99 protein-coding genes and 1 pseudogene (1 of these 100 cut by a window edge) are annotated in these 115,343 nt (G+C 34.8%); 44 read left to right on the top strand and 56 right to left on the bottom strand.

Going from position 1 to position 115,343, the window contains the following annotated elements:
* Positions 1-28: 28 nt before the first annotated feature.
* The 4 genes from AC1QSP_RS02615 to AC1QSP_RS02600 all read left to right on the top strand — a co-directional run bounded on the left by AC1QSP_RS02615 (position 29) and on the right by AC1QSP_RS02600 (position 2,777).
* Complete coding sequence (locus AC1QSP_RS02615) at positions 29-388, top strand: DUF2185 domain-containing protein (protein WP_484079652.1); 360 nt, start codon at positions 29-31, stop codon at positions 386-388.
* Positions 389-454: 66 nt separating this feature from the next.
* Entirely contained in the window at positions 455-811 is a 357-nt protein-coding gene (locus AC1QSP_RS02610) for a YkvA family protein (RefSeq protein WP_322969924.1), read from the top strand.
* Positions 812-920: 109 nt separating this feature from the next.
* Positions 921-1,844: a tRNA (adenosine(37)-N6)-dimethylallyltransferase MiaA gene (gene miaA / locus AC1QSP_RS02605; RefSeq protein ID WP_484079651.1), complete on the top strand. Its 924-nt coding sequence runs from the start codon at positions 921-923 to the stop codon at positions 1,842-1,844.
* Between the two features lie 162 nt (positions 1,845-2,006).
* Entirely contained in the window at positions 2,007-2,777 is a 771-nt protein-coding gene (locus tag AC1QSP_RS02600) for an isocitrate lyase/PEP mutase family protein (RefSeq protein ID WP_484079650.1), read from the top strand.
* Positions 2,778-2,965: 188 nt separating this feature from the next.
* On the opposite strand, the gene AC1QSP_RS02595 is transcribed toward AC1QSP_RS02600, so the two are convergent.
* From AC1QSP_RS02595 to AC1QSP_RS02505, 19 genes are all read right to left on the bottom strand, one after another.
* Complete coding sequence (locus AC1QSP_RS02595; protein ID WP_484079649.1) at positions 2,966-3,721, bottom strand: enoyl-CoA hydratase/isomerase family protein; 756 nt, start codon at positions 3,719-3,721, stop codon at positions 2,966-2,968.
* An 83-nt stretch (positions 3,722-3,804) separates the two neighbouring features.
* Positions 3,805-5,856 carry a phenylacetic acid degradation bifunctional protein PaaZ gene (gene paaZ / locus AC1QSP_RS02590; protein WP_484079648.1) on the bottom strand — a complete coding sequence of 684 codons (2,052 nt, stop codon included), beginning with the start codon at positions 5,854-5,856 and terminating at the stop codon, positions 3,805-3,807.
* 170 nt (positions 5,857-6,026) lie between these two features.
* Positions 6,027-6,620 (bottom strand): acyltransferase, encoded by a 594-nt coding sequence (locus AC1QSP_RS02585; RefSeq protein ID WP_322969929.1) that lies wholly within the window; start codon positions 6,618-6,620, stop codon positions 6,027-6,029.
* A gap of 198 nt (positions 6,621-6,818) precedes the next feature.
* A complete protein-coding gene (gene pcaF / locus AC1QSP_RS02580) occupies positions 6,819-8,024 on the bottom strand; it encodes a 3-oxoadipyl-CoA thiolase (protein ID WP_484079647.1) in 1,206 nt (401 codons plus the stop codon).
* 81 nt (positions 8,025-8,105) lie between these two features.
* Complete coding sequence (paaI, locus tag AC1QSP_RS02575; RefSeq protein ID WP_484079646.1) at positions 8,106-8,519, bottom strand: hydroxyphenylacetyl-CoA thioesterase PaaI; 414 nt, start codon at positions 8,517-8,519, stop codon at positions 8,106-8,108.
* 29 nt (positions 8,520-8,548) lie between these two features.
* Positions 8,549-9,706: a 3-hydroxyacyl-CoA dehydrogenase NAD-binding domain-containing protein gene (locus AC1QSP_RS02570; RefSeq protein WP_484079645.1), complete on the bottom strand. Its 1,158-nt coding sequence runs from the start codon at positions 9,704-9,706 to the stop codon at positions 8,549-8,551.
* Between the two features lie 3 nt (positions 9,707-9,709).
* Positions 9,710-10,495 (bottom strand): enoyl-CoA hydratase-related protein, encoded by a 786-nt coding sequence (locus AC1QSP_RS02565; RefSeq protein ID WP_484079644.1) that lies wholly within the window; start codon positions 10,493-10,495, stop codon positions 9,710-9,712.
* 6 nt (positions 10,496-10,501) lie between these two features.
* On the bottom strand, positions 10,502-10,990 hold the full coding sequence (paaD, locus tag AC1QSP_RS02560) for a 1,2-phenylacetyl-CoA epoxidase subunit PaaD (RefSeq protein ID WP_484079643.1): 489 nt from the start codon (positions 10,988-10,990) through the stop codon (positions 10,502-10,504).
* On the bottom strand, positions 10,984-11,760 hold the full coding sequence (gene paaC / locus AC1QSP_RS02555; RefSeq protein WP_484079642.1) for a 1,2-phenylacetyl-CoA epoxidase subunit PaaC: 777 nt from the start codon (positions 11,758-11,760) through the stop codon (positions 10,984-10,986). Before paaC ends, paaD begins: the two co-directional genes overlap by 7 nt.
* 3 nt (positions 11,761-11,763) lie before the next feature.
* A complete protein-coding gene (paaB, locus tag AC1QSP_RS02550; RefSeq protein ID WP_322969936.1) occupies positions 11,764-12,051 on the bottom strand; it encodes a 1,2-phenylacetyl-CoA epoxidase subunit PaaB in 288 nt (95 codons plus the stop codon).
* Positions 12,052-12,055: 4 nt separating this feature from the next.
* A complete protein-coding gene (gene paaA / locus AC1QSP_RS02545) occupies positions 12,056-13,021 on the bottom strand; it encodes a 1,2-phenylacetyl-CoA epoxidase subunit PaaA (protein ID WP_484079641.1) in 966 nt (321 codons plus the stop codon).
* 22 nt (positions 13,022-13,043) lie between these two features.
* Positions 13,044-14,126, bottom strand: coding sequence for a 1,2-phenylacetyl-CoA epoxidase subunit PaaE (paaE, locus tag AC1QSP_RS02540; RefSeq protein ID WP_484079640.1), 1,083 nt, complete (start codon positions 14,124-14,126; stop codon positions 13,044-13,046).
* A gap of 3 nt (positions 14,127-14,129) precedes the next feature.
* Positions 14,130-14,702: a TetR/AcrR family transcriptional regulator gene (locus AC1QSP_RS02535; protein ID WP_484079639.1), complete on the bottom strand. Its 573-nt coding sequence runs from the start codon at positions 14,700-14,702 to the stop codon at positions 14,130-14,132.
* A gap of 5 nt (positions 14,703-14,707) precedes the next feature.
* Positions 14,708-16,045, bottom strand: a complete 1,338-nt coding sequence (locus AC1QSP_RS02530) for a phenylacetate--CoA ligase family protein (RefSeq protein ID WP_484079638.1) — start codon at positions 16,043-16,045, stop codon at positions 14,708-14,710.
* Positions 16,046-16,160: 115 nt separating this feature from the next.
* Positions 16,161-18,218, bottom strand: a complete 2,058-nt coding sequence (locus AC1QSP_RS02525; protein ID WP_484079637.1) for an alpha-ketoacid dehydrogenase subunit alpha/beta — start codon at positions 18,216-18,218, stop codon at positions 16,161-16,163.
* Positions 18,219-18,236: 18 nt separating this feature from the next.
* Complete coding sequence (locus AC1QSP_RS02520) at positions 18,237-19,481, bottom strand: dihydrolipoamide acetyltransferase family protein (RefSeq protein WP_484079636.1); 1,245 nt, start codon at positions 19,479-19,481, stop codon at positions 18,237-18,239.
* A gap of 126 nt (positions 19,482-19,607) precedes the next feature.
* The gene (locus AC1QSP_RS02515) at positions 19,608-20,978 is read right to left on the bottom strand and encodes an MFS transporter (RefSeq protein WP_484079635.1); all 1,371 of its coding nucleotides are present in this window, start codon (positions 20,976-20,978) and stop codon (positions 19,608-19,610) included.
* A gap of 33 nt (positions 20,979-21,011) precedes the next feature.
* Positions 21,012-22,325: a DcaP family trimeric outer membrane transporter gene (locus tag AC1QSP_RS02510; protein ID WP_484079634.1), complete on the bottom strand. Its 1,314-nt coding sequence runs from the start codon at positions 22,323-22,325 to the stop codon at positions 21,012-21,014.
* Between the two features lie 212 nt (positions 22,326-22,537).
* Positions 22,538-23,764, bottom strand: coding sequence for a DUF3748 domain-containing protein (locus tag AC1QSP_RS02505; RefSeq protein WP_484079633.1), 1,227 nt, complete (start codon positions 23,762-23,764; stop codon positions 22,538-22,540).
* 462 nt (positions 23,765-24,226) lie between these two features.
* On the opposite strand from AC1QSP_RS02505, the gene tyrS reads away from it, so the two are divergent.
* A complete protein-coding gene (tyrS, locus tag AC1QSP_RS02500; protein ID WP_484079632.1) occupies positions 24,227-25,429 on the top strand; it encodes a tyrosine--tRNA ligase in 1,203 nt (400 codons plus the stop codon).
* A 30-nt stretch (positions 25,430-25,459) separates the two neighbouring features.
* On the opposite strand, the gene AC1QSP_RS02495 is transcribed toward tyrS, so the two are convergent.
* Positions 25,460-25,777, bottom strand: a complete 318-nt coding sequence (locus AC1QSP_RS02495; RefSeq protein ID WP_322969946.1) for a DUF493 domain-containing protein — start codon at positions 25,775-25,777, stop codon at positions 25,460-25,462.
* Positions 25,778-25,998: 221 nt separating this feature from the next.
* Between AC1QSP_RS02495 and asnB the strand changes: the two genes are divergently transcribed.
* Positions 25,999-27,615: an asparagine synthase B gene (gene asnB, locus AC1QSP_RS02490; RefSeq protein ID WP_484079631.1), complete on the top strand. Its 1,617-nt coding sequence runs from the start codon at positions 25,999-26,001 to the stop codon at positions 27,613-27,615.
* Between the two features lie 52 nt (positions 27,616-27,667).
* Here asnB and AC1QSP_RS02485 read toward each other — a convergent pair whose 3' ends face one another.
* From AC1QSP_RS02485 to AC1QSP_RS02465, 5 genes are all read right to left on the bottom strand, one after another.
* Positions 27,668-28,165, bottom strand: a complete 498-nt coding sequence (locus AC1QSP_RS02485; protein ID WP_484079630.1) for a hypothetical protein — start codon at positions 28,163-28,165, stop codon at positions 27,668-27,670.
* 2 nt (positions 28,166-28,167) lie between these two features.
* Positions 28,168-28,527 (bottom strand): hypothetical protein, encoded by a 360-nt coding sequence (locus AC1QSP_RS02480; protein WP_322969949.1) that lies wholly within the window; start codon positions 28,525-28,527, stop codon positions 28,168-28,170.
* 39 nt (positions 28,528-28,566) lie between these two features.
* Positions 28,567-29,169: a hypothetical protein gene (locus AC1QSP_RS02475; protein ID WP_484079629.1), complete on the bottom strand. Its 603-nt coding sequence runs from the start codon at positions 29,167-29,169 to the stop codon at positions 28,567-28,569.
* 281 nt (positions 29,170-29,450) lie between these two features.
* Positions 29,451-30,425 carry a deoxyhypusine synthase family protein gene (locus AC1QSP_RS02470; protein ID WP_322969951.1) on the bottom strand — a complete coding sequence of 325 codons (975 nt, stop codon included), beginning with the start codon at positions 30,423-30,425 and terminating at the stop codon, positions 29,451-29,453.
* 12 nt (positions 30,426-30,437) lie between these two features.
* A complete protein-coding gene (locus AC1QSP_RS02465) occupies positions 30,438-31,829 on the bottom strand; it encodes a type III PLP-dependent enzyme domain-containing protein (protein ID WP_484079628.1) in 1,392 nt (463 codons plus the stop codon).
* 439 nt (positions 31,830-32,268) lie between these two features.
* Here AC1QSP_RS02465 and AC1QSP_RS02460 point away from each other — a divergent pair, with 439 nt between their 5' ends.
* The 8 genes from AC1QSP_RS02460 to AC1QSP_RS02425 all read left to right on the top strand — a co-directional run bounded on the left by AC1QSP_RS02460 (position 32,269) and on the right by AC1QSP_RS02425 (position 40,773).
* The gene (locus tag AC1QSP_RS02460) at positions 32,269-33,042 is read left to right on the top strand and encodes a ParA family protein (protein ID WP_484079627.1); all 774 of its coding nucleotides are present in this window, start codon (positions 32,269-32,271) and stop codon (positions 33,040-33,042) included.
* 2 nt (positions 33,043-33,044) lie between these two features.
* Positions 33,045-33,944, top strand: a complete 900-nt coding sequence (locus AC1QSP_RS02455) for a ParB/RepB/Spo0J family partition protein (RefSeq protein ID WP_322969954.1) — start codon at positions 33,045-33,047, stop codon at positions 33,942-33,944.
* Positions 33,934-34,503 carry a DUF5683 domain-containing protein gene (locus AC1QSP_RS02450; protein WP_484079626.1) on the top strand — a complete coding sequence of 190 codons (570 nt, stop codon included), beginning with the start codon at positions 33,934-33,936 and terminating at the stop codon, positions 34,501-34,503. The genes AC1QSP_RS02455 and AC1QSP_RS02450 overlap by 11 nt, the downstream gene beginning before the upstream one ends.
* A 12-nt stretch (positions 34,504-34,515) precedes the next feature.
* Positions 34,516-35,220: a 4-hydroxy-tetrahydrodipicolinate reductase gene (gene dapB, locus AC1QSP_RS02445; protein WP_484079625.1), complete on the top strand. Its 705-nt coding sequence runs from the start codon at positions 34,516-34,518 to the stop codon at positions 35,218-35,220.
* A 22-nt stretch (positions 35,221-35,242) separates the two neighbouring features.
* Positions 35,243-36,802, top strand: a complete 1,560-nt coding sequence (gene lepB / locus AC1QSP_RS02440; RefSeq protein ID WP_484079624.1) for a signal peptidase I — start codon at positions 35,243-35,245, stop codon at positions 36,800-36,802.
* Positions 36,803-36,814: 12 nt separating this feature from the next.
* The gene (locus AC1QSP_RS02435) at positions 36,815-37,414 is read left to right on the top strand and encodes a WbqC family protein (RefSeq protein WP_322969958.1); all 600 of its coding nucleotides are present in this window, start codon (positions 36,815-36,817) and stop codon (positions 37,412-37,414) included.
* Positions 37,415-37,427: 13 nt separating this feature from the next.
* Complete coding sequence (locus AC1QSP_RS02430) at positions 37,428-39,032, top strand: S8 family serine peptidase (protein ID WP_484079623.1); 1,605 nt, start codon at positions 37,428-37,430, stop codon at positions 39,030-39,032.
* Between the two features lie 124 nt (positions 39,033-39,156).
* Positions 39,157-40,773: a S8 family serine peptidase gene (locus AC1QSP_RS02425; RefSeq protein WP_484079622.1), complete on the top strand. Its 1,617-nt coding sequence runs from the start codon at positions 39,157-39,159 to the stop codon at positions 40,771-40,773.
* A gap of 49 nt (positions 40,774-40,822) precedes the next feature.
* Here AC1QSP_RS02425 and pepE read toward each other — a convergent pair whose 3' ends face one another.
* The 4 genes from pepE to AC1QSP_RS02405 form a co-directional block, all read right to left on the bottom strand.
* The gene (gene pepE, locus AC1QSP_RS02420; RefSeq protein ID WP_484079621.1) at positions 40,823-41,545 is read right to left on the bottom strand and encodes a dipeptidase PepE; all 723 of its coding nucleotides are present in this window, start codon (positions 41,543-41,545) and stop codon (positions 40,823-40,825) included.
* A 301-nt stretch (positions 41,546-41,846) separates the two neighbouring features.
* Entirely contained in the window at positions 41,847-43,166 is a 1,320-nt protein-coding gene (locus AC1QSP_RS02415) for an ABC transporter permease (protein WP_484079620.1), read from the bottom strand.
* A 9-nt stretch (positions 43,167-43,175) separates the two neighbouring features.
* Positions 43,176-44,108, bottom strand: a complete 933-nt coding sequence (locus AC1QSP_RS02410; protein ID WP_484079619.1) for an ABC transporter ATP-binding protein — start codon at positions 44,106-44,108, stop codon at positions 43,176-43,178.
* A 50-nt stretch (positions 44,109-44,158) separates the two neighbouring features.
* A complete protein-coding gene (locus tag AC1QSP_RS02405) occupies positions 44,159-44,500 on the bottom strand; it encodes an MGMT family protein (RefSeq protein ID WP_484079618.1) in 342 nt (113 codons plus the stop codon).
* 44 nt (positions 44,501-44,544) lie between these two features.
* Between AC1QSP_RS02405 and AC1QSP_RS02400 the strand changes: the two genes are divergently transcribed.
* Positions 44,545-45,069 carry a hypothetical protein gene (locus tag AC1QSP_RS02400; protein WP_484079617.1) on the top strand — a complete coding sequence of 175 codons (525 nt, stop codon included), beginning with the start codon at positions 44,545-44,547 and terminating at the stop codon, positions 45,067-45,069.
* A 50-nt stretch (positions 45,070-45,119) separates the two neighbouring features.
* On the opposite strand, the gene AC1QSP_RS02395 is transcribed toward AC1QSP_RS02400, so the two are convergent.
* Positions 45,120-45,311 carry a cold-shock protein gene (locus AC1QSP_RS02395; RefSeq protein ID WP_322969971.1) on the bottom strand — a complete coding sequence of 64 codons (192 nt, stop codon included), beginning with the start codon at positions 45,309-45,311 and terminating at the stop codon, positions 45,120-45,122.
* Positions 45,312-45,454: 143 nt separating this feature from the next.
* On the opposite strand from AC1QSP_RS02395, the gene hemW reads away from it, so the two are divergent.
* The 4 genes from hemW to AC1QSP_RS02375 are packed head-to-tail and all read left to right on the top strand — an operon-like array spanning position 45,455 to position 50,804.
* Positions 45,455-46,582, top strand: coding sequence for a radical SAM family heme chaperone HemW (hemW, locus tag AC1QSP_RS02390; RefSeq protein ID WP_484079616.1), 1,128 nt, complete (start codon positions 45,455-45,457; stop codon positions 46,580-46,582).
* 18 nt (positions 46,583-46,600) lie between these two features.
* A complete protein-coding gene (murI, locus tag AC1QSP_RS02385) occupies positions 46,601-47,419 on the top strand; it encodes a glutamate racemase (RefSeq protein WP_484079615.1) in 819 nt (272 codons plus the stop codon).
* Positions 47,420-47,469: 50 nt separating this feature from the next.
* Positions 47,470-48,705, top strand: coding sequence for an ornithine--oxo-acid transaminase (rocD, locus tag AC1QSP_RS02380; RefSeq protein WP_484079614.1), 1,236 nt, complete (start codon positions 47,470-47,472; stop codon positions 48,703-48,705).
* 56 nt (positions 48,706-48,761) lie between these two features.
* Positions 48,762-50,804: a M48 family metalloprotease gene (locus tag AC1QSP_RS02375; RefSeq protein ID WP_484079613.1), complete on the top strand. Its 2,043-nt coding sequence runs from the start codon at positions 48,762-48,764 to the stop codon at positions 50,802-50,804.
* A gap of 40 nt (positions 50,805-50,844) precedes the next feature.
* Here the strand turns inward: AC1QSP_RS02375 and AC1QSP_RS02370 are convergent, their stop codons facing one another.
* Positions 50,845-51,396 carry an acyl-CoA thioesterase gene (locus AC1QSP_RS02370; RefSeq protein WP_322969976.1) on the bottom strand — a complete coding sequence of 184 codons (552 nt, stop codon included), beginning with the start codon at positions 51,394-51,396 and terminating at the stop codon, positions 50,845-50,847.
* A gap of 7 nt (positions 51,397-51,403) precedes the next feature.
* Positions 51,404-52,909: a GH3 auxin-responsive promoter family protein gene (locus AC1QSP_RS02365; RefSeq protein WP_484079612.1), complete on the bottom strand. Its 1,506-nt coding sequence runs from the start codon at positions 52,907-52,909 to the stop codon at positions 51,404-51,406.
* 232 nt (positions 52,910-53,141) lie between these two features.
* Here AC1QSP_RS02365 and porW point away from each other — a divergent pair, with 232 nt between their 5' ends.
* On the top strand, positions 53,142-55,502 hold the full coding sequence (gene porW, locus AC1QSP_RS02360) for a type IX secretion system periplasmic lipoprotein PorW/SprE (protein WP_484079611.1): 2,361 nt from the start codon (positions 53,142-53,144) through the stop codon (positions 55,500-55,502).
* A 62-nt stretch (positions 55,503-55,564) separates the two neighbouring features.
* Here porW and hemB read toward each other — a convergent pair whose 3' ends face one another.
* Positions 55,565-56,560, bottom strand: coding sequence for a porphobilinogen synthase (gene hemB / locus AC1QSP_RS02355; RefSeq protein ID WP_484079610.1), 996 nt, complete (start codon positions 56,558-56,560; stop codon positions 55,565-55,567).
* Positions 56,561-56,677: 117 nt separating this feature from the next.
* The gene (gene ybaK, locus AC1QSP_RS02350) at positions 56,678-57,163 is read right to left on the bottom strand and encodes a Cys-tRNA(Pro) deacylase (protein WP_484079609.1); all 486 of its coding nucleotides are present in this window, start codon (positions 57,161-57,163) and stop codon (positions 56,678-56,680) included.
* 91 nt (positions 57,164-57,254) lie between these two features.
* Between ybaK and trmD the strand changes: the two genes are divergently transcribed.
* The 5 genes from trmD (at position 57,255) to AC1QSP_RS02325 (ending at position 64,360) form a co-directional block, all read left to right on the top strand.
* The gene (gene trmD / locus AC1QSP_RS02345) at positions 57,255-57,935 is read left to right on the top strand and encodes a tRNA (guanosine(37)-N1)-methyltransferase TrmD (RefSeq protein WP_484079608.1); all 681 of its coding nucleotides are present in this window, start codon (positions 57,255-57,257) and stop codon (positions 57,933-57,935) included.
* Between the two features lie 56 nt (positions 57,936-57,991).
* Positions 57,992-58,642, top strand: coding sequence for an NAD(P)H-binding protein (locus AC1QSP_RS02340; protein ID WP_484079607.1), 651 nt, complete (start codon positions 57,992-57,994; stop codon positions 58,640-58,642).
* A 141-nt stretch (positions 58,643-58,783) separates the two neighbouring features.
* A complete protein-coding gene (locus AC1QSP_RS02335) occupies positions 58,784-62,236 on the top strand; it encodes an AAA domain-containing protein (RefSeq protein ID WP_484079606.1) in 3,453 nt (1,150 codons plus the stop codon).
* 147 nt (positions 62,237-62,383) lie between these two features.
* Positions 62,384-63,670 (top strand): glutamate-1-semialdehyde 2,1-aminomutase, encoded by a 1,287-nt coding sequence (gene hemL, locus AC1QSP_RS02330; RefSeq protein ID WP_322969985.1) that lies wholly within the window; start codon positions 62,384-62,386, stop codon positions 63,668-63,670.
* A gap of 111 nt (positions 63,671-63,781) precedes the next feature.
* A complete protein-coding gene (locus AC1QSP_RS02325) occupies positions 63,782-64,360 on the top strand; it encodes a hypothetical protein (RefSeq protein ID WP_484079605.1) in 579 nt (192 codons plus the stop codon).
* Between the two features lie 55 nt (positions 64,361-64,415).
* Here the strand turns inward: AC1QSP_RS02325 and AC1QSP_RS02320 are convergent, their stop codons facing one another.
* Positions 64,416-64,730: a DUF4286 family protein gene (locus AC1QSP_RS02320; RefSeq protein ID WP_484079604.1), complete on the bottom strand. Its 315-nt coding sequence runs from the start codon at positions 64,728-64,730 to the stop codon at positions 64,416-64,418.
* Positions 64,731-64,842: 112 nt separating this feature from the next.
* Here AC1QSP_RS02320 and AC1QSP_RS02315 point away from each other — a divergent pair, with 112 nt between their 5' ends.
* Positions 64,843-66,225 carry a dipeptidase gene (locus tag AC1QSP_RS02315; RefSeq protein ID WP_484079603.1) on the top strand — a complete coding sequence of 461 codons (1,383 nt, stop codon included), beginning with the start codon at positions 64,843-64,845 and terminating at the stop codon, positions 66,223-66,225.
* A gap of 70 nt (positions 66,226-66,295) precedes the next feature.
* The gene (locus AC1QSP_RS02310) at positions 66,296-67,450 is read left to right on the top strand and encodes an FAD-dependent monooxygenase (protein WP_484079602.1); all 1,155 of its coding nucleotides are present in this window, start codon (positions 66,296-66,298) and stop codon (positions 67,448-67,450) included.
* Here the strand turns inward: AC1QSP_RS02310 and AC1QSP_RS02305 are convergent.
* Positions 67,447-68,112 carry an MgtC/SapB family protein gene (locus AC1QSP_RS02305; protein WP_484079601.1) on the bottom strand — a complete coding sequence of 222 codons (666 nt, stop codon included), beginning with the start codon at positions 68,110-68,112 and terminating at the stop codon, positions 67,447-67,449. The genes AC1QSP_RS02310 and AC1QSP_RS02305 overlap by 4 nt on opposite strands.
* 142 nt (positions 68,113-68,254) lie before the next feature.
* Between AC1QSP_RS02305 and AC1QSP_RS02300 the strand changes: the two genes are divergently transcribed.
* Entirely contained in the window at positions 68,255-69,448 is a 1,194-nt protein-coding gene (locus AC1QSP_RS02300) for an MFS transporter (protein WP_484079600.1), read from the top strand.
* A gap of 578 nt (positions 69,449-70,026) precedes the next feature.
* Here AC1QSP_RS02300 and AC1QSP_RS02295 read toward each other — a convergent pair.
* Positions 70,027-70,098, bottom strand: a pseudogene (locus AC1QSP_RS02295) (hypothetical protein); the annotation flags it as partial.
* A gap of 738 nt (positions 70,099-70,836) precedes the next feature.
* Between AC1QSP_RS02295 and AC1QSP_RS02290 the strand changes: the two are divergent.
* Complete coding sequence (locus AC1QSP_RS02290; protein ID WP_484079599.1) at positions 70,837-71,385, top strand: hypothetical protein; 549 nt, start codon at positions 70,837-70,839, stop codon at positions 71,383-71,385.
* Complete coding sequence (locus tag AC1QSP_RS02285; protein WP_484079598.1) at positions 71,369-71,758, top strand: hypothetical protein; 390 nt, start codon at positions 71,369-71,371, stop codon at positions 71,756-71,758. The genes AC1QSP_RS02290 and AC1QSP_RS02285 overlap by 17 nt, the downstream gene beginning before the upstream one ends.
* A gap of 427 nt (positions 71,759-72,185) precedes the next feature.
* On the opposite strand, the gene AC1QSP_RS02280 is transcribed toward AC1QSP_RS02285, so the two are convergent.
* The 5 genes from AC1QSP_RS02280 to AC1QSP_RS02260 form a co-directional block, all read right to left on the bottom strand.
* Positions 72,186-73,592: an efflux transporter outer membrane subunit gene (locus AC1QSP_RS02280; RefSeq protein ID WP_484079597.1), complete on the bottom strand. Its 1,407-nt coding sequence runs from the start codon at positions 73,590-73,592 to the stop codon at positions 72,186-72,188.
* A complete protein-coding gene (locus AC1QSP_RS02275) occupies positions 73,592-76,741 on the bottom strand; it encodes an efflux RND transporter permease subunit (RefSeq protein WP_484079596.1) in 3,150 nt (1,049 codons plus the stop codon). The genes AC1QSP_RS02280 and AC1QSP_RS02275 overlap by 1 nt, the downstream gene beginning before the upstream one ends.
* Before the next feature lie 9 nt (positions 76,742-76,750).
* Positions 76,751-77,992, bottom strand: coding sequence for an efflux RND transporter periplasmic adaptor subunit (locus AC1QSP_RS02270; protein WP_484079595.1), 1,242 nt, complete (start codon positions 77,990-77,992; stop codon positions 76,751-76,753).
* Between the two features lies 1 nt (position 77,993).
* Positions 77,994-78,488 (bottom strand): GbsR/MarR family transcriptional regulator, encoded by a 495-nt coding sequence (locus tag AC1QSP_RS02265; RefSeq protein WP_484079594.1) that lies wholly within the window; start codon positions 78,486-78,488, stop codon positions 77,994-77,996.
* 232 nt (positions 78,489-78,720) lie between these two features.
* Positions 78,721-79,770, bottom strand: coding sequence for a 2Fe-2S iron-sulfur cluster-binding protein (locus tag AC1QSP_RS02260; RefSeq protein ID WP_322969999.1), 1,050 nt, complete (start codon positions 79,768-79,770; stop codon positions 78,721-78,723).
* Positions 79,771-79,888: 118 nt separating this feature from the next.
* On the opposite strand from AC1QSP_RS02260, the gene AC1QSP_RS02255 reads away from it, so the two are divergent.
* Positions 79,889-80,254, top strand: coding sequence for a methylglyoxal synthase (locus AC1QSP_RS02255; protein ID WP_322970000.1), 366 nt, complete (start codon positions 79,889-79,891; stop codon positions 80,252-80,254).
* A gap of 45 nt (positions 80,255-80,299) precedes the next feature.
* Here AC1QSP_RS02255 and AC1QSP_RS02250 read toward each other — a convergent pair whose 3' ends face one another.
* Positions 80,300-81,445, bottom strand: a complete 1,146-nt coding sequence (locus tag AC1QSP_RS02250) for an AI-2E family transporter (protein WP_484079593.1) — start codon at positions 81,443-81,445, stop codon at positions 80,300-80,302.
* Between the two features lie 71 nt (positions 81,446-81,516).
* Positions 81,517-83,055, bottom strand: a complete 1,539-nt coding sequence (locus AC1QSP_RS02245) for a SulP family inorganic anion transporter (protein WP_484079592.1) — start codon at positions 83,053-83,055, stop codon at positions 81,517-81,519.
* 289 nt (positions 83,056-83,344) lie between these two features.
* Between AC1QSP_RS02245 and AC1QSP_RS02240 the strand changes: the two genes are divergently transcribed.
* On the top strand, positions 83,345-85,123 hold the full coding sequence (locus AC1QSP_RS02240) for an aminopeptidase P family protein (RefSeq protein ID WP_484079591.1): 1,779 nt from the start codon (positions 83,345-83,347) through the stop codon (positions 85,121-85,123).
* Positions 85,124-85,731: 608 nt separating this feature from the next.
* Here the strand turns inward: AC1QSP_RS02240 and AC1QSP_RS02235 are convergent.
* Positions 85,732-86,247, bottom strand: coding sequence for a pyridoxamine 5'-phosphate oxidase family protein (locus AC1QSP_RS02235; RefSeq protein ID WP_484079590.1), 516 nt, complete (start codon positions 86,245-86,247; stop codon positions 85,732-85,734).
* A 91-nt stretch (positions 86,248-86,338) separates the two neighbouring features.
* Positions 86,339-87,286: a M20/M25/M40 family metallo-hydrolase gene (locus tag AC1QSP_RS02230; RefSeq protein WP_484079589.1), complete on the bottom strand. Its 948-nt coding sequence runs from the start codon at positions 87,284-87,286 to the stop codon at positions 86,339-86,341.
* 117 nt (positions 87,287-87,403) lie between these two features.
* On the opposite strand from AC1QSP_RS02230, the gene AC1QSP_RS02225 reads away from it, so the two are divergent.
* The 6 genes from AC1QSP_RS02225 (at position 87,404) to AC1QSP_RS02200 (ending at position 97,410) form a co-directional block, all read left to right on the top strand.
* Positions 87,404-87,997 carry a (2Fe-2S)-binding protein gene (locus AC1QSP_RS02225; RefSeq protein ID WP_484079588.1) on the top strand — a complete coding sequence of 198 codons (594 nt, stop codon included), beginning with the start codon at positions 87,404-87,406 and terminating at the stop codon, positions 87,995-87,997.
* On the top strand, positions 87,994-88,986 hold the full coding sequence (locus tag AC1QSP_RS02220) for an FAD binding domain-containing protein (RefSeq protein ID WP_484079587.1): 993 nt from the start codon (positions 87,994-87,996) through the stop codon (positions 88,984-88,986). Before AC1QSP_RS02225 ends, AC1QSP_RS02220 begins: the two co-directional genes overlap by 4 nt.
* A 2-nt stretch (positions 88,987-88,988) precedes the next feature.
* Complete coding sequence (locus AC1QSP_RS02215; RefSeq protein ID WP_484079586.1) at positions 88,989-91,193, top strand: xanthine dehydrogenase family protein molybdopterin-binding subunit; 2,205 nt, start codon at positions 88,989-88,991, stop codon at positions 91,191-91,193.
* Positions 91,194-91,749: 556 nt separating this feature from the next.
* Positions 91,750-92,838 carry an efflux RND transporter periplasmic adaptor subunit gene (locus AC1QSP_RS02210; RefSeq protein ID WP_484079585.1) on the top strand — a complete coding sequence of 363 codons (1,089 nt, stop codon included), beginning with the start codon at positions 91,750-91,752 and terminating at the stop codon, positions 92,836-92,838.
* Between the two features lie 26 nt (positions 92,839-92,864).
* Entirely contained in the window at positions 92,865-95,975 is a 3,111-nt protein-coding gene (locus tag AC1QSP_RS02205) for an efflux RND transporter permease subunit (protein WP_484079584.1), read from the top strand.
* Positions 95,965-97,410, top strand: coding sequence for an efflux transporter outer membrane subunit (locus AC1QSP_RS02200; protein WP_484079583.1), 1,446 nt, complete (start codon positions 95,965-95,967; stop codon positions 97,408-97,410). Before AC1QSP_RS02205 ends, AC1QSP_RS02200 begins: the two co-directional genes overlap by 11 nt.
* Positions 97,411-97,454: 44 nt before the next feature.
* On the opposite strand, the gene lplA is transcribed toward AC1QSP_RS02200, so the two are convergent.
* The 3 genes from lplA to AC1QSP_RS02185 form a co-directional block, all read right to left on the bottom strand.
* Positions 97,455-98,441 (bottom strand): lipoate--protein ligase, encoded by a 987-nt coding sequence (gene lplA / locus AC1QSP_RS02195; RefSeq protein ID WP_484079582.1) that lies wholly within the window; start codon positions 98,439-98,441, stop codon positions 97,455-97,457.
* A gap of 105 nt (positions 98,442-98,546) precedes the next feature.
* Entirely contained in the window at positions 98,547-100,655 is a 2,109-nt protein-coding gene (locus tag AC1QSP_RS02190) for a catalase (RefSeq protein ID WP_484079581.1), read from the bottom strand.
* 240 nt (positions 100,656-100,895) lie between these two features.
* Positions 100,896-101,720, bottom strand: a complete 825-nt coding sequence (locus AC1QSP_RS02185) for an enoyl-ACP reductase FabI (protein WP_322970049.1) — start codon at positions 101,718-101,720, stop codon at positions 100,896-100,898.
* A gap of 229 nt (positions 101,721-101,949) precedes the next feature.
* Between AC1QSP_RS02185 and AC1QSP_RS02180 the strand changes: the two genes are divergently transcribed.
* The 4 genes from AC1QSP_RS02180 to AC1QSP_RS02165 all read left to right on the top strand — a co-directional run bounded on the left by AC1QSP_RS02180 (position 101,950) and on the right by AC1QSP_RS02165 (position 105,100).
* Positions 101,950-102,486 carry a class I SAM-dependent methyltransferase gene (locus AC1QSP_RS02180; RefSeq protein WP_484079580.1) on the top strand — a complete coding sequence of 179 codons (537 nt, stop codon included), beginning with the start codon at positions 101,950-101,952 and terminating at the stop codon, positions 102,484-102,486.
* Positions 102,443-103,330, top strand: a complete 888-nt coding sequence (locus AC1QSP_RS02175; RefSeq protein ID WP_484079579.1) for a glycosyltransferase family 2 protein — start codon at positions 102,443-102,445, stop codon at positions 103,328-103,330. The genes AC1QSP_RS02180 and AC1QSP_RS02175 overlap by 44 nt, the downstream gene beginning before the upstream one ends.
* 12 nt (positions 103,331-103,342) lie before the next feature.
* Positions 103,343-104,116, top strand: coding sequence for a hypothetical protein (locus AC1QSP_RS02170; RefSeq protein ID WP_484079578.1), 774 nt, complete (start codon positions 103,343-103,345; stop codon positions 104,114-104,116).
* A 99-nt stretch (positions 104,117-104,215) separates the two neighbouring features.
* Positions 104,216-105,100: a hypothetical protein gene (locus AC1QSP_RS02165; protein ID WP_484079577.1), complete on the top strand. Its 885-nt coding sequence runs from the start codon at positions 104,216-104,218 to the stop codon at positions 105,098-105,100.
* A gap of 50 nt (positions 105,101-105,150) precedes the next feature.
* Here the strand turns inward: AC1QSP_RS02165 and AC1QSP_RS02160 are convergent, their stop codons facing one another.
* The 6 genes from AC1QSP_RS02160 to AC1QSP_RS02135 form a co-directional block, all read right to left on the bottom strand.
* On the bottom strand, positions 105,151-106,341 hold the full coding sequence (locus AC1QSP_RS02160) for an aspartate aminotransferase family protein (protein WP_484079576.1): 1,191 nt from the start codon (positions 106,339-106,341) through the stop codon (positions 105,151-105,153).
* A complete protein-coding gene (locus AC1QSP_RS02155) occupies positions 106,341-106,889 on the bottom strand; it encodes a hypothetical protein (protein WP_484079575.1) in 549 nt (182 codons plus the stop codon). The genes AC1QSP_RS02160 and AC1QSP_RS02155 overlap by 1 nt, the downstream gene beginning before the upstream one ends.
* Before the next feature lie 35 nt (positions 106,890-106,924).
* Complete coding sequence (locus AC1QSP_RS02150; protein WP_484079574.1) at positions 106,925-108,568, bottom strand: OstA-like protein; 1,644 nt, start codon at positions 108,566-108,568, stop codon at positions 106,925-106,927.
* Between the two features lie 8 nt (positions 108,569-108,576).
* Positions 108,577-109,026 carry a Fur family transcriptional regulator gene (locus AC1QSP_RS02145; protein ID WP_322970057.1) on the bottom strand — a complete coding sequence of 150 codons (450 nt, stop codon included), beginning with the start codon at positions 109,024-109,026 and terminating at the stop codon, positions 108,577-108,579.
* Between the two features lie 155 nt (positions 109,027-109,181).
* Positions 109,182-109,625 (bottom strand): hypothetical protein, encoded by a 444-nt coding sequence (locus tag AC1QSP_RS02140; protein WP_484079573.1) that lies wholly within the window; start codon positions 109,623-109,625, stop codon positions 109,182-109,184.
* A 116-nt stretch (positions 109,626-109,741) separates the two neighbouring features.
* A complete protein-coding gene (locus tag AC1QSP_RS02135) occupies positions 109,742-110,215 on the bottom strand; it encodes a hypothetical protein (RefSeq protein ID WP_484079572.1) in 474 nt (157 codons plus the stop codon).
* Between the two features lie 113 nt (positions 110,216-110,328).
* On the opposite strand from AC1QSP_RS02135, the gene AC1QSP_RS02130 reads away from it, so the two are divergent.
* The gene (locus AC1QSP_RS02130; protein WP_484079571.1) at positions 110,329-112,680 is read left to right on the top strand and encodes an ATP-dependent helicase; all 2,352 of its coding nucleotides are present in this window, start codon (positions 110,329-110,331) and stop codon (positions 112,678-112,680) included.
* Between the two features lie 138 nt (positions 112,681-112,818).
* The gene (locus AC1QSP_RS02125) at positions 112,819-114,273 is read left to right on the top strand and encodes an alanine/glycine:cation symporter family protein (RefSeq protein WP_484079570.1); all 1,455 of its coding nucleotides are present in this window, start codon (positions 112,819-112,821) and stop codon (positions 114,271-114,273) included.
* A 69-nt stretch (positions 114,274-114,342) separates the two neighbouring features.
* Here AC1QSP_RS02125 and AC1QSP_RS02120 read toward each other — a convergent pair whose 3' ends face one another.
* Positions 114,343-115,343, bottom strand: partial view of a hypothetical protein gene (locus AC1QSP_RS02120; RefSeq protein WP_484079569.1) — the 3' portion only. The gene runs 229 nt beyond the window's last position; 1,001 of the gene's 1,230 nt are visible here — the last part of the coding sequence; its start codon lies beyond the right edge, outside the window; it ends in the stop codon at positions 114,343-114,345.

Raw genomic sequence — 115,343 nt, 5'->3', positions numbered from 1 at the left:
TCATTATATTTACAACTAATTATTTAGCATGAAAAATTATTTATTAGATCAAAAGGACATCAAAAATATAATCACTCTTCCAATGGGATATGGTTTAATTTCAGATCGAGTAACGGTAGATGGTTTGCCAATAGGTTATATGTACCGAGAAAACCCTGATAATCGTCAAGACAGTGGCTGGCGTTTTTTTGCAGGAGATGAATCAGAGGAATATTTGGATCAAGAAAATAACATTTCATTGATGAATATTAATACAATTGCTCATTATGACCAAAGTATAATTCCTTATCTAGAAGAAGAAATTGGAAAAGCCTTTGGAAAAAATGATTCTGGTGAATTTGTTGAAGAGGATTTCGAGCCAGATATGGAAGATGAAGCAATGGATTGATATTAAATTTTGGTTTGGCATATACTTTGTATTACATAGTACGTATCAATCAATTTTTATTTAAAAATGAATAAATCAAAGTTTTTTAAAGTAGCAGGTGCTGCTGCGATGAAGGCACAACAAGACAAATCTTTTTTTGAAAAAGTAAAAGCTTTTCCAAGATTGATTTCAGCTTTCAGAAAAAAACAGTACAAACCAGAACTATCCAATTTGTTCATGGGAATAATAGCTGTAGTCTATATTTTATCTCCTATCGACATTATTCCAGAAGCATTATTTGGACCATTTGGTTTAATCGATGATTTTGGGATTCTAATGTTTGGAATGAAATATTTTGATAAAGAAATCATCAATTTCTTGCAATGGGAGTTCAATCAAAAAAAATACAAAGACATCGAAGATGCTAAAATCATCGAAGAATAAAACATCAGAAAAACTGCCTTTACGGCAGTTTTTTTTATCCCTTTCGGATAATTTTTTTACTTCATAAAATATCGAAGTATCTTGCACCCTGATTCAATCAAAGAATTTCATGCAAACTGCCATACCAAATAAAACATTAATCAGTATCGTTGGACCAACAGCAATTGGTAAAACAAAACTAGCCATAGGCATAGCCAAACATTTTGGTTGCGAAATTATTTCATGTGATAGCCGACAATTTTATAAAGAAATGACCATTGGAACTGCTGTTCCCTCAAAAGAAGAATTGGCTGAGGTCAAACATCATTTTATCCAAAACTTATCCATTCATGACAATTATTCTGTTGGAGATTTCGAAAGAGATGGTTTAGCTTTTCTTAACCAATACTTTAAATCAAATAACATTTGTGTAATGGTGGGTGGATCTGGATTATATGAAAAAGCCATTACGGAAGGTTTTGATCAATTTCCAGATGTGGATCCAAAGATTCGCGAAGAATTAAACCGAGAATTAAATGATCACGGAATTGAAATGCTTCAAAAAGAATTGCAGCTAAAAGATCCAAATTATTTTAATGAAGTGGATATTCATAATAAACAACGTGTTATTCGTGCTTTGGAAATTATACGTGGAACAGGAAAAATGTTTTCATCGTTTCGTAATCAAAAGCTAACTCCTCGCCCATTTCAAATCATCAAAATAGGTTTAGAATTACCGCGCGAAGAAATGTATGATCGTATCAATCGTCGTGTAGATATTATGGTAAACGAAGGTTTAATTGAAGAAGTAAAAGCTTTAGAAAATGTAAAACATTTGAATGCATTGCAAACTGTTGGCTATCGCGAATTATTTGATTTTTTTGATGAAAGTATAACAAAAGAATTTGCAATTGAAGAAATTAAAAAGAACACACGTCGTTTTGCAAAACGTCAAATGACTTGGTTTAAAAAAGATGAAACCATTCAATGGTTTTCACCCTTTGATCTAGATCCTATCATACAACACATCAATCATAAAAAATCGAGCAACTAATTGTTCGATTTTTTTTTGTTCAAACACAGAATTTCGCCCTCTTTTTTGTTAATTTATTTTTCATTAATAATTTTACTCTAGTATTACGATAGATTATATTGTTCTTATATTGTATATTATTAGCATAATATTTGTAGTATATTGAATATCAAAACCTAAAATATGAATCATTACGAAGAATTTAAAAAACTACATTATGCCAATTCACCATTATTAATCGGTAATGTTTGGGATGCCATAAGCGTTAAAGCTTGTGAAAAAGCCGGATATGAAGTTGTTAATGTATCCAGTCATCCGGTTGCGGATATGCTTGGGTATAAAGATGGTCAAAACATCAGTTTTGATGAAATCTTTTTTATTAGTAAACGAATTAAAGCATCTACACCACTCCATGTTTCTGTAGATATTGAAGCTGGATATACCAATAACAATGACATTTTAAATCATTATGTTGAACGATTAGTTGATATTGGAGTCTGTGGTATTAATTTAGAAGATGGTATAACCAATGGTGAAGAACGAAAATTAGGTGATGTTTCAATTCTTGAAAAAAAAATACAATCAATTAAAACGTATTTGAATTCAAAAAATAAAAATATTTTTATTAATGCACGTATAGATACCTATACCACAAAACATCCAGAAGCATTTAACGAATCTTTAAATCGTGCTCAAATTTATGAAGCTGCAGGTGCAGATGGTGTTTTTATTCCTCTGATAGAAGATGATCATGAAATTAGAACGATATTAGATACTGTAGACATTGCGTTAAACGTATTTCTTACACCAAAATTGAATAATTACGATCATATCGCTTCTTTAGGAGTACATCGAATCAGTAGTGGTAATAAAGTACAAGCTAAAGTCAATGAGTTAACTGAAGATCTATTTAAGGATTTATTTCAGCATAAGAATTTTAATCGGATAATTTAAAAATGATTCCATTAATCATTAAAAATTGACAGAATAAAAAACATATATAATCATACAACAATTCTCTAAATATAAGAGTCTAATTCATGTTTAGATTATTTTATAAAATTTTAAATAAAAAAACCACTTCGTTTGAAGTGGTTTTTTCTCATAATAAATAATACAATCAATAAGTGGATATCTTATTTTTATTTTGCTTTGAATTTGTTAATTGCGTTAATCGTAAATTCAGATAAAACCAATTCACCTGATATTTTCGCACGCTCAATTAATAATTCGTCCCAATTTTCAGTTCCTTCCCACGAAACACGTTTTAAATGTTTCATCGCATCTGGATTCGATCCAGCTAATTTTGTGGCTAATGTTTCGATTGCTGCATCCATATCTTCAGCAGTTTCAAAAACTTCAGCGTATAATCCTTTTTCTTTTGCCCATTGAGCCGTTTGGAATTCTGTAGCGTTAATTGCCATTTGCGTAAAAGCAGAAGTACCTACTTTACGTTCTACCGCTGGTCCAACCACAAATGGTCCGATTCCAACTGCTAATTCTGATAATTTAACGGCAGCATGTTGTGTCGCAAAAGTATAATCTGCCGCAGATGCAATTCCAACTCCTCCTCCAACAGCTTTTCCTTGTATACGTGCTAATACGAATTTTGGCGCTTTACGAATCGCGTTGATCACATGAGCAAATCCAGAAAAGAATTCTAATCCTGTTTCACGATCTTTGATGGAGATTAATTCATCAAAAGATGCTCCCGCACAGAATGTACGCTCTCCTGCACTTTTTAAAACGATCACTTTAACAGCATCATCGTTTCCTAATTTTTCAATTTCAGCAGCCAAATTTCTTAATTGACTTCCTGGCATTGAATTACTTTGGTAGTGGTAAAATTCAATTGTACCAATTCCGTTTTGTATCTCTGATTTTACGTAAGCTTCCATGTCTTAATTTGTTAATGTGAGAAGGTGATAATTTGAAAATTATGGGCTAATTCACGAATTATCACATTATATAATTAATAAAATTAGTCTTGATTTAATTTTTTAACCATCGTTAAAATTGTCGCGATACCCACTGTTTCTCCAGTTTCATCGTAGATATCTACTAACCAACGAACAATCCCTTTGGCGATATCATTTTCGTCTTTTTTCTCTTGATCGATTTTCTCTTTACAAGTAAAACGAACACCAATAGTTGATCCTGGATAAACCGGTTTTACGAAACGACACTCATCTAAACCGTAGTTTAATAAAACTGGACCTTTTTTCGCTAAAACGAATAATCCTGCCGCTTTTGATAATAAGTAATATCCGTGTGCTACATTACGTTCGAAAATCGTTCCTTCTAATGAAGTCGCATCCACGTGTGCATAGAAATTATCTCCAGATAAAGCCGCGAATGCATTAATATCCGATTGTTGAATCGTGTGTTTTGCTGTAATTAACGTATCTCCAACTTTAACTTCTTCGAAGTGCTTCGCAAATGGATGTTTATCTTCTTCGATGTAATCTGCTCCGTATTGGTATTGTTGAGTAACAGCAGTTAATTTGTTTGGTGAACCTTGAATGGCCGTACGTTGCATGTAATGTAAAACCCCACGTTTTCCACCCATTTCTTCTCCACCTCCGGCACGACCTGGACCTCCGTGTACTAATAATGGTAAAGGCGAACCGTGACCAGTAGATTCTTTGATACATTCTGCATCTAAAATCACAATACGTCCGTGTAATGAACCTGCATTTAAAACAAATTCTGTTGCAATATCGTTATCAGCCGTTACAATTGAACATACTAAAGATCCTTTTCCCATACGAACTAATTCTACTGCTTCCGCTGTTCCGTTGTAAGGAATAATCGTAGAAACTGGTCCGAATGCCTCGATGTTGTGAACATCTGTCTTATTGAATGGATCGTTGTTCAAGAATAAAATTGGAGAAATGAAAGCACCTTTGTTTTTATCTGCTCCCTTTACTTCGAAATTATCCAAATCACCAAAAACAATTTCTTGTGTTTTGGCTAATTCTTCTACTTTTTCACGCACTTCTTTCACTTGCGCAGCACCTGCTAAAGCTCCCATACGAACACCTTCTACATTTGGATCTCCAATTGTCGTTGTAGATAAACGTTGTCCTAAAGCAATTTGTACATCTTCAACCAAATGAGCAGGAACTAATGCACGACGAACAGCAGTACATTTTTGCCCCGCTTTTGTTGTCATCTCGCGAGTAACCTCTTTGATGAAAATATCAAATTCTGGGGAACCCGGTTTTACGTCTTCTCCTAATACACACGCATTTAATGAATCGGCTTCTAAGTTGAAAGGAACACCTTCCGAAGCAATTCTTGGGTGAGCTTTTAACATTTGTCCTGTTGAAGCAGAACCTGTGAATGTGACTACATCTTCCGACTCCACGTGATCTAAAATTCCGTTGGCAGAACCTGTAATTAATTGTAAAGCACCTTCTGGTAAAATGTTTGATTCGATAATCGCACGAACTACAGTTTCCGTTAAGAAAGAAGTAATAGTTGCTGGTTTAACGATGGCTGGTACACCTGCTAAAAAGTTAACCGCAATTTTTTCTAACATTCCCCAAACTGGGAAGTTGAAGGCATTGATATGAATCGCCACCCCACGTTTTGGTGTTAAGATATGTGTTCCTAAGAATGTCCCATTCTTAGAAATTTTGTGTGTTTCTCCTTCTACATAAAAAGGTTGATCTCCGAATTGGCGACGTAACGATGCGTTCGCAAATAAGTTACCGATACCCCCTTCGATATCCACCCAAGAATCTGCACGCGTTGCTCCAGTTGCCCAAGAAACCGTGTAGAATTCCTCTTTTCTTTCCATTAGGTATAACGCTAATTTCTTTAACATTAATCCTCTTTCTTGGAAAGTCATTTTGCGTAATTTTGGTCCTCCAACCGTACGCGCATAATCCATCATCGCACCGAAATCTAATCCTGCCGATGATGCGGTTGCGATTTCGTCACCCGTAATCGCATTATATAACATTTGCCCTTCAGACGAACCTTTTATCCATTGTCCTAAAGCATAATTTTCTAATTGATTAGCCATTTTTTATGTTGTTTGTTGTGTTTAGTTTTAAGTATTAAGTCGTAAGTATTATGTCTTGTCATTCTTAAATTATCTCACAATCTAACAGTTACGATGTAATGTAGTACTTCGACTGCGTTCAGTGACCATTTCAGAATAACATAATACTTGATACATTTTACATAATACAATTATTTCGTTTCATTCCACGTCTTATAATTACTCGCCATCGACTCGTAATAATAATCTGGAACTTCGGTTAATGGTTCACAAGGTTTTAAACTTTCATGACAATCGCTAGGCAATTGCATATACTGTTGTGTGCCTTGATCTTTCCATTCGATCATTTGATCTGAAACTTGTTTTACGATTTTCGCCGGATTACCCACCACTACACTTCGTGTTGGAATATGTGTATCTGCTTTTACAAAAGCTAAAGCACCAATGATACATTCATCTTCAATTACCACATTATCCATGACAACCGCATTCATACCAACCATACAATTGCGACCAATAGTAGCACCGTGAATAATGGCACCGTGACCGATATGGGCTTTTTCTTTTAAGCGAACCGTTGTTCCTGGAAACATATGAATCGTACAATTCTCTTGTACATTGCAATTATCTTCGATGATGATTTGTCCCCAATCGCCACGTAACGCACATCCTGGACCGATGTATACATCTTTTCCGATAATCACATTACCTGTCACCACTGCTTGTGGGTGAATAAAAGCCGTTGGATGAACGACTGGTTTGTATCCTTTGAATTCGTAAATCATATTATTTAGATTTGAGATGTTAGTTATTAGTATTGAAAAACGTCATTTCGAGTGAATGTTTAATTTTTAAATTGAACATTTGTATCGAGAAATAAGATGTTTTTCAAATCCTTTCGTCTAACTTCTCGATACAATTTTTAGATAGACTAAAAATCATTCGAAGTGACGAATTAAAGTACTGATAACTATCAACTATTATTACGCTCTTTCAATAATTACCGCATATCCTTGTCCTAAACCGATACACATTGTTACCAATGCATAACGTTTACCTGTCGCTTGTAATTCGTAAGCTGCAGAGTTTAAAATACGCGCTCCTGACATTCCAAGTGGATGACCTAAAGCAATTGCACCACCATTTGGATTGACACGAGGATCATTATCTGCTAATCCTAAAGCACGCGTACATGCTAAAGATTGTGCAGCAAAAGCTTCGTTTAATTCGATGACATCAATATCATTGATTGTTAATCCAGCTTTTTCTAAAGCAATTTTAGAAGCGTTTACTGGTCCAATACCCATAATACGAGGTTCAACTCCAGCTACACCAGAAGAAACAATTCTTGCCATTGGTGTTAATCCAAAATCTTTAATCGCTTGTTCTGATGCTAAAATATTCGCTGCAGCACCATCATTTAACCCAGAAGCATTTCCAGCAGTTACTGTTCCATCTGCTTTAAAAGCTGGACGTAACTTTGATAAAATCTCCATTGTTGTATTGTTCTTAGGGAATTCATCCGTATCAAAAATGATTGGATCACCTTTACGTTGAGGAATAACCACTGGAACAATTTCTTTGGCTAAACGACCATTGGCTTGAGCAGCCGCAGTTTTTTGTTGAGACCATACCGCAAATAAATCTTGATCTTCACGAGAAATATGATCACGTTCCGCTAAATTTTCTGCTGTATTTCCCATGCCATCAACACCCCACATTTCTTTCATTTTAGGGTTGATGAAACGCCATCCGAACGTCGAATCATAAATCTGAGCATCCCCACCAAATGGAGAAGCTGATTTTGAAACCACTAAAGGGGCACGCGTCATCGACTCTACTCCTCCAGAAATCATTAATTGCGCATCTCCTACTTGAATCGCTCGTGATGCTGCAATGGCTGCAGATAATCCTGAAGCACATAAACGGTTCACTGTTTCACCTGGAACCGTATAAGGTAATCCCGACAATAAAGCCGACATACGTGCGATATTTCTGTTATCTTCTCCCGCTTGGTTCGCATTTCCGAAAATTACATCGTAAAATGCAGCAGGATCGATTGATGGATTTCTTTTTAATAATTCTGCGATAACCATTGCTCCCATATCATCTGGGCGTACAGCAGCTAATCCACCTTTTAATTTACCAATTGGAGTTCTTACTCCGTCAATAATATATGTTTGGTTCATTTTATTTACGTTTTACGTGAAATGTTTTACGTAGTACGTTTCTAAAACTTAAAACGTATTACGTATAACTTCAAACTTAATTTATTCTTCAATCAAAGGTTTACCTGTTCTAAAGCAAGTTCCTTTAAATAAAGCAATTAACTCATTGTTTTGATTTGTTACTTTGATATCGTAAATACCAGTACGTTTCGTTGAAGAAACTTCTTGCGATTCAATCGTGAAAATATCTCCTTCACGACCCGCTTTGGTAAATGAAATATGAACATCTAAAGCAACAGATATATTGTTGTACATATTACAAGAAAAAGCAAAAGCTGAATCCGCCATGGCAAACGTTACACCTCCGTGGACAGATCCAACACCATTCATCATTTCAGGACGAATCTTAGCTTGTAATTTAGCATATCCTTCTTTTACTTCTAATACTTCTAATCCTAACCATTCACTAAATTTATCGTGGTCAAGCATTGCATTTAATAATTTTTGAGAATCCATTTTTTTGTGGTTTTGGAATGTGATAAATTTTAGTAGAATGTTTGATTAGCTTTTACCATGTTACGAATAATAGGACTTAAACGGTAACGGTCTTCGTGGTAATAATTGTACAATTCATCTAAATCGTTTTGTACATTTTCGATGCCGTATTCATCGGCCCATTGTAATAATCCTTTTGGATAATTCACGCCTTTTGTCATGGCTGTATCCAAATCTTCTTTCGTCGCAATGTTTAAGAATAAAGCATCAGCTGCTTCGTTGATTAACATCACTAAAATACGTTTAAAGATTTTTTCTAATAATGCTTGATCTTGAGAAGGTTCATTTTTCGTTGCACCTTCTGCATAATTGTAAAATCCACGTCCAGATTTACGACCATAGAATCCAGCTTCGAATAAACGTTTTTGAGAAAACGATGGTTTGAAACGTGGATCGTAAAAGAATGATTCGAATACCGATTCAGTTACACGATAATTGACATCGTGACCAATGAAATCCATTAATTCGAAAGGTCCCATACGGAAACCTCCGACAGAAGTCATCGCATAATCAATGGTTTCGGCATCAGCAACACCTTCTTCTAATAAACGAATAGCTTCGCTATAGAATGGACGCGCTACACGATTCACGATAAATCCAGGCGTATCTTTTGTGATGACAGGTAATTTACCTACCGATTGAATTAATGCTTTAATTTCTTCTGCTAACCCTTCACGTGTTTGTACGGCTGGGATAATTTCAACCAAAGCCATTAATGGTGCTGGATTGAAAAAATGAATTCCAATTACACGCTCAGGTTTTGCACATGCAGAAGCAATTGAAGCAATAGATAAAGAGGAAGTGTTTGAGGCTAAAATACAGTTCTCAGAAACAATTTCTTCTACGTTTTTAAAAACCGTTTTTTTAATCTCTAAATTTTCAATGATTGCTTCAATAATTAAATCACATGAAGCAAAAGCATTTAAATCACCCGCATATTCAATGTTATTTTGAATTTCTTGTGCTTTTTCTGCAGTATATTTTTCCTTAGCCACTAACTTTTCGAAAGTCTTTGCTAAGTTTTGTTTTGAACGATCTAATGCGTCTTGATTGGTGTCGTATAAAACAACGGAATGTCCTGATTGTGCAAATACTTGAGCAATTCCAGAACCCATGGCTCCACCACCAATAATACCTATATTTTTCATTTCTTATTCTCCTTTAAATACTGGATTTCTTTTTTCTAAGAATGCATCAACTCCTTCTTGGTAATCTGAAGTTTTACCTGCCTTATCTTGAAAAATCCCTTCTTGTACTAATTGTTCTTCGATTGAATTTTGGAACGTTTGGTTCAATAATTTCTTCGTGTACGCTAAACCTTTCGTTGGTAAGTTCGCTAATTTTGAAGCTAATTTTGAAACTTCTTCTTCGAATGAATCATCGGTATAGAATTCGTATATCATTCCAATTTCTTTGGCTTGAGCCGCAGAAACTTTGTCAGCTAATAGCATCATTGCAGATGCACGTTGCATTCCAATTAAACGAGGTAAGAAATAAGTTCCTCCACAATCTGGAATTAAACCAATTTTTGAAAAAGCTTGTATAAAATTTGCTGATTCTTTTGCAACAACGATATCACATGCTAAAGCTAGATTTGCACCTGCTCCAGCCGCTACACCGTTTACTGCCGCAATAACTGGTTTATCCATATTTCTAATTTTTAGAACCAATGGATTGTAATTTTCTGTTACAATTTTGTTGAAGTCGATGTCTTTTTCTTCTAACACTTCACCCAAATCTTGTCCAGCGCAAAATGCTTTTCCTGTAGCCGTTAATACGACTGCACGAACAGAAGAATCTTGAGCTGCAACATCCAAATGATGTTGAAGTGAATGAATCATTTCGTGGTTAAAACTGTTGAAGACCGAAGGACGATTCAACGTAATCGTAGCAATTCCTCCTTCTTGTGTGTATAGGATTGATGTTGAATTTTCCATAATATTTTAGTGATGACATTTGAAATAATCAAACGGTTCGTGACAATCATTACATTGATACATCGCTTTGCAGGCAGTCGAACCGAATTGACTGATGAGACGCGTATCGTGTGAACCACATTGTGGACATTCGATATTTTGTTCGTCTGAAAAGAGCGCGTCGCTCGAAGGAGTTTTTGTAGGAGGCGCAATTCCATACGCCTTCATTTTTTGTTTTCCTTCTTCTGACATCCAATCAGTTGACCACGCGGGGCTCAACTGATGGATGACATTGATATTTTTTAATCCTTTTTCTACTAATTTTAGTCGAATCGAAATTGAAATAGCACTCATTGCAGGACAACCAGAATAAGTTGGAGTAATGGTAACATTTACAGTTTCATCTTCCTTAATTTCTACTTGACGAACCACTCCCAAATCCAAGACGCTAATCACTGGAATTTCAGGATCAGGAACTTCCTCCAAATATTGCCAAATTTCTTTTTCTGTTACCATTGTAAATTAGGATATGTTCTTTGCATGTATTGTAAGTCAGTTAGGATGTATCCCAAATGTTCTGTATGGATACCTTCTTTTCCTCCTTTTTGTGCAAATGTATTTTCTACATCTGCTACAATTGTAGCTTCTTCTAAGATTTCGTTCACTTTAGCTAACCAAGCGGCTTTAAAGTCATTTGGATTATCAATTAATCCCGCTTCAATTAATGCTTTTTGGTAAGGTGCTAAAATGAACATCTCTCCCACATAAGGTAAAATATCATTAACTGATTGTTGAATTTTATCGTGAGATTCTGGTGTTCCATCGCCTAAACGAATCATCCATTCAGAAGACCATTTTAAGTGATATTTCACCTCTTTTAATGATTTCTCTGCGATTGATTGTAACTTTAAGTCTTTGACTTTTAAGAATTGCTCTAATAAGAAATAATGGAACGAATCGTAAAAGAATTGACGCGCTACAGTATCACCGAAATGTCCATTTGGTTGCTCAACTAACAATAAGTTTTTGTATTCACGCTCTTCACGTAACATCGCTAACGTATCTTCCGTTGCTCCATTTCCGATCATTTCAGCCGCATAATTGTAATAGTTTGAAGTCTGACCCAATAAATCCAAAGCCATATTCGACATGGCGATATCTTGCTCTAAAATTGGTCCGTGACCACACCATTCGCATAAACGTTGTGCCAAAATCAGATTTGTATCGGCTAAATGCAAGATAAAATCGATGTAATTTTGATTGTTTTGATAAGCTGTTGCTGTCATAAATTACATGTTTTTGATTTCTTCTGGTACATCATAAAAAGTTGGGTGGCGGTACACTTTATCCTCTGCTGGATCAAAGAATTGTTCCGCTTCATCTGGGTTAGAAGCATGAATGTGTTTAGATTCTACAACCCAAATACTAACACCTTCTAAACGACGCGTATAGACATCACGAGCATTTTCTAAAGCCATCATTTCATCTGCAGCGTGTAAGCTACCGACATGTTTATGATCTAAACCTTGTTTACTTCTAATGAATACTTCCCATAAAGGCCAATCTCTATTTTCCATCTTTTTATGCGTTTTTGCGTTGTTCTTGTTCTAATTGTCTTTGTTTTCTTTTTTCGTGGTAAGCTGTTGCAGCATCTCTTACCCATGCTCCTTCTTCGTGTGCTTTACGACGAGCATCTAAACGTTGTTTGTTACATTTACCGTTTCCTTTTACAACGTCCCAGAATTCTTCCCAATCGATATCACCGAAATCATAATGTCCACGTTCTTCATTCCATTTTAAATCAGGATCAGGAATAGTTAACCCTAAATATTCAGCTTGAGGAACTGAAATATCGACGAAACGTTGACGTAATTCGTCATTAGAGAAACGTTTAATTCTCCATTTCATCGATAATTCTGAGTTTGAAGATTCTTCGTCTTTTGGACCAAACATCATTAATGTTGGCCACCACCAACGATTCATCGCATCTTGCATCATTGCTTTTTGCTCTTCAGAACCACGAGATAAAACCACTAATGATTCGTAACCTTGTCTTTGGTGGAATGATTCTTCCTTACAAACACGTACCATGGCACGCGCATAAGGTCCATAAGAAGTTCTACATAATGGAACTTGATTTAAAATCGCTGCACCGTCTACTAACCACCCAATCATTCCGATATCTGCCCATGTTAAAGTTGGGTAATTGAAGATCGATGAATATTTAGCTTTCCCAGAGTGTAAGTCGTTTAACGTTTGAATGCGAGAAACTCCTAAAGTTTCAGCAGCACAGTATAAATATAATCCGTGACCTGCTTCATCTTGTACTTTCGCTAATAAGATTTTCTTTCTATTTAACGAAGGTGCTCTTGTAATCCAGTTGGCTTCTGGTAACATACCCACGATTTCGGAGTGAGCGTGTTGTGATATTTGTCGAATTAATGTTTTACGGTATGCTTCTGGCATCCAATCTTTTGGTTCGATACGAACTTCATTTTCAATTTTTTCATCGAAAATGGCTTGAAAATCGATTTCTTTTGCACTCATTTTTTTCTGTTTTTAGAATTAATTATTTGGCATCAAAATCTACTACGACATTCGCAGAACGTGGATGCGCTTGACATGATAATACAAATCCTGCAGCGATTTCGTCTGGCTCTAATGAATAGTTGATGTCCATCTCCACTTCACCTTCTAAAACTTTACACTTACAAGTGGCACAAACACCACCTTTACAAGCATAAGGTAAATCGGCTCCATTTTGTAAAGCTGCATCTAAGATTGTAACCCCGTTGTATCCTAAATCCATTTGTAAAGAAGTGGCATCTAATTTAACCGTTACTTTACTCATCGTATCATCAGATACTTCGACTGCTTGTTGACGTTCAGCTTTTTTCGCTTCAGCAGATGCACTGTAGAATAATTCGAAGTGAACATTTTTAGCATCTACTCCTGCAGCTACTAAAGCGTCACGTCCACCTAAGATCATATCTTCAGGCCCGCATAAGAATACTTCTCCAATTTCTTTTGGATCGATAACATGTTGTAAGAAATATTCAATTTTTTCTTTGGTAATACGACCACTTAAAATCTCTGCATCAGCCGTCTCACGACTTAAAATATTGTAAACGCTTAAACGTTCCATGTATTTGTTCTTTAATGCTTCGATTTCTTCTTTAAAGATGATCGTTCCTTTGTTTCTGTTTCCGTAAATTAATACGAATTTACTATTGGGTTCAGTTTGTAAAACTGTTTTAATAATCGATAATACTGGTGTAATCCCAGATCCTGCGACAATACCAACATATAATTTGTTGTTGGCTGCATCAACTTCAGTAAAGAAATTTCCTTGTGGAGTCATTACATCTAATGCATCACCAACTTGTAAGTTGTCATTGACATATGTAGAGAATATACCATTTGCAATTTTCTTTACTGCAACACGTAACTCTCCATCCAATGGACTTGAACAGATCGAGTAAGAACGTCTAATCTCTTCATCGTTTTTGATATCTTTAAACGTTAAATACTGTCCTTGTTTAAAGTTAAAATCGTTTTGTAATTCAGCTGGAACATCAAGCACAACAGAGACACATTCTGGTGTTTCGCGCTTTATTTGTTTAACTGTTAATTTATGAAAATTGATAGCCATAGCTTATTTTTTTAATCCATTTACTAAAAACGTGGTCAAATCGGCTTGTAATTCCTCTGGTGAGATTTCTCGGTTAGGTTTATACCATAATTCGATCCAACGTAATGATGATAATAAAGTGAAAAGAGCAACAGAAACATTAATTTCTTTGAATTCTCCCGTTTGCATACCCTTTGTTAAGATGTTAGCAATACGATTTTCATATCCTTTACGAACTTCTTTATATAATTTCTTTTTAGGTTCTGATAAGTTCTTCCAATCATTATTTGCTACGGAAACTTCATTCGGTCTTTCAATCATCAACTTCACATGAGTTTCTATCAATCGTGATAGTTTTTCAGAATGTGAATTTTGAGCTTCTTCAATCTCAGTGATAAATGAAAGGTATTCATGAGCAACGCTAAAACAAATCTCTTCTAAAATCTCATCTTTTGAACGAATATGATTATATAAACTTGCTGCTTCGATTCCTACCTTTTCTGCTAATTCGCGCATCGAGGTAGCCGAATAACCTTTTTGTTTAAAGATAATTGCAGCTTGCTGTATGATTAGTTCTTTTCTACTCTGTTTCGCCATTCAAATTATGCTTCCCTCTTATCTACAATTCGATTTAATTTTCCGCCATCACTCATCGGTAATTCACCGTTTTGATAAAGCTTTACACTCATTCCAAGTCCAATATTGTCTTTTATTTTCTTTTGAACGTTAGAAATCAATTTTTTCACTTCATCAGGTGCACCACCGTTTAAATCGTGAGTTGGAATTCCATAATGATTGAAATAATTAGGATTAATTTCAATTCCTACCTCAACAGCGTCCATATTTTTAGGACGAGTTAATACCACTTGATAATTTGGAGATAATTGTGGGAAATCTGGTAAAATATCAGCCACTTGAGTGTGGAAGAAATTCACTCCTCGAATAATCATCATATCATCAGCACGACCGATAATTGGTCCCATTTTGATATGTGTTCTCTTTTCAGAGTGTTCGTACGTTAATGTAGTAATATCGCCTGTCCAATAACGTACCATTGGCATAGCTTCTTTTGTTAATGAAGTAAGGACTAAAACTCCTGGCTCTCCATAAGGCAATGGCTCACCAGTCACTTTATCTACAATTTCTGGATAGAAATGATCTTCCCAAATGTAGCTTCCTGTTCCTTTTTCTTCGAAATCCTCATTTGAAACCCCAGGACCGATGATCTCACTTAATCCGTAAATGTTAGCAGCAGATAAGTTTAACCCTGTTTCAACTTCTTTACGTAATGCTTCAGACCATGGCTCAGCCCCTAAAACGGCAACTTTTAAATTAAAATCGCGAATGTCTTCACCTCTCTTTTTTAACTCCTCTGCAATCGTTAAAGCATAAGAAGGAGTTGCTGTTAAAGCTTCCGCTTGGAAATCTTTCAATAACATGATTTGTTTTTCAGTTCCACCTCCTGAAATTGGAACAACTGTCATTCCTAATTTTTCAGCACCATAGTGAATACCAATACCTCCAGTAAAAAGTCCGTAACCGTAAGCATTTTGCAATTTCATTCCTGGTTTACACCCAGCTGCAGCTAACGAACGGGCAACAACTTCTGAGAAGATTTCAATATCATGTTTAGTATATGCAACAACAGTTGGTTTTCCTGTTGTTCCACTTGAACAGTGTACACGTGACAATTCTGTCTGTGGTACAGCAAGCATTCCGAAAGGATAGTTTTCACGTAAGTGATTTTTCTTCGTAAATGGCAATTTATGTAAATCATTAACCGATTTAATCTCGTTAAGATTTACCCCCGCTTGATCATATAATCCCTTGTAAAAAGGAATGTTATTGTAAGCACGTTGCAGCGTGTTTACTAATCTTTCATTTTGAATTGTACGCAATTTATCAATTGGCATCAATTCCATATCCGTGTTAAAGATCATATCTTGATTGTGGTGTTTGAAATACGTTAATCCAAAAATAGAAAAAAATATTTAACAAACTAACATTCGTTAGTAATTTTTATTGTTTTTTTACACCAAACACCACAATTCAAGCTTAATAACTTAATAGTGAGTCAATTAAATTTTGAAGTTTTTTTGAAGATGGTAACATTTCAGCCTCTAAATTACTGTTTAAAGGGATCGCTGGCATGTCTTTCGCCCCTAAAATTCGAACAGGCGCATCTAAAAATTCGAAACATTTTTCCGAAATCAAGCCAGAAATACTTTGTGCATATGATCCAGAAACTTGTTCTTCTGTCAACACAATACAACGACCATGCTTTTTAACTGATTCAAAAATAGACTCTTCATCCAAAGGAACTAACGTTCGAAGATCAATAATTTCAACTTGATCCGCGTATTGTTTCGCAGCTTCTTTCGCCCAATATACCCCCATACCATATGTAATTATGGTCACAGTGTTTTTTTGATCACTAATAGGTACACTTTGTACAACACGTGCTTTTCCAAACGGAAGTACATAATCTTCATCCGGTTCAATAGTTGCAGCATCTTCAGTTCCTTTCATTTTAGACCAATATAACCCTTTATGCTCTAACATGACAACTGGATTTGGATCGTAATAGGCCGCTTTCATCAAACCTTTTAAATCAGCTCCTGTCGAAGGGTAAGCAATTTTAATTCCTTTGATTGCAGTCAATACACTTTCCACTGAACTAGAATGGTAAGGACCTCCACTACCATAAGCACCAATAGGCACACGAAGAATCATCGATACAGGCCATTTTCCATTCGATAAATAATTTGATCGAGCCACTTCAGTAAATAACTGATTTAAACCTGGCCAAATGTAATCGGCAAATTGTACCTCAACAATTGGTTTTAAACCTACAGCAGACATTCCTACAGTTGACCCGATAATAAATGCTTCTTGTATAGGTGTATTAAAGACACGATGCTGACCAAATTGTTGTGCAAGAGTGGCTGCTTCACGGAAAACACCTCCTAAACGAATTCCTACATCTTGTCCATACAATAAGGCCTCGGGATGCTTTTCCATGATTTCACGAATAGCAAACAAAGCCGAGTCAACCATCACCGTTTTTTGCTTCCCTTCAGGTTCACGATTCCCTTTTTCTTCCGTAATCGGTGTTGGAGCAAAAACATGATCATATAAATCTTCTGGGCGAGGATCTTCAGCTGCTTTCGCTTTTTCATAATCAGCATTTACCAAAGCACGAATTTCTGCTTCGATGGTTTCTATTTCATCGACCTCTATATCATAGGCATATAATGTTTCCTTTAGTCTTAAATAAGGATCACGCATCTGAGCTTCTTCTAAATCATCGCGATACCATTCTTTACGTACTCCAGATGTATGGTGATTCAATAAAGGAACTTTCGCATGAACTAATACAGGACGATTTTCATTTCGAATGATAGCAATTGCCTTTTCAATGGTTTCATACGATTCAAGGAAATTTGTTCCATCAATTGAAAAAACTTCTAACCCTTTAAATCCTTTAGCAAAATGCGCCATATCTTGAGCACGGATTTCATCTGCAGATGCCGAAATATCCCATTCGTTATCTTGAACCAAATAAAGAACGGGTAATTTTTTTAGCACAGCCATCTGCAACGCTTCTGAAACTTCACCTTCCGTACAACATGCATCACCAAGTGAACAAACCGCAATCGGCTTTTCATCTTTTAGAATTCCCATTTGTTGGGCGTATTGAATTCCCATTGCAACCCCAGTAGTAGGAATCGCCTGCATACCAGTCGCACTACTCTGATGAGGAATTTTTGGATAGTTGGGATGATTTAAACTTGGATGCGAATAATACGTTCGTCCTCCAGAAAAAATATCATCGCGTTTGGCTAATAACTGAAGCATTAACTCATATGGAGTAATACCAATTGCTAAAAGCATCGCATCATCACGATAGTAGGCACTCAAATAATCTTGTGGCGTTAACTGAAGCCCCATCGCAATCTGAATAGCTTCATGCCCTCGAGAAGTCGCATGCACATATTTTCCCGTGATAGCTTTTTCACTTTCATAAAGTTCAGCTAAGGATTTAGCGGTAACTAATAGACGAAAAGCTTTTTTAAGTAAATCTATATTGGTTTGATTGTTTTGAATTTCCATTGGTTTGAGATGTTAAAGTTAAATGGATTGATTGATATCCCAATTTTCGATGTAATCAGAAATACGTTTTAAAAATACTCCTCCAAGTGATCCATCCACCACACGGTGATCAAAGGAAAGCGACAAATACATAAATTGACGCACAACAACGAGATCACCATATTCTGTTTCTAATACAGCTGGTTTTTTCTTGATGACACCCGTAGCTAAAATGGCAACTTCAGGCTGATTAATAATCGGAGTTCCCATTAAATTTCCAAATGTTCCGACATTCGAAATGGTAAACGTTCCACCGGAGATATCATCAGGAGAAAGCTGATTATTTCGTGCTTTATCGACCAATCCATTCACTCCTTTCGCCAAACCTTCAAGATTAAGCATATTGGCTGATTTGATCACAGGTACGATTAAATTATTATTTGGAAGTGCAGTCGCAATACCGATATTAATATCATGATGTTTAATAATTTTCGTTTCTGTTTCATCCACAGATACATTTATCATTGGAAAATCTTTGATCGCTCGAACTACGCAATCAACAATCATTGGCGTATACGTTAATTTCTGTTGATACTTTTCTTCGAAAGCCTTTTTATTGGCTTCACGCCATTTAACAAAGTTGGTAACATCTGGTTCAACATACGCCGTTACATGAGGTGAAGTTTGTTTACTCTTCTTCATGTGTTTTGAAATTAATTGGCGCATTTTATCCATTTCAATAATTTCACTTGATCCATTACTTGAACGCGATGACACAACGTTTACAGTTGATTCAGCTGAAGTTGAAAGAGGATTTTTTATGAAATTTAGGATATCATTTTTTGAAATACGCCCATTATGTCCACTCCCTTTAATTTTAAGGACTTCTTCCATCGGAAGATTTTCTTCTTGAATAATTTTACGCACTAAAGGAGATAAAAACTGATCGGATTTTAATGAACGTGATGCAATCGTATTTTTAGAAATAATATCATCGTTGTTTTGCACTGTCGGATGTTCATCCACAATCGTAGGATCCGCCGAATGAACTTCAAGTATAGCATAAACTTCACCGATTGCAATAGTGTCTCCTTCTTGATATTTTAGTTCAATCAAAGTACCTGCAGAAGGTGAAGGCACTTCTGAATCGACTTTATCCGTCGAAACTTCAGCAATAGTTTCGTCAACATCAACAGACTCTCCTACGTTTTTGACCCATCGAGAGAGTGTTACCTCAGTAACACTTTCCCCAAGTTTAGGAATCGTTAATTCAATTTTTTTCATTTTGTTGTTTGCAGTTTGAAAATTGAAGATATTAATAATTTTTATTATAAACGGCTTCAAATTAAAATATTAAAAAAAAGGCTCAAATAATATGAGCCTTGATATGATAACGTAAAACAAAAGGGTTTAGTCTTCTGTTAAATCCGTCTTGTATGTTTCTGGAATTGTAAAATAATTAACACAAATCGCAATTACAATTAAGATTAATGGATAAGTCAACCCAATATAAGGAGACATCGCAGCAGAAACAATTAAAGTTGATTTAATTAATTCCGTAACAAATGTTGTTGCTCCACCAATAAATCCATTCCCCATATTTTGAGCAAATCCCATACTCGTATAACGAATTTTAGTTGGGAATATCTCTAACATGAAAGCTCCTAATGGACCATAAGTTGCCGCTCCAGCAATTGATGTAATTAAACTAATTCCTGCAATGGCTAAAATCGCTGGTGTACCAATCGAATGAATTTCTTTTAACCCTTCCGGATTTCCAATCGACATATATGCATAGAAAGACAAAGGAATTAAAACTAAAGAAGCAATCATCCCCCCTAACATCACTGGTTTACGTCCAATGCGATCAGATAATGATCCAAAAAATTGGTAGAAGAATGAACTGAATAATGTTGCTATTAATACAATTATTAAAACTGTTTCGTAAGGTAACATCACGGCACGTTGCAAGAAAAATAACGTGACAAATAATGTTGTTTGCATAATTGTAGATTGCGCAGCATTTCCTCCAAAAATTGCTTTCAACATGATTTTCACATTTCCAGGTGTAGTAAACGCATCTTTTACTGGAGATTTAGATGTTTTACCATCTTTCTTTAATTGTTCAAACACTGGACTTTCGTGAAGTTTTTTACGAATAAAATAACTAATTAAAACCAATACTCCAGAGAATAAGAATGGTATTCTCCATCCGAAAGAATTAAAACTTTCTTCTGACATCGATGATTGCGTTAAGAATACAACCAATAAACAGATTAATAATCCTAACGGAACAGTAGCCTGAATAAATCCTGTATAGTGCCCTCGTTTTTCAGTAGGTGCATGTTCAGCTACATAAATAACTGCACCCGCATATTCTCCAGAAATGGCTAACCCTTGAAAAATACGACAGATTAACAATAAGACCGGTGCAAACCAACCGACTGATTCAAATGTCGGAATTAAACCAATCATAAAGGTTGCTGATCCCATCATAATTAATGAGACTAAAAAGGAATATTTACGTCCAATTTTATCTCCAATACTTCCGAAAACTAATGAACCAATTGGACGAAACATAAACGATGAAACAACAACAGCTAATGTTTCCAAGAAGTGTGATGATCCGTCATTTGGAAATAACTGAGTTGATAAAACACTGGCTAAAATAATGGCCAAAAACATATCGTACCATTCGATTAATGTCCCCACTGATGAAGCAATAATCACCTGAAGAATATTATTTTTCTCCTGAGTATTTGTATGAATTGCAGATTCCATAAATGTATTTTTTAGATATTTTTGATTATATGATTAGAAACTAAATAAACTTGTCAAGTGAAAACGATAGTTGGTTGCTAAAAATTTGTTTTCAAATCCTGTTGCATCATTTGTTGCATCAGCCCAACGTGCTGAACTACGCTCCATTTCAAGTCTAAATTTTAAAGACTTACTTGGAGTAAAATCAATTCTTGGAACAACTTTGTACAAGTAATTAACTGTACGACCTCCATTTGGATTTGCTGATAATGCTCCCCAACTTGTCGTTACACCATACGTTGTTGATGTAGCACCTTCTACAGGATCTTTTACCCCTCGATTGTATACCGCTCCAGCAAACATCCCTAATGACCATTTTCCTGAAGTCGTTTGCTGAATATCCAACCATACACTTTCGGTATCAATAGGCTTGTATGTTTCTACTTCATTAGGTAATTGATAACCTACAAAACCACCAAGCATCACAAAAGATGCTGCGTTTTGCATTTTATATGCTGCTGCAGTAACTGTTAAAGGTTTTGCAATAAATTTGGCATAAGCCATTGCAGAAAAACTATTCACACGTTCATTGGATTTTAATCCATTTGAAACTAAAGAAGGTTTCAAATTTTCATATTGTGTTCCGACACCTGCTACGAATTTGTTCGATTTATATTGCACTTGTAAATGGGCAGCTGGCATACCACTGTTGCGATAAGGTTCAGTATTCGGTGTAAAATCTCTTTGCGAATGGACTGCTGCTATGACTTTGAATTGATCCGATAATTTTTGTGTCAAACGAACTTGTGGATTACGATTTAATCCATAAACTGGTGCACCCGTCCCATAGTTAACCATATTAGGCAACGCTTCTGTTACTACAAAAGGATGCCAATATTGACCAATACCCAATTGTGTATTTTCCCAATCCAACATCACATAAGCATGACGCAAACGAAATTCATTTATTCCTCCTTCAGTAGCTCCGAAAAATTCACCTTCTAAAATTCCAGAAGATTTAGCGCCTAAAATTTCAGGTCCTTTTAAAGTAACCCCCGCACGAGAAATAATTGAAAGCATATGAAATTTCCCAGTTGCATTAATATCCTCCCCATTGGCATCTAAAACACGATCTTTTGGGTAAAGCATTACTGCATTTTCACCTGCTCCAATATTTTGACGGGTATCTACAAATGCATCATTACGAATAAATCCGTAAAAATCAACTTGAACTTTTTGATTAGTAGGTTCAGTTACAACCACCGGTTGTAAAGAATCTTTAATTGAAGTATTTAAATTTTGAGCATAAGCTTCTTGTCCGCTCATAGCCATGGCTACAAGGGATAAAGTAAATAATGTTCTCCTCATTTTATTTGTGATAATGTGTTAAAATTATACAAATAAATTTCACGAACAAGCATTCGTTAGTGTTTTTTTGACACTAATAATAAAAAAATAGATATTTAATCAAAATAAGATAATTTTTCACCTTCCTTCATTCCTTAAAACCCTATTTTTGTTAGTTTTGTTCAAATCAGACAATAAAAAAAAGCGCTCCAAGGAGCGCATGATAGAAAATTTTATAGCCTTATTTTGAAAATTTGAAGGAATTTTGAAGTTAAATTTTCGTGAACATATTGATTGAAGAGAATAAATTCATCATTTAGATCAAAATTGGGGATACCATACAACCCTATCTCATCGGTAATCAAACATTTAAACGAACGTTTAATCATATCATAAACTATAAGTGAATGATCACAAAAATAGACCAAGCGATGTCCATCAGAAGATATATTAAAAGGAGAATCAATCGATTTTTCATGAAATGTTATTTGCTCTACCGTTTCATTGAAGCGTTGCACACGATATATATTCCGTACATCATCCTCATTTTCCATCATAAAATAAACGTATAAACCATCGGGTGATGAACGAAGCCAATGCCTAAAGCTAGAAACCCCTTTTAGTGTACGAGTTACTCTTTTTTGAAAAATACCTTGAGGCGGATTTAATAAACCAAACGATAAACTTTTTTCATCAAATCGATCAACACAGTTTTCAATATCATTTAAATCAATGGTAAAAATCTCCGTTTTACGATTTCCAGCATAATCTCTTACCCAACCTTGAAATGCAAGGATTCGTGATTTCCCCAGCCAACACTCATCAAAAGCTTTCTCTATTTCATCCGAACCAGGAGCCGCATTAGGAGTAATTTGACTGACTATTACAGCATAGTGTGTACCTGAGAAATTTTCAGCATCTTCAGGATAAACGTCAACAGACTTAGGAAACATTACACCCACCATACGCTCAGTGGATAAAACTTCATCATTATATGTAAAACTGATTAAATCTCCGGATGAATGCCAACAGTGAGAATGAGTACCACCTCTTAAAGCTCCTTGAATGTAGGGTTTGGAAACTTTACGTGCATCAAAATGGATGGGCAGATTTTTATTAAGAAGATCAATTCCTACACCACTTCGTCGATCCAACGCATAAGGTTTGTGTTCATTGGCATTCATAAGACCATGAATAAATAATACCATTTCCTTATGAGGTGCGTAGGTAACAGCTCCAACACCAGGTCCAAATTCATTGGGGTTTTGTACTTCATATAAAACTTCAGTTTCTAATGTAGAGAGATGAACCCTTTCGATGCGAGTCGTTGTTCCAATGGCAGAATCCTCATTACGGGTATCATACACAACCCATTGATTATCGGGAGAAACAACTTGACAATGATGTAAGGTATGACCATACGAACCAAATGTTAATTGGATGGGTGCAAAAAAATTCATAATTCTAATTTCCACAAATTTAAAGGCTTTAAAAAATGAATAAAAGAACATTTAACACTATTTTAATCATTTTGCTTTTTTTAATTTTATATATTTAAAAATCAAACCTTAAACAAGATGACAATGACACAAAAAGAATTTAATTTAGCAGAACAAATTGAGAAATTAAAATGTCCAAAACATAGTTTATTAAAGAGACAGAACAGAGAAAAGAAAAAAAGAAGAAATAATGCAAAATCATAAAGATTTGGCAGATTGAAAAACTTGTTTATATCTTTGTCGAAATGAAATTTTTAAATTGCATATTACGTCTTCCATTTTTTAATGACTATTATTTCACAATAATGGTTCGGAAAGATTATGCCTATTTTTAAAATTTTATTTTTATAGAATACTGTTATTAGATATAATCATAAAACCGAACAAGTTCCCACTTGTTCGGTTTTTTTTTGCTCAAAATTTATGAAAGAATTAAACATTTTAAAAGAAAATGTAGAAATCATTTTACCTCAAAATGGTTTGGAAGAAAAGTTACGTTTAGCTGAAAAAGAAAATCGTCCATTACGCATCAAACTTGGGTTTGATCCTACTGCACCTGATTTACATTTAGGTCATGCAGTCGTCTTAAAAAAACTTAAACAATTTCAAAATTTAGGTCATCATGTGATAATCTTAGTCGGAAGTTTTACTGCTCGTATTGGTGATCCAACAGGTAAAAACAAAAGCAGAAAACCCCTTAGTATTGATGAGGTGAATCTCAATGCGAAAACTTATATCAATCAACTTTCTAAAATTTTAGACCTAGATAAAACTAAAATTGTTTTTAATTCCGATTGGTTAGATGCTATCCCTTTTTCAGAAGTTATACAGCTTTTATCGAAAGTTACCGTCGCTCAATTAATGCATCGAAATGATTTCAATAAACGCTTTACTGAAAATACACCAATCGCCATGCACGAATTAGTTTATCCGATATTACAAGGCTATGATTCTGTAGAAATTGAAGCAGATATCGAAATGGGTGGAACTGATCAAATGTTCAATTGTACGATGGGAAGACAATTGCAAGAACATTTTAATCAATCACCACAGATTGTAATGTGTATGCCTTTACTAAAAGGGTTAGATGGGAAAGAAAAAATGAGTAAATCCTTGAACAACATCATTGGTTTAACAGACGAACCCAATGATTTGTTTGGAAAAACCATGTCAATTCCAGATCATTTAATTGAAGAATATATATTATATACTACAGACTTTAGTTGGAATGAAAAACAATTATGGATTGAAAAATTACATAGCGGTGCACATCCAATGGATGTGAAAAAGGTAATTGCTAAAAACATCATTCAACAATATCACAATGAAGCTGCAGCTGAAACAGCTGAAATGTTTTTTGTGAATCAGTTTCAAAATAAAAAATTTGAAGAAAAAGCATTTGAACCAATATCAATAGTACACTTCGATGAAAAGAATATAAAACTCGTCGATTTCTGCCATATTTTAAAAAACACTGACACGAAGTCAGCCATTAGAAGATTAATTGAAAGTGGTGCGGTTCAAATCAACCAAGAAAAAATACAAGATCCTTACTTGAATATAGCATTAACGATTGGCATGAAAATAAAAATTGGAAAACGTCTTTTCTATGAAATTGTCGCATAAAAAAAAGGAGTTCATCATGAACTCCTTTTTTTATAACATTATTACATCGGGTATAGTAGCAACCTCTTGGTAAAATTGAATGACTTGGTCTGAATCTAATGCATAGATTTGCACAGAGATAGAGGTATATTTTCTATTTTTTGATGCTTTATAATCAAATGTTGGATTGGAATGATCAAAAATCGATTTGATTTTTACCATGGTTTCTTCACTTGTAGGATAAATAAATTTGAAAGTATAATCTGCAGGAAAAGATGTTACATCATCTAATCTTTCTTTGAATTTTACATAAAAATCTTCTTTATTTAAATGATCTCCATCATTAATATTCTGGAAATTGATATTCATATCACTCATTGTAGCTTATTTTCTCGAATGAATGCATAAAATATGCCAACTGATGAAATTTAAATTTCATATTAATATAAATGAAATTTTGTCATAAATATTATTTTTTAAACCATTTTTGTTATTATAATTTATTTCATAAAGTATTTATTTATTTTATATTCATTTTAAACAATACAACACACATATTTGCTGTAATTAATAAATTAATTAATACAGATATGTGCGGAATCTTAGGAATTTTCGGAAAAAACGATTTAGAAGTACAACATGTACAAGCATTAAGTCAACGAATGAGTCATCGTGGACCTGATATGCAAGATTATCAAGTCAACGATTCTAAAACAGGAATAATTACCCATGAGCGATTAGCCATCATCGACTTACATACAGGTAAACAACCCATACAAGGCACAACAACAGCCTACGTCGTGCACAATGGTGAAATTTATAACCATATCCAACTGAAAAAAAACGAATTAAAAGAATATATATTCAGAACAACGTGCGATAGCGAAGTCATCGTAAAATTATATGAAAAATATGGTTTAGACATTTGCAATAAATTAGATGGCGTTTTTGGATTTATTATCATGGATGGTGACCAATATATGGTTGCTCGAGATCCTATTGGAATTAAGCCTTTATACTATGGTCAAGATCAAAAAGGAGCCTATTATTTTGCATCAGAAATGAAAGTAATCGAAGATCAAGTCGAAGAAGTAAGAGCCTTCCCTCCAGGTTACTATTTTACGCCAACTACAGGATTTGTACAATATTACAAACCAGAATGGCAAGATGTAGAGGCCTGTCACGATCAATTAAATTTAGAGCATTTAAGAGAAGCATTGATTGACGCAACGCAAAAACGTTTAATGAGCGATGTCCCATTAGGGGTATTACTCTCGGGTGGATTAGACAGTTCATTAATTTCTTCAATTACAGCACGTATATTAAAAGAAGAAGGGAAAACATTGCATTCATTCTCTGTTGGTTTAGATGAAAATGCTCCCGATGTAATCGCAGCCAAAGAAGTTGCTACATTTATTGGAACAGAACATCATACCATTCAATTTTCTTTTGAAGAAGGTCTTGCCATCATCGATCAATTGATATGGCATCTTGAAACGTACGACATTACTTCAATAAGGGCTTCTACTCCCATGTACATCATGTCGAAATATATTACAGACATGGGCATTAAAGTCGTACTATCAGGTGAAGGATCAGATGAAATTTTTGGAGGATATTTATATTTCCATAATGCTCCCAGTGATGAAGAATTCCAGAAAGAAACCATTCGAAGAGTACAATTATTAAGTACAGCAGATTGTCTACGCGCAGATAAATCGACCATGGCATGGGCATTAGAGGCACGTGTTCCTTTCTTGGATCGCCATTTCTTAGACGTCGCAATGAAGATCGATCCGTCCTTTAAAAGACCAGACCGTTCAGCAGGAAAGATGGAAAAGCATATTCTTCGCCTTGCTTTTGATGACCAAGAAAATCCTTGGTTACCAGCAGATATCTTATGGCGTCAAAAAGAACAATTTTCAGATGGGGTTGGATACTCGTGGATTGATCAATTAGTGGATTATTGTGCCAATCAAATTACAGATGAAGAAATGTTACAAGCGGAAACATTATTTCCAATTAATCCGCCAACCACAAAAGAAGCCATGTATATGCGCAAAATTTTCCATGCACATTTTCCTTCGGATACAGCAGCAAAAACCGTTAAAAAATGGATACCAAAATGGCAAGAAAATGAAGATCCCTCAGGAAGAGCGTCAACGATTCATGAGCAGACAACTGAAGTGAATAAAGTTGCAATTTAAAATGTTATCACTTGATTTTATAATAAAAAAGGATGATGCTATTGAATAGGTATTATCTTTTTTTATTGGCCGAAGGTGCAAAATAAGATTGTAGGATTTGTCGTTGTTGATTCGCCAATTGTTGAATGGCCACAAAATCATAGTCAGAATAATATGCATCGGATTGAAGTAACGATGCCGATTGATTGTATGCCTTTAAACAATCTTTTTCAAACCCTGCGAAACACAGAGCTACAATATGATCAATGGTTTGCTTTGGATTCAAAGCTTTTGTTTCGAGTTGCTGTAAAACAAACGCTCGACCTTTTCCAAGATGAGCGTTTGCTAATTCATTTTTCCCCTGCAGTTGATAAATATAACCAAGAGAAATTTGGTATTGTGTATTTCCGTTTTTCAATGCAATCAAAGCCTTTAAACTTTGAATCGTTCCTTCCAAATCCTTTTCTACCAAATAGGTTTTATAAGACTGAATCAATTCAACCTCTTTCCTATTAATTTGACCCAAAAGTTGTGAGGAACATAAAATGAAAATGAGAAATAATTGGTACATATTTAGCGTGGATTTTTTTCCCAACGACGTCCTTCATCTGGAGAATAACGTATTCCTTTTGTTGTTTCGGCAGATAATTGTACACCGTTAAAATTGAATTTAATAAAATCCCCAGTAAATGCGTTTGGAGTAAAACGTTTAATCCACGTAAAACCATTATCACTGCTACAGAAAATTCCTCTTTCAGTAATCGCCAAAACTACAGATCCTAAATCCAATAAATCTTTAAATTCGCCTATTTGGTAACTTCCTTTGTATCTCATCTTCCAAGTTCTACCTTTACTGATTGAATATTCAATCTGCCCGTATACTTGTTGACTAATACGAATATATTCTTCTCCTAAATTTAAAATATCTGCCATTCTTATCTATAAAGTGCCAAAGATAAGGATTTTTAAAAACTATGTACGTCTTAGCGGTTCAATATTCAGGTTTGCTAATCCAATTTCTATCTCTAATGGTAAAAAGACATGGAGTTCTAAATCATCGGAATAATTAAACAAAAAATCATAACGTAAATCTTCATGCATTTTCTCCAACAATTTTAGGATCGATTTAATTTTAGTGACTTGATACGCGCGTGATTTATAACCAAATACAGAATCTTCGTTCTGAACCGATTTAAAAATTTTAGATGAATGGATTAACAACAACGTACGAAGTTCCAATTCATATGAAGTCGATTTGGTAACTTTTGCAAAATGCGTAATTTTTGATGATAACCCTCGTATCAATCGGAGATAGGCTTTTCCTTTTGAAGTATATGGAGCATTGATTATCTTTTTAAATTCTGAATTTAATGTTTCCAAAATTTCTTCTTTCAACGCTTCAAAACGTTGTATAAGATCCCACTCATTTTCCAACAATCGAAAATGCAATTGCTCAATTAACACTTGATCCTTATTGATTAAGCGAATCAACAATTGATTCTTTTCCTTTTCGGGCAAATCAAGAATTTCTTGTTTTAAATTGGGGATTTGATTAACGTTAAGTTTTTGTTTCATCTAAAGGATTTTTACGCTTTTTTAATCCAAATGTTTGGATGCTGAATCATTATACATTGGTTCAGGTTAATACATATCATGAAAGATAAATAATGACATTTTTTTCCATCTCCATAATGAGATGCTAAGGATTAATTAAATGAACAACTATCTCATTCATTTGAAATAATTGAATATCCATGATCAATCATCATCAACCATATTCGAAATATGATATGAAGATATAAAAAAAAGCGATTACAAAATGTAACCGCTTTATAATATATAAAAAGATCTCTTGATTATTGACCTAAAATATAAGCAAATACTAATGGTGCTACAATAGTCGCATCAGATTCGATCATAAATTTTGGTGTATCTACATCTAATTTACCCCAAGTGATTTTCTCATTTGGAACAGCTCCTGAGTAAGAACCGTAAGATGTAGTAGAGTCAGAAATTTGACAGAAGTAAGACCAGAAAGGAACATCTTCCCACTCTAAATCTTGGTACATCATTGGAACAACACAAATTGGGAAATCTCCAGAGATACCACCTGCAATTTGGAAGAATCCAACACCTTTACCTTCAGAATTAGCACGGTACCATTCTGTTAAGTAAATCATATATTCAATACCTGATTTTACAGTTGATGCTTTTAAGTTTCCTTTAATTACATTAGCTGCAAAAATATTACCTGTTGTAGAATCTTCCCATCCTGGACAAACGATTGGTAAGTTTTTCTCTGCCGCCGCAACAATCCAAGAATCTTTAGGATCGATTTCGTAGTATTGCTCTAAAACTCCAGAGTTAACCACTTGGTATAAGAATTCGTGTGGTAAATATCTTTCTCCTTTCGCTTCTGCTGCATGCCAAACATCTTCTAAATGTTGTTGTAAACGACGGAAAGCTTCTTCTTCTGGAATACAAGTATCTGTAACACGATTGAAGTGAGAATCTAATAATTCACGCTCTTGTTCTGGTGTTAAATCTCTATAGTTTGGAATTCTTTTGTAGTGAGAGTGAGCGACTAAGTTCATCACATCTTCTTCTAAGTTTGCACCTGTACAAGAAATAATATGAACTTTATCTTGACGGATCATTTCAGCTAAAGAAACACCTAACTCTGCTGTAGACATTGCACCTCCTAAAGAGATTAACATCTTTCCTCCTTCTAATAAATGTTGCTCGTAACCTTTAGCTGCGTCAACTAATGCTGCAGCGTTAAAGTGACGATAATTATGTTCAATAAATTGACTAATTGGCCCTTTGCTCATTTTATAATAATTTTATTTTTTAACTGTATATCCTAAAGTTTCTAAAACACCTTCATACCCCTGCTCTTCAGAGTATACTTTTGCATCATAATTCTCATCAATCAACACGTATTTTGGTTGAGGAATTAAACAGTGATGCACTCCTCCAAAACCACCAATATTATCTTGATAAGCTCCGGTATTGAAGAAACCAATGTATAATGGTTTTGCAGAATCATATTTTGGTAAATAAATAGCGTTTGTATGCTGCTCTGAATTATAGTAATCGTCAGAGTCACATGTTAATCCTCCTAAAAGAACACGCTCATACTTATCGTACCAACGGTTGACAGGCAACATAATGAATCGTTTTGAAATTGCCCAAGCATCTGGTAATGTTGTCATAAAAGATGAATCAATCATATCCCAATACTCACGATCATTTTGTTTCTTTTGGTATAAAATTTTGTAGACTACACCTCCAGATTCACCCACTGTAAACGAACCAAATTCTGTAAAAATATTTGGAACTGGAATTCCTTCTTCTTCACAAATGGATTGAATTTGAGATAAAATCTCTTTGGCCATGTATTCATAATCATATTCGAATGTTAAAGACGATTTGATTGGGAATCCACCACCAATATTTAAACTATCCAATTCTGGACAAACTTTCTTTAAGTTCACGTATACGCGTAAACATTTCGTTAATTCATTCCAATAGTATGAATTATCTTTAATTCCGGTATTAATAAAGAAATGAAGCATCTTTAATTTGATGCGATCATTCGGTTTCACCATATTTTGGTAAAATGGCACAATATCCTTGTACCCAATCCCTAAACGAGACGTATAAAACTCGAATTTTGGTTCTTCTTCTGATGCAATACGAATTCCGATTTCAAAATCACCTTCAATCGCTTCTGAGAATAAATCAACTTCTTCGTAATTATCAATCACTGCAATCGTCTTGCGATGTCCATTGTTAATTAAACGTGCAATATTATCAACATATTCTTCACGTTTAAAACCATTACAAACAACATATTGATCATGCGTCATTAAACCTTCTTCTAAAAGACTCTCGACAATATTAATATCATAAGCCGATGATGTCTCAATATGGATATCATTTTTTAAAGCTTCTTTTACGATATGTTTAAAGTGAGAACTTTTCGTACAATAACAATAGTTGTATGATCCTTCGTAGTTTAATTCTTGACGTGCTTTCTCAAACCATCCTTTCGCTTTTTGGATATTTTGTGAAATTTTTGGCAGATATGTAAATTTTAATGGCGTACCATGTTCTTCTACCAATTTCATCAAATCTATACCATGAAATTTTAAGCATTCACCGTCTAATGTGAATTCTTCTTGTGGAAAGTCAAAAGATTGAGTAATTAAGTCAATGTATTTAGTTTTCATTATGCTAATTTTTTTTTAAAGTATTACGTGTATATAAAATAGGATGTGTGGTTTATTCTAAAAAAAGAATAACCATTAAACACGTATAGCATAACTTACTTGACGAAGTAAAAAATGGAAAGATGATTTTTTTAATCCGCTACTTTTTTGAAAAGCAAGAAAACAAAGATTCTTTCCGCTCTCTGTCCCCCCGAATAAAAGGTCAACACCCATTAATAATTAAAAAACTTTTACAAATGCAAATATAGAGATTTAATCATTTTAACGTGATAAATAAATCGTAAATTTTAACTACATTCACTTTATAATTAAGTTTTGAAAACCAGCACATAATAATATATCAGATTCAGATTGTTGAAATCTCTTCATAAATTTCTATTGATCTTGGGCGCTTGATAAGCGAATTATTGTATTTTTGAAATCGTTTTGAATGTAATTTATGGGTAAAATAATTGCAGTATGTAATCAAAAAGGTGGCGTAGGTAAAACCACAACTTCGGTTAATCTTGCTGCTTCCTTAGGAGTTTTAGAAAAAAAAGTTTTATTGATCGATGCTGATCCACAAGCAAATGCGACATCAGGATTAGGATTTGATTTAGATGAAATAGAATGCGGAACCTATGAGGTACTCGAAAATCAAGTACCTGCAAGTGAAGCTATTTTCGAAACGGAATCTCCCAACCTATATTTAATGCCTGCGCATTTGGATCTAGTTGCGGCAGAAATTGAAATTGTCGATTACGAAAATCGAGAGTACATGTTAAAAACTGCTCTATCAGAAATTCGCGACCAATTTGATTATATCGTTATTGATTGTGCACCATCATTAGGATTAATCACCCTAAATGCATTAACGTCTGCTGATTCAGTCATTATCCCAATTCAATGCGAATATTTTGCATTAGAAGGTTTAGGGAAACTGTTAAATACGGTTAAAGGAATACAGCAGCACCATAACAAAGAATTAGACATCGAAGGTTTATTATTAACCATGTATGATTCACGTTTGCGCTTATCCAATCAAGTATTGGATGAAGTCAATAATCATTTCCCACAAATGGTATTCAAAACAATTATTGCACGTAATGTACGTTTGTCAGAAGCTCCAAGCTTTGGAGAAACAATTATTCAGTACGATGCGGGGAGTAAAGGTGCCGAAAATTACCTGAATTTAGCCCGTGAATTTTTAATTAATAACAACGATACCGTTTAAAAATGGCAAAACCAATCAAAAATAATCGTTTAGGACGTGGATTATCTGCTCTTTTAAAAGATGAACCAACCATACAATCTGCCACTGATGCTGGAGCACAGAAGTTAGTTGGAAATATTATTGAGATTGAATTAGATAAAATCAAAGCTAACCCTTGGCAACCAAGAACGAACTTTGATAAAAGAAATTTAGAAGATTTAGTTACTTCAATACAAGCATTAGGGGTTATACAGCCCATCACTGTACGCAAAAAGAACGACGGCACTTACGAATTAATTTCTGGTGAACGTCGTTTTCGTGCTTCATTATTGGCTCATAAAACCACTATTCCTGCATATATTCGCTTAGCGAACGACCAAGAGATGTTGGAAATGGCATTGGTGGAAAATATTCAACGCCAAGAATTAGATGCGATAGAAATTGCATTATCTTACCAACAATTGATTGAAGAAATCAAATTAACACAGGAAGAACTAAGCAAACGTGTAGGAAAAGATCGCTCTTCGATTACCAACTATTTACGATTATTAAAATTAGACCCTATTATACAAACTGGTATTCGTGATGGTATGATATCAATGGGACATGGTCGTGCATTAATGGCAATCGAAGATATTGATGTTCAATTTGATATTTACGAACGTATTGTTAAAGATAATTTATCCGTTCGAGAGACCGAAAAATTGATTAAAGCCATAAAATCAGGTGAACAAGTTGATCCTAAAGAAAAAGAAAAAGTTGAGTTACCATCGGCATATCAAACCGCTTTGGATACGTTCCAAAAACGTTTAAATACCAATGTGAAAATTCAACGTGCTAAGAATGGAAAGGGTAAAATCATTATTGATTTTACTTCGGATGAAGAATTTGAACGATTAAGAAGTTTTTTGAATGAAAACTAAAGGATTAGCAATCGCATTTGTTCTGATGGCTCAGTTGGGGTTTTCACAACAAATTACAATGGATGAAGCAATAATTGTAGACACCATTGCAACAAAAGAGAAATTAAATTTCGAATTTAAAGATAAAAGCCCTATTCGTGCATCTTTATACTCTGCTATATTACCAGGTGCGGGTCAAATCTATAATAAAAAATGGTGGAAGGCTCCAATCGCATGGGGACTTATAGGAACAGGTATTGGTTTTACATCATACTACAACGGATTACAAAACAAATTTAGATCCGCTTATTTGGCTGAATTAGATGGTCGAACGCATGAATATTCAGGAATATTAAATGCAGAACAATTAGCAGTTTATCAAGATGAATACAAACGAAACCGTGATTATGCTATGGCCTTGACCATTCTTGCGTATATTTTAAATATCGTCGATGCGACAGTCGACGCACATTTATTTAGCATTAAAAATGATCCCGATTTTACATTTCAACCCACCGTAATTCAGGATCAAATGTCATTTCAACCTGCAATAGGTTTAAACATCAATTTTAAATTTTAAAAAAAACACACAATGAAAGTAGGTTTAATTGGATATGGAAAAATGGGTAAAGCCATTGAAGAAATATTGGTAGAAAGAGGACATGAAGTCGTGTTGAAGATTTCTCATACTCCTACCGTTGAAGAATTAAAAGACGTCGAAGTTGCCATCGAATTTTCTCGTCCTGAATATGCATACGATAATCTTAAAGTATTACTTGAATCAGGTATTCAAACCATCTGTGGTACAACAGGTTGGCTAGATAAACAAGGAGAAATTAATCAAATGGCATTAGCCAATAATACTGCATTTTTATATGCTTCTAATTTTAGTTTGGGTGTTAATTTGTTTTTTGAATTAAATCAACAATTGGCCCGTATGATGAATAAATACAGAAATGAATACAATATCCATTTAGAAGAAATTCATCATACTCAAAAATTAGATGCTCCATCGGGTACAGCGATTACAATTGCGGAAGGTATTATTGATAACTCAACGTATGAAAATTGGTCTATGGATCAAGAAGGACCATCTACAATTTCGATCGAAGCAAAACGCATCGAAGATGTTCCAGGAACTCATATTGTACAATATACAAGTGCTGTAGACACCATCGAAATTTCTCATACCGCCCATTCACGTAAAGGTTTTGCGCTTGGAGCAGTGATCGCTGCAGAATGGATTTGGAACAGAAAAGGGATCTACACCATGAAAGATGTTTTAGAACTTAATTAAAAACTACTAATAACAACACGTTATGTCACTAATCATTTATTGGATTATAGGTTTCATTCTTTATAATATTCTATTTGGAGCCGGAACTTGGAAATTATTCAAAAATGCAGGTAAACCCGCATGGTCAGCCTTTATTCCATTTCTTAACATCTGGAACGGATTGCAAATTATCCAACGCCCGAAATGGTGGATTATATTATTTTATCTACCGATTGTAGGGCCAATTTTCTGGCTAGTACTTTATGTAGATTTAGCGGATTCTTATGGTAAAATCGAATTGAAAGATAAAATCATTATGGTTTTAACTTTAGGATTATACATTTTTGCCATCAACTATCAAGATCATCCAAAATATTTAGGTCCAGAGAAACGTACCTCAACAATTGTCTCTTCACTTATTTTCGCTTTGGTATTAGCAACTTTAGTTCACAATTGGTTCATTCAGCCTATGATTGTACCAACAGGATCGATGGAAAATACCATCAAAATTGGAGATGCTTTATTTGTTGAAAAAGTAAGTTATGGAGCACGCGTACCTGTAACGCCTATTGGTATTCCCTTTTCAGAGTTTATCAATCGTAATGCATTCGTGGATAAAGCACGTTTACCTTATATGCGTTTACCTGGTTTCAGAGATTTAAAATCAAATGATATTGTTGTATTCAACTACCCTACCGATTCGGTTTACACAGCGATTGATCGTAAAGATGCATATGTGAAACGTCTTGTGGGGATGCCGGGTGAAACGGTAGAAATTAGTAATGGAATTTTATATGTTAATGGTAAAAAATTCCAACCTAAATTGGATGCACATGTTCAACACGCTTACAAAGTCACTTCTAAAGTTCAATTATCGCCTTCAATTTTGTATCAAGAGTATGGTTTAATACCATCAGACTATAATGGAACACAAGAAGGAAACGAATATGTATATTATTTCGCTGCATTATCTGATCAACATGTAACATCACTTAAAGGAAATTCAAACATTACATCAGTTGAGCCTTATTTAATGCCAAAAGGGAAGAAAACTGAACGCATCCGTTATGGAAACCAAATCGATAGTACTTATACGATTTTCCCTGTAAATAAAAACTGGAACGAAGATAATTACGGGAAATTATATATCCCGAAAAAAGGAGATATTGTAGAAATCAACAAAGAAACTTTACCTCAATACATCAATGTAATTCGTAAGTACGAAAAGAACAGTCTAAAAGTAGATTCTACCAATGGTAAATACGATATTTTTATCAACGATCAAAAGACAAATAAATACCAAATCCAACAGGATTATTTCTTTATGATGGGAGACAACAGAAACCAATCCTTAGATGCACGTTTCTTTGGTTACGTTCCTGAAGATCATATCATTGGTCGACCAATTTTAATTTGGGCCAATATGAATGGAATGTTTGAAGATGCCCCTCAAAAATTCATTTGGAGCCGTTTCTTTACATCGATCAACAATGATAATCCTAACAAAACTTCATACGGAATTTATGTCTTAATTGCTTTTATCGGATGGATTGGATATGACATTTGGAAAGCAAGAAAAGAAAAACAAAAAAATAAATATTAGAATACATTTGAAATGAAAAATACATTTCCAGCTTTTTACTTTGGACCGATTGATTACTATGCTGATATGGTAAAAAGTGAAACGATTGAGATCGAAGTATGTGAAAATTTTCAGAAACAGACTTATCGTAACCGATGCAATATTTTAGGTGCAAATGGAAAATTACCATTAACCATTCCAATGCATCATGATGGTTCGCGTAACATGAAAGACATCAAACCATCTTACGATCACAATTGGCAAAAAGAACATTTCAAGTCATTACGTTCAGCGTATTTAAGCTCACCTTATTTCGAATACTACGAAGATGAGATCGCAACATTCTATGATCGAAAGGAGAAATTCTTATTGGATCTGAATTTACGCACAATTGAATTTATTTTATCGAAATTAAAAATCGATACAACGGTAACCCATACCTCATCATTTCAAGTGTTAGAAACTGATTTTGATTTCCGAAATAAATACAGTGCTAAAAAAGAACCTGCGATCCACTTCCCTGAATATGTTCAAGTATTTGATGAAAAATTTGGATTCACACCAGGATTAAGCATCTTGGATATTTTATTTAGTGAAGGACCTCACGCTGCAATCTATTTGAAAAATTTATAAAAAAACATAAAGAATGAAAAAATTAGTTTTAGCATTATCGTTCGCTTTCTCTATTGGTTTTGCTCAAGCTCAATCAGTGGAAGTACCAAAAGAATCTTGGTATCATGCCGATATTGAAACTACTGGTGTTTACGGAGTAAATACAGAAAAAGCCTTAGAATTTTTAAAAAATAAAAAGAGAAAACCACAAAACTTAGTGGTTGGTGTATTAGATTCTGGTGTGGAACATTTTCACGAGGATTTAAAAGCCAACATGTGGGTTAATAAAAAAGAAATTCCAGGAAATGGAATCGATGACGACAAAAACGGATACATTGATGATGTACATGGTTGGTCTTTCTTAGGAACAGCGAAAGGAATCAACTACAATGATGATACTGTTGAGTTAACGCGCATTTATAAAAAATTAGCGGAGAAATATGAGACATATGATCAACAAAAAAATCATGATGCCATCGTTAAAAATCCAACAGAATATGCTGAATACTTAAACCTTAAAAAGGAATATTTAGGCGCTGTTGGAAAAGCAAAATACAACCAACAAGTTGCTCAAGCTCGTTTAAATGCAATTGAGCCAGGGTTAAATAAAATGGTATTAGAATTTGGCGATACAAAATTGTCTAAAGACATCATTGCAAAATATCAACCAACAGATTCTCAAATCATCGAATCGTTATGGATTTTTGGTGAATTAAAAGAAGAACAATGGGTAGGTAAAACCATGAAACAGGTAGCTGATTCTTACTTAGGAATGGCACGTCGTCAAGCAAAAGGTGACGCATTAACATCTCACTATAACTTAGATTTAGTGGATCGTAAAGATGTAGACAATCCAAATGATTTAAAAGAGAGATTCTACGGGAACAACGATTCTAATGGACCTGAGTCTTCACACGGTACACACGTAGCAGGAATTATCTCAGCAGTTCGCGGGAACAAAATCGGAAACGAAGGGACATCAGGTGGTAACCACGTGAAAATTATGTCAGTTCGTACAGTTCCAAATGGAGACGAACGTGATAAAGATGTTGCCAATGCTATTTACTATGCTGTTGATAATGGAGCTAAAATTTTAAACATGTCTTTTGGAAAAGCTTATTCTCCAAATAAAGAAATCGTATGGGATGCATTTAAATATGCAGCCGATAAAGGTGTTTTAATTGTTAAAGCAGCAGGAAACAGCAACGAAGACATTGATCAACACATCCACTACCCTACGAACTTTAAAGCGGATGGAACAGTGGTATCAAATGCCGTATTAACGGTTGGTGCTTCAACTCGCGTGGCGGATAAATTAAAAGCAGGATTCTCTAACTATGGAAAAAAATCAGTAGATGTTTTTGGACCAGGAGCAGAAATTTATGCTACTTATCCAGGAGGTGACCAATACCGTTTCTTAAACGGAACTTCTATGGCTTCTCCTGCAGTAGCGGGTGTAGCAGCATTAGTTTGGTCACATTATCCGAAATTATCAGCAGCTGATATCCGTACTATTTTAATGGAAACCGTTAACAAAAACGAGCAATTAAAAGATATTTCTGTTGCTGGTGGTGTTGTTGACGCATACAAAGCAGTTCAACGTGCTGAAGAAATTTACAAACAACGAAAATTAAAATAATCTTAATTTTTTAAATAAAAAAAGGCTTCAATTCATTTTGGAGCCTTTTTTGTTAAAATAAACTTCGTAATTTCGAAAGAAGAAATACCATTCGTCGATCGATTGAATTAAACTCAAAATAAATATGAAAAAAACACTATTTAGTTTAGCATTTGCTTTACTAGTATCTACTATCTCTATCGCACAAGAAACAACTCCAAGAACTGATATTGATTTAACAAAATGGCATCATATGTCATTCGAAGAGTCAGGAATCTATGGAGTAAACACAGATAAAGCCTTACAATTTTTAAAAGATAAAAAAATCAAAGCTCAACCTTTTGTGGTTGGAGTGTTAGACTCAGGAGTTGAAGTAACGCATGAAGATCTAAAAGACAATGTGTGGGTGAATCCTAAAGAAAAGAAAGATGGGGTTGATAATGACAAAAATGGATACATTGATGATCTCCATGGATGGAATTTTATTGGTGGTAAAGATGGAAAGAATGTCGATGCTGATACCATGGAATTAACTCGTCTCTTAGTGAAATACAAAAAAATGTTTGAAACAGATAAAAATGCTGAATCCAACAAAACAAAATTCACGAAGGAATATGAATCATACACACAATTGAAAAAAGAATACGAAGAAAAATTAGCGGAGGCTAAACCTAACGCAAGTCAATATCGTATGATTTATGATAATTTAAAAACACCTGTTGATGCGTTAGTAAAAGAAATTGGAGATAAGAAATTGACTGAAGAATTCATGCTTTCTTTCCAACCTCAATCGGAAGTTTCAAAACAAGGAATGATGTTATTTGCGATGGTTCCGCCAGAAGCATGGAAAGGGAAAACCATGACAGAATTTGGTGCTGAAGTAATGAGTGAAATTGGTGAAGTCGCTAAGCATTACGAAGATCAGGTCAATTATCACTTAAACCTAGATTATGATCCACGTGCAATTGTAGGTGACAATTATGAAAACATCAAAGAACACATCTATGGAAACAATGATGTTGATGGACCTGACTCAAACCACGGAACACATGTATCTGGAATTATTGCTGCAAAGCGTAATAATGGAATCGGAATGGATGGAATTGCTGGAGATGGAAATGTAAAAATTCTTTCAGTTCGTACTGTACCAAATGGTGATGAACGTGATAAAGATGTTGCCAATGCGATTCGTTATGCTGTAGATCAAGGGGCAAAAGTATTAAATATGTCATTCGGTAAAGCCTATTCTCCAGACAAAGAAGTCGTATGGGATGCATTTAAATATGCTGAAAAGAAAGGAGTATTATTGATTAAAGCGGCAGGAAACGATGATTTAAACATTGATGTAGATATTCACTACCCTACAGTTTATAACGACAAAGGGGAAGCTGTTTCAAATAACGTGATTACGGTGGGATCTTCTACAAGTGATCCATTAGTCTTAAAATCAAGTTTCTCAAACTACGGTAAAAAATCAGTAGACGTTTTTGCTCCAGGTTCTGAAATTTATTCTGCCATTCCAACACGTGATGGAAAATACAAATCAAATTCTGGAACTTCTATGGCATCTCCTGTCGTAGCAGGTGTAGCTGCTTTAATTTGGTCACACTATCCTAGTTTAACGGCTTCTCAAGTGAAACAAATCATTATGGAATCAGTTAATAAAAATGATCAGTTAAAAGAAATTTCTGTTACCGGTGGAGTCGTAGACGCTTATAAAGCTGTTCAACTAGCAGATCAAATGGTTTCTAAAAAGAAATAAAATAAACATCATAATATTAAAAAAAAGCGACCTGAAGAGGTCGCTTTTTTTATGATAAATAAATTTCCTCCTTTAAAATTCCTGAGGGAATTTCAACAGGCGCCTGATTCGGTTTGAAAATTCGTGCAGTTAATACACCCTTTAATTCTATAGATCCATTTTCTACACGTAACCAACTTCCTTCACGCAATCCAATGACTGTTTGGGAATTAAATTGATGAAACTCATGGATACGCGTTTCACGCGTTTCACCTTTATGTGTTGAGTTTGGATCTGGATCCAAATAATGAGGATTGATATTAAAAGGTAAGAATTGTAACGCATCAAAACTTGGTGGATAAACAATCGGCATATCGTTCGTCGTACCTATCGTTAATCCTGTCATATTACTTCCTGCACTACTTCCCATATATGGTGTTCCCTTCGTTACAGTATCACGGAGTTCTTCAACCAATCCCAATTCGTACAATGTTTTTAAAAGTAAAAACGTATTTCCACCTCCAATGAATATTGCTTTTGCTTGACGAATTGCTTCTTTTGGATCTTCATACGTATGTATTCCTGTAACCTTTATATGAAATGGTTGTAAGGCGTGCTCAACATTCGATGTATAATCGTCATGTGTAATTCCAGAAGGACGTGCATATGGAATAAACAATAATTCATCAGTCTGTAGAAAATCAATAATTTCTTCTCTGATATATTCTAAATATCCACTACCATGAATTGTACTTGTACTAATGACAAGTAAACGATAATTTGGATTAATCATATGTATAGTTTTTTCAAAGTTAAAACGAATATCCTTTTAACGTAATTTTTATACCACTTTAATTGGAATTATAAAATCATTATTGCTTTATCTTAGAGGACATGAAATGTTCAACAATAATCATTGCTATAAAATCCTCAATACTTATTAAAAGTACAATGTATTTGCGGTAATGATAGCATTTACATTCATAAACGATTAACGAACATATCATGGACAAAGGAGCTTACCAATTACTGACCGCAATGAAAAACAGTGGTGAGAATGAATAAAAAAAAGAGACTCCATGGAGTCTCTTTTTTTAGTTTTTATATGTAATCCATTTCAACATTTCTTTTAGCGTTGGTTTTTTACCATAGATTAAAATTCCAATGCGATAGATTTTTGAAGCCAATAAGATCATTCCAATAGTACTCAACAAAAGAATAAAAATAGATAATGCGAGTTCCCAAATCGGAATATCAAAAGGGACACGTGTAATCATTGCAATCGGGGATGTTAATGGAATCATTGATACCCAAAAGGCAACTGGACCATCAGGATTTTGTAAACTCGTAAATGCGCCATATAATCCAATACTCATAGGAATTAATGGAAAATATGTAAATTGTTGGGTATCGGTATCATTATCAACCGCAGATCCTATAGCTGCAAAAATTGAAGAATAAAATAAATATCCTAGAATAAAGTACACGATAAAAGTGAAGATAATCAAAGGATAATTAAACGACAATAACACTTCACTCGTTTCAGCGGCCATTTGCATTAAATCAGGATTCGCTTCCATTAATTCTTGCTGATCTAAAGCTTGTTGAGCCATATCCATTCGACTAGATACTAACATTGGAAAAATGGATAATAAACCAATGGTCATCCCGATCCAAATGGAAAATTGGGTCACGGCAACCAGCGTTGTTCCTAAAATTTTACCCAACATTAACTCGAAAGGCTTAACTGATGAAATAATAATTTCAATTACGCGATTGTTTTTCTCTTCTACCACAGAACGCATCACTTTCACACCATAAATCATAATGAACATAAAAATGATATAAGTTAAAGCACCAGCTAAAGCAATTTTTAATTCTAAGCCTTTATCTTCTTTCCCTTCTTTAACATTATACACATTCAGAGACACATTTGAAGTGGTATTTTTTAATGCCGTTTGATCTATACCGGATTGTTTTAAACGGGATTCTTCGATGAAATCCGACATCATTCCAGCAATTTTTTCTCGATTGGTAATTCCTAAATTCCCATTCGTTGAAATTTTCGTATTCTTTTCAATATGTTCAAAATTTCCATCCGTATTTGCAGGAATCTCTAATAATGCGCTTAAATACTCGCTTCCACTCAATGTATCCTTAATCGCTTTTGCTTCAGATGGAGTATAGATATTGAAAATCATATTTTCATCTGACTTAAAAGTTGTGATAAATTGGGCACTTTCATCAATAACAGCAATATTTTTTACTTCTGAATTATTGGCTGAATTCAACCAAAAAATAAATCCTCCTGCACCCACAAGTAGCAGTGGAGACAAAATCGTCATGATGATAAAGGCCTTATTCTTGACTTGTGATAAAAATTCTCGCGATGCGACAAGTATAATATTTTTCATTAGTAATAATTATTTGGCGTTGGCATTGGATTGTTTAACGGCTTGTAAAAACACATCATTCATCGATGGGATTTTTTCTTTAAATTGTGATATATGCCCCATTTCAATTAATTCTTTCAATACAACATTAGAATTTAATGTTTTATCAATCATCATTTGAAAAGAAGTCAAGTTCCCTTTTTTCTCAATTGTTCGGATGTGATATTTCTTTTCTAACATTTGAAGTCCTTCAGCCGATAGGTGTTCAATTCCAACAGCATATTCTCCTGATTTAAATTGGTTTCTCACCTCTTCAATCGTACCATCTAAAACTTTGTTGGACTGATTAATCAACGCTACATGATCACACATTTCTTCTACCGATTCCATACGGTGAGTTGAGAAAATAACGGTTGTGCCTTTGTCTCTCAGTTCTAAAATTTCATTGGCAATCACTTGAGCATTTACAGGATCGAATCCTGAAAAGGGTTCATCGAAAATAAGTAATGAAGGCTCGTGAATTACCGTAACGACAAATTGAACTTTTTGTCCCATTCCTTTGGATAATTCACTTAATTTTTTGTCCCACCAGGACATGATGCCTAGTTTTTCGAACCAATATGTCGTACGAATTCGAGCTTCATGCGCAGAAAGTCCTTTTAATCGAGCAAAATAAATGGCCTGCTCACCCACTTTCATATTTTTATACAATCCACGTTCTTCAGGCATATACCCGACTTGTGCAATTGATTTTTTGGTTAAAGGTTCCCCATTCAAGAAAATCTTACCTTCATCAGGCGCAGTAATTTGATTTACGATACGAATAAAAGTCGTTTTCCCTGCTCCATTCGGCCCAAGTAGACCATAAATAGAACCTTGTGGAATATTAATGCTAAAGTTATTTAAAGCAACTTTATCTTTATATCTACGTGTTAAATTTTCTGCTTGTAATAAGTATTCCATGTTGATGTTTCGTTGAATTTGCAAAGTTAGTAAGAAGAAGTGTATTATTGTTACAAAAAATCTTCCGCTGAACGTGGATCCCAAAGCACACCTTTGAAATCCACTATTTTATGATCAATAATTTTATGCCCTTCCCGTTCCAATAAGCCTTGCATTTGATCCGGTGGATTAAAATGATGACGTCCCGTTAAAATACCATTTCGATTCACCACACGATGTGCAGGAACTTGATCTTCCAAAACAACTTGATTTAAAGCATAACCTACCACACGAGCGGAAAATCCACTACCCATGAGTTGGGCTATAATTCCATACGTGCAAACCTTTCCTTTAGGAATGGCTCTTACAATTTGATAAATTTCTTCGTAGGAATTATTTACTTCTTTATTCATGATGTTGATTTTTATTGTAAATTTAAGACAAACCATTAGCGCCTATGCACAACAAAGTACGAATTAAAACCCTAAGAAGCCGTCCTCGATTTAAAGTTTATACAAAAGCTTCTAAAGAAGAATTAATTCAATTGATCAAAAAACATTTAGAAAACAATTCAAAAGCAATTGGCGGTTACGCGAATAAAGAATTTGCTATGGTACGTTTAAGGAAGGAAAAAGAACAATTCTGGGCCCCACAATTACAAATACGATGGGAACAAGATGAGGATAACATACAGCACACTGTAGTACGTGGCATTATAGGTCCTCGTCCCAATGTATGGACGTTCTTTATGTTTATGTATGGATTATCAGGAGCGTTGCTCTTAACTTTAGGTTCCTATGCCCTTTCTGAATATATCGTCAATGGTGAAAGTCATTGGGTTTGGAGTGTTCCGGTTGCCCTTTGTATTGGTATAGGTACATATATTGCCACCCGAATTGGACAAAATTTAGCAAAAGAACATTTACAGGTTTTAAATGACTTTGTGGATGATTTATTTCAAGAAGTCGAATTTTATGAATAAAAAAAACCACTTCATTCGAAGTGGTTTTGCATTTAAGAAATATGGTATGATTATATTGTCTTAACATTTACAGCCATTGTACCTTTACGTCCTTCAGCTAAGTCGAAAGAAACTTCATCGTTTTCTTTTACTTTGTCTACTAAACCTGTAACGTGTACAAAAAACTCTTTTCCTGATTCTGTTTCTTTAATAAATCCAAATCCTTTTTCTTCATTAAAGAATTTTACAGTTCCTTTATTCATGATATTCTAAATTATTGGTGAAAGATAGAATAATAAATTTTATAAATCACAATTTTTTAGAAATATTTTTTTCAAAATTTCAAAAACATAAGCTTGATTTTTTAAAGTTTTTAAAATTAACTTTGCATTAAAATACAATCGTCTTGGCAGGAATTTATATCCACATCCCTTATTGCAAGCAGAAATGCAGTTATTGTGATTTTCATTTCTCAACAAATTTGAGTTCGAAATCAACTATGGTTGAAGCAATTATCAAAGAGTTAGAAATGCGAAAAAATGAAATTTCTACACCCATTGAAACCATTTATTTTGGGGGTGGAACTCCTTCGATATTGCAATCCCATGAATTGGATGCCATCTTTAATGCACTCCATCAACAGTATGATTTATCCCAAATCAAAGAAGTAACGCTGGAAGCTAATCCCGATGATTTAACGAAAGAAAAATTAAAATTCTTTCAATCCACTCCAATTAATCGTTTCTCGATTGGGGTACAATCCTTCTTTGAAGAAGATTTAAGACTGATGAATCGAGCGCATAATGCTCAAGAAGCAGAAAATTGCATCCAAATGGCACAGGATTTTGGATTTGATAATTTAACCATTGACTTGATTTATGGTTCAAATACGACCACACATGAGATGTGGCACCAAAATCTTCAAAAAGCAGTAGATTTAGGGATTAACCATATCTCATCCTATGCTTTAACAGTGGAAGAAAAAACCACATTGGATCATAAAATTGAAAAAGGTGAATGGAAACCCATTAGCGATCAACACCAGTCCGAACAATTCGATGACTTGGTTCAATTTTTAGAACGCCAAGGGTTTATTCAGTATGAAATCTCAAATTTTGGAAAACCAGGCTATTTTTCGCAACATAATTCCAACTATTGGAAAGGGGTACCATATATCGGAATTGGACCTTCAGCTCACTCATACAAAGGAAATCAAAGAGCTTGGAATGTAGCAAACAATGCCAAATATATCCATTCAATATCCAACAATCAGTTGCCCATCGAAATCGAAAATTTATCCCTAATCGATCAATACAATGAACAGGTTATGATAGGTCTTCGTACCATTTATGGAATAGACCCAAACATTATTTTAAAACGTTATGGTTTAAAAATAAATGATTATTTTCAACACGAATTAAAAGAATTAATCAACGAAAATTTAGTGCAACAAATTGACGGTAAAATTATTTTAACCAAAGAAGCAAAATTTTTCGCCGATGGCATTGCTTCTCGCCTATTTTACGTCGATTAATTTTATAAATTTGCAGATATGAATGATAACAGACCAATTGGAGTTTTTGACTCTGGTGTAGGTGGATTAACTTTTGCAAAAGAAATTAAACGTTTATTGCCAAATGAGAGCATCATCTATTTTGGCGATACACAGCATTTACCGTATGGTGAAAAATCGAAAGAAGCCATCACTCGTTTTTCGGTTGATATTACTAATTTTCTGAAGTCCCATAATTGTAAAGCTATTTTAGTGGCTTGCAATTCGGCAACAGCAAATTCTATAGATGCCATTAAAGAGGCCGCAGGAAATGACATTATTGTGATTGATGTGATTTCACCAGTAGCGGAAAAAGTAGCTTTTGAATTACGTGAAAAAATTGGGGTCATTGCAACGAAAGCGACTATTAATTCTGGAGCATATAAACGTTCCATTCGAAAATTCAACAAACATGTGAAAGTAATCGAAATGGCAACTCCATTATTAGTCCCTGTTATTGAAGAAGGTTATGCCAATACGCCTATCTCTAAAGCTGTATTAGAAACATATCTCAATCATAAAAAATTTGAGGATATTGATTCGATTATATTAGGTTGCACGCATTATCCATTGGTTGAAAAAGAAATCAATCAAGTCTTTGGAGGAAAAGTGAACATTATTAATTCTCCTTTAATCGTGGTCAATCATTTAATTTATTTATTGGATCGTGAAGGTAAATTAGCTTCTCCTGATCAAAAAGCAACATATAATTTCTTTTTGTCTGACTATACGGATAACTTCTTGAAAGTGTCGAAAAGATTTTTTGGAAAAGATATTCATTTAATCGAAAAAAGATTAGATCAACAACCGGCTTTATAATTGTCCGGTTTTTTTATATAAAAACATTACAAACAAATAAAACAACAAACATGAGTACAACTTATTCTGCAGAGGAATTAATTGGTTTAGAAGAAAAACATGGAGCACATAACTATCACCCTTTATCAGTGGTTTTAGAAAAAGGTGAAGGAGTATATGTATGGGATGTCAATGGAAAACGTTATTTTGACTTTTTATCAGCATATTCTGCTGTAAACCAAGGACATTCTCATCCACGAATCATCAGCAAATTAAAAGAACAAGCGGATAAATTAACCTTAACTTCTCGTGCATTTTACAATGCTGAATTGGGAATTTATGAAAAATTTGTAACTGAATTATTCGGTTATGATAAAATTTTACCGATGAATACCGGAGCAGAAGCGGTAGAAACAGCTTTAAAAATTGCACGTAAATGGGGGTATGAGAAAAAAGGAATTCCAGCGGGTGAAGGAATCATTGTGGTATGTAAAGATAATTTCCATGGACGTACAACAACCATTATCTCTTTTTCCAATGATGAAGATGCCCGTAAACATTTCGATCCTTATACTTCTGGCTTTATCGCCGTTGAATACAGCAATGCAGAAGATTTTAGAAAAGTCGTTGCTGAAAAAGCTGCAAATATTTGTGCATTCTTAGTTGAACCGATCCAAGGAGAAGCAGGAGTAAATGTTCCGGCGGAAGGTTATTTAAAAGCATGTTACGAAATCTGTCAAGAAAATAATATTCTATTTATCGCTGATGAAATTCAAACAGGTATTGCTCGTACAGGAAAAATGTTAGCCATCGACCATGAAAACATTAAGCCGGATATGTTAATCTTAGGAAAAGCCTTATCAGGTGGAGCGTATCCAGTTTCAGGAGTATTAACTCGAAATGAGGTGATGGATGTGATTCACCCTGGACAACACGGATCAACATATGGTGGAAATCCATTAGCATGTGCTGTCGCACGTGAAGCCTTACAAGTTGTTTTAGATGAAAAATTAGCAGATAATGCTGAAAAATTAGGACAAATCTTCAGAAACGAAATCAATAAAATGATTGAAGAATTCCCTATTTTCAAAGCAGTTCGTGGAAAAGGTTTATTGAATGCAATTTTAATCAATGATACACCTGAATCAGACACTGCTTGGAATTTCTGTGTAAAAATGATGGAAAATGGTTTATTAGCAAAACCTACTCATGGTAACATCATTCGTTTTGCTCCACCTTTAGTGATGAATGAAGAGCAATTAATGGAATGCATTGCCATCATTCGTAAAACAGCTCATGAATTTTAATTGATATTATAATAAAATCTTAATCCTGAAGTTTAACCTTCAGGATTTTTTTATTTATGTCAATAGCTATTACCATCTCTAAAAAGTATAAAAAAGCGCAAAAAGCATCCATTCTTTGGATCATCATCTTTTTTATCACCATGTTTATTTCAATCGTATTGTCACTCGTTATTTTTGGACTTTGTGGCTATTTAGCCTATCGCTTATTAGTACTCTTCCGCTTGGGGTGGATCGCGTTGGTTGGAGCTGTCGGTTTAATTCTTACAGGTGGATTAATTGTCTTTTTTAATCTTAAATTTATTTTACATTTTTTCCAAAACCATGAACCCCAAGGTATTGAAACGAATTCGTCGGATGAACCTGAATTATTTCAGTTGATTGAAGAAACCGTTCGTGAAATGAACATTAAATTTCCGAATAAAGTTTACTTTATTGAAGATATCAATGCCTCGGTCTATTATTCCAATAATGTTCGAAGTTTATTCATACCGACACCAAAAAATTTAAATATTGGCATCGGTTTACTGCATATGTTGACGAAACAAGAATTAAAAGGAATTTTAGCCCACGAGTTTGGACATTTTTCACAAAAATCAATGGCTATTGGTAACTATGTAGGCAACATCAACCGTTCAATCCATCAAGTCCTTTACAATGAAAATTCAATCCACGAAACGGTAGAAGATATCGCTCGATGGAATGCCATCATTTCATTCATTTGTAAAGGTGCCATATTATATACACAAATGATGAGCTTTTTTCTGAAGCAAATCTATCAACAACTAGAAATAGAAAATTTAGCTTTATCGCGCGAAATGGAATTCAATGCTGATGAGATAGCAGCTACAATCGTTGGTTATGAAACGTACGAAAGACCATTAACGCGAAGTCGATTTTATGATGAATGTTGGAATGATACTAAAAATTTTTATGCCGTACATATCGATGAACATTTCTATACCAAAAACATTTACACCAATTTTAATCAGGTCGTTGAATACCGTATCCAATCCTATAACTATAAAACATACAAAGGATTAGCTGACCTTTCAAACAATGATAACTCCTATGATGAATTACGCATTGAATATGAAAATTTATGGTCATCCCATCCCGAAACCAAAGAACGTTTAGAAAACATCAAACGATTAGGAATGGTGTCTCCAATTGATCAAACGCCTAAAGCGACAACCATCATCAAAAATTTAGACTATTATGAAGAAGCGCTAACAGAAGATATGTTCATCCATTCCAGCATTATGCGTAAGAATGAACTTTCAAACGATCAATTTATTTCCCTTTTTGTTACGGATGAAAAACATTACGCTTTTCCAATCGAATTTCAAAACTATTTTAATGAAATAGCATTTGAATTAAAATCCCTTTTGAATTCCAACATTCCTGATGATTGTTCATCAAATTTTTATGATGTGTTTAATGTTGTTTATTTTGAACCTATTTTTAAACAAAATAGAGCCTATAAAGAAATTCAATTGTTACATCATTTGTTGCAACAAAAAGAGTTCAAAAAAGTCAAATTTGAAACGAAATACTATAACTTGAAGAAAGAATCGAGTCGACTGTTTGAGATTTTAACTACCGAAGCTGAATCTTATCAACCCGCGATTGATGAAATACAAAAAACGATTGCTTCCTATTTCAAATCAAATATGGATCAAGAAAAATTAAATCAGTTAAAAGAGTTGATTGACCAAGAAAAACAACTAGAATCTCATCTAGAATTTGCTGCAGAATTTAGAGAAAGTTTGAATTGGATTTTTGAACAAAATCATGAAAATGTAATTATAGAAAATTTAAAAACAGTACACGAGAAAAATAAGGCCTTAAAAACACGTTTAAAAGAAATCATAACATTCGAAAAAATCATAACATTTTATACAAAAGAACAAATTGATCATATAAAATCATTTATTCATTGTGAACAACTGTTTTATCTAGAAGGTTATAACAATCAAGAAGTAAGTGATTTGTTTTTAGCCATCAACTTATTGGAAGGTTTTTCAAATGCTATGCTATTTGATCAAAAAAATCAATTTTTAAGGCAATTCATTCCATCCCAAGAAACGGAACTTGTATAACTAAAAAAACCTCCACAAATGGAGGTTTTTTTAATTATAATTACCCATCAAGATGGATTTTAACATTGTAATTTTCTAAAAGAAAATTAATTAAATCGGGCGAATGATAATCCATGGCATCTTTCACCTGCATAGCCGCTTTTTTATGTTCTTCTATGCGATGCAATGCTTTATAAAAACGACGAATTTCCGTCGCTGAGCGTAAAATTAATTTCGGCGCTTCTGCTTTTTCTCCATTTTCTTCCTTGCAGATCATTGTAAAATAAGACGAATTGCAATGCTTCACCTCTCCTGTTTGTACATTTTGGCTATCCACGCGGATTCCAATGACCATTGAGGTATTTCCAACATAATTAACAGAAGCATTAAGTGTTACCAATTCTCCTACTTCTACCGGCGTTAAAAAATCTACGCGATCTACTGATGCTGTGACACAATATTTTCCTGAATATTTCGAGGCACATGCAAAAGCAATTTGATCCATTAAGGACAATAAATATCCACCATGGATTTTTCCAGAAAAATTAGAGTGCGATGGTAGCATCAGCTGTGAGAAAGTAATCAATGAACTTTCTACTGTTTTGTAAATCATTTTAGTTTTATTGTGAGTTATTTGTGAGATTCAAACGGTAAAACTCATCCGCGATACTACGATCATTGGCCAATCGAGGAACCTTATTTTGTCCACCTAATTTTCCAATGGATTTCATATACACTTGGAAAGCATTTTTTTCTAAAGTAGTTAGAACTAACGGTCGCAAAATATTTCCAGTGATTAAATCATTGTAATATACGTTTTGTAAACGCATTTGTTCGTCTAGCTCCTTCGAAAAAGCCTTCATATCATTAGGATAGGTTTCAAATTCTATAAACCATTCATGGTAAGGTAATCCTTGTGATGGGTTAACCTGAGGAGCCACCGTAAATTCGTTTACACTGGCGGGATATTGGGCTAAAGTTTTTTGTAAAGCTTGTTCTACTTCATGTGCAATTACATGTTCTCCAAAAGCAGAAGTAAAATGTTTAATTCGTCCAGAAACCACTATTTTGTACGGATGTGTTGAAGTAAAACGTACAGTATCTCCAATATTATATCCCCATAAACCTGCATTGGTATTTAAAATCAAAACATAGTCTACCCCTACTTTGACCTCTTGGATAGACAAACGAGTAGGATGATCATCAAAGAATTCTTCTACCGGAACAAATTCATAAAACATTCCATTGTTTAACAATAATAAAAGATCTTCTTCCTTTTGGGTGTTTTGATAAGCAATAAAACCTTCTGATGCAGGATAAGTTTGAATACAATCGATAGGATGTCCGATAAGCTGATTTACTTTGTCACGATAGGGCTCATAATTAACTCCTCCTGTAACCATCAATTGTAACTCTGGAAACAACGATTGGATATTTTCTTTTCCAGACACCTCCAACAAACGTTCAAAATACATGATTAACCATGGTGGAATACCAGATATTAATGTCATGTTTTCGGGAATCGTTTCCTTTACAACTGCATCTACTTTCGTTTCCCATTCTTCGATACAATTGGTCTCCCATGAAGGCATACGATTGGTTTGAAGATATTTTGGTACATAATGGGCAACGATACCTGATAAGCGACCGAATTTCAATCCATTTTTTTCTTCAAGGATTGGACTTCCTTGTAAAAAAATTAATTTACCATTTAAGAAATGAGCATTTTTTGTTTCATGGATATAGTGCAATAAAGCATTACGAGCAGAATTAATATGATAAGGTATTGATTCTTTGGTTAACGGAATATATTTAGTACCAGATGTAGTTCCGGATGTTTTCGCTAAATAAATGGGTTGACCAGGCCATAAAACATCAGCTTTACCTTCTACCATCGCATCAAAATACGGTTTCAATCCTTCATAATCACGGATTGGAACACGCTGCTTAAAATCATCATACGATTTGATTTCATCAAAATGATGATCTCGACCAAAAGTGGTATTTTTTGCCGATTGAATCAGGTTCATCAAGATTTTTTCTTGTGTTTCTTGTGGACGATCAATCCATTTTTGATCTTTATTGACGATATATTTCGCAAAAAGCTGTGCTAAAAAAGCCTTCATATAATTTATTCCCATTTATTACATCAAATCCTGCAGAATACAATCCTTCTGCACAATTCAATTATTATCAATAAGTTATTTTGTAAACCCGTTGATAAAATCGCCATTCCCGACAAATTTTCAAAGCATTTATCGTTTCCTGTACAATTTTTACAAATATCTAAAACTTTTTCTGAATACAAGATTTTTTGTATTCTTTCGTTTTATTGTAGATTTGTCTATATTGATCCCTATGAAAAAATACGCTTTTAGTTTAGTTGCTGCAAGTCTTTTAATCGGATGTTCTACCAGAAAAGATACGTTCCAAAACAGGAGTTATCATAAGATGACGTCTTGGTTCAATGGAATTTTTAATGCGGAAGAAGAACTGGATAAAAAACATACAGAACTTAAAACAAACTATGTAGAAGACTATGGAGAAGTTCTTCCGATCGGCGTGAATTATTTTAAAGATAAAAACGCGACAGAAGAAGATTTTGGATTAGCATTGATGAATAACAGCATCGGTGGTGGTGGAAGTTCGAATAATTCGAATAATTCGAATGTCCAAAAACCAACGGGTTATCAAGCGGTAGAAGCAAAAGCCAATAAAGTCATTGAAAAACATTCCATGTTGATTAGTGGTTCAGAGCGTAATTTAATGATTGCTCGTGCTTATCTTTTAATTGGTAAATCACGTTTTTTTTCAGGCAAATATTTTGAAGCTTTAGATGCTTTGAATTATGTAACGAAGAATTTTCCTAAATCCAAATATTACGACGAAGCCTTATTATATACGACGTTAGCCGATATTAAAGGCGGAAATTATTTTGATGGTCAAGAGAAATTATTAAAACTCTACGAAAAAGAAAATGTATCCAAAGAGATCAAATACCTTGTGGCTGCCAATTATGCCGATTTCTTGGTTGAAAATGAACTCTATGAAGAAGCTTTAGAGCCATTAGAAAAAGCACATTATTACAGCCGAAATTCAACAGATAAAGCACGTACCTTATTTGCTTTGGGTCAAGTATTTTCCAAATTAGGAAAACAAGAAGAAGCAGGACAAGCCTTTACTGAAGTCTATAAAATGCGTCCCGGATTTGATATGGAAGTCAAATCTCAATTGGCTATCGCTTCAAATTTTGATCCTAAAATCAATAATTACTCATCATACAAGGAACATATCTTAGATCAAAGTAAGAAAGGGATTTATACATCAAAGAAAAACGAATTTTATTATGCTGTAGCAGAAATGGCATATAAAAATCAAAATTATGATGAAGCCATCAAATATTCTGAACTCAGTTTAAAGGAGCCGGTATCTGATCCCTATATTCGCGCAAAAGCTTATGAAAATTTCGCGAATGCTCATTTTAGCAAAGGAAATTACGTCTACGCAACTTCCTATTATGATTCCGCGGTCACAACGTATGCCAAAGAAAAAGATAAAAACCGCATCAATGAGAAAAATACGATTCTAAAAAATTTAATGCAGATGCATTATTTGGTAGAACGTAACGATAGTATTTTGCGCATTGCCCAATTGCCTAAAGAAGAGCAAGAAAAATTCTTTACAACCCATATTGAAAAACTAAAGAAGGAAGAAGAAGCTCGTTTGGTGAAGGAACAACAAGAAATGTCAGAATTCCAATTGGGAGGTAAAACAACAGGATTCGCATCAAGTTTTGATCAAGGGAATTCAAATAAATTCTATTTCTACAACCAAAGTTTAAAAAATTCAGGGTTAGCTGAATTCCAACGCATTTGGAATAATCCAACCTTAAAGGACAATTGGAGAAATTCAGCAATTCCAGGTCCAACCTTGGAAGATAAAGAAAATGAATTAAAAGGAAATATCGCATCAGGAGATCCAAGACGTTTTGAATTAGGTTATTATTTAGAAAAAATACCAAAATCAGTTAAAGAACTAAACGATCTTAAAATTACACGTGATACGACTCAATTAGCATTGGGTACGGGTTATTTTGATCATTTCAATGATACAAAACTTTCAGCTGAAACTTTAGAGAAATTAGTAGCTTCACCGCCTAAACAAAAAGAAATTGAAGTACAAGCCATGTATCAATTGTATCGTATTCATAAGGATCGTGATAAAGTTCTTGAAGAAAAATACAAAAACGAGATTCTAGGAAAATATCCAAATACCATTTATGCAGGATATATTTTAAATCCGGAAGTCGATTTTATTACAGCCGAAACGAAAGAAGCTTTGGCAGATTACGAAGCAACTTACCAATTGTATAAGGACGAAAAATACGAAGAAGTCAAAGCTCGTGTTGCTCAAGCCATTGAGAAATATCCAACAGAGATTATCATTGCAAAATTCGCATTGTTGAATGCATTTGCCGTGTCGAAGACTGAATCGAAGGAAAATTTTGAACGTGCCTTAGAAATTGTTGTATTAGCTTATGATAAAACAGATGAAGCCAAACGCGCGAAACAATTGCTTGAAAAATTAAAAAATCCAACGAAGGAAAACTTCCCAACAGTGGAACCTCAAAAAAATCAAGAGAATAATGAAGGTTGGAGCCATGAAGAGGAATCTGAAAATGTGCCACCTCCTATGCCTGGAAGTCCAATTCGTAAATAATAAAAAAAGGATGAATTCTATTGAATTCATCCTTTTTTAATGCTTCGAAAGAAGCGTATATTTTAACGATCATTTAATAATCGAGCGGCTTCTTTTGCGAAGTATGTTGTGATCAAGTCAGCACCTGCACGTTTCATACACGTTAAACTTTCTAACATGATTTTATCGTGTTCAATCCATCCTTTTTCTGCTGCTGCTTTAATCATCGCATATTCTCCTGAAACTTGATAAACTGAAACAGGAACTTGTAAATTTTCTTTGACCAAACGAACAATGTCTAAATAGGCCATTCCTGGTTTAACCATTAAAATATCAGCACCTTCTTCCACATCAGCAATAGCCTCACGTAAAGCTTCTTCTGCATTATGAAAGTCCATTTGATACGTTTTTTTGTCTTTCGGAATATCCATTGTATCCACTGGTGCACTGTCTAATGCTTCACGGAATGGTCCGTAAAAAGAAGAGGCATATTTTGCTGCATAAGACATAATTCCAACGTTATCAAAACCGTTTTCCTCTAATGCATCACGCATCGCACCAATACGTCCATCCATCATATCTGAAGGTGCTAAAAAGTCAGCTCCAGCTTCGGCATGAGATAAGGACATACGAACCAACGCGTCAACCGTCGCATCATTGATTACACGTCCATTTTCAACGATACCATCATGTCCGTAAATAGAATATGGATCCAACGCAACATCTGGCATGATAATCATCTCTGGACAAGCATCTTTAATCGCTTTGATTGTATTTTGCATTAATCCATTCGGATTCCATGCTTCTTTTCCTGTATTATCTTTTAAGCTATCGCTTACTTTACAGTATAAATTGACTGATTTAATCCCTAAATCCCAAGCTTCTTTTGCTTCTTTTACCACATTCTCTAACGAATTTCTATAAATACCTGGCATGGATGGAATTTCAACGCGAACGTCTTTTCCTTCTGCAATAAATAATGGTAAAATAAAATCATTCGTTGATAAATGATTTTCACGAATCATACTACGAATAGATTCGTTTTGACGAAGTCTTCTATGTCTATTATGAATGAACATTTTTTTATTCTTAGATTTAAGACAAAGTTACTCAATTTCGAATGGAGTTGAGCAATGAATAATATCAATAATATTTATGATTTCATTTACTTTATTGAAAAATCATCTAACCCTGCATTAAGAAACTAAATCAGCCAATGTTGCCCCAATTGCACGTTGTAAATCTTCAGGTGAAATAACCAATTGCACGCCTTTTTTTCCTGCACTGATGATGATCTGTTCTTCTAATGATGCCATTTCTTCAAGATAAGTCGGAAATGGTTTCTTCATGCCAATCGGTGAACATCCCCCTCGAATATATCCCGTCGTCGGCAATAAATCTTTCATCGGCAACATCTCACAATTTTTATTTCCAGAGGCCTTCGCGATTTTCTTTAAATCTAAATGAGCATCACTCGGTATTACCGCCACCAAAAAAGGATCTTTTTGACCTTTCAGCACCAAGGTTTTATAAATCATTTCTGGACGTACACCAATGGCATTGGCGACATCCAAAGCAGTTTGATGTTCTCCCACAACTTCATATGTACGTAATTCGAAAGGTATTTTAGCTGCTTCTAAAACTCGGGCAGCATTGGTTTTGGTTATTTTAGTTTTGTCCATTCTGGTATAGATTTGAAAACAACTGTTGAATCTCGTTACAAATTTATGAAGTGAATTTGTGAAACAAAAGATTAAAAAATATCTTTGCACCATGCGAATAGATATTATCACGGTTTTACCTGAATTATTAGTAAGTCCTTTCTCGGCTTCGATCATGAAGCGTGCACAAGACAAAGGTTTAGTTGAAATTCATGTACATGATTTAAGAGAATACGGAAAAGGAAAATACCGTCACGTGGATGATTACCCTTATGGAGGTACTTCTGGAATGGTCATCATGTGTGAGCCTTTGGATCAAATGATTTCTAAATTAAAAGAAGAAAATGATTACGCCGAAATCATTTATTTAACACCTGATGGAGAAACCTTAAACCAAGCCATGGCCAATGATTTATCGTTAGGGGGCAACTTAATGATGATTTGTGGACATTATAAGGGAATCGACCAACGTATTCGCGACATGCACGTAACGAAAGAAGTATCCATTGGCGATTATGTCCTTTCGGGAGGTGAATTTGGAGCCATTATTTTAGCCGATGCTATTATTCGTTTAATTCCAGGGGTCATTGGAGATGAAACATCAGCATTATCCGATTCATTTCAAGACAATTTATTAGCGCCTCCTGTTTATACACGACCATCCGATTATAAAGGACACAAAGTACCCGAAGTATTATTATCGGGAAACTTTCCGAAAATTGAAGAATGGTTACACGATCAAGCCGTTGAACGCACCAAAGCAAGACGTCCCGATTTATTAAAAAAGAAATAAAAGACAAAGCTCCCAAAGTGGGAGCTTTTTTTATCTTAGAACCAATCCATTCCAATATGAAAGCAATTGTTATTGGCGCAACAGGTGCCACCGGAAAATATTTGGTCCAAGAATTAATCCATGATCATCAATTTGAGGAAGTGACAGTCTTTGTAAGACGTGCATCCTTTGCACCTCATCCACAATTAAAGGAAGTGGTGGTCGATTTCAATCAATTAGAAAAGTATAAAGCTTCCGTTTCCGCTGATGTTGCATTTTCTGTAATGGGAACAACTTTAAAAGATGCAGGATCGAAACAGGCACAATGGAAAGTGGATTATGAGTATCAATACGAATTTGCGAAGCTTTGTGCAGCTCAAAAGGTAAACACATTTGTGCTGTTATCTGCTGTGGGAGCCTCTCCTACCTCATCCCTCTTCTACAGTCGTATGAAAGGCGAATTGGAGGTCGCGATTCAACCCTTCAATTTTGAAAAGTTATTAATTTTTAGACCAGCCAGTTTAAAACGTCCCCAATCCAATCGTCTCGGCGAAAAGGTCATGACGGCACTCGTAAGTGGTTTAAATGCAGTGGGCTTATTTAAAAATTACCACGTGATTCACGTCAAAGATTTGGCAAAAGCTTTAATCAATGGCGCAAAAAAATACGATAAGGGAACGCATTTTATAGAAGTAAAATCAATTCTAAAGTTATGGAATGCGTCATAAAAGACACCCCTCATCATCCGCATCACAAAAGTTAAAGTTGGACATATCATTACGCCTGAAGGGCATTTTACCAGCGAAGATTGGAAAACTTGGGAGTAAATTTGTAATTTAAACCTTAATTTTGCCAAAATTTGTACGTGCATGAATCCACAAGAAGGAACGCGATATTTAGAAGAAGTTTTAGCCATACAGCAATCCAATAAACCCATTGTTTCTAAGTATTTAGACTTGAAACGCGTGATTGAAAATTTAGCCTTTGAATGCACTAAAAACGAAGCGCTTCAATTCTCCAATCTGTTTTCAAAATTATCTTTCATTTGTAATACTTATAAGGTATCCACTAAGATTCACGCCTTTCGTGCGACAGCGAAAAAAGTTGAAAATCATCGTTATCAACCTGAAGAACTCGAATATTATACCCACTTAAAATATGTAGCGGAGTTTATTGCTTCTTTATATGGAGTCTTGACCCCAGCCGAATTGATGTATTTCTTTCCGGCCAAAGACTATTATTCGAACAAGTTCATCATCAAAGAACGCATTAAAAAAATGCGTGTACAAATCATTGAAATCAAAACCGATTGTTTGATTTGTGATTATGAAGAGGTGGAAGACGGTGAACCTATTCTTGTACAAATTGATGAAGATGGGATCAACGAAAAATTTAAATCCGTTAAAAACTTTTGGGTTGGTGCACAATTGAATTTGATTCACGTCACAGTAGACGAAGAAAGCATTTATCATCCACGTTTTATCATTTTAGAACCGGATTATTTAATCAATATTTCCTCGATTGCCGAATGTTTCCAAGATTATGGAACTTCTCCTCTACACTATTTAAAAAGTAAATTCGAAGCCGTAGCCAATACCAAGCCTATTCGATTAGGAAATTTTGCCAATCAAGTCGTTGATCATTTTACGACGGAAGGAACGGATAAAGTGGATTTTAACACCATTTTTACAGAGGATTTTAAATCCAATCCATTAGAATTTACAACATGTCAAGAGTTACAAGATCCTCAAAAATTCAAAGAATATCATCAAGAAGCCAAAGGACATTTTGATCGTTTAAAACGTACGATTGAAGAAGATTTTAAAACCTATGATATTTCGTTGGATCGTGCTTTACTTGAACCGTCGTTCTTATGTGAACAATATGGAATTCAAGGACGTTTGGATATTTTGGATTTAACCGATGATCGAAAATATAAAATTATCGAGCTTAAATCTGGAAGTGCTCCTTATCCGGACGATGGAAAGAAAATCAAAGAAAACCATGCCGTTCAGCTGTTTTTGTATTATCAAATCATTGGCGTTTTAGCCGATTTAGAGTTCAAAGAAATGGCCAACAATACGGAAGGATACATCATGTATTCTAAAGTTTACCAAGGTAATCTTCGTTACGATAAACCTAACCTTTCGCGTGTGCAAACGATATTAGATTTACGCAATCAAATCATCGTACAAGAACATTTGTTGACCATGGATGATGTACAACAGACTGAAAGTTTGATGAACCATATCAATCCGGGTAATTTAATCTCGAAACGTAACATCAATCAAAAGTTCAGAGAAATTCTGGAACAACAAATCAGTGGTTTTCAATACCCCATCAAAACCAGTACACCGTTAGAAAAAGCGTACTTTTTCTCGTTTACCAATTTTATTGCGAAAGAGCAATATTTGGCACAATTAGGATTAGGACAATCCACTTCGAACAATGGATTAGCCAGTTTATGGTTGAACAATTTCGATCAAAAAAATAAGAATTTTGAAATCATTTATGATCTTCAAATCATTGATAATGCGATTCATTTAGAAAAGAAACAAATCGTATTACGCCGTACCAATCCGAAGAATGATTTTATTTCCATTCGCGAAGGAGACATTTGTGTATTATACCCCCGAAATAACCCTCAGGATACGGTTTTAACGAATCAAATTTTTAAATGTACGATTCAATCCATTACCCGTGAAACCATTGTATTACAGTTTAGACATAAACAACCCAATACCAATTTCTTTGACCAATTAGGACCAGACAGTAAATGGGCTTTAGAGCGCGATTTTATGGACAATTCGTTTACGTCCATGTATCGAAACATATACGCCTTCATTAAAAGTAAAAAGGAAACGAAAGAAGTTTTACTGAATCAAAGAGCTCCAGAAATATTATTTGAATCCAATTACCACAAAGATTATTTATCGACTGAACAAAATCGAATCTTACGCAAAGCCTTATCCGCGCGTGATTATTTCTTATTGAATGGACCTCCCGGTACAGGGAAAACGTCCATCATCATTCATGAATTGGTCAAAGAAATGTACGCCAATACCACAAAGGATATTTTGTTGTTGGCGTATACAAATCGTGCGGTCGATGAATTATGCGAAAGTATTTCAACTGCCATTCCAGACGATGTGGAACATCAATTTATCCGTATTGGGAGCGAATTGAGTTGTGCCCCCGAACATCAACACAATATCTTAAATGTGATTATTCGAGAAAAAGCGCGTGAATTAGAAGCTAAAGGTAAAAAATTCAGTCGCGCAACCATCGACTTAATCATCAGAAGCCAACGTGTTTTTGTTTCAACGGTAGCCTCTATTTCCAATAAAGCGGATATTCTAAAACTAAAGCAATTTGACACCATTATCATTGATGAAGCATCTCAGATTTTAGAGCCTCAAATCATTGGGATTTTACCTCAAGCCAAACGTTTTATTATGATTGGGGATCACAAACAATTACCAGCCATTGTTTTACAATCACCAGAATTGGCGAAAACCAATCATCCATTACTGGAAGAAATAGGACTGAATAACCGTAAGAATTCTTTATTCGAACGATTATATACCTTTTGTGAACAAAACAATTACCAACATGCCTACGATCAATTAACGTATCAAGGACGAATGCATTTTGAAATTGCAGATTTTCCAAATCAGCATTTTTATGAAGGAAAGTTAAATGTAGCCTATGATTTATCCCATTTACAAAATGAAGCCAAAGAAAGTTTAGCCCGTCAACGCGCGACACTCAATTTAAAAGCATTTGAAGAAAATAATCCTTTACAACAAATTCTTTCTTCAAAACGCTTTGCTTTTTTACGTGTGGAAGAAAATCCCTATTTACCTTCGACAAATGTTCAAGAAGCTGATTTAGTAGTCGAAATGGTCAAAGAGATTATTCGATTATACAATTTCAATTCGAAACCATTTGCGGCACAAAAGACCATTGGAATCATTGCTCCGTTTAGAAATCAAATTGCTTTAATCAAGCAAAAATTGGAATTGGCGGGGATCAAAGACTTTGATCGCATTACAGTGGACACCGTTGAACGATACCAAGGAAGTCAACGGGACATTATCATCTATAGCTTTGCGGTAACCCATTACCATCAATTGAATGCTTTGATTAATATGAACGATGAAGGAACAGTGGATCGAAAACTAAATGTAGCGTTAACGCGTGCGAAAGAACAATTATTTTTAATCGGAAATGATCAAATTTTAAAAGAAAACACTATTCTTAAAGCATTATGTGACTACTTAGAAGAAAAGAATAGTTTTAAAGAAATAGGTTTAAGTTAGTTGTGACAAATTTAGTCATGAACATCGAAATTAAAATACCTAAAAATAAGTATTTTAATATGGAAAAGATTTTTCAATTCTCCCCTCTTTTGATTTCTTAAATCAATAGACTTAATGTAAATTTGCCTAGCTATATATAAAGAAATTATGTTGTATCAAAGAAGTAGTGCATTATTCGCAGATGCACAAAATTATATACCTGGAGGAGTAAATTCTCCAGTGCGCGCATTTAAATCAGTTGGAGGTACGCCAATTTTTATTTCAAAAGCTGAAGGAGCTTACATCCACGATGAAGATGGACGTTCTTATGTCGATTATATTAACTCTTGGGGACCAATGATCTTAGGCCATACGCATCCAGAAGTTTTAAACGCGACTGTCGAGCAAATGAAAAAAGGTTTTTCTTTTGGTACACCTACTGAATTAGAAACTGAAATTGCCAAATTAATTACTTCAGTTGTTCCTCATATTGACATGGTTCGTATGGTGAATTCAGGGACAGAAGCTTGTATGTCGGCAATTCGTTTAGCACGCGGATATACAGGTCGCGATAAAATCGTAAAATTTGAAGGATGTTACCACGGTCACTCAGATGCATTTTTAATCAAAGCAGGATCTGGAGCAGCGACTTTCGGAAATCCAAATTCTCCTGGTGTTACACAAGGAACAGCAAAAGATACGTTATTGGCAATTTATAACGATTTAGCATCTGTTGAAACGTTATTTGCTCAAAATGAAGGTGAAATTGCAGCCATTATTGTAGAACCTATTGCGGGGAATATGGGATGTATTGTTCCAAAACCAGCATTTATCCAAGGGTTACGAGAAATCTGTACAAAAAACGGAGCTTTATTAATTTTTGATGAGGTAATGACAGGCTTCCGTCAAGCTATGGGAGGTGCACAAGAACGTTTAAACATTGCAGCTGATATTGTAACATTTGGTAAAGTGATCGGTGGTGGTTTCCCTGTAGGCGCTTTCGCGGCTCGTGCTGAAATCATGAATCATCTAGCACCACTTGGACCAGTGTATCAAGCCGGAACATTATCTGGGAATCCAATCGCAATGCGTGCCGGTTATACGACTTTAAACATCATTAACAATGATCGTGATTTATTCAACCGTATTGATGCAACAACTGAAACGTTATCAAAAGAAATCCATACGATTTTAAACGAGAAAGGTATTGCAAATCACATCAATCAATTCGGTTCAATGATGTCGGTATTCTTCACGGAAGCCAATGAAATCAATAATTTTGAAGACGTTGCAACAAAATGTAACCACGAAATATTCAACAAATTCTTCCACCATTTGTTAACGAATGAAGTGTACATTGCACCATCGGGTTATGAAACATGGTTTATTTCAGATGCCATTAAAGATGCTGAAATCAATAAAACATTAGATGCGGTTCGATCTTTCGAAATCTAACAGATCAACGAGCAATATACGAAGAGGATGAGACATAACACTCATCCTTTTTTTTATCCATTCAATAATGGAATAGTCTTTGTTAATAAATTGTTAACCAAATTATTAACCATGAAAAACATTCTTTTTTTATTAGCACTTTCACTAGGAACGACTGGTGTATTTGCACAAGATTTAACAACTCCTCAAACTTCAGCTTCAGTGGGCACGCGTCCAATCCAACAAGGCAATTGGTTAGTAGGAGGTTCTATTGGATCCATTGGATATTCTTTTGAAGGAGAAAATTTTAACATCAATTTAAATCCACAGGCGGGATATTTTGTATCAGATGGTATTGCCATTGGTTTAGCCGCAGGGGTTGGATTACAAACAGTAAAAGATGGAGATAACATCTGGAGCTACAAAGTAATGCCATTTGCACGTTATTATTTTCCAGAAGGAGCAAGCTCTACGGGACGTTTCTTTGGACAATTGGAAGCAGGGATTACTGGTGCTGAAAGTGGTGGAGTTTCGGATACATCATTCGGTTTTGGAATTAATGCAGGTTATGCCCATTTCATCTCGAACAGTGTCGCTTTAGAAATTACCGGTGGATACAATTATTCGAAATCCAATCATGCATCTGCACAAGCTCAAAATGGTTTAGGTGTAGCCGTTGGATTCCAAATTTATTTAGCAGGAAGACGATAAACGTAAAATATCAATCATTAAAAAAGAGTAACGAATGGTTACTCTTTTTTTATATCTAGCTAAAATCACCTAAATGTTCCATTTCACTTGCAAACGATAAAACTTTAGTTCCAAATTTTTGTAGGGACTTTTGTTGAAGTTCTGGTAAAAAATTATTTTTAAACTGTTCCAACGTTAAATCGTCATTGGTAAAAAATTGAATGGAATAGGTTTGCATACCTGGTTCAACATGTGAAGTAATTTTTCCCATTCTTGCACCTAAAAAACAATTTGATTTTAAGTAATCATCAATGTGTTCCTCTTTTACAAAAGCTAACCATTCTTCATTTACACTATCCTCCACAACAAAAGTGGTATTGTATAATATCATATTTGTACTTTTTGCAAAGATACTCTTCTTTTTCAAACGGAATATATCGGATTTTTCATGTTCGAATTAATATTTATTCTTAACTTTATCTCATTATTCATAAAAACCAAAAATGAACAATACGCAACAATTTATTCAAGAAAATAAACAACGATTTCTTGATGAATTAATCGAATTATTAAAAATCCCTTCAATTAGTGCGGATACAGCTTATACACAAGATGTAAATAATGCCGCTGAATTAATCGCAAAATATTTAACTGAAGCTGGTGCTGATCAAGTTGAAATTTGTGAAACTGAAGGTTTCCCTGTTGTTTACGGTGAAAAAATCGTTGATGCTTCAAAACCAACGGTATTAGTGTACGGACACTATGATGTACAACCTGCTGATCCTTTAGAATTATGGGAATCAGGACCTTTTGAACCTGTAATCAAAAAAACAGAAATCCACCCCGATGGAGCTATTTTTGCACGTGGTGCTGCAGATGATAAAGGACAAATGTTTATGCACATTAAAGCGTTTGAAGCTTTAAACAAAACAAACGAATTACCTTGTAACGTTAAATTCATGATTGAAGGTGAAGAAGAAATTGGTTCTCCATCTTTAGTAGGTTTCGTTAAAAACAATAAAGAAAAATTAAAAAACGATATCATCTTAATTTCGGATACTTCTATGATTTCTAACGATCAACCATCGATTTCTGTTGGTTTACGTGGATTATCTTATGTAGAAGTTGAAGTGAAAGGTGCAAATCGCGACATGCACTCTGGAGTATACGGTGGAGCAGTACCGAATCCATTGAATGTTTTAGCAGGAATGATTGCTAAATTAATCGATGAGGAAGGGAAAATCACAGTTCCAGGTTTCTATGATAATGTGATCGAATTAACAGAAGAGGAAAGAGCTGAAATGGCTAAAATTCCTTTTAATGTAGAAGATTATAAAAAATCGATCGGTATTGCTGATATTCAAGGAGAAAATGGATACTCTACGATCGAGAGAACTTCTATCCGTCCAACTTTAGATGTAAACGGAATGTGGGGTGGTTACATTGGTGAAGGAGCTAAAACTGTTATTCCATCAATGGCTTACGCTAAAATTTCGATGCGTTTAGTTCCAGGTCAAGATCCTGATGATATTACCAATAAATTTGTTCAATACTTCCCTACGCTTGCTCCGAGTTCTGTAGAAGTCAATGTAAAACCTCACCACGGAGGGAAACCTTACATTTTACCAACGACAGATAAAGGATATTTAGCTGCAAAGAAAGCATTAGCACAAACTTTTGAAAAAGAAGCTTTACCTGAACGTGCAGGTGGTTCTATTCCGATTGTCGCTTTATTTGAAGAAGAATTAGGTACAAAATCTGTATTAATGGGATTCGGTTTAAATTCCGATGTGATTCACTCACCGAATGAACATTATGGATTGTTCAATTTCTATAAAGGAATCGAAACCATTCCATATTTCTTTAAATATTATACAGAAGAGTAAGATTTAATACACTATTATTCCATCTTTATAAATGCCTTAATTAAAATTAAGGCATTTTTTAAACCTCCTTATGACGAATAAACATTTTACTATAGTTGGTGCAGGTATCGCTGGATTATGTTTAGCGAAAGCTTTTGAAATGAAAGGTATTTCGTACACCCTTTTTGAACGTGATGAACAAGTCCGTGGGATTGGTGCAGGTTTTGGATTAGCTTCAAATGCCATGAAAGCATTTGAAATTTTAGGCTATGCGAATGAAATTGTTCCATTGGGACATATGTTGGATGATTTTGAAATTCAAGATTGGAAAGAGAAAACCATCTTAAAAGCAGATACCAACCGTTTACGTAAAAATTATAATACCGATAATTTTGCCATCCATCGTGCCGATTTACACCGCTATTTATATCAATCGATTCAAACCGAAAACATGAAGACTGGACATAAAATAATTGATGTTCAACAAAATTATGATAAGGTCGTTCTGCATTTTGATCAACAACCATCCATTGAAACGGATTATTTAATCGCATGTGATGGAATTAATTCCGTTATTCGTCAAAAATTATTGAAAAATTCATCGCCACAATATGCAGGATACATTTGTTGGAGAGGTGTCATTAAAGATCCAAATTATTCATCTAAAAAATCCATTGAAACATGGGGTCCACAAGGACGATTTGGTTTAACGCCATTGGTTAATAATCAAATTTATTGGTACGCATGTAAAAATACACCGCTAAACAGTGCGGTATATCAGTGGGATTTAAAGGACATTAAAAATAATTTTAAGCTCTATTCAGGTTTAATCCGCTCCACCCTACAAAAAACTAAGCCCGAAGATTTAATTACTACTCCCATTATGGATTTGAAACCATTGGATAGTTATGTATTTAATCGCATTTTATTGATTGGAGATGCTGCACACGCGACGACACCCAATATGGGACAGGGCGCTTGTATGGCGGTTGAAGATGTCTGTGTATTGATGGATGAATTGGAACGATACCCTACTAATATTGGAATCGCATTCGAAAATTTTAACAAGAGAAGATTAAAACGTACCCAATATATTATTCATACCTCTCGTTTGGCAGGAAAAGTGGCACAATTTGAACATAAAATATTAACGTCAGCTCGTAATTTTGCTTTACGAACATTACCCACATCCATCGCTCAAAGTCCATTAGATGATTTATTGGAACAAGATTTTATGTCCATTTAAAATTCAAACTTTAAAATTAGAGGATTTTGAATCAGAAGTGATTCGATCATTTCCAATTGTTCTGTACGATATTTGATTTCAAATGTTGTCGTAATTTGATTGGTCAATAAAATTGAACTTTTTGAAGTTATACTTAAACACGATGGATTTAAATCATTAATTATCTTTTCTTTAAGTTCCGAATGATCTCTTAAATAGGTAACTTTAAAGCTTTTATAACTGGTTTTATTAATGAATGTTTTAGAAATATAGTTTCCGAAAAGGATGACCATATAACTGCAAATTAAAAATACAAGGCCTATTAAATATTCTCCAAAACCAAATGACATTCCGATCGCTGAAGCAATCCAAATAATTCCAGCTGTTGTTAATCCATTGACATTGACTCCATCTTTAAAGATAACACCAGCACCTAAAAATCCTATCCCACTAACGACATAGGAAGCAATACGCGTCGCGTCTTCCGAATTACCTGCTCCCATTTTATAAGACAATATGGTAAATAACGTACTCCCTAAGCAAATAATCGTTATGGTCTTAAAGCCTGCCGCTTTATCTTTTACCTCACGTTCTATACCTAAAAGTAGCCCAGCAACTAAAGAAAGAAGAATTTTTATAAAATCTTCATTTTCCCAATTTCGAAGAATAATATCCCATTCCATAGCCGTTTTTCATAAGTCATTCAAAATAAATACCATTTAGAAATTCTTAAGGCTTTTTCGTCTTAAATAAACAAAATCATGGCTATAATCATAAAAACACTCCCATTAAAATGTCCGAAATTTGCAAAAAAATTACCTATTTATGCAAAATACGTCAAGCAATAAACTTTGGAATCGAAATTTCTTCAACGTCTGCTTTAGTTCGTTCTTTATTTTTACCAATTTTTATTTATTAGCCGCAACAATGCCGATTTATGTAAAAAGGGATTTAAGTGGTAGCGCGACGCATATTAGTTTAATCATTTCATTGTATATCTTAGGAACAGTGTTGTTACGACCATTTTCAGGTCGTTGGGCCGATCGTTTCGGTAAACGAAAAATGTCAATCGCTTTTTTACTTTTATTTATCGGATGTAACTTGGCTTATTTTGGTACTGATGCTATTGTACCTTTATTAATTGTACGCTTTATTAATGGATTTGGATTTGCGGTTACTACTACTTCTACAGCGGCTTTAGCAATGGATTGGATTCCGAAATCGAGAAAAGGAGAAGGAATTGGTTATTTTAGTCTTTTTATGAGTTTGGCAATGGTGATTGGTCCTGCATTGGGATTATTTCTTACAAATAATTTCGAGTATCAAGTGGTGTTAAGATTTGCTTTAGGATTTGCCATTTTAGCCCTAATTTTTAGTTTCTTTACGTCTGAAATTTCAACTCAACTGGAAAAAAGTCAACAGCCAACAGTTTATACAGGTTGGGATAAATATATTGAACGAAAATCATTACCATTTTCATTTGCTGGTTTTCTTCTTGCATTAGCCTATAGTTCTTTATTATCTTATGTTGCACTTTATACGATTGAACTAGGGTACCCACAAGCATCCATGTTCTTTTTTATTGTTCTAGCTTTTCTAATTATCATACCTAGACCTTACGTCGGTAAATTATTTGATCGTAAAGGAGCAAATGCTTTGGTATATCCAGGTACTATTATATTAGTCATTGGATTAATCGGACTTGCTTTATCATTTAACCTTTGGACCATATTAATTTCAGCAGGAATAATCGGCTTAGGGTATGGAGCTATTTTTCCAGCGTATCAAACATTAAGTGTTTCTGTAGCTAGTCCACAAAGAGCAGGTACGGCATCGGCAACATTTTTTTTATTGTACGATATTGGGATTGGGATTGGATCTTTTATCCTAGGAATTATTGCATCTATAATTGGATACTCCAATATGTATTTGACTGCTTCTGGGATAGCCATCATAAGTTTAATGACCTATATTATAATCAACAAGAAGATGTATCGTAAAAAAAATGAAGTCAAATAAAAATAACTTACATCATGCAAATGATAAGCTAATGTAAGTTATAGATTGGTTAATTAATACTTTCATGATAAAAGTATATCACAAATGTATAATTTTTATGAGAAGTTTTTATTTATTAAATATTAAATTTCAATTAGTTAACACTTTTAACATTTATTCCGAATCATAATCCAAACTGAATGTTTTAATAGGAATTAAATTTCAATTATTTTTACTTCGATTTACTTAAATACAATGGAAAATTTAACCAATACAGATACTGTTTTTAAAACCTATTTTGATCAAACGCTAGAACGTTGTGGATTTAATGAAGAAATGCAAAAAGGAATCATTTTCTTTCTTGGAGCAAGTATCATAAGTTCGAATACAGATCAAGTAATCGCGCGATTTAAAGAAGGAGAAAGAATTAATGAAGAATTGCATAGCATCATCCGATTGTATGCAAAACCGAACGAAGCATATGATCCTTTTAATGCCATCGAAACGACTCCTATCTCTTCGGCTATTTTGACATACAATCATATTGTTTTACATCAATTTTTAGGTCAGCAAAATAAGATTGCAGAATACGTTACCGATCATTTGGATGAAACCAGCATTATTACAGATGCTAATTTGATTGAAGATTGGGCTAAAGATTTTGAAAATAAAACCTATACTCTAGCGAATTGTCATGATTTAAATAAACGTTTTTTTGAATACATTGGGCAATATTTAAAAGCTTTGCAATTGGATCATACACAATGTTATGTGGCGGGAATCAATTTTTATCAAAAATATCAGCAAATTGATTTTGAAGGAACGAATTTTTTAAATCTTACTATTCTTGATTCATTATCGCCTCTTTTCAAAACATTATTCACGTATCCTTATTTGTTCTCGTACCATCCACAAGAATTAAATGCGAACCATTTATTCAGTTCCATTTTACAATTCTTCTACCGTGAAGCCAATACGGATATTGCTAAATATGTGCATCAATACCATAATCACTTATTTTACAAACCTGGTACTCGAAACTTACGCAAAGAATGGAATTTTGAGAAGGAAAAGCGTGGAATTATTCTATCACAAATTATGCATAATGCCATGAATATTCGCAAGACTATTATTGGGAATTATCGTACGCATTTTTTGCAATCGGATAATTATGCCATGAAAGAATTGAAAGATCAAACCGTGACAAGAGAAGATTTTAAAGCTTCTATTTCTCATTTAATTGAAACTTACTATCATTTTAAAATGGATGAAGTGATCGAGAACTATACTCATGCTGAATACTTGCAAGTATGTGCGATCTTATATTATGAAACAGCTGTACATGCGATGTTATTAAAAGAATTTAAAACAAAATAAAATCATGAAGCATTATTTATAAGGCTTTTTTTATGATGAAGAAAATATACACCTACATTTATCAATTCCTATTTATTCTTCCATTCATTTTGTTACTCATTATATCAGGTAATGATCAGATGGAAGTATTTCCAAAAATATTATTCATAAGCATCATTGGTGTATTACTAATGGTAAGCATTACGCAACGTCAATTTTATGCCATTGCATGGGAAAAAGACGAATTAAAGACCATACCATTTGTGGTCATAGGTACGATTTGTACGTATTGTCTACAATATTATTTTTCCATAAATCCTATTCTTTCGGCAGGAATCGTTGGGTTTACATCCACTTTATTTCCACCATTAAATAAATATGCCATCCCCATTTACTGCGGTGCATTTGTAGGAATGACCAATCCATCACTTTCTTTACCGTTATGGTTAATGAGTTTCAATGGCTTAATGGCTGGAATTCTATTTTATTTTGGAAAAAACTTTTATGGTGGTATTGGTGGTAAATTAGGAACAATTGCCTTTGCCGCTGTATTATTTGGAGTTTTAATGTATAAAGCTTTTTTAAATGGATATTTTAATTAAACTGATCGTATGCTATGGAGTCTATCGATTGACGTTTTTTTTGCACCATCAAAAAAAATGGGGAGCCGTAAAAGCATCTTCTACATTAGCACTCATTATTGGAGTAATTTATCAAATCTTGATTGAAAATGATGGAACTATTGATCAAACGAAGCATTATTTTTTAATCGCTATGGGCGCTACCTTTATGGGAATGTTATCGAATATTCATCAACACCAACGCATCGATTTTATCATTTCTACGTTTATTTTTGTTGCCCTTTATTCCAATACCTCACACTACTTTGATGGTTTAGGTGGTCTATTGGGAACAATTGCATGCATAGCATTACTTTGCGTATTTGGCATTGAACGAATTCTTAAAAAACTTTAATTCAATTTTATATGTGCACCATTGATTGTTACGAATCCATTACAAGTAGCTCTCGAAAACAAAACATTCAGGCTTGAAAATATTGATTTCTTAAATGAGTTTAAGAAGAACACCAAAAAATCCATTGGTCAGTAGAAAAGATATGATGTGTCTCAAAACAACCCATTTAAAGTAAACCAATAGTTTCAATCAGATTTAATTTTCAACTTTCAGACTGAAAAGTTATTGTACTATACGGAAAATCTTTCAAGAGAATAAAATCTTATTCAAATATCACGTAGTAGAATTTCTTGTTTGGGCTGATCATTGGAGAAATTCCTCAGTAAAATTTTAAGGCGTTTTACGATTCAAACCAATCAAAAAGGATTATATTAAATAAAAAAAGCACCTCTTTAAAAGAGGTGCTTTTAATTTATAAATGAAGCAATTATTTCCATCCTCCACCAACAGAGCGGTATAATTCTACTACAGAATTCAGCTTTGTTAGTTTCGCATTAATCGCATTTAATTCAGCATTTAAAGCCGCTTCACGAGCCGTAATGACTTCTAAATAATTGGCCATCCCATAATTTAATAATTCTTCTGAATATTCAATCGACTGATTGTACAATGCAGCTTCTTTATCTTTTAATGGAATTTTTTCATCTGCCGCCTGATAACGCGCTAAAGCATCAGAAACTTCTTTACTTGCTGTAAGAATGGTTTTCTTATAGGCTAATAATGCTTTTTCTTCATTAGCTAAGGCCACTTCTTTCGCCGTTTTGATTTGACGTCTTTGTAAGATGGGCTGAGCTAAACGTGCTACAACACTTGCAAATAATGATTGAGCGTCAAATAATTTATCGATATCAATTCCTTGTACACCACCTGAAGCAGTTAACGTTAAAGAAGGATAAAAATTTGCATTGGCTACATTAACGTTTTCAAATGCGTTGATCAATGCATATTCTGCTGCTTTAACATCAGGACGATTCTCAAGCATTTGAGCTGGAATACCAACAGCTAAAGAAGAATACAATTGTTGATTATCAATCGTACCACGTTCAATAACTTTTGGTGTTTCCCCTAACAATACACTTAAAATATTCTCATTTAATTTTATGTTAGCATCCACATCCACTAATAATGCTTTCGCGTTATATAATTGCGCTTCCGTTTGATTAACCGCCACTTCAGTCACGTTACCTGCGACTTTTAATGCTTTGATGGTTTCTAAACTTTGTTCACGGAAACCAATGGTTTGAATAATGGCTTTACGCTGTTCATCCAACGCGATCAACTGATAATAGGTATTGGCAATGGATGAAACAATATTGGTTTGAACCGCTTTATGCGCTTCTACCGTTTGTAAATAATTGGCTGTTGCTCCTCGATAGTTACTTCTAATTTTTCCCCAAATATCAGCTTCCCAAGAAAAGTTCCCAGTAATATCATATTGAGATAATGATTGAGATCCTGTCACACGACCAAACTGCGTATTGGCAGATGTTTTGGTAAATTGATAACCAGGCCCAACCGATAAAGTAGGCATATAACCTGATTTACCTTGCTTCATATAGGCTTCCGTTACAGCAATGTTTTGCAAAGCCGTACGGATATCTAAATTATTTTGTAAACCTTTTGTAATATATGCTTTTAAGGTAGGATCAGAGAAAAACTCTTGCCATGATACATTGGCAATGGTTTGATCTTGTGCAGCCACAATATCAGTTCTGAATTGTGCTTCTTGCTCTACTCCTGCTGGACGTTCGTAATCTTTCGCCACAAAACACGATTGAATCGAAAATAATCCAAAAGCAATCAACGTAACTTTTAAAATTCTAAATTTCTTCATTAGTGAACTGATTTTGTTTCTTCTGTTTGAGTGAATTTAACGGGTTTAATCTTCTCTTGAATCGATTGGAATACCACGAATAATACTGGAATTACAAAAACTCCTAAGACTGTACCAATTAATAATCCGAAGGCTGCTCCAGTACCTACTGAACGGTTACCTACTGATGATACACCTGTTGCAAATACCAATGGTAATAAACCAACAATGAACGCAAATGATGTCATTAAGATTGGACGTAAACGAGCTTTCGCTCCATCAACTGCCGCTTCAACAATAGACATGCCGTGTTGACGTCTTTGTAAAGCGAACTCTACAATTAAAATGGCATTCTTAGCTAATAATCCAACTAACATGACTAACGCAATCTGAAAATAGATGTTATTTTCTAATCCTGCTAACCATTGGGATAAATAAGCCCCCATGATCCCACAAGGCACAGATAATAATACCGCTAATGGTAAAACATACGATTCATATTGTGCCGATAAGATAAAGTACACGAATAAGATACATAAGGCAAAAATTACAACCGTTTGCGAACCAGACTTAATCTCTTCACGTGTTAAACCTGTAAAGTCAATTCCGTAACTTGAAGATAATGTTTGATCAGATACTTGATTAATGGCTGTAATTGCATCCCCAGTTGAGAAACCTGGATTTACCGCACCTTGAATATTTGCTGATGTAAATAAGTTGTAACGGTTAATCGAGTTAGGTCCATATACACGATTTAAAGAGATAAATTGTGAAATTGGAGCCATTGTTCCATTTGTCGTTTTTACAAACATTTTATTTAAACTCATTTCATCCACACGATCATTTGGATCTGCTTGTACATACACACGGTATTGTTTACCAAAACGCGTAAAGTCAGCCGCATATAAACCTCCAACATACCCTTGTAAAGTTGAAAAGATGGTACTTACAGAAACTCCTGCTTGTTTTGCACGTTCCACATTTACATCAATTTCATATTGTGGGAAATTCGTGTTCAATGATGTTTGTGCATACATAATTTCAGGACGTTGCATTAAAGCACCTAAGTACTCTTTGGCCATTTTATCAAAATCATTGATTGTTCCACCTGACTTATCCAATAATTTTAATTCGAAACCAGAAGACATCCCAAATCCTGAAATCGCAGGTGGTTGGAAGAAAATCATCTGTGCATCAGTAAATCCAGCGGCAACACCGAATAATTTACCGATAATCGTTTGAATTGCTGTATCCTCCGATGTACGTTCTTCAAATGATTTTAATTTAATTAACGCCATCCCGTAGTTTGATCCTGAACCAGAAATAATCGAGTTTCCAGAAATTACCGTTACACGATCTACTCCTGGGATTTGTGACGCTTGTTTTTCAAATTGTTTTTGAATTTGATACACACGGTCCATTGATGCACCAGCAGGTAATTCCACATTCCCAAGAATAAATCCTTGATCTTCCGATGGAACGAATCCAGTTGGCATCATTTTATTAATTCCAACAATTCCTGCAGCACTTGCAACAATAATAATCAAGGTTACCCATTTATGACGAAATAAGAAACCAAATGATTTACCATATTGATTGGTTAATCGATTAAATTGGTGGTTAAAACCATCAAAGAAACGTTGAATAAAATTACGTTTCTTACCTGCTGTCTCCTCATGATCTTTTAAGAACAACGCACATAATGCAGGAGATAATGTTAAGGCATTTAATGCCGAAATTAAAATCGAAACGATTAAAGTAATCCCGAATTGTTTATAGAATACCCCCGTAGGTCCTGAGATAAAGGTTACCGGAACGAATACCGCACACATTACTAATGTAATCGAGATAATCGCACCCGAGATTTCATCCATTGCATTTTTCGTTGCATCTTTAGGCGATTCATGATGAGCTTCCATACGTGCATGTACGGCTTCTACTACCACGATCGCATCATCCACTACGATACCAATCGCTAATACTAACGCGAATAACGTTAATAAGTTTAACGAGAATCCTGCTAAATTTAAGAAGAAGAACGAACCAATAATCGATACCGGTACCGCAATTAAAGGGACTAATGTAGATCGCCAATCTTGTAAGAAGATGTACACTACAATGAATACTAAGATAAAGGCCTCAATCATCGTATGCACTACTTTGTCGATCGACGCATCTAAGAATTTATTGGTATCCATTAAAACGGTATATTCTAAACCGTCTGGTAAGTTTTTTGAAGTTTTTTCTAACGTCTCATATAAAGCCTTATTGATCTCTTGGGCATTTGATCCCGGTGTTTGATAAACCGCAAATGCTGCTGCAGGATAACCGCCCATTTCTGAACGACCTGAATAAGATTGTGCTCCAAAGGTAATGTCAGCAACATCTTTTAAACGAAGGACTTGACCTCCTGGTAAAGATTTAATGACAATATTTTCGTATTGGTCTTCCGTTTTATAACGACCTGAATAAGTAATCGTATATTGAAACGATTTCCCTGAGTTTTCTCCTAATGAACCCGCTGCCGCTTCTAACGATTCTTGTGCTAAAGCTGATTGAACGTCAGAAGGGACTAATCCATAACTTGCCATACGTTCTGGTTTCAACCAAATACGCATCGCATAGGTTTGAGCTCCAAATACACTGGCATCCCCAACCCCATTTACCCTTTTTATTTCAGGAATAATGTTGATATTCAAATAGTTTTGAATGTATGTCCCATCGTATTTTGGATTTGTTGAACGATACGATACGAACATTAAGGCTGATGTCTGTTGCTTTTGCGTAACCACCCCAGAACGCGTTACCTCTGCAGGTAATAACGGTGTAGCACGCGCCACACGGTTTTGTACGTTTACTTGGGCAATATCCCCATCTACACCTGGTTTAAATGTAACATCAATCGAAGCCGAACCATTGTTCGAAGCTGTCGAAGTGATGTAATCCATTCCTTCTACCCCATTCACTTGTTCTTCGATTGGGATAATTACCGACTCCATCACTGTTTTGGCATTCGCTCCTGGATATGAAGCCGAAATTTTAACCGTTGCTGGAGCGATATCTGGATATTGTGTCACTGGAAGAGTCGTCAATCCCAGTATCCCCAATATAAATATGATAATAGAAATTACCGTAGACAGTACGGGTCTTTCAATAAATGTTTTTAACATATTTTAATTTTAGAAAATTGGTTTTGTTGATTCTACAATTTGCTCAAATTTTGCTGGCTTAGGCGCGATTGGTGTTTTATCACGTAATTTACCTACTCCTAAAGCCACGACTTTGTCTCCTTTTTTCACCCCTTCTTGTACAATCGCCATATTTGAAGCTCTTGCAACGACAGAAATTGGAGTAGCAATAGCAGAATCATTTCTTACTTTATACACGTAGACCATACCTTGTTGTTCGAAAGTTGCAGATTCTGGAACAACGATGGCATCTACGTAAGTTTTAGGAACTCTAATTTTACCTGAATTTCCGTTGGCTAAAATTTTAGCCGCGTTATTGAATTGTACACGGAATTGAATTGTTCCTGTGACCGGATCAATTTGTCCTGTCACCGTTTGGATTTTTCCTTTTTCAGGATATACATCTCCATTGGCTAAAACCAATTCAACAGGTGGAATATTATTTAATTTCTCCTTTAACGTATTTCCTTCTGTTTTCGAAATAAAGTTTAAATACTCTTTCTCATTCATCGAAAAATAGGCGTATACTTTATCTGTATTCGAAACCACTGTAATTGGCGTTTGATCTGTTGGACCAACTAAGTTTCCTTGACGGAAGTTAATCGAACCTACCACTCCAGAAATTGGACTTTTTACTACCGAATAATTAACATTTTCTTGAGCCCCTTTATAATTTGCTTGAGCTTGTGCTTGACCAGCTTGTGCTTGGCTTAAGGCAGCTTGAGCCTGAGCTTGTGCGGCCTTCGCTTGTGCCAATTTCGCTTTAGCTGTTTCTAATTGAACATTCGAAATAATATTTTTCTCAACCAGAGGAATTAATTTATTGACTTCAACTTGAGCGGCTTGAACATTTGCTTTTGCAGCATTTACATTCGCTGAAGCCGCACTTACACTAGCAGTAGCTGCACCAACACCCGATTTTGCAGCATCCGCATTCTGAGACAATACATTCGTCTCTAATTTAAATAACGGTTGACCTGCAGATACAAATTGTCCCTCATCTACAAAAACTTGTGTAATGTAACCTTGTATTTTTGCACGGATATCATTATTGACTACACCTTCGATATTGGCTGTGTACTCATCATAACTCGTTACAACTTTGGTTGGAACTTCTACTACATCATAAGGCATTGGACCTTGCGCTTGTTGCGCACCTTGTCCATCCTTTTTACCGCAAGAACTTAGTGCTACCGCAAGAGCACCAACTACCATCACGTTAATATTCTTCATATTATTTATTTTCTAGTTGAATTGATTTTATTTTAACTATTGTTTCTTTTAATAATTTTTCAGAATTTTCTAAATATTCTGTGTACACGTCAAGAATCCCTTCCTCTTTTAACAAATTCGCTAAATTATTTTTCGCTTTATAATCACTGATTTTTTTGGTAAAAGATAAATCACGGGTAACGATACCGTGTAAGAATTCCAATTTATCGGGTAGATAACTCAAGTTTAAACGAAAAAATCGTTTCCTTGAATCAATTTTATGATAATATTCGATCTGATTTAATGAGAGTAACCAATTGATTGAAGTGGATAATGAACTTTTACTGACTTTAAAAATCTCTAAAAATTCATCAAAGGTATACCCGTCATTTTTGGAGTACAAAACCAAATATGCCTGAATCTTAGCCGACAAAGGTGGAAAATTGTAAGTTTTTTCCAAATGCGCGGTATAATTTTCAAACAATGTTGAATCATTCTGACACAGATTTTCACTCATAAATTTAAATTTAGGTGCAAATATATAACTTTAGTTCGGTTTAAACAGAACTAATTAATCATTATAGAATAATTAAAACTTATCGTACCATAAATCAATATAATCATCTAAATGCTTTAATATATCAAACAAAAGACCATATACGCCTCATTTTTCAGTATTTTCACAAAATATTAGAATAAAAAAGCCACTCCTTAAAAGAAGTGGCTTTTCATTTTATATTAAATTTCAATTAAACATCATCAAAATCAATAGCAAGATGTGCAGTTTTCGGACGTGATATACAAGCTAATGTCATTCCGTCTTCATAATCCGAATCGGTTAACACAAAATTTTCCCCAATATTCACTTCTCCTTCTGTGACTTTACACATGCATGATGAACAAACACCTCCTTTACACGAATAAGGCGCATCAATATCATGATCTAACATCGCATCGATTAAATTTTTCTCACGGTTCCAAACAAATTCCATTTCTTCACCATCTAATGTGACTTTTACATTCACTTCCTGCACCTCATCCTCTGTTTTCTCAAAAACTTGTTCTGGTTTTACAGCAGTGGTGAACAATTCAAAATGAATATGCTTTTCTACAATTCCCGCTTCGTTGATTTTTTTGGCTAACGTAAAAATCATTTCTTCTGGTCCACAAACCATGGCCTCATCCACCTCATTTATGTCAATCAATTGATTTAAAATTAAATCAAATTTCTTTTCATCGATGCGTCCATTGTATATAAAATTCTCTTGATCTTCTTGAGTATAAAAATGATGAACATGTAAGTTTTGAGGATATTTGGCCGATAAATCATTTAATTTATCTTGAAACATTACCGATTGACTGTTTTTATTCACATAGAAAATATGGAAGTTCACCCATTCTTCGGTTTGTAAAGTATACTCTGCCATCGCCATAATAGGCGTTATACCTGATCCCGCAGTAAAAGCAATCAACGTACGTTTTTCATTCGGTTTAGAAGGAATTGTAAAACGACCATTCGGTGTTGAGACTTTTAGTTCATCGCCTACTTTTAAATCATTTACTAAATAGGTTGAAATTTTCCCACCTTCCATGGCTTTTACCCCTATACTCCACTCTTTATTGTTTGGTGATTCACAAATCGAATAATCTCGTCTTGTTCCATCAATATCTAAAGTGATATATTGTCCGGGTACGAATGAAAATTCTTCATGCAATACAGTTGGAACATCAAATGTAATTTGAACTGAATCGGCAGTTAGACGATGGATGGCTTTTATTTTTAATAAATGAAATTTCATTGAATTCGTTCTATTTTAAATCGGTATAAAATGAGGGTCTTCAAATTATACTTATATTAATATCTTGATTAAATTTGTACAAAAGTAATATTTTATCGATAAATAATAAATTACAACTATGGAAATTGCTTTAATTGCGCATGATGGAAAAAAAGCCGAAATGGTCAACTTTTTGATGAAACATAAAGAGGCTTTACGAAATAACGATATTACTTTTATCGCCACTGGAACCACTGGAAAATATGCAGAACAAACGGGATTGACTGTCACAAAATTCTTATCAGGACCACTAGGTGGTGATGCACAAATTGCGGCTCGTGTGGTTGAAGGTCAAACCGATATGGTTTTCTTCTTTCGCGATCCTATGGGGAAACATCCTCACGAACCCGATGTCAATATGCTACTGAGATTATGCGATGTTCATAATGTACCATTAGCCACTAACCCTGCTACTGCAGAAATGCTCTTGGATCACTTAAGATAAAAAAAGCAACTCTTCGAGTTGCTTTTTATTTATAATGAAAAAGAATTAATCGTTCTGCTGATCTTGTGACTCGTCATCCTCAAGCTGATCTTCTGTTGTAGATGACTTTTCTTCTTGGGCTAACTTTTTATTTTCAATCTCAGGATCACCCAACAAATACCCAAAAGATTCCAATTGTGGAATGGAATCAAATACCACTTTTAAGATTGCTGCAATAGGTAATGCTAAAATAAAACCGGCAAAGCCAAACAACATACCGCCTAGGATAATGGCCAACATAGACACCATAGGATTTAAAGAAACTTTACTTCCAACAATATTCGGTGTGATAAAATTACCTTCTAGAAATTGAACAAATTGAAACCACCCCACAATTCCTAAAGCATAATAAGGCGAATCCATAGTGGCTAAAGCAAATATTGCTGGAAAAATTGACCCAATCGCAATTCCTACATAGGGTAAAATCATTAATAACGATGCTAATACACCAAAAAACCATGCATATTGTACTCCAATAAAATAAAGACCTATGGTATTTAAAACTGCGACAATAGACATGACAGTGATTTGTCCTACCATATAATTTTGAAGCGCACTGTACATTTTTTCTAACGTCTCTTCAATTTTTTCACGCGGTGATGATTTAAAAGCTTTGAAAAAAAATGTCTTGAAAAAATCGCGATAATACAAAAAGAAAAAAGCAAAAATAGGTACTAAAATTCCAGAAGTTAAAACACTTCCAAAAGAAGAAAAAAAGTTCATCGCAAATTTACTAATCGTTGACATGGCACTTTCTAATTCTTTTAACGCTTTATCCGACAATTCATTTTGAGAAATGTGAAAAGTACTGGTCACCCATCGTAAGCCTTCATTAAATAATTTTTCAAGTTTAACCGTAATCGTGGCGGCATCCTTCGAAATATCAATAACCTGCATCACAATCAGATAACTTAAACCAGCAAAGATTAAAATCGCAAATAAAAGACTCAAAACGGTTGAAAATATGCGATTCATACCGATTCTTTCCATTAGTCGCGCGATGGGAAATACCATCACCGCTAAAATAATTGAAAACAAAAGGGGAATGACAACGGTCTGCGTCGCCCATAATATAAATACAATTAAAACAATGGCCAATAAGCTCGTAGCTAAATTGAGCGAAAGTTTATTTAGTTCGACATTTCTATTCATACGTTAGATTGATTGAATTGTAAATATATGATTCTCTATGAATTGTATGGAATTATTTTTTTTTAATTTAATTATTCTTTCGGCATCACACGATAAGTCGGATCGTTCTCAATATTGATCTCAATCACACTATGTGCTTTATCTAGCAATTGAATAGAGTCTTGACTTAAATGACGTAAAATAACTTTCTTGTTACGGTTAGCATATTTCGTAGTAATCACATTAAGTGCTTCGATTGCACTCATATCTGCCACACGACTTTCCTTCATATCAATGATAATTTCATTTGGATCATCAATCACATCAAACTTTTCGTAAAATGCTGTCACAGATCCAAAAAACAAAGGTCCATAAATTTCATATACCTTACGCCCATGTTCATCCATGGATTTCCGAGCACGAATTCTTTTTGCATTATCCCAAGCGAATATTAAGGCACACATTATGACCCCTACAAATACGGCTAACGCTAAATTATGTAAGACTACCGTAATTCCAGCCACTACAATTACGACTAAGATATCCGATTTCGGCATTTTAGTAATTAATTTAAAAAAGCTCCATTTAAAGGTCGAAATGGCTACCATCATCATCACACCTACTAACGCAGCCATAGGAATTTTTTCTATGATAGGTGCTCCAACCAGAATAATGACTAAAATTGTAATCGCTCCAATCGCAGGTGCGATACGTGTTCGTGACCCTGCTTCTAAATTCACAAACGTTTGTGCAATCATTGCACATCCTCCCATTCCGCCAAAAAATCCATTGGCTATATTGGCTGTTCCTTGCGCAATCGCTTCTTTATTCGAATGTCCTTTGGTATTGGTGATTTCATCCACCAATGTTAATGTTAAAAGAGTTTCGATTAACCCCACAGACCCCATAATAATGGCATAAGGCAAGATAATTTCTAATGTTTCAAAGGTCATGGGAACCATTGGAATATGGAAAGATGGTAGGTTTCCTTGAATTGCGGCTATATCCCCTACTGTTTTGGTATCAATTCCGAAAGCTAATACTACCCCAAATACAACCATAATTGCGACCAACGAAGCTGGAATCATTTTCGTAATTTTTGGAAAAAAATAAACGACAAAAATCGTTAATAATGTTAATCCCAACAACGTATAAAATGGTGTTCCTGATAGCCAAGTTTTGACTCCATTTTCAACGGTCATAAATTGTTCCAATTGAGACATAAAAATCACGATAGCTAAACCGTTAAGAAATCCATACATCACCGGTTGCGGAATTAAACGGACAAATTTTCCTAACTTAAATACACCAACTAAAATTTGAAATACACCCGCTAAAGCTACCGCAGCAAATACGTATTCAACACCATGCAACTGATTTAAAGCAATCAAGGTAATTACAGTTGCTCCTGCACCTCCTGAAACCATTGCAGGACGACCGCCCAATATAGCAGTAACCAATCCCATGATAAAAGCAGCATACAATCCCACTAATGGACCCAAACCAGCTAATATTGAAAAGGATAAGGATTCAGGAATCATCGTCATCGCTACCGTTAAACCGGCTAAGATTTCATTTTTATAATTGATGGGTTCATTTACCAAGAAATGATTTTTTATTGCTTGAATCATATGTATAATTAAAGTGCAAAAATACAATACTTTTATGCTTTACAAGAGGGATTATTGATAAGGAATACTATTTTTTTATAAACCCTATCCAATTGTATTCTTTGTTCCATTCACGAACAGAATGCCTCATATGTTATCTTCCGTTAAACAGCTTATTATCATCCAATTGATTTTGAGCTAGTTTCAATTTCACTCCGTTTTGATTTCTATTCTAGTAAAAAGAAGGCAAGCGATTCTTTGGCTTTTCCGTACAATGTTCATACCTTTAGCTTTAGAAATACATCATACAATGACACATTTAGAAAAGCTTCAAGCGATTCGTTCTTTCATGCAAGAGCAAAACATTGACGCCTATATTATACCATCTTCAGATCCTCACATCAGCGAATATTTACCGGATCATTACAAATGCATCGAATGGACGTCTGGATTTACAGGTTCGGCCGGAACATTAATGATTACACAAGAATTTGCGGGGTTATGGACAGATTCACGCTACTTCGTTCAAGCCAAAGCGCAATTAGAAGGAAGCGGTTTTGAATTGGTGAAATTAAAAGTGCAACACGCCCCTGAGTATGTTCAATGGGTAAGCGAACATTTGCCTACGGGTGCAAAAGTAGCTTTTGATGGGAATTTAGCTTCATTATTAGTGGCCAATACCATCAAAAATACATTAGCACCATTGGGGTATACCATCGATGGACACGTGGATTTATTAGGACTAATTTGGGAAAATCGCCCAACATTACCGGTAAATCCAGCGTATACATTACCTGTTTCGACGACAGGACAATCGACGGTTGATAAACTGGCAGCCATCAAAGCACAATTAAAAACGAAACGTGCCGATGCACACTTAATTTCGTCTTTGGACGATTTAGCATGGGCGTTGAATGTTCGTGGAACAGATGTGCCTTGTAATCCTGTGGTGTTAGGGTTTGCGTTCATCAGTGAGAACGAAACCATTTTATACATTACGGCAGGTAAATTATCAGAAGAAGCAATGGCTGAATTCAATGCATACGGTGTTTCAATCCAACCCTACGAAGCAGTTTATGCCAAATTAAAAGGGTTAGCAGAAGGCACTTCAATTTTAGTGGATCCAAAACGTACATGTTTTGCGGTGTATGATTCGATTCCAGCAGGAGTCCAAATCATTGAAGACATGAACCCTTCAACCCTATTGAAAGCCATCAAAAATGAGGTAGAAGTTGCGCATACACGCAATGCCATGGTGAACGATGGAGTGGCTTTAACGAAATTCTTTAAATGGGTAGAAGAAAATGTAGCATCTGGTGAATTATCTGAAATCTCAATTGCAGATTATTTAGCAGAATTACGTGCAGCACAACCTGGTTTCAAAGATATTTCATTCGGAACAATTGCCGGTTACAAAGCGCACGGGGCTTTACCTCACTATTCGGCTACACCAGAAAGTAATTCGTTATTGGAACAAAACGGTTTATTATTAGTGGATTCAGGAGGACAATATGAAACGGGTACAACGGATATTACACGTGTTATTTCATTAGGAAATATTACAGCAGCCGAAAAAGAAGATTATACCTACGTGTTAAAAGGAACTATCGAAGGTTCGATGGCGATTTTCCCAAAAGGAACACGCGGTTACCAAATCGATGCTATTACACGTCGTCCGATGTGGCAAACGTTACGCAACTACGGACACGGTACAGGACATGGGGTTGGTTTCTTCTTGAATGTACACGAAGGACCTCACGTTTTTAACGGAACAGCAACAGATATTGCCATTGAACCTGGAATGATTACTTCAATCGAACCTGGTTTATACAAAGAAGGAGAATACGGAATTCGTATCGAAAACTTAGTATTAGCAAAAGAATTAGAATCTTCACCTTATGGGGATTTTATGGATTTTGAGACCTTAACAATTTGCTATATTGCAACCGATTTAGTCGATAAATCAGTATTAGATCAAGTGCACATTGATTGGTTAAACCAGTACAACGAATGGGTATATAACCAATTGGAAAGCCATTTATCGGAAGATGAAAAAACGTGGTTAAGAGCAAAAACCCAAGCCATTTAAGGAATTTCAATCCTTCATGGATGATATAAAAGAGGAATAAGGTGCGTTTTTCAACGCACCTTATTTTTTTGTACGCTCACCGTCAAGTCGATCCGTCTTATGCCTTACGATAGGCATCTTCCAAGTTTTTCCTTCAGTCCGCCCATTTTTTACCTATCATGTTATTTTCCCTAATTCCTTCAAAACGATCAGGAATAAGCGATGTCCTTTCATCCCCATCTGTGGTGCATCTTTAAAACAAAAAATAGATTTGATTTACGGCATTAAAGGGATCATTTACTGATCTTTTTGTATTTTAGTACAGCATTTTAAAACAGTTTCTATCCACTGATATTACCTTCTTCTATGGCGCCTCAATGCCGTCTCTTTGTCGCCTTATTCCTACCTTAATAAGCCCTTATCGCTTCCTCACACTCGCCTTATACGCGTGCTTGGTGTGGTGTTTCTTCGGTGCAACTGTATCCTTTGGGTAAGGGTATGCATCTCATCGCTTCACTTTGATGTTTACACATTCGTTAGCCTACACAAAAAAAAGGGTTGGAAAGCACAAACATTCCAACCCTTTGGTTTATTTTTTATACACCTAGTACAGATGGATTTCAGTTGATTTAAACGTCTAAGCTACCTTCTACTCCTCCATCTTCCATTTTAGCTCCCGTTGCTGCTGCAAAAAGCATTTTTGTCATGGCTACCAATTTATTTTCTTTGGTTTCGTAATAGTAGCCATCGGTTGCCGCCACTTTAATTAAGCTGACATTCGGATCATCTTTTCCGTCGAACCAAGCATTTGCAAAATTTGTCCAATACTTATCGATCAATGCTTTGTCTTGGGTAATGGATGCTTTTCCTTTGATAAAAACATATTCATATTTCGAATTATTGATAAAATACAATTCGACTTCAGGATCTTTTTCTATATCCTTGTTTTTATCGCTTGTAACATCACTCAAGAACCATAGATTTCCATTTTCGTCTACTTCTTGTAGCGCCATCGGACGACTATTGGTTTCTGCTTTGACATTGGTACTAAAAAAGCACGTTCCTGCATTTTCTGCAATCGATTTGATTTTTTCAATGGCTGAATTTCCAGCTAAGTCTTCTGTTGGTGAAATACTTTTTCCCATAATTGATTTTGTTGGTTATGGTTGAACCCAGGCAACAACTATTCCTCACTGATTCTTCAGACGATAAATATTTGTTAAACAACTAATATTCTTATTCCTTGTCTGTGCTGCGAAAAGGCATTGCTTGCAATTGTAAACTGCTGTCCAGAATGTATTTTTCCAATTCAAGAATTTGTTTCAACGCCGCATAATCCACTTTATCGGGATCATCGGTAGGACGATGATAATCTGGATGTCCGCCCGTATGGAAAAAGAGCACGGGAATGTTTACTTCATAAAAAGACGTTTGATCCGAACCACCTCGTCCTTCATAACCGGTGTAATGCTTGACAAACTTGGAAGGATCGATTGTTGCAAAAATCTTTTCAAATTGAGGTGAAGTACCATATCCAATAATGGACACCCCATTTTCCTTGTTCAATCGTCCAATCATATCCATGTTCAACATCCAATGAATCGTCGATAAGTCCACTGTTGGATGCTGTACAAAATGACGAGAACCGAGTAAACCTAATTCTTCAGCACCAAATGCAATAAACAAGAAATTGTAATTTTCTGTCGTAGAATTTGTAGCATAAATTCGCGCCAATTCCAATAAACCTGCCACACCAGAAGCATTATCATCGGCTCCGTTATGGATCATTCCCACACTATTTTCAGCCAAAGAACTGCCTTGTCTCCCTTCTCCGATGTGATCATAATGCGCTCCGACGACAATCGTTTTCGCTGCACCATTGTCTAACCATCCAATGACATTGCGGGCTGTACGAATACTGTCCGGCACTTTCACTCGTTTGATTTGCGCTTGAAACGCTTGGTAATAACCGTCTGTCCCTAATGGTTTTAGACCATATCGCTTAAAATGTTTAGCAATGTATTGTGCTGCTTTTTCATTCTCTTTGCTTCCTGTCCCACGCCCCTTCATTTGATCATTTGCCAATGCATAGAAATGTTTCTTTAACGTCTTTACCTTGAATTGCTGTGCATTCAACCCTCCCCAAGACCATAGTGTTAATCCTATTGCTAGTATTGTTCTCATTTCTCAAAAATACAGTATTTCATTCAAGCTTTAGATTAATTATAAATTGAATACAACGTGTTAAAAACTGCTGAAGAATAATTAAATTTATAATTATCACTAATTCAATGCATAACCATGGAAAACGAATCTAAGTTTAGTCGAAGATCATTTCTCAAAACAAGTGGGGTTTTTGCCCTTTTTTCCGCCTTACCGACATCGGTAAAAGCTTTTTACGAAGAAGTAAAAAAAATTATTGTTCCCCAAAAGAAAGTTCATCCCATTACAATCCATATTAACCAGCAACCCCATTCGATCCCAGCAGACACCCGTGCTACCTTGTTGGATGTTTTGCGTGAGCAATTGCATTTAACAGGCACTAAAAAAGGATGTGATCATGGGCAATGTGGAGCTTGTACGGTTCATATTGATGGGCAAACAGCCTTGAGTTGTTTGACCTTAGCCCATATGGTGACCGGTAAAAAAATCACCACCATCGAAGGACTCGCTACTGGTGAGCAATTGCATCCAATGCAAGAAGCCTTTATTGCCTGTGATGGTTTCCAATGCGGCTATTGTACCCCTGGACAGATTATGTCGGCGATTGCTTGTGTCAACAAAGGAAAAACCAAATCCGAACAGCAGATCAAAGAATTTATGAGTGGTAATTTATGCCGTTGTGGTGCTTACAATGGAATTGTTGAATCGATTCAAAAAGTTGCAAACGTATGAGACCATTTGAAATTTCACATCCCAAAAAGATTGCAGAAGCCTTGCGTTTAAAAAACTCAAGTGCACATTTTATTGCGGGCGGAACCAATCAATTGGATTTGATGAAAAAGCACATCGCACAACCTGAAACATTGATTGACCTGCAACATGCTTTATCGACGGATATCAAAGAAGAAAAAAAGCATATTGTCATTGGTGCAAATGTTAAGAATGCGACTTTAGGCGAACATTCCCTTATTTTACAGCATGTTCCACTTGTTGCAGAAGCGGTATTAGCGGGTGCATCACAACAAATTCGAAATATGGCCTCTACTGCGGGAAATTTAATGCAACGCACTCGCTGTGTTTATTTTTATGATCCGACAACACCTTGTAACAAAAGAGCACCACAATCGGGGTGCAGTGCTTTGAAAGGCGAAAATCGTATGAGTGCCATTGTCGGTTATAATTCGAATTGTGTAGCGACACATCCATCTGATCTTTGCATTGCATTAGTGGCCTTGGATGCTAAGGTATATGCTACCTCAAACCGTCAATCCAAAATTGAAATCCCGTTTAAAGATTTCCATAAACTCCCTGATCAAACTCCGTGGTTGGATCATAATTTACCTGCGGATGCCCTTGTGACGCACATTGAAATTCCAAAAGAAAATCTTCAACACCACTATGCGTATGTCAAATTACGAGACCGAACATCTTATGCATTTGCATTGGTTTCAGTTGCTGCAGCGTTTCAATTGAATGGCGATCAGATGAAAAATGTTCGCTTAGCGTCTGGTGGCGTTGCCCATAAACCGTGGCGATGGTTGGAAGCAGAGCAATTCTTGAACGGTAAAGCCCCTACGCGATCAAATTTTATACAAGCTGCTGAAATTATTACACAAGATATTCAACCCTTGTCGCAAAACGCCTACAAAATTGATTTGTTAAAAGGCGCTGTTCTTGTGGCGTTAGAAAATGCTTTAAATCCTAACTCAAAATCAAACTAACTATGGCTTTTTTTGATGAAACAACTGCTGAACGAACTTCAAATGAAGGACGTGTTGAAGGCATTGCGAAAGTAACCGGAAAAGGAAAATATGCGGCAGAATATGATTTACCCCAGATGTGTTATGCTGTCTTGGTGGACAGTCCAATTCCAGCCGGTAGAATTTTATCCCTTCAAACCGAAATTGCTCGACAAGTGGATGGCGTTTTAGACGTCATTAGCTATTTTAATAAACAGCCAGTTCCTGGATTGGCTACAGCTGAAAAGATCAAAGCATCGAAATTTGGTTTACCTATTTTTCATACGGATGCCATCTATTTCAAAGGACAACCTGTTGCCATGGTGATTGCAAATACGCTAGAAGATGCAACATATGCTGCTTCATTGGTTGAAGTTAAATACCAAGCCTCGGCATATGAAGTGGATTTTCATCAAAAGCATCCACACGTTCCCTTAGCAACTGCAGGAAAAGAAAATGGAAACGTGGAAAATTGGGATCTTACCACCACTTTCGTAGAAGAAGAATATACGATTGAAATGGAGGTGCATCATCCCATGGAAATGCACGCCACTATCGCCCATTGGACGGGGAACGATCGTTTACGTTTATTTGATAAAAATCAAGGCGTATTAACCGTTCAAAAAACCATCTCTGCGTTGTACGATCTTCCACCCCAAAATGTAGAAGTAACCAGTGCATTTGTTGGAGGTGGATTTGGTTCAGGCTTAAAAGTTTGGCCCCATGTTTTAGCGGCAACTATGGCTGCCAAACAAGTTAAACGTCCTGTAAAATTAATGCTGACACGACCACAGATGTTTTACTCTGTAGGGTATCGACCATCTTCTTGGCAGAAAATAAAACTAGGCGTTGATCAAAATTTAAAATTTACCGGATTAATTCATCAAGCCAAAAACAATTGCGCGATGTATGATCCCTTTAATGATCGTATCACACGTGTGTCCCGTTTGATTTATCACTTTGGCCATCTTAAAACAGAAGAAGCTGTTGTTCCTTTGCATTTAGCAGCCCCCACATGGAAACGTGGACCTGGAGATGCGACGGGCGATTTTGCCATTGAATGTGCTATCGATGAATTGAGCTACAAACTGAACATTGATCCCATTGCATTACGTCAAAAGAATTTAGCCTTGGATAAAAATCCAGATAATGGTTTGCCTTGGTCTAGTCATTTTATTACTGAAGCGCTCTCGATGGGAGCTGAAAAAATTGGATGGCACCATCGAAAACCCCAACCTCAATCCCTATTATCAGGAGATTGGCAAATAGGTTATGGAATGGCGGTTGGCATGTGGCATGCTGGTCGTCAACAAGCGAGTGCAAATTTAGCGTTGACGCCTCAAGGCGATTTAATACTCCGCACTGCCATGACTGATATTGGAACCGGTACAGGAACGGCGATGGTGAATGTGATGCATGAATTGACTGGATTTCCAAAACACCGCATCAAAGTAGAATTGGGTCATTCGGATTTACCTCCTGCTCGAAATCAAGGAGGTAGTACAGGCTTAGCATCTATTGTTGGAGCCGTACATTTGTTAGGGGAAGACTTTAAAAAAGCCCTATTTGATTATGCCCAAAAGATCAATCCTTCGCTACAAGCGAAAGATGCGGAAACGATTCAAATTGACGATCAACATGTGGTGATTGGTCAAACGTCGATTCTTTTACCCACACTGTTTGAAAAGAATCAGCTTGAAAAAATTGAAATGGAAGCAACTGCTGGACCAGGAAATGAACGAGAAAAATGGGCATTTGCGGTTTCTGCTGCACATTTCTGTAAGCTTAAAGTTCACCGTTTTACGGGTAAAGTCGTTATCGATCAGATGGTTGCGGTTGTTGATGGAGGCCGTATCATTAACCCTAAAGCTGCTGAAAATCAAATTATCGGTGCCGCATTTGGTGGAATTGGGATGGCCCTTTTAGAAGAACAGCAGGTGGATGCACAATTGGGAACTTTGGTCGGATATGATTTGGCCGGTTATCATTTTGCTGTGAATGCTGATGGTCCAAAAATTGACGTGGCTTTTATTGATCAACCCGATCCTCATATCAATCAAAATGGAGCCAAAGGAATTGGTGAAGTAGGCATTATTGGAACAGCACCTGCCATTGCCAATGCCATTTATAACGCCACTGGAAAAAGAATTCGAAGTTTACCCATTACGGCAGATAAAATATTACGTTAGTGAATTATACCAAACGACTTATTTTTTTAGCATAAGTCGTTTGTTTTTTTCCCAGTTCAAATCGATTTTAAAGAATTAAATATCTGTTAGATGTGATTTTTGTAAGGTTTGTATCATTATAAAAAAAACATTTCTATTTTTGCACCTCTATCTATCGACAATAATAAATGAGCATTTTTAAGCGCTACATCTTATTTTTAATTTTAGGTATTACACTCTTTTCTGAAGGATTAGATTGGAATATCCCATTTGTCGATAAATCTAAAGCCAAAGATAAATTAACTCAAATTGACAAAGTACAAGAATTAAATTCTTATATACTTCGTCTCAATAAAACTAGAAACTCCAAACAAAATGAAGTAAGATCAATCAATAGTAAAGACTATACATTTGATTTTACGAACACTGTCTTTCATTACTACGAAATTTGTAGCATTAGACCGCTATTTATTACCCATAAGGTAAGATCCTACCTGCATCTTCTTCAATTATACTGAAAAATAATTTAACACCAATTTAGACCTATCCTCTTTATTGATAATAAATTATTTAATATATGAATTCTAAACATCTTATGGTATGCTTAGCAGCATCACTATTGACTTTATCCTGCAAAAAAACGGATGAAGTAAAGCAAGAAGAATCCAAAACATTGCCGGTATTCACGGTAAACAAAAAGGATACATTAGTAACCCATAGTTATGTAACAGATATCCAAGCCAAAAAGAATATCGAAATTCGTTCACGAATGACAGGTTTAATCCAATCGATTAACGTGAACGAAGGACAATTCGTAAAAAAAGGGCAATTGTTGTTTAAAATTAACGATGCCGAATTACAGATGGAATTGTTAAAAGCCAATGCGACTCTAAAACAAGCAGATGCTGAAATCCACATTGCCGTAATTGAAGTAAAACAATTGCAAAGTCTACATGATAAGCAATTTGTTGCCACGAACGAATTGGATTTAGCCAAAGCAAAATTAGCTGCAGCCCGTGCAAAACACTCGTTTGTATCTGCTGAAAAACAAGCGGTTCAACAAAAGATTAATTTTACAAATATAAGAGCTCCTTTTGATGGTGTCATTGATATGATTCCTTTTAAAGAAGGAAGTTTAGTGACAGATGGAGATTTATTAACAACTTTATCTCAATTGGACGAAGTTTATGCTTATTTCTCTATTCCTGAAAATCGCTATTTTGAATTGTTAGCGCAGGATAAAATTGGCAAGCACCACAAAATTGAATTGGTGTTACCAAATGGATCAAAACATCAATACAAAGGTTCATTAAAAACAGCAGAAGGTGAAATTGATCCAACGACAGGTTCTATTCGATATAAAGTTGCTTTCGCCAATCCAGGAGGGTTAATTAAACACGGGACTTCAGGTAAATTAGAAATCTCTGAATACCAATCGAATTCGATTATCATTCCTCAAAAATCTACGTTCTCTATCCAAGACAAAACATATGTTTTTGTAGTAGATCAACAGCATAAAGTGAAGATGAAAAACATCGAAACATCACAAACCATTGGAGAATCATACATTGTAACCAACGGATTAAACAGTGGCGAAACGATTGTCTATGAAGGAACACAATCGGTTCGTGATGGAGAAACGATCAAAGTAAAAACAAAAAAATAACCTTAAATCAATAAAATTTTATCGCTATGGTAGAAATGTTTATTCGACGAAAGGTTCTTTCGTTGGTCATCTCCATCCTATTTGTTTTGGTTGGAGTATTGGCATTATTTAAAATGCCCATTACTCAATTTCCCGATATTGTACCTCCTTCGGTTACTGTAACGGCGAAATATACTGGTGCCAATGCTGAAGTTTCTGCTGATGCCGTTGCGCTACCTTTAGAACGTGCCATCAATGGTGTTCCAGGAATGACGTACATGTCGACTGTTACCTCAAATGATGGTTTAACTTTAATTCAGGTGTTCTTTGAAGTTGGTACGGATCCCGACTTAGCGGCCGTGAATGTACAAAACCGTGTAACCACCATCTTAGACGAATTACCAGAAGAGGTTATTCGTGCCGGAGTAACCACTGAAAAAGAGGTAAACTCAATGTTAATGTATTTGAATATTACAAGTACAGACGAAAGCCAAGACGAACAGTTTATCTACAACTTTACAGACATCAACGTTTTACAAGAGTTAAAACGTATTGATGGTGTAGGTCGTGCCGAAATTATGGGGCAAAAAGAATACTCGATGCGAGTTTGGTTAGATCCTCAAAAAATGAATTCGTATAACTTATCTGCAGATGAGGTCATACAAGCGATTCAAAAACAAAATATTTCTGCTGCACCTGGTAAAGTGGGTGAAACTTCTGGTAAAACATCAAGTCAATTGCAATATGTTATCAAATACACAGGTAAATTCTTTGATCCTAAACAGTACGAAAATATTCCGGTTAGAGCTGATCAAACAGGAACTATTTTAAAACTGAAAGATGTTGCGAAAGTTGAATTTGGTGCCATGAACTACGGTATGGTTTCGAAAACAAATGGAAGACCATCGGCATCCATTATGATGAAACAGCGTCCAGGTTCTAACGCTTCTGAAGTAATTGAAAACGTAAAAGCGAAAATGGAGGAATTACAAGGAACTTCTTTCCCTCCTGGTATGGAGTACAATTTAGCGTACGACGTTTCTCGATTCTTAGATGCATCGATAAGTGCGGTATTGAAAACATTAATAGAAGCTTTTATCTTAGTGGGTATTGTTGTATTTATCTTCTTACAAGATTGGCGATCAACATTAATTCCTGTATTAGCCGTACCTGTTGCATTAGTTGGAACGTTCGCTTTTATGGATATGTTAGACTTCTCGATTAACTTATTAACATTATTCGCTTTAGTTTTAGCCATTGGTATTGTGGTCGATAATGCTATCGTTGTAGTGGAAGCCGTCCATGTGAAAATGGAAGAAGGATTACAACCTTTAGAAGCGACAATCGAAGCAACAAAAGAAATCGCAGGTGCGGTTGTAGCCATTACGATTGTGATGTCTGCCGTATTTATTCCAGTCGCTTTCTTAGACGGACCTGTTGGAGTATTCTATCGACAATTCTCTCTAACATTAGCCATCAGTATTGTAATTTCAGGAATTAATGCCTTAACGCTAACGCCTGCATTATGTGCGATTATTTTAAAACCACACCATCACAACAAGAAGAAAAACATTTTAGATATTTTCTTTCAATTATTTAATAATACATTCGAAAAAGTAACGCGTGGATATACTTCTATCCTATCTCGTTTTGCCACAAAGACAACCGTAACGTTTGGAATCTTATTCTTATTTATCGGATTAACATTCGCTACGTCTAAAATTTTACCTGGAGGATTTATTCCAATGGAAGATCAAGGTATGGCTTATGTCAGTGTAACTACACCACAAGGTGCAACGGTTGAACGTACTGAAAAAGTATTGGACGAAGTCACTAAAATTGCACAAGGAATTGATGGAGTAGAAAACGTAACAACGTTAGCGGGTTATAGTATTGTGACTGAAATTGCCGGCTCATCGTATGGAATGGCCATGATCAACATGAAAGGTTGGGACGAACGTGATAAATCGGTTAATGATTTAATTGCTGAATTATCTGAGAAAACAAAAGGTATTGCAGATGCTCAAATCGAAGTCTTTGCTCCACCAACAGTTCCTGGATTTGGAAACACCAGTGGATATGAATTACGTATTTTAGACAAAACAGGTGGTTCAATTGAAAATACGGATAAAGTAACGAAAGCGTTTGTGGAAGCCTTAAATCAAGCACCAGAATTAAAAAATAACTTTACAAGTTTTGATGCTACTTTCCCTCAATATTTAATTCATATTGATTACGATTTAGCAACGAAAAAAGGTGTTTCAGTTGACAATGCAATGTCTACTTTACAAACAATGTTAGGATCTTACTATGCTACTAACTTTATTCGTTTTAGTCAAATGTATAAAGTAATGGTACAAGCAAGTCCAGAACATCGTGACACCCCTGAAAGCATTTTGAATTTATATGTGAAGAGTGAAAATGGAGAAATGGTTCCATTCTCTACTTTCATCAAAATTGAACGCGTTTACGGACCAGAAGTTTTAACGCGCTACAACATGTATATGTCTGCCATGATTAATGGTGAAGCTGCAGATGGATATAGTTCTGGAGATGCTATTGCTGCTGTAGAAAGAATTGCAGAAGAGAAATTACCACGTGGATTCACAATCGAATGGTCTGGTATGACACGTGAAGAAATCCTGTCTGGAAATCAAACGATTTATATTTTCGGAATTTGTTTATTATTCGTTTATTTATTATTAGCCGCTCAATACGAGAGCTTCTTATTGCCTTTACCAGTATTATTAAGTTTACCTACAGGTATTTTTGGATCATATATTTCGCTTGTTGCAGTAGGATTAGATAACAATATTTACGCGCAAGTCGCCTTAGTCATGCTGATTGGTTTATTGGCTAAAAATGCGATTCTTATTGTAGAGTTTGCCATCCAAAGTCATAAAGATGGACATGCTATTATTCCTGCAGCAATTGAAGGAGCAAAACAACGTTTACGTCCAATTTTAATGACATCTTTTGCTTTCGTCGCTGGATTAATTCCATTATGTGTAGCCTCTGGAGCCGGTGCAGTTGGTAACCAATCGATTGGTATAGCAGCAGCAGGTGGAATGTTAATCGGTACTATCTTCGGATTGGTCATTATTCCTGGATTATACATCTTCTTCGCTAAATTAGAAAACAGAAAAAATGAAAAATAAATTCATTCCAAATACAATTGCTTGTGGTGTTTTAGCGTTTGCTTTAGCAAGTTGTACTGTACCACAAGTCTCATCAATTAAAGATGCTCAACCACTTCCTTCTGTTATAAATGAAGAAAGTAAAACCAATGATTTTGATGCAGTTAATCTTAGAACCTATTTTAATGACCCTGCGCTAATTCATTTGTTTGATCAGGTTGTTGCGGCTAATCCTGATATTTTAATAGCGCAACAACGTGTAGAAATGGCGAATAGCTATTTACAACGTGCTAAGATGGAACTTTTACCTTCTTTAGAGATTGGTGCTATTGCTTCAGGTACACGATATGGTAAATATACCATAGACGGAGTTGGAAACTTTGATACCAATAAATCGACCAATATCAGTGAAGACCAAAAAGTTGGAACTGATGTAACACCAAATTATTGGTTAGGTGCAAGAAGCAGTTGGGAAATTGATGCTTGGGGTAAATTAAAAAATCAACGAGAAGCAGCACAAAAACGATTCCTAGCTTCTACTGAAGGCGTTAATTTATTAAAAGTTGAGTTATTCACTGATATCGCAAATCTTTACTATCAGCTTGTTGCATTAGATAAGCGTTTAGCGATTTATGAAAAAAATTACAAGTTACAACAACGTGCTTTTGAGATTATTAAAGCACAACGTGCTACTGGAAAGGCAACAGAATTAGCCGTTCAACAATTTAAAGCACAGGACAAAAATATCTTAGCTGAAATTGAGCACCTTAAAGTAGAAATTGTTTCTGTAGAACAAGCTATTCAAACGCTTACAGGAAATTACGGTGGTCAAGTGAAGCGTGGGACTAATTTGATGGAATCAAACAAAAAGATTTTATCAAAAGAGATTAATATTCAAAATGTCATTCACGCTCGTCCAGATGTAGCAGCTAATTATTTGGTTTTAGAAGCTTCTCATGCCGATGCTAAAGCTGCAAAAGCCGCATTTTATCCTAAAATAGGTTTCGATGCTCAATTAGGATTAAATTCATTTTCTGTTGAAACATTTTTTAAACCTAGTTCTTTAGCCGGACAATTGTTAGGAGGATTAATGGTTCCAATTTTTAATAAAGGTCAGTTAAAACACGAATTTAATATCGTTTCTAAAGAACAAGAGATTGCCTTTTTAAATTATCAAAAATCCGTGACCTCATCGTTTAATGAACTACAAGCCATTTTAAAACAGATCACTATTTTTGAGAAAGTGTTGAACCTAAAAGCCGAGGAAGTAGCTTATTTAGAGAATGCAGTTGAGGTTTCCAATGAATTGTATATCACGGGATATGCCAATTATATGGAATTAATTAATGCACAGAAAAATAAACTACAAGCGGAATTGGATTTATTGCAAATCAAAAATGAAAATACCCGTAATAATGTGTTATTGTTTAAAGCATTAGGCGGAAAATTGGATTAATCCATTATCAAATGAAAAGCCTGAGCAATCGCTCAGGCTTTTTTCTATTTAAATAATTCGATGATTTCGGAAGGGGTTACTTTCCCAAAATATGCTGTTAAATCAATTGTTTTAAAAAATGCATTTAATTCATTGATATCGTGATTCTTACCCACTAACATCTCTTCCAATTCTTCAATTGGTTTAGACGCAAAGAAATCACCAAAAATCTTCGCTTTTTCGATTTGTCCACCACGTTCTACATCCAAATGCACTTCAATAAATCCGGCTGGAATTTTCTTTGCATTTTTAAAATTATATTTTGGAGAAAATCCAAAATTCCAATCCCACGTCTTATACTTTTCTTCAATTAATTGTTCAACTCCTTTTTTATCTTCTTCCGTTAATTGATAAATCACAGCACCTTCATTCAGCTCTAGTATTTCTTCAATCAATAACTCTTTCAAATCATCGGTAATCATACCTTCTGGTAAATAAGGTGCTAAATTTGTAACACGCGCACGATTTGATTTGACTGCTTTATCCACGAACTTTAAAGGATTTACTTTCAAAGCATCTCCCAAAACCGACATTTCAGAATTAAACAAAATTGTTCCATGCTGAATCATTTTTCCGTTTCGTGCTAATTTTGCATTTCCACTGAATTTCTTTCCGTCCACTAACAAATCATTTCGCCCTTCTAATTTTGCAGGAACTTCTAGTTCATTTAGTAATCGTATCACAGGTTCAGTGAATTTTGAGAAGTCCATAAAATCATTACCCCCTAATAATGTATGAAATGAAAAATTAAGGTTTCCTAAATCATGATAGACTGCACCTCCCCCAGACATTCTTCGAACAACCTTAATATTCTGCTTTTCAACATAATCCAAATTGATTTCAGCTAAGGTATTCTGAAATTTCCCTACAATAATCGAAGGGGCGTTGACATACAACAAAAAGATATCTTGCGTCGGATATTTATATAATAGATATTCTTCTAAAGCGATATTAAAATACGCATCTTGAGAAGGAGAATCAATAATGTACATAACAATAATTTTTACAAAAGTAGGAAGGAATTTAGAAGGCGAAAAGAAAAAAACGGATAATTTGATGACTCAAATTATCCGTATAAACACTCAATTTACGACAGACTAAGAAGGGTTTTTACGCTCCTCTTCTAAATCCCAAACACGGTGTAATTTCATTACATCTACAAATAATTGTTGCCAATTATTGTTTTCTGCTGTAATTACACCTTTATCTTTTTTTACATTAGACATTTCCATTAATGCTATAGCTTCTTTTCCGAAACTTAAGGCTTTACAATGCATAAAAGCTTCTTCAATGAATTGAAAATATTCAGGCGTATCTTTTAATTTAGCAATTGAATCTCCATCGGGAGTATAGGCCGCATCATAACAAACGGATGGATCAGTTTTATAGGTATGCTGAATTTCTTCCGTTCCACCTTCTTTAAATTTTAATGGTCCTACTTTTCCAGAAATTAAAACCGCTTCAGCCCCTTCTTTCTCTAGAACTGCTTTTAGTTCATCCACACTTTTCTTCGAAACACCATCTTCCACCAAAAAGGCCACTTTTCGGGTTTCGATTGTCCCTTCATGAGGTTTGACCTTCATCGAAAGAGCTTCGGATTTTTCAATTTCTGATTTCTTCGGTTGAATTGGATAATTTGGATGATTTTGACGTGCAAATTTCAATGTTAATTCATCCAATTTTTTTGAAGGCTTTATGTTTAAATTTTCTCCAACTTTTGTTGCCAACTCTTCACTGACCTGATTCAAATTGGCTAACATTCGTTCTCTAATTTTTGGATCATTCACCTTACTTAATTCAAATGAAAAGGCATTGATGATATGTTGTTGTTCAGGTTTCGATTGTGAATTAAAAAATAGACGTGCCTGTGAGAAATGATCCGCAAATGAATCAGAACGTTGACGAACTTTAGAAGCATCAATTTTTTCTTCATGTGATTGAAAACCTTTTTCTCCTTTTAACATGGCATGATATGGACATCCACTGGCTTTACTATTCGGAAAATAACTCACATCACCCTTAGGAATATCCATACGAGCAAATCCGTCTTTTTGATTGTTATATTTCCCATTAATTGGTCGATTAATTGGCAATTCATGGAAGTTAGGCCCACCTAAACGATAATTTTGGGTATCCATGTAAGAGAATAAACGCCCTTGTAAAAGTGGATCATTCGAAATATCAATACCAGGAACTAATCGACCAGGATCAAATGCAGATTGTTCCGTTTCCGCGAAGAAATTTTCAGGATTACGGTTTAAGGTCATTGTTCCGATGATTTTTACAGGATAAAGTTCTTCTGGAACCAATTTCGTAGGATCAAGAATGTCAAAAGAATGCTTTAATTCATCTTCTTCAGGAATGATTTGTATTCCTAAATCCCACTGCGGAAAATTCCCTTTTTCAATAGCTTCCCATAAATCTTGACGATGGAAATCCGAATTAAAACCAGAAATTTTTTGAGCTTCATTCCAAGCCACCCCATGAACACCTAATTTCGGTTTCCAATGGAATTTAACAAATGTGGCTTTTCCTTCGGCATTTACCAGTTTAAATGTATGCACACCAAAACCTTCCATCATACGTAAAGAACGAGGAATCGCTCGATCGGACATCGCCCACATCACCATATGAGTTGCTTCAGGCATCAAAGAGATAAAATCCCAAAACGTATCATGAGCAGATGCCGCTTGTGGAATTTCGTTATGAGGTTCAGGTTTTACAGCATGCACTAAGTCTGGAAAGTTCATAGCATCCTGAATAAAGAATACCGGGATATTGTTACCTACTAAATCATAATTTCCTTCTTGAGTGTAAAATTTCACTGAAAAGCCACGAACGTCACGTGCTAAATCTGTTGAACCTTTGAAACCTGCAACAGTTGAAAAACGCACAAAAACAGGAGTTTTAGTCCCTTTTTTTAAGAATTGAGCAACGGTTAAATTGGAAATATCAGCGGTCGCTTCAAACACACCATGAGCGGCAGAACCACGGGCATGCACCACACGTTCGGGAATACGTTCACGGTCAAAATGCATCAATTTATCCAAATAGATATGATCTTGTAATAATGATGGACCACGATTTCCAGCTTTAAGCGTGTTATTATTGTCATGAATTGGAGAACCATCATTCGTTGTCATCATTTGATTTGAAGCATCTACAATATGTTCATCCAGTTGTTTAGTTTTAGGGTTTTCTTTCATTTGTTTAGGTTTCGTTAATGTTGTTTTATTATAATTCTGTTTAAAGTTTAAGTTAAATAAATTTAATTAATTACCAACTAAAAAGTTGATTTTTAACCACATAAAAAATCAACGATGCATATTCAATACAATCGTCAAACAAAAACTTAACCAAACCATTATTATCCACTCTAAAAAAAAAGGCACAAAAAAAGCCGGACACGTCCGGCTAATTTTTTGTTGTATTTGATGAAAAAGATCTTAATCTTCTTTGTTATTTGCTTCCATGGCTTCAATCACTTCTTGTGATACACCCGTGTTACTGTATCCACCATCGTGGAATAAGTTTTGTAATGTTACTTTAGCTGTTAAATCTGAGAACATGGCTACTATATAATTTGCACAATCTAAAGCCGTTGCATTCCCTAGTGGAGACATTTTATCGGCAAATCCCATAAATCCAGAGAATCCTTTTACTCCATTACCAGCTGTTGTAGGCGTTGGCGATTGAGAAATTGTGTTTACACGTACTCCTCTTTCTTTCCCCCAGAAATAACCAAAACTACGAGCGATAGACTCTAAATATGCTTTGTTATCTGCCATATCATTATAATCAGGGAATGTACGTTGAGCAGCGATATAAGTTAAGGCTAAGATTGATCCCCCTTCGTTCATTGCATCTTTATCCCAAGCTGTTTTCATTACGCGGTGAAAAGAAACAGATGAAATATCCCATCCTTTTGTTAACCAATCGTAATTTAAATCTGTATAGTGTTTACCTTTTCTTACGTTCACACTCATTCCGATTGAATGTAAAATAAAGTCGATTTTACCGAATTTAGCGATTGCAGCATCAAATAATTTTTCTAAATCTTCCATTGATGTTGCATCAGCACCAATTACTTCAGAACCTGTTTTTTCAGCTAAAGCATTTAATTCACCCATTCGTAATGCAACTGGTGCATTTGTTAAAATGAATTCTGCTCCTTCTTCGTGACATCTTTCAGCCGCTTTCCATGCGATTGAATTTTGATCTAATGCACCGAAAATGATTCCTTTTTTTCCTTTAAGTAATCCGTATGACATAGTATTTTTTTTTGCATTTCAAATGTAAGAGAAATATTCAAAGTAACCTTATCCTTTTGTAAGAGTCGTTATTCATGCATAATAAATTTCCCTCATTCTTTTCTATATCAAGAAGATAAATTTTATGAAAAGATTACATTTATTCAATCAAGACAAAAAAATAATTTAAAAATCTAATTAAAACTTTCGAATAATCCCTTATTTTTATTTCAAATAACCACAATATACTATGTATAAAATCTATCCTGAGAAAAGATACAACGAAACTTTAGCGCTATTAAAGCGTTTTGCACAACCAACCGATAAAATTTTGGATTTAGGCATCCGTAATCCATTTTCAGAAGTTATGGAAGAACATCATTTTCAAATTATGAATACTTCAGGAGAAGATTTAGACTATCATTTTCATCAATTAAAAAATATTGATGCTACCTTTGTCACCGCATTAGAGATATTAGAGCATTTAGTTAATCCCATGGAAGTTTTACGAAATTTGCCAGGTGATAAATTATTAGCTACCGTACCTATGCGTTTATGGTTTTCTTCCGCTTACAAAAGCAAAACTGATCCGAGGGACGTGCATTATCACGAATTTGAAGATTGGCAATTTGATATGTTATTGGAGAAAGCGGGTTGGAAAATTATTCATCGTCACAAATGGACTCATGGAAGCAACAAAATAGGCTTCAGACCATTATTAAGAAAGATTACACCAAGATATTATGCCGTTTACGCCGAACGAAACAACGAATACGAATTTAAATAAATATAGCATTGTAATTCCTGCTCATAATGAGGAAGAATTTATACGCATTACGTTAGATAGCCTTGTACAACAAACGCTTATTCCCCATGAAGTTATCATTGTAAATGATAATTCAACTGATGGAACGCCAGCCATTATTCAAGAATATGTAGAACGCTATCCTTGGATGAAACGATTGGATCGTATCTCAAAAGGTGAGCATCAACCGGGAAGTAAAGTCATCAATGCTTTTTTAGCGGGTTATGAAATTGCTCAAAAAGATTTTGATATTATAGTTAAACTTGATGCTGATTTAGATATTCCCTCTCATTATTTTGAAACAATCATCAACCATTTTCATCAAGATTCACGCATTGGTATGGTGGGTGGATTTGCCTATATTGAAAAAAATGGGCAATGGATATTGGAAAATCTTACCGATAAAGATCATATCCGTGGAGCATTTAAAGCTTATCGTAAAGAAACGTATGATCAAATTGAAGGATTACGTCCACACATGGGATGGGATACTGTAGATGAATTGCTTTGTCGTTTCTACGGTTGGAAAATTGTTACTGATGAATCTTTACACATCAAACATCTCAAACCTACAGGAGCGGTGTATTCGAAAAGTGCGCTTTATAAACAAGGGACAGCATATTATGCATTAGGGTATGGATTTTGGATTACATGTATAGCCGGTACTAAATTGGCTTTACGAAAAAAGAAATTATCTTATATTATCTATTATATCCAAGGATATTTACAAGCTTGGAAAAATGCTCAACCTAAAATGGTGAATAAGGAACAAGAACGATTTATTCGTCGCTTCCGTTGGGCCAAAATGAAACAAAAATTATTTTAAAGCCACATCCATATGAAACATCTACTTTCGATATTTTTACTGTTATGTTCTGTTTTGATTTTTGGACAAGCCAAAATCATTACAGGTTCCGTTATGATCGATAATGTAGATGATTTGCCGCGTAGTGGTATCCGAATTGATAATTTACGTTCGTATGCCAAAACGTTTACTAATGCAGAAGGAAATTATTCCATTCCAGTGATCGTAGGTGATACACTAGAATTTACGGCGGGCTATGTCGTACCCAGACGCATCGTGATTTCTGAAAATTTATATCAAAAAGCCGTTTTACAAGTTCATTTGGATGTTGAAACAGTCGAATTATCAGAAGCAGTGATCGGTAAATTGGATAAAGATTTTCAGAAAAACTTACGATATCGTCGTGACTTAAAAGGTGATATCTACAATTCCATTGGATTGGATCAACGATTACGTGATTTAGAACCAAAAAAAGATATTTCTAAATTTAAAGCCACAGATATTCTAAGTCCTGTTCGTCTGATTGGACATGTCAATGGGTATTATAAAAAACAACGTCGCATTCAACAATTTGAACGTAATCAAAATATTCTCAATGAAATTATAAATTTCTTTCCCGATGAATATTTTATCGATACTTTAAAACTTCCGGAATATAAAGTTCAAGAATTTTTGATGTATGCAGATAAAAAAATTGATCTAAAATCTCGTGTAATGAACCGACAATTCGAATTGATTGGTTTGGAATTAGAGCCTATTGCTGATATGTATTTGAAAGAATTAAATAAAGGGAATTCCAATTCATAAGCTCTAATGCTACGTGATTTGCCAAAAAAACGTTAACATTTATAAACTCTCTTGGCTTTAACTTATATTCGTATTGTAAAATCAATGACAATACGTCGAATGACTAACCAATTACATTCTATTTTATCACTACTTGTCCTATTTTTTGGTCTCATCACTTCTGAAACTTATGCACAGATTAAATGGGTACAAGGAAATATTATCATCGATCATACCGATGAAAAAGCAGAAGGTGTTTTTATCACCAATAAAAGGACCAATTACACCACGAAATCAAATTTCACAGGAGTCTTTTTTATTCAAGCCAAGGTAAACGATACCTTACAAATTCGTTCAGAATGGTATGAAAATAAGAACTTAATTTTAAGGCCTCATCTGTTTAATAAAGACGAAATTGTAATCCATTTAGGCATTCAAACCGTCAATTTAAGCGAAGCATTAATTTCAAAAAAACTTACAGGAATATTGGAAAAAGATGTTGTGTTGGGTAAAAAAGAAGATGATGTTACTCGTTTGTATCGATTACTCAATGTGAATCCTGATATTAATCCGATTAAAGATACTTCAGCTTTAAAAGCTGGATTGTTCAATGGTGATATCTCGTTGACACGTATGGATGTAGGACGAATTTATGATGCATTTTCTGGAGGATTACGCAAACGAAAAGCTGTGTTTGATTTCGAATCACAGAGTTATCAAATCAAACAAATTCGTGCTTATTTTGGGGATAAATATTTTAAATTAGAACTAAATATTCCATCGTTTAAAATAGATGAATTTATCATTACAGCTTTAACGAATACCAATAATATCCATCAATTAAAGGATCCGAACTATTTTTACTTACAGAACATCTTAAAAGATTATAGCACAAAATATATGGAAGATCTATTTAAAGATCGAATGACAAAAAAATACATTGAGGAAATTGATGAAAGTCAACTTTATATTGGAGTCCCGTTGGATTCTATTCCGAGTGATTAATAAATAAAAAAACGGACTTCAAATGAAGTCCGTTTTTTTTATCTATCTATTTATTCCTCTAAATCGTCTAAAACGTTTTTAAGAATTGTACAACCTTTAATAATATCTTCATCGGAAATATTAATTGGTGGTGTGATTCGCAAATTCTCGATGCTGTACATCAGAAAGAACAAAATCAAACCACGGTTCATACATTCTGCTTGAACGCGTAATGCATAATCGGCAGAGGAAAGCTCAGGTGCTAACATTAAGCCACGTCCATAAATCTTTTTAATCTTTGGGTGTTGTAGATGTTCACGAAATAATGCTTCCTTACGATCGATATCTTGCATTAAATTAGTTTCTTCCAATTCTTCCAACAACGCTAAAGCTGCTGCTGCGATTACTGGATTACCTCCAAACGTCGTAATATGTCCTAAATGTGGATTGGCTTTTAGCGTTTCCATCACTTCATTAGAGGCCATAAAAGCTCCTACTGGTAAACCACTTGCCATTCCTTTCCCCATGGCTAAAATATCTGGCGTAACCCCGTAGTGCTCAAATGCAAATAATTTTCCTGTACGACCAAAACCTGGTTGAATTTCATCAAAAATTAATTTAGCTCCTACTTCTTCGCAACGCGCTTTTAATTTTTTTAGGTAATCATTTTCTGGCACTCGAAATCCAGAAGCACCACGAATGGTTTCAACGATAACTCCCGCAGTTTTTGTCGTTATACGCTGTAGATCTTCTTCTTTATTAAATTCAATGAAGTAAACTTCTGGTAATAAAGGTCGAAATGCCGCTTTCTTACGTTCATCCCCTGAAACACTTAATGATCCATGCGTATTCCCATGGTAGGCATTACGGAATGAAATAATTTCTTGACGTCCAGTTGAACGTTTGGCTAATTTTAAAGAAGCTTCAATGGCTTCTGTACCTGAATTCACCAAGTAAACTTGATCTAAACCTTCAGGCGTCATTTCGACTAGTTTACGGCACAATTCCACCGGTTTTTCTTGTGCATATTCACCATAAACAGCGACATGCATGTATTTATTCACCTGATCGATAATTGCCTGATTGATTCTTGGATGGCTATGCCCCAAGGTATTGACAGAAACTCCTGCTACAAAATCTAAATACGCCTTTCCATCTTTACCATAGATGTATGATCCTTTGGCATAATCTACTTCAAATCCTGAGGCAAAATTAGTGGTTTGGGCTTGGTATTTAAAAAATCCTTCTTTTAATGTTTCCATTATTTTAATAATAAGAACAGTCCTACTCCAGCAGTAGCATACGCTGCTACCGTTAAAGCATCTGATCTACCTTTTGAAAATTGTCTTACTTTTAAATTTTGAATATCTTTTTCGTGAAATTTCAATTCTTTTTTGGGTTGACCCTTTACATGAGAAATTAATGTATCCCCTTGCCATTTCACAGCTTCTATGGTATGTGTTTTATCAAAAACATCGATTTGGTAATACCCTTTCTCTTTGATAATCGATTGAGGTTTTACAACAATTTCTTCCTCAGATTTCATCGCTTTGTTTTCTTCCGATGGACCCGATAAATTGGAATTTTTTGATTTTTCTTCGATGACTTTCGAGCGAACATCCACGCGAGATGGCATTGTTGATTCATCTGAATTGGGATTATTTTTGGCTTGTCTTACTGAAATTGCTCTATTTTTCGCATTATCCGATGATTCGACAGGTGCAGAATCCAATGAAGGATCATACGTTTTGTATGTATAGCAACTTGCAAAAAGCGTAGCTGTTAATAGTAGTAAGGTATATTTTCTCATGTTTAGTATAGTGCTAATAATCTCAAATATAGAAATTATTCAGATTGGGTAATAAAGATATCGCGCCATTGTTTTAAACGTTCAGCATAACGCCATTTAAAATCAGGCAAATATCTTAACTCCTCTGGAAATTTTGATTCGGGATAAGTTTTTCCTGAAGCTTTCACTCTGCATGCCACCAATTCCATTTCTCGTGTTACCACATCGGCTTCAATAATTCCACAATAAGTTATATCAATTCCGTAACGTTCATTAACTTTCGTTTTTGGATCTTCGTCATCCATATAACTTAACGCTACTGCATTTCCGACGACACGAAGGAAATCAATTTCATCATTGTAAAAGATTGCGGTCATGTCTTTCCCTTTAATTTGATTGAATTCGTTGTCTTTTAACGAATCAACTTTAGCGATTGCAAAAGCATTATCTAAAACGTTAATCGAATCAATTTTGTCCGTTTTAGGATTGGTATAAACTTTAATAAATCGACCAGAAATTTGATTTTCTCCTGAAAACATGATTGGATCACGGAAAAATTCCATTTCACCTTTGGTACGATTATACACCAACGAATCAGCTTTTCCATTTAAGTTTGATTTATAAAAACGAGCATTGCGATATGCTCGAACTAAGGTTGTAGAATCCTTATCTTTACGGCGCACGGCCATTAAGGTATCAGCGTGAATATACAACGAGTCTTTTTCAAAGGCTTTTACTGCATAAGCATTTTTGGTAACGTATGCAGAGTCTTTATCGCGAAATGCTTCTGCGAAGTCTCCTCGAATAAACATGCGTTGTTCAGGATCATCTAAGAAAACATCTTTTTCTGCTTTCCCATAGCCTGTTTTCTCGTTGAAATAAATATCTTTTGCAGTTAATTTTTTTCCTTTATAAAAAACTTCAGAATGATCTCTCAACCAAGCTTCCCCTTTCTTTTGATTAAAATCACCATTCTTCGTGATGATGTATTGCGAGGGATCTTTTCGAGAAGTAATTTTCGAGTAATCTCTAAATGTAGTTAATCCCGTTTTATCATTGGTCGTCATTTTTCGCGAATAGATCAAATAATCTTTCGATGTAATATAGACTTCTGAATTAAAGATTGCTCCGTTGTCTTTTACATTGTAAATAACATCTTTTCCTTCGACTATTGTACCATCGGCATCAATGGTTTTATAATTCCCTGGAACAGTTACTGTTTCAGTTAATTGATTATAAAATATTTCATTGGTATCGACGTTTGATTTGGGACTACGAACAACTACATTTCCTAAGGCATGAGCAATTTGTGTCGTACGATTATATTCCATAAAATCGGCATCCACAGAAGAAGTTTGATCCACAAATTTCACATTATCCCATGCTTTCGCGATTGTTGTATTCGCATCATATTCCATTTTTTTAGCCGTAATGGTTTTATCTTTGCTCACTAATCGAACATTAGACCATACCACAGCTTTATTTTGGTTTTGATAGAATACTGCACTATCACAATAAATCAAATCCCCGTTATATTCAAACAATACATTCCCATTAATTAGGGGATTTCCGTCATATTTACCACGTATCAATTGCGCTAAATCATTGGACTTTAAGTTTAATCTCGGTTTTTGAGGTTTGACTTGAGCCCACGACAAAACAGACCATAATAGAAGTAAAATTGAAATTCGATATTGCATCTACAATTTTATTTGTTTCGTTTACCGTAGAAATAAAGCGAATGATTTTCAATTTTAATATCAAAAATCTCTTCTATCGTTTGTTTGATGGATTGAATTCGAGGATCACAAAATTCTAATACTTCTCCACTATCCGTTAAGATGATATGATCGTGATTTTTATCAAAATATGATTTTTCATAATGTGCTTGTTGATCCCCAAACTGATGTTTACGAACCAATTTAGCATCCATTAATAATTCGATTGTATTATATAGAGTAGCACGAGACACACGATATTTCTTATTTTTCATTTTGATGTATAACATATCAATATCAAAATGATCATCTGTAAAATAAATTTCTTCAAGAATAGCATAACGCTCAGGTGTTTTACGATGTCCATTATCCTCTAAGAACTTAGTAAATACCTGCTTTACTGTTTCGTAATTACTTAATTTTACTGATTCTTCTGTCATAAAAAAAATTTGGGTAAATATAGGAATTAAAACGGAATTACGAGATAGGTATTTATCACGTTTTCTCAATGTTTCTTCTATCCAAGAATAATTAAAACTTATATCGGAAAACAAAAAAAGCTAATCAAATTTGATTAGCTTTTTCATTCTATTTATTAAGGTCTTTTCGTGTATACCCAACCAGATAATCCACTTTCCATATCTTTCATCGATCCATCCGATTGAAGTTGAAAATCATGTGTCGTATCCATTCCACCAATTGTTTTAATGATGAATTTGTAACGTGTTGATGTATTTACTTCTTCTACAACAGACATGGTGTTCATCCCACCTGCATTCGCTAAATTAATAAATGCATTATAGTCTTGCGATCCGTTCGAAATTTTTATGATAAAATTATCAGCTTTGAATTCATATGAATATTCATTTCCTTCATCAAATTCATCTCCCCATTTTCCTTGAATCCATGTTGGTGGGTTAAAATGCTTTTGGTCGCTAATTGAGAATTCTTCTGCGTCGTCAGAGCTACAAGATGTAACGCCTGTAAATGTTGCTGTAAGTGCTGCAGCAAACATTAATCTTAAAATTGTTTTTTTCATATTGAGTGTTATCGGCGCGAATATAAAAAAACATTCTATTAAAACAACAACATAAATGCAATAAATTAAAATGTTTATTAAATATTTATTTCATTATGAATATGAAGCTTTTAAGATTATGGTACTCGCTCAAATGCACTTACTACATTCGGCGCTCCTTCTACCGTAATATAGGTTTGGATCATATTATTGTTATCCACTTTTTTAAAATGGTAATGTACATTAGAACCCACTTCAGACATTAATTTAAATTCATAAATTGAATCAGAGATAACAATTTCTTCTACGGAAAGCGCTTGATTTGGAATATCTAAACTTTCAAGAATTAAAGCGTTATAACTTTTGATCATTGAATCATTTAATTTCTCTCTAAAGTCGTTACGAAGGAAATCATAAAAATAATCATATCGTGTCAAATCATCTTTCCATTTCCCTTGAATCCAAGTCGGTGGATTAAAGTAATGTTGTCCTACACTAGGGTTTTCAACCCCTACCTCATCGTATAATAAATCATCTGCGTAAGTTGAGCAAGAGCTAAAAGTACCTGCTAGTAGGAAAACAAAACTTAATTTGTAAAGTATATTTCTCATAATTAGTGTATTATCAAATACTAATTTAAACGGATTTTTCTAAATACCCTTACGTTTTAAAAAAAATGTGGTTCATTCGCTAATTCATCTTGAAACTACTAAATTTGCATACGATGGAAAATTATTTAGAATTATTAAATGAACCGCAACGTAAGGCGGTAGAAGCGACAGAAGGTCCAGTAATGGTTATTGCTGGTGCAGGTTCTGGTAAAACGCGTGTATTAACATACCGTATTGCACATTTACTAAATAAAGGGGTAGATTCTTTTAACATCTTATCCTTAACGTTTACCAATAAAGCCGCACGAGAAATGAAAGATCGTGTAGCAAGTGTGGTTGGAGCATCTGAAGCTAAAAATCTTTGGATGGGAACGTTTCACTCTGTATTCGCTCGTTTATTACGTGTGGAAGCTCCTTTATTAGGTTATCCATCAGATTTTACCATTTATGATCAACAAGATGCTGTTTCGGTGATGACCAAAATTATCAACGAGATGAATCTTGATAAAGACATCTATAAGCCCAAACAAGTATTAGGGCGTATCTCTCAATACAAAAACAATTTAATTACAGTACGGGCTTATCATAACAACCAAGCATTGATTGAAGCTGATTCAGAAGCGATGAAACCTCGTATGGGGGACATTTATCGTGCGTATGTGGATCGATGCTTTAAATCGGGTGCCATGGATTTTGATGATCTTTTGTTACGTACCAATGAGATTTTAACCCGTTTCCCTGAGGTTTTATCCAAATACCAAGATCGTTTCAAATATATTATGGTGGATGAGTATCAGGATACCAATCATTCACAATACCTAATCGTTAAAGCTTTGGCTTCTCGTTACGAAAACATTTGTGTGGTGGGTGATGATGCGCAATCCATTTATGCTTTCCGTGGAGCTAATATTCGTAATATCTTATCGTTTAAACAAGATTATCCCGACGCTCAATTATATCCATTAGAACAGAATTATCGTTCATCCAATACGATTGTACAAGCAGCTAATAATATCATTGCTCATAACCAAGATCAATTGGAAAAAAATGTATGGACGTCGAACGAAGAAGGTGAAAAAATTGCCGTATATCGTGCATTATCTGATGCCGATGAAGCACGTTACATAGCCTCACAAATTTGGGAACGCCAAATCAGTGAGCATTTACAAGCGAAAGATTTTGCCATTTTATATCGCACCAATGCACAATCACGTGCGTTAGAAGAAGCTTTACGCAAACGTGGTATTAGTTACCGTGTGTTTGGAGGCACATCTTTCTACCAACGCAAAGAGATTAAAGACATGGTTGCTTACATGCGACTTTTGATTAATCAAAATGATGAAGAAGCTTTATTACGTGTCATTAATTATCCTGCCCGTGGAATCGGACAAACTACGTTATCTAAATTATTGGTCGCTGCCGATCAACAGAATTTAACCTTATTTTCATTGGTTGAAAATATTCAGATGTATGCCCCAAGTATTGGAATCAATGCCGGAACATCGAATAAGTTAAATGATTTTGCCTTACTGATAAAACGTTTCCAAGTGATGCTTAAAACACATGATGTGTATGAAGTAACAATGGAAATGGCAAAAGCTACCAACTTATTAAATACGTTAAAAGAAGATTCGACACCGGAAGGAATTTCAAGATTAGAAAATGTTCAAGAGTTATTGAACTCGATTCAAGGGTATGTAGAAGAGCAACAACAATTAGAAGATGGAGATGCTTCGTTAGGCGGTTTCTTAGAAAACATTGCCTTAGCAACAGATGCTGACAATGAAGACGAAGACGATAACAAAGTAAATTTAATGACAGTGCATTTGGCCAAAGGTCTTGAATTTCCTGTTGTATTTATCGCTGGTTTAGAAGAAAATCTTTTTCCTTCAATGATGGCCGTTAATACACGTGCCGAGTTAGAAGAAGAACGTCGTTTATTTTATGTAGCATTAACACGTGCAGAAAAAGTTGCTTATTTAACCTATTCTGTATCCCGTTTCCGTTGGGGAAAAATTATTGATTGTGAACCTTCACGTTTCTTGGAAGAAATTGAAGATACCTATTTGGATTGGAAAAATCTACATATTCCAAATCAACGCAATGCAAATAATAGTGGACTATCTGCTGATTTATTTGGAGATGATTTCTCTACTCCTGCTCGATTTAAGGATCAACCGCGTGAAAGAAGTTCAGCACGTTCAAATCCTAATGTGAGACGAACAGCAGCAGTTCCTCCAAAGGCTAATTTTAAACCTGTAGATCAAACTAAATCCTCAGCAGCTAATACAGCCAATCATTTAGGATTACAAATTGGTCAAAGTGTATTGCATGATCGTTTTGGTCGTGGTACTGTAAAAGATTTACAGGGTGATCCATCAGATATGAAAGCGATTATCCATTTTGATACGGCAGGAGAAAAGAAACTTCTTTTAAATTTTGCCAAATTAAAGATTATTTCATAAAAATAAACCATCATTTATATCTCAAGGCATACAAAATATTGTATGCTTTTTTTTCATTTGTTAAAAAAAAATCAAGTGAATTAGTGAAATTTAGATATTTTTTAATGATTTTAGCATCACAAATTACAAAACAAACACATGGACACGATTATTCAATCGATTAACAATTACGTCTGGTCTTCAGCATTAATAGGATTATGCGCTTTAACAGGTATCTATTTTTCTGTTCGACTGGGATTTCTTCAGTTTACAAATCTTAAGGAAATGGTAAGGTTACTCTTTTCTGGTCAAAAAACAGATAAAGGAATTACCCCTTTCCAAGCCTTCTCTTTAGCAATATCAGGTCGTGTAGGTACGGGAAATATTGTAGGAGTTGCTACGGCAATTGCAATGGGTGGACCTGGAGCAATTTTTTGGATGTGGTTTATTGCCTTAATCGGCTCAGCATCAGCATTTGTGGAAGCTACTTTAGGTCAAGTTTACAAACAAGAAATTAATGGTGAATACCGAGGAGGTCCAGCTTATTATATTGAAAAAGGGTTAGGAATAAAATGGTATGCCGTTTTATTTGCTATAGTGACCATCATCAGTACAGGTATTTTATTACCAGGTGTACAAAGTAACAGTATTGCATCTTCCATGAACAATGCTTTTCAAATATCAACGCAAGAATTCGGTGGAATCCCCGTGAACTATATGGGCATCATTTTAATTGCTTTATTAGCCATTATCATTTTTGGTGGAGTAAAACGTTTAGGAAAAGCATCTGAATTTATTGTTCCATTTATGGCAGGAGCGTATATTTTAATGGCTTTAGTAATTATTGGTATGAATATTTCCCAAATCCCATCGGTACTAAAATTAATTTTTTCATGTGCATTTAATATGGAATCCTTATACAGTGGTGTTTTTGGTATGGCAATCGCTTGGGGTATAAAACGTGGTATTTATTCGAATGAGGCAGGACAAGGTACGGCACCTCATGCAGCAGCAGCAGCTGAAGTTTCGCATCCCGCTCAACAAGGATTAGTTCAAGCTTTTTCAGTATATATTGATACATTATTTGTTTGTACAGCCACTGCTTTTATGATTTTATTTACGGGGCAATACAATGTACAAGATGAAGCAGGTCAGTTTGTCGTACAAAACGTTGCAGGTATTGATTATACTGGATTTACACAAGCAGCAGTCGCGCATCATTTTCCTGCATTTGGAAATGGATTCGTTGCTTTTGCTTTGTTTTTCTTTGCTTTTACAACCATCATGGCGTACTACTACTATGCAGAAACCAACATTACATACATTTTTAAAAATGGAAACACAAAAGTGGTGATTTGGATTCTACGCATTGGCTTTTTAATTGCCACTTATTTTGGTACTGTGAAATCAGCGGAAACAGCATGGGCCATTGGAGATATTGGTGTTGGATTAATGGCATGGGTAAATATTATCGCCATCATACTTTTAGGTGGAGTTGCCATTAAAGTATGGAAAGATTATGCCCATAAAAAGAAACAAGGCATTCTAAACCCTACATTCGACGCAGAAGAAGCAGGAATTAAAAATGCTGACTTCTGGACAAAGAAAAAATAAATCATTCAATCGAATCATAAAAAAAAGGGATTTCTTTGATACGAAATCCCTTTTTGTATGTCTTTTTTATTACAAAAATTTAATGTAATTAATTTTATTAATACTGTTATTCAATTGATTGACTTTAATAGCTTCATCCAATTGTTTAAGATAATCATCACTAATGGCATTTAACTTATTGATAACCTCTTGGTGAATTTGATCCGCTGTTTTATTGTTTTTGGCTTCAATAATAGCGTCAGCTTTAGCGTCATTCACCACTTTCGTTAGGTTACTCACATAACTTTTATTAAAACTAGTGTAAAAATCATAAGTATTTTTAAAACGATGAGCATAATCCTCTAAATCATCCAAATTATTATTGATGGATAAAATACTAGGTTCAGATTGTAATAATTTATCGTAGTTATTTTTATGTTTTGATTTTAGTGAACTAATGTATTGATTGACATATTCAGAAGTTAAATCATTCAGCAAATAATTCAAATAGGCATCAATCGATTCTGTTTTTTCGTTTCGCTCTCTGACTTGTAACCCAAATTGTTGACGAATTAACATCAAATCTTTAACCATATCCAATTGAATTTCTTCCAAGCTTTTGACATATTGTTCGTTATTGGTATTCAATTGTTGGTTTTGTACATTCATATCATTAAAGTACTTCAAATATTTGCTTAACTCTTTTTCGAATTTTTGAATACTTTCTAATTCACTCGACTTACTGTTCGTTGTTTCATTTGTATATAAAATATTCAAAACCGAACTTGTAATAGTCGAAGCTTGGGATGCAATCGGAACCAATTGCACCAATGGACTTGAAGTAATTGATTGAATAATCTGAGCAAATTTTGGTGTTTTTTTCTTATCGTTAAAATTATTTTTATAAGAACTAAGGATTTTTTCTTCAAAAGAAAACCCCAACGGATTATTCGATATTCCACTCAAAGAATTGGTATAACTAACGTAGGTAGCAGTTTTAGAAACAGTTTTCAACATTTGAATTTTATCATTCAATTGACGATAACTTTCCATTCCATAAGTTAGATTATTGGTAATCGTATTCCATTTTG

Source organism: Faecalibacter sp. (assembly GCF_057177045.1).
This window is presented reverse-complemented; position numbering and strand designations above follow the sequence as displayed.

What these genes read in the sequence shown, in the direction of transcription:
- AC1QSP_RS02190 (WP_484079581.1), bottom strand. Translation starts at nt 100,655, where the DNA reads ATGAAAGAAAACCCTAAAACTAAACAACTGGATGAACATATTGTAGAT.
- AC1QSP_RS02370 (WP_322969976.1), bottom strand. Translation starts at nt 51,396, where the DNA reads ATGATTTACAAAACAGTAGAAAGTTCATTGATTACTTTCTCACAGCTG.
- AC1QSP_RS02290 (WP_484079599.1), top strand. Translation starts at nt 70,837, where the DNA reads ATGATGAAGAAAATATACACCTACATTTATCAATTCCTATTTATTCTT.
- paaC (WP_484079642.1), bottom strand. Translation starts at nt 11,760, where the DNA reads ATGACAGCAACAGCTTATCAAAACAATCAAAATTACATCGATTTTATC.
- AC1QSP_RS02265 (WP_484079594.1), bottom strand. Translation starts at nt 78,488, where the DNA reads ATGAGTGAAAATCTGTGTCAGAATGATTCAACATTGTTTGAAAATTAT.
- AC1QSP_RS02275 (WP_484079596.1), bottom strand. Translation starts at nt 76,741, where the DNA reads ATGTTAAAAACATTTATTGAAAGACCCGTACTGTCTACGGTAATTTCT.
- asnB (WP_484079631.1), top strand. Translation starts at nt 25,999, where the DNA reads ATGTGCGGAATCTTAGGAATTTTCGGAAAAAACGATTTAGAAGTACAA.
- AC1QSP_RS02220 (WP_484079587.1), top strand. Translation starts at nt 87,994, where the DNA reads ATGAGACCATTTGAAATTTCACATCCCAAAAAGATTGCAGAAGCCTTG.
- AC1QSP_RS02415 (WP_484079620.1), bottom strand. Translation starts at nt 43,166, where the DNA reads ATGAAAAATATTATACTTGTCGCATCGCGAGAATTTTTATCACAAGTC.
- AC1QSP_RS02585 (WP_322969929.1), bottom strand. Translation starts at nt 6,620, where the DNA reads ATGATTTACGAATTCAAAGGATACAAACCAGTCGTTCATCCAACGGCT.
- AC1QSP_RS02405 (WP_484079618.1), bottom strand. Translation starts at nt 44,500, where the DNA reads ATGAATAAAGAAGTAAATAATTCCTACGAAGAAATTTATCAAATTGTA.
- AC1QSP_RS02160 (WP_484079576.1), bottom strand. Translation starts at nt 106,341, where the DNA reads ATGGAAACATTAAAAGAAGGATTTTTTAAATACCAAGCCCAAACCACT.
- AC1QSP_RS02240 (WP_484079591.1), top strand. Translation starts at nt 83,345, where the DNA reads ATGACACATTTAGAAAAGCTTCAAGCGATTCGTTCTTTCATGCAAGAG.
- AC1QSP_RS02250 (WP_484079593.1), bottom strand. Translation starts at nt 81,445, where the DNA reads ATGAATAGAAATGTCGAACTAAATAAACTTTCGCTCAATTTAGCTACG.
- AC1QSP_RS02475 (WP_484079629.1), bottom strand. Translation starts at nt 29,169, where the DNA reads ATGAAACAAAAACTTAACGTTAATCAAATCCCCAATTTAAAACAAGAA.
- AC1QSP_RS02610 (WP_322969924.1), top strand. Translation starts at nt 455, where the DNA reads ATGAATAAATCAAAGTTTTTTAAAGTAGCAGGTGCTGCTGCGATGAAG.
- AC1QSP_RS02325 (WP_484079605.1), top strand. Translation starts at nt 63,782, where the DNA reads ATGAAAAACATTCTTTTTTTATTAGCACTTTCACTAGGAACGACTGGT.
- tyrS (WP_484079632.1), top strand. Translation starts at nt 24,227, where the DNA reads ATGAAAGAATTAAACATTTTAAAAGAAAATGTAGAAATCATTTTACCT.
- AC1QSP_RS02425 (WP_484079622.1), top strand. Translation starts at nt 39,157, where the DNA reads ATGAAAAAAACACTATTTAGTTTAGCATTTGCTTTACTAGTATCTACT.
- AC1QSP_RS02170 (WP_484079578.1), top strand. Translation starts at nt 103,343, where the DNA reads ATGAAACATCTACTTTCGATATTTTTACTGTTATGTTCTGTTTTGATT.
- AC1QSP_RS02530 (WP_484079638.1), bottom strand. Translation starts at nt 16,045, where the DNA reads ATGATCTTTAACACGGATATGGAATTGATGCCAATTGATAAATTGCGT.
- miaA (WP_484079651.1), top strand. Translation starts at nt 921, where the DNA reads ATGCAAACTGCCATACCAAATAAAACATTAATCAGTATCGTTGGACCA.
- AC1QSP_RS02480 (WP_322969949.1), bottom strand. Translation starts at nt 28,527, where the DNA reads ATGGCAGATATTTTAAATTTAGGAGAAGAATATATTCGTATTAGTCAA.
- AC1QSP_RS02260 (WP_322969999.1), bottom strand. Translation starts at nt 79,770, where the DNA reads ATGAAATTTCATTTATTAAAAATAAAAGCCATCCATCGTCTAACTGCC.
- AC1QSP_RS02525 (WP_484079637.1), bottom strand. Translation starts at nt 18,218, where the DNA reads ATGGAAATTCAAAACAATCAAACCAATATAGATTTACTTAAAAAAGCT.
- AC1QSP_RS02285 (WP_484079598.1), top strand. Translation starts at nt 71,369, where the DNA reads ATGGATATTTTAATTAAACTGATCGTATGCTATGGAGTCTATCGATTG.
- AC1QSP_RS02205 (WP_484079584.1), top strand. Translation starts at nt 92,865, where the DNA reads ATGGTAGAAATGTTTATTCGACGAAAGGTTCTTTCGTTGGTCATCTCC.
- hemL (WP_322969985.1), top strand. Translation starts at nt 62,384, where the DNA reads ATGTTGTATCAAAGAAGTAGTGCATTATTCGCAGATGCACAAAATTAT.
- rocD (WP_484079614.1), top strand. Translation starts at nt 47,470, where the DNA reads ATGAGTACAACTTATTCTGCAGAGGAATTAATTGGTTTAGAAGAAAAA.
- AC1QSP_RS02435 (WP_322969958.1), top strand. Translation starts at nt 36,815, where the DNA reads ATGAAAAATACATTTCCAGCTTTTTACTTTGGACCGATTGATTACTAT.
- AC1QSP_RS02315 (WP_484079603.1), top strand. Translation starts at nt 64,843, where the DNA reads ATGAACAATACGCAACAATTTATTCAAGAAAATAAACAACGATTTCTT.
- lepB (WP_484079624.1), top strand. Translation starts at nt 35,243, where the DNA reads ATGTCACTAATCATTTATTGGATTATAGGTTTCATTCTTTATAATATT.
- AC1QSP_RS02320 (WP_484079604.1), bottom strand. Translation starts at nt 64,730, where the DNA reads ATGATATTATACAATACCACTTTTGTTGTGGAGGATAGTGTAAATGAA.
- AC1QSP_RS02515 (WP_484079635.1), bottom strand. Translation starts at nt 20,978, where the DNA reads ATGGAATCTGCAATTCATACAAATACTCAGGAGAAAAATAATATTCTT.
- lplA (WP_484079582.1), bottom strand. Translation starts at nt 98,441, where the DNA reads ATGTACATTATTGATTCTCCTTCTCAAGATGCGTATTTTAATATCGCT.
- AC1QSP_RS02465 (WP_484079628.1), bottom strand. Translation starts at nt 31,829, where the DNA reads ATGAAAACTAAATACATTGACTTAATTACTCAATCTTTTGACTTTCCA.
- AC1QSP_RS02485 (WP_484079630.1), bottom strand. Translation starts at nt 28,165, where the DNA reads ATGTACCAATTATTTCTCATTTTCATTTTATGTTCCTCACAACTTTTG.
- paaD (WP_484079643.1), bottom strand. Translation starts at nt 10,990, where the DNA reads ATGGTAACAGAAAAAGAAATTTGGCAATATTTGGAGGAAGTTCCTGAT.
- AC1QSP_RS02510 (WP_484079634.1), bottom strand. Translation starts at nt 22,325, where the DNA reads ATGAGGAGAACATTATTTACTTTATCCCTTGTAGCCATGGCTATGAGC.
- AC1QSP_RS02470 (WP_322969951.1), bottom strand. Translation starts at nt 30,425, where the DNA reads ATGAGCAAAGGGCCAATTAGTCAATTTATTGAACATAATTATCGTCAC.
- pepE (WP_484079621.1), bottom strand. Translation starts at nt 41,545, where the DNA reads ATGATTAATCCAAATTATCGTTTACTTGTCATTAGTACAAGTACAATT.
- AC1QSP_RS02450 (WP_484079626.1), top strand. Translation starts at nt 33,934, where the DNA reads ATGAAAACTAAAGGATTAGCAATCGCATTTGTTCTGATGGCTCAGTTG.
- AC1QSP_RS02140 (WP_484079573.1), bottom strand. Translation starts at nt 109,625, where the DNA reads ATGAAAAAAACAATTTTAAGATTAATGTTTGCTGCAGCACTTACAGCA.
- AC1QSP_RS02595 (WP_484079649.1), bottom strand. Translation starts at nt 3,721, where the DNA reads ATGGAAGCTTACGTAAAATCAGAGATACAAAACGGAATTGGTACAATT.
- AC1QSP_RS02600 (WP_484079650.1), top strand. Translation starts at nt 2,007, where the DNA reads ATGAATCATTACGAAGAATTTAAAAAACTACATTATGCCAATTCACCA.
- AC1QSP_RS02310 (WP_484079602.1), top strand. Translation starts at nt 66,296, where the DNA reads ATGACGAATAAACATTTTACTATAGTTGGTGCAGGTATCGCTGGATTA.
- AC1QSP_RS02225 (WP_484079588.1), top strand. Translation starts at nt 87,404, where the DNA reads ATGGAAAACGAATCTAAGTTTAGTCGAAGATCATTTCTCAAAACAAGT.
- AC1QSP_RS02495 (WP_322969946.1), bottom strand. Translation starts at nt 25,777, where the DNA reads ATGAATATCAATTTCCAGAATATTAATGATGGAGATCATTTAAATAAA.
- AC1QSP_RS02180 (WP_484079580.1), top strand. Translation starts at nt 101,950, where the DNA reads ATGTATAAAATCTATCCTGAGAAAAGATACAACGAAACTTTAGCGCTA.
- AC1QSP_RS02400 (WP_484079617.1), top strand. Translation starts at nt 44,545, where the DNA reads ATGCACAACAAAGTACGAATTAAAACCCTAAGAAGCCGTCCTCGATTT.
- AC1QSP_RS02135 (WP_484079572.1), bottom strand. Translation starts at nt 110,215, where the DNA reads ATGAGAAATATACTTTACAAATTAAGTTTTGTTTTCCTACTAGCAGGT.
- AC1QSP_RS02235 (WP_484079590.1), bottom strand. Translation starts at nt 86,247, where the DNA reads ATGGGAAAAAGTATTTCACCAACAGAAGACTTAGCTGGAAATTCAGCC.
- AC1QSP_RS02520 (WP_484079636.1), bottom strand. Translation starts at nt 19,481, where the DNA reads ATGAAAAAAATTGAATTAACGATTCCTAAACTTGGGGAAAGTGTTACT.
- AC1QSP_RS02130 (WP_484079571.1), top strand. Translation starts at nt 110,329, where the DNA reads ATGGAAAATTATTTAGAATTATTAAATGAACCGCAACGTAAGGCGGTA.
- AC1QSP_RS02505 (WP_484079633.1), bottom strand. Translation starts at nt 23,764, where the DNA reads ATGAATTTTTTTGCACCCATCCAATTAACATTTGGTTCGTATGGTCAT.
- dapB (WP_484079625.1), top strand. Translation starts at nt 34,516, where the DNA reads ATGAAAGTAGGTTTAATTGGATATGGAAAAATGGGTAAAGCCATTGAA.
- AC1QSP_RS02150 (WP_484079574.1), bottom strand. Translation starts at nt 108,568, where the DNA reads ATGCAATATCGAATTTCAATTTTACTTCTATTATGGTCTGTTTTGTCG.
- AC1QSP_RS02300 (WP_484079600.1), top strand. Translation starts at nt 68,255, where the DNA reads ATGCAAAATACGTCAAGCAATAAACTTTGGAATCGAAATTTCTTCAAC.
- AC1QSP_RS02175 (WP_484079579.1), top strand. Translation starts at nt 102,443, where the DNA reads ATGCCGTTTACGCCGAACGAAACAACGAATACGAATTTAAATAAATAT.
- paaZ (WP_484079648.1), bottom strand. Translation starts at nt 5,856, where the DNA reads ATGGCTAATCAATTAGAAAATTATGCTTTAGGACAATGGATAAAAGGT.
- AC1QSP_RS02615 (WP_484079652.1), top strand. Translation starts at nt 29, where the DNA reads ATGAAAAATTATTTATTAGATCAAAAGGACATCAAAAATATAATCACT.
- AC1QSP_RS02375 (WP_484079613.1), top strand. Translation starts at nt 48,762, where the DNA reads ATGTCAATAGCTATTACCATCTCTAAAAAGTATAAAAAAGCGCAAAAA.
- AC1QSP_RS02460 (WP_484079627.1), top strand. Translation starts at nt 32,269, where the DNA reads ATGGGTAAAATAATTGCAGTATGTAATCAAAAAGGTGGCGTAGGTAAA.
- AC1QSP_RS02155 (WP_484079575.1), bottom strand. Translation starts at nt 106,889, where the DNA reads ATGAGAAAATATACCTTACTACTATTAACAGCTACGCTTTTTGCAAGT.
- AC1QSP_RS02305 (WP_484079601.1), bottom strand. Translation starts at nt 68,112, where the DNA reads ATGGAATGGGATATTATTCTTCGAAATTGGGAAAATGAAGATTTTATA.
- AC1QSP_RS02125 (WP_484079570.1), top strand. Translation starts at nt 112,819, where the DNA reads ATGGACACGATTATTCAATCGATTAACAATTACGTCTGGTCTTCAGCA.
- AC1QSP_RS02165 (WP_484079577.1), top strand. Translation starts at nt 104,216, where the DNA reads ATGACTAACCAATTACATTCTATTTTATCACTACTTGTCCTATTTTTT.
- AC1QSP_RS02245 (WP_484079592.1), bottom strand. Translation starts at nt 83,055, where the DNA reads ATGATTCAAGCAATAAAAAATCATTTCTTGGTAAATGAACCCATCAAT.
- AC1QSP_RS02340 (WP_484079607.1), top strand. Translation starts at nt 57,992, where the DNA reads ATGAAAGCAATTGTTATTGGCGCAACAGGTGCCACCGGAAAATATTTG.
- AC1QSP_RS02535 (WP_484079639.1), bottom strand. Translation starts at nt 14,702, where the DNA reads ATGGCGAAACAGAGTAGAAAAGAACTAATCATACAGCAAGCTGCAATT.
- AC1QSP_RS02280 (WP_484079597.1), bottom strand. Translation starts at nt 73,592, where the DNA reads ATGAAGAAATTTAGAATTTTAAAAGTTACGTTGATTGCTTTTGGATTA.
- AC1QSP_RS02210 (WP_484079585.1), top strand. Translation starts at nt 91,750, where the DNA reads ATGAATTCTAAACATCTTATGGTATGCTTAGCAGCATCACTATTGACT.
- murI (WP_484079615.1), top strand. Translation starts at nt 46,601, where the DNA reads ATGAATGATAACAGACCAATTGGAGTTTTTGACTCTGGTGTAGGTGGA.
- AC1QSP_RS02565 (WP_484079644.1), bottom strand. Translation starts at nt 10,495, where the DNA reads ATGGAAAATTCAACATCAATCCTATACACACAAGAAGGAGGAATTGCT.
- pcaF (WP_484079647.1), bottom strand. Translation starts at nt 8,024, where the DNA reads ATGAACCAAACATATATTATTGACGGAGTAAGAACTCCAATTGGTAAA.
- AC1QSP_RS02215 (WP_484079586.1), top strand. Translation starts at nt 88,989, where the DNA reads ATGGCTTTTTTTGATGAAACAACTGCTGAACGAACTTCAAATGAAGGA.
- AC1QSP_RS02185 (WP_322970049.1), bottom strand. Translation starts at nt 101,720, where the DNA reads ATGTCATACGGATTACTTAAAGGAAAAAAAGGAATCATTTTCGGTGCA.
- AC1QSP_RS02570 (WP_484079645.1), bottom strand. Translation starts at nt 9,706, where the DNA reads ATGAAAAATATAGGTATTATTGGTGGTGGAGCCATGGGTTCTGGAATT.
- porW (WP_484079611.1), top strand. Translation starts at nt 53,142, where the DNA reads ATGAAAAAATACGCTTTTAGTTTAGTTGCTGCAAGTCTTTTAATCGGA.
- paaI (WP_484079646.1), bottom strand. Translation starts at nt 8,519, where the DNA reads ATGGATTCTCAAAAATTATTAAATGCAATGCTTGACCACGATAAATTT.
- AC1QSP_RS02455 (WP_322969954.1), top strand. Translation starts at nt 33,045, where the DNA reads ATGGCAAAACCAATCAAAAATAATCGTTTAGGACGTGGATTATCTGCT.
- trmD (WP_484079608.1), top strand. Translation starts at nt 57,255, where the DNA reads ATGCGAATAGATATTATCACGGTTTTACCTGAATTATTAGTAAGTCCT.
- hemB (WP_484079610.1), bottom strand. Translation starts at nt 56,560, where the DNA reads ATGTTCATTCATAATAGACATAGAAGACTTCGTCAAAACGAATCTATT.
- paaA (WP_484079641.1), bottom strand. Translation starts at nt 13,021, where the DNA reads ATGAGTGCAAAAGAAATCGATTTTCAAGCCATTTTCGATGAAAAAATT.
- AC1QSP_RS02255 (WP_322970000.1), top strand. Translation starts at nt 79,889, where the DNA reads ATGGAAATTGCTTTAATTGCGCATGATGGAAAAAAAGCCGAAATGGTC.
- AC1QSP_RS02430 (WP_484079623.1), top strand. Translation starts at nt 37,428, where the DNA reads ATGAAAAAATTAGTTTTAGCATTATCGTTCGCTTTCTCTATTGGTTTT.
- paaB (WP_322969936.1), bottom strand. Translation starts at nt 12,051, where the DNA reads ATGGAAAATAGAGATTGGCCTTTATGGGAAGTATTCATTAGAAGTAAA.
- paaE (WP_484079640.1), bottom strand. Translation starts at nt 14,126, where the DNA reads ATGGCTATCAATTTTCATAAATTAACAGTTAAACAAATAAAGCGCGAA.
- AC1QSP_RS02335 (WP_484079606.1), top strand. Translation starts at nt 58,784, where the DNA reads ATGAATCCACAAGAAGGAACGCGATATTTAGAAGAAGTTTTAGCCATA.
- AC1QSP_RS02230 (WP_484079589.1), bottom strand. Translation starts at nt 87,286, where the DNA reads ATGAGAACAATACTAGCAATAGGATTAACACTATGGTCTTGGGGAGGG.
- AC1QSP_RS02200 (WP_484079583.1), top strand. Translation starts at nt 95,965, where the DNA reads ATGAAAAATAAATTCATTCCAAATACAATTGCTTGTGGTGTTTTAGCG.
- AC1QSP_RS02365 (WP_484079612.1), bottom strand. Translation starts at nt 52,909, where the DNA reads ATGAAGGCTTTTTTAGCACAGCTTTTTGCGAAATATATCGTCAATAAA.
- AC1QSP_RS02270 (WP_484079595.1), bottom strand. Translation starts at nt 77,992, where the DNA reads ATGAAGAATATTAACGTGATGGTAGTTGGTGCTCTTGCGGTAGCACTA.
- AC1QSP_RS02395 (WP_322969971.1), bottom strand. Translation starts at nt 45,311, where the DNA reads ATGAATAAAGGAACTGTAAAATTCTTTAATGAAGAAAAAGGATTTGGA.
- AC1QSP_RS02410 (WP_484079619.1), bottom strand. Translation starts at nt 44,108, where the DNA reads ATGGAATACTTATTACAAGCAGAAAATTTAACACGTAGATATAAAGAT.
- ybaK (WP_484079609.1), bottom strand. Translation starts at nt 57,163, where the DNA reads ATGGACAAAACTAAAATAACCAAAACCAATGCTGCCCGAGTTTTAGAA.
- AC1QSP_RS02145 (WP_322970057.1), bottom strand. Translation starts at nt 109,026, where the DNA reads ATGACAGAAGAATCAGTAAAATTAAGTAATTACGAAACAGTAAAGCAG.